Genomic DNA, 115,343 nt, shown 5'->3' with positions numbered 1-115,343 from the left:
GGCTGGTGGTGACCAGGCCGCCGTATTCGTCTCCCTTGGCACTGTCCCAGTAATCGGCTGCCACCTGCGCGGCGGTGAAATCACGGTGTTGAAACTTTTGCACGATATTGCGCAGCTTGTCGAGATTGATGCTGTGAACGTCCGTCATGCCGACTCCTGCCCGCACTGCGCCGCGGGTATGCACCGGTTGTAGGACCAAAGCCGGTACCTGTCAATCGGTTGCAGCGCGGCACCGCCGGCACGGCACCGTAATGCAGGCGACACCGCCGCTTGTGGCCGCTGGCACCCGCTCCCATAATGAATAAAACCATAAATTCAATTCTATTTAGCAGCCCACCATGCCGGAACGCCCAGCCCCGTCCGCCAAGCCGCGCCGGCAAGCCTTGCAGGCGCGCAGCCAGGCCACGGAAGCCGCCCTGCTGGATGCGGGGCTGGCGCATTTCGAGGCCCATGGCTTCGAGGGCCTGTCCATGCAGGCCGTGGCCGAGCGCGCAGGAACCTCCATCGGCGCGCTGTATTTCCGCTTTGGCGACCGCGAGGGCTTTGTGCAGGCGGTGCTGGAGCGCGGCTTCGACCGCATCCGGCAGGACACGGATGAGCTGCTGGCCAAGGTCACCGCCGAGCACGCCTCGCCCCACGCGGTGATCCGTTCTTTCGTCGACCTGGCGGTGCGGGTACAGCAGCAAAGCCAGGGCGTGTTCCGCGCCGTGCTGCGCCGCGCCCTGGTCGACCCCGAGGCCTGGGAGCCGGTGGGCCGGCTCGGCAACGATGCCACCCGCCGCCTGGTGGCCACGCTGGCCCGCTACCCCGAGGTGACGGCCATCCCCGGCTGGGAAGAGCGCGTGATGTTCGGCGTGTATGCGGCCCGCGCCGCGCACTTCAACGGCATGTACAACCGCCAGGCGCCCATCCCCCGCGAGCATGCGGCCCTGGTCCAGGTGCTGTACGAACTGGTGCTGGGCCACCTGGGCCTGCCCCCCATCCCCCCTCCCTGAACCCTGTCCAAGGATTGCCATGCAACGTGTGAATGTGAATTGCCTCGGCGCTGCCACCAGCGTGCTCGATGCCGGCCAGGGCCGGCCCACCATCCTCGTCCACGGCACCTCCTCCAGCGCCGAGACGGGCTGGGCCGCGCTGCTGCCGCGCCTGTCGGAAAAGCGGCGCTGCCTGGCGTTCGACATGGTCGGCGCGGGCCAGACCGAAGACCCCGGCGGCCCCATCGCGCTGGCCACGCTGGTCGAGCAGGTGCGCGCCACCGCCAGCCTGGCGGGCGACGAGCCGTTCGACCTGGTGGGCTACTCGCTCGGCGCCGTGGTGGCCGCGGCCGCCGCGGCCGCGATGCCCGGGCGCGTGCGCCGGCTGGTGCTGCTGGGCGGCTGGGCCCGGACCGATGTGCGCATGCGGCTGCAGTTCGAGCTCTGGGCCGGCCTGTCGCGCACCGACAAGCGGCAGCTCGGGCGCCTGCTGCTGGTCCATGGCCTGTCCGCGGCCTTCTTCCGGCACAACCCGCCGGAGCTGATTGCCACCGCGCTGGACCGCTACGCCACCGTGCTGTCCGCTGGCGGCGACCGCCAGGCCGAGCTGGACGCCACCATCGACATCCGCGCCGAGCTGGCTCGCATCCAGGCGCCCACCCTGGTCATCGGCATGCAGCACGACCGGCTGGTGCCGGCCGAGCACTGCCGCGAGCTGGCGGCCGGCATCGCCGGCGCGCGCTACGAACAGCTCGACGCCGGCCACCTGGTGATGATGGAGCAGCCCGAGGCGCTGCTGCGCCTGCTCGAACAGCACCTCGACACCCCGCAGCACGCCCCAGGAGACTTCCGATGAATGCACCCACCACGACCCAGGACCTGGCGCAAGCGCCCCTGCGGACGGAACACTTCGACGTGCTCATCGTGGGCGCGGGCATCTCGGGCGTGGGCTCGGCCTTCCACCTGCAGACCCAGTGCCCGGACAAAAGCTATGTCGTGCTCGAGTCGCAGGCCAGCTTTGGCGGCACCTGGCACACGCACCGCTACCCGGGCGTGCGCTCGGACAGCGACCTCTATACCTTCGGCTACCGCTTCAAGCCATGGATGGGCAAGCCCATCGCCACGGCCGCCGAAATCCTCTCCTACATGGGCGAGGTGATCGAGGAAAACGACCTGGCGCGCCACATCCGCTACCGCCACCGGATCACGGCCGCGTCCTGGTCCACCGCCGACAGCCTGTGGACCGTGGACGCCACGCGGCTGGACACCGGCGAGCCGCTGCGCTTCACCACCCGCTTCCTCTGGATGTGCCAGGGCTACTACCGGCACGACCAGGGCTACCTGCCCGAATGGCCAGGCATGCAAGACTTCCAGGGCCCGCTCATCCATGCCCAGACCTGGCCCGACGACCTGGACGTGCAAGGCAAGCGCGTGGTCGTCATCGGCTCGGGCGCCACGGCGGCCACGGTGGTGCCGGGGCTGGCGCGCCTGGGCGCCCAGGTCACCATGCTGCAGCGCTCGCCCACCTTCTTCGTCTCGGGCCGCAACTCCAACGACCTGGCCAATGAGCTGCGCCGGCTCGAGATCGACCCGGCCTGGATCCACGCCATCGTCCGCAAGAAGGTGCTGATGGACGGCGCCCTCTTCGACCGGCGCTCGCGCGAGGAGCCCGAAGTGGTGCGCACCGAGCTGCTCGAAGGCGTGCGCAAACAACTCGATGGAGCCTGCGAGCTCGATCCCCACTTCACGCCGCGCTACCGGCCCTGGCAGCAGCGCGTGGCCTTCATCCCCGACGGCGACCTGTTCGAGGAAATCCGCAACGGCCATGCCACCGTGGTGACCGACGAGATCGAGCGCTTCACCCAGGACGGCATCGCTCTGAAATCCGGCGCGCGGCTGGATGCCGACATCGTCGTGGCCGCCACGGGCTTTCGGCTCAGCGTGCTGGGCGGCATTCCGTTCACCGTCGACGGCCGGCCGCTGGACTTCGCCAGCACCGTGACCTACCGCGGCATGATGTTCACCGGCGTGCCCAACCTGGCCTGGGTGTTCGGCTACTTCCGCGCCAGCTGGACCCTGCGCGCCGACATGGTGGCGGACTTCGTCTGCCGGCTGCTGGGGCACATGGACGCCATGGGCGCCACGCGGGTGGTGCCGCGCCTGCGCGCGCATGAGCAGGACATGCCGCTGGGCAGCTGGATCGCCGCCGACAACTTCAACCCCGGCTACCTGATGCGCGACATGCACCTCATGCCCCAGAGCGGCAATACCCGCGAGTGGCAGCACACGCAGGACTACTGGGGCGAGAAGGACGAATTCCCGGCCATAGACCTGACCGATGAGGTCTTCGCCTACGACTTCAAGCAGGCTTGAGTCGCGGCGCTACTCCTTCTCGCAGAGCATCTCGTCGGCCAGGCTGCCCACCAGCACGCGCATCTTGCGGCCCTGCGCCACCTGCACGGTCCAGGTGTCGCTCAGGTCCTCGGGCACCAGGTCCTTGTCCTTGAGCAGCTCGGAGTTCTTCTGCTTGGAGCGGTCCTGCCGCACCACCTCGGGCACGATCAGCGTGATGGTGCCGTCTTGCATGCGCCAGTGGCCCTCGCCCTGCAGCACGTAGGCGTACTGCTGGCGGGTGCTGGGCATGTCGTAGACCAGGTAGGCCTGCGAGCGCAGGCTGCCGTCGCTGTGGAACTGGTCGGTGTAGGTGAAGTTGGCCACGTCCTCGCCCATGCGGATCTGGAAGCTGCACTCCCAGACGCCATGCAGCTCGGCAGGGGCGATGCGCGCGGCCGGAGCCTCGGCCTTGGCTGCGGCAGCCGATGCTGGTGCGGCTGGGACCTGGGCGACCTGGGCCGCCGGCGGAGCGGCCGGAGCCTTCTTGAGGGGCCAGAGCGAGCAGCCGCCCAGCGCCAGCGGGGCTGCGGCCAGCACCGCTGCCCGTATCAACAGTGGTTTCAACATAGCCGCGACTGTAGCAAATCGTCGTGTCAGGGCTGGGGCCACCACCGGAAGAGCGCAGACGCTATGCGCGCTGCAGCGCGGGGTAGTCGGTATAGCCTGCCTCGCCGCCGCCGTAGAAGGTGGCGGTATCGGGCTTGGCCAGCGGTGCGTCGTGGCGCAGCCGCTCGACCAGGTCGGGGTTGGCGATGTAGAGCCGGCCAAAGGCCACCATGTCGGCATAGCCGCTGGCCACGGCCTGCTGCGCCAGCGCGCGGGTGTAGCCGTTGTTCACCATCCAGGCGCCGCGGCCGCCCGCATCGCGGTAGGCCTGCTTGAGCGCGGCAAAGTCGAAGGGACGGCCCTCGACCTCGCGCGGGCCGCCGGTGGCGCCCTCGATCACGTGCACGAAGGCCAGCCCCAGCGGCGCCAGCCCGCGCACCACGTGCTCGAACAGCGGCTGCGGATCGCTGTCGTGCACGCCGTTGGCGGGCGTGACGGGCGACAGGCGGATGCCCACCTTGCCCGGGCCGACCGCATCGGCCACGGCGCGCGCCACTTCCAGCGCCAGCCGGGCGCGGTTGGCGATGGAGCCGCCGTAGTCGTCGTCGCGCTGGTTGGCGCCGTCCTTCATGAACTGGTCGAGCAGGTAGCCGTTGGCCGCGTGGATTTCCACGCCGTCGAAGCCCGCCGTCTCGACCGCGTTGCGCGCCGCGGCAGCAAAGGCATGGACGATGCCGGGCAGCTCGCCGGCGTCCAGCGCGCGCGGCGTGGAGGTGGGCAGAAAGCCGCCCTGCCCGGTGCCGCGGTCGATCACATAGGTCTTGGCCTGGGCCGCAATGGCCGAGGGCCCGACCGGCGCCGCGCTGCCGGGCTGCAGGCTGACGTGCGAGACGCGCCCCACGTGCCAGAGCTGGCAGGCGATGCGGCCGCCCTGCGCATGCACGGCGTCGGTCACGCGCCGCCAGCCGTCGAGCTGCTCGGTGCCGTAGAGGCCCGGCACGTCCGAATAGCCCTGGCCCTCGTGGCTGATCGCCGTGCCTTCCGAGACCAGCAGCCCGGCCGAGGCGCGCTGCGCATAGTAGGTGGCCGCCATGGCGCGCGGCACCGCGTCGGGCGAGCGGTTGCGCGTCAGCGGCGCCATGGCGATGCGGTTGGACAGCTGCAGGTCGCCGGCCTGCACGGTGTCAAACAGGGTCGGGGAACGGTGCTCGGTCATGCCTGGAATCCCAGAGAAAAAACAAGCTGCCGGTTGTACCACGCCCAAAAAATTCGTGTGTCAACCTGATAAACGCTAGTGGCATCGGTTCTGGGCCATGATGGTTTGCTACACCACAGCACAGCGCAACCATGGCCAAGACCTCGCTCGACAAATCGAAGATCAAGTTCCTGCTGCTCGAAGGCATCCACCCGTCCGCGCTGCAGGTGCTGCGGGATGCGGGCTACACCAACGTGGAGGCGCTCACCGGCGCGCTGGAGGGCGAGGAGCTGCGCAGCAAGATCGCCGATGCGCACTTCGTCGGCATCCGCTCGCGCACCCAGCTCACCGAGGAGGTGTTCGCCGCCGCCCACAAGCTGGTGGCCGTGGGGTGCTTCTGCATCGGCACCAACCAGGTGGACCTGGGCGCCGCCCGCGAGCGCGGCGTCGTCGTCTTCAATGCGCCCTACTCCAACACCCGCTCGGTGGCCGAGCTCGTGCTGGCCGAGGCCATCCTGCTGCTGCGCGGCATTCCCGAGAAGAACGCCGTGGCGCACCGCGGCGGCTGGCTCAAGAGCGCCGACAGCGCCTACGAGATCCGCGGCAAGACGCTGGGCATCGTGGGCTACGGCTCGATCGGCACGCAGCTGTCGGTGCTGGCCGAGGCGCTGGGCATGCAGGTGCTGTTCCACGACGTGGTCACCAAGCTGCCGCTGGGCAATGCGCGCCAGGCCGCGAACCTGCCCGAGTTGCTGCGCCAAGCCGACATCGTGACCCTGCACGTGCCCGAGCTGCCGTCCACGCAATGGATGATCGGCCCCGACGAGCTGGCCGCGATGAAGCCCGGCGCCATCCTCATCAACGCCTCGCGCGGCACCGTGGTGCAGATCGACGCGCTGGCCGAGGCGCTGGCAGCGAAGCATCTGCTGGGCGCGGCGATCGACGTCTTCCCCACCGAGCCCAAGAGCAACAAGGACGAGTTCGTCTCGCCGCTGCGCGGGCTGGACAACGTGATCCTCACGCCCCACATCGGCGGCTCCACGATGGAGGCGCAGGCCAACATCGGCCTCGAGGTGGCGGAAAAGCTCGTCAAGTACAGCGACAACGGCACGACCACCTCGGCCGTCAACTTCCCCGAGGTGGCGCTGCCCGCCCACCCCGGCCAGAACCGCATCCTGCACGTGCACCACAACCAGCCGGGCGTGCTGTCGGCCATCAACACCGTGTTTGCCGACAACGGCATCAACATTGCCGGCCAGTACCTGCGCACCGACGAGAAGGTAGGCTACGTGGTGATCGACCTCGATGCGCAATCGTCCGCGCTGGCGCTGCAGAAGCTGACCCAGGTGCCGGGCACGATCCGCTGCCGCGTGCTGTTCTGAGCCGGGCCAGCGCCAACACTATATTGATAGCTGTTGGCGCTTTCCCCATCGTTATTTCAGACGGGTTTACCTCTGAAATCCTTATCCATCAAGCGCAAGAAGCTACCTTTTCAATAGCTACCCCTCTGCAAACGCCTGCACCGCCTCCTCGACGAAGCAGCGCAGCTTGGCGGTGCGCTGGCGGTCCGCCACATAGATCAGGTGCATGGGCCGCGACGGCCCCTCGTACCCGGGCAGCACGCGCACCAGCCGGCCGGCCTCCAGGTCGGCGCGCACCAGATCCTCGGCGCCCAGCAGGATGCCGCCGCCCGCCAGCGCCGCCCGCAGTTGCGCCTGGCTGCTGTTGACCTGCAGCCGCCCATCGATGCGCACCGGGTAGTCCTGCCCGCCCTGGGTGAACACCCACTCGTTGAAGACCTTGCGGTTCCAGAAGACGAAGCCAATGCACTGGTGCGCCGCCAGGTCCGCCGGCTGCCGCGGCATGCCGGCCCGCTCCAGGTAGGCGGGCGCCGCGCAGGCCACCATGCGGTAGCGGCGCAGCGGCCGCGTCACCAGGCTGCTGCTCTCGCCCACCGCGGGCTCGCCGATGCGGAACGCCGCCTCCACCCCGTCGTCAAGCAGGTTCACCCGCTGGTCGGACAGGCGCAGGTCCACCGCCACGCGCGGGTAGCGGGCCATGAAGAGCAGCGCGAAATCCACCAGCGACTGCGCGCCGAACTCCTGCGGCGCGCTCACCCGCAACTGCCCGTGGGGCTCGGCCTTTGCCTCCAGCGCCAGCGCATCGGCGGCGGCCGCCTCGCTCAGCACCACCACGCAGCGCTCGTGGTACTGGCTGCCCAGCTCCGTCAGGCTCTGGCGCCGCGTGGTGCGCTGCAGCAGCGTGGCCCCGAGGCGCTGCTCCAGCGCCTGCACGTGGCGCGCCACCATCTGCGCGCTCATGCCCAGCCGCTCGGCGGCCGCCGCAAACGAGCCCGCGTCCACCGCGGCCACGAACACCTCCATCGAGCGGAATCGGTCCAGCATTCACAACCATCAATACATAAACAAGCCAATATTAGTCCATTTATCTTATTTTTGGTTGTTATTAAGCTGTGGACATTCTTCTTTGGGATACCGCCATGACCGAAACCACCGTCTTTGAAAACATCGTCCGCAACCGCCGCGCCACCCGCCAGTTCCTGCCGACCCCGGTGGCGCCGGCCCAGATCCAGGCCGTGCTGCGCGACGCCCAGCACGCGCCGTCGAACTGCAACACCCAGCCCTGGCAGGTGCACATCGTCTCCGGCGCCAAGCGCGATGCGCTGGCCGCCGCCATCCTGGCCGCAGAGGCCCGGGGCGAATACGAGCCCGACTTCTCCTTCGACATGGCCGCCTACTCCGGCGCCCACGCCGAGCGCGCGCAGGCCAGCGGCAAGGCCCACTACGACCTGCTGGAGATCGCCCGCGAGGACCAGGCCGGCCGGCGCGAGGAGCTGCTGAAGAACTTCGGCTTCTTCGGCGCCCCGCACGTGGCGCTGCTGTTCATGCCCAGCTTCGGCGACAGCGTGCGCACGGCCGGCGACATCGGCATGTACGGCCAGACCTTCCTGCTGTCGCTGGCCGCCCGCGGCCTGGCCGGCATCCCGCAGACCTCGCTGGCCATGTTCGCTCCCACGATCCGCTCGGTGCTCGGCATCGCCGACGACCACAAGATGCTGTTCGGCATCTCCTTCGGCCACCGCGACCCGCAGGCCACCGTCAACCGGCTGGACGTGGGCCGCGCGGAGCTGTCGGAAAGCGTGGTCTTCCACCAGTAAGCGCTGGCCCTTGCGCGAGGCGCGCAGCGCCGCACGCCGGAATGTGGCGCAAAAAATACAAAACCATAGCGGGCAGCGCTTGTTACATCTGCCTTTGCCGCTCAGAAGCATTCAAAACCAATATGTAACAAGCGCAAAACGCTACGTTTTTTGCAGCAAACAAAAGCAGGCATGGACCGCCGCTTGAAAGGGGCGCGCCCTGGCAACCAGGTGCGCCGGGGCCGCCTGCCTGCGTCGGCTTCCGCCGCCCAGGCGCTGCACCCTCAAATTCATTTAAATAAATTATTCATTCAGAGTTGTAAATATATTTTTCCAACAATGAAAAAATAGAAATGCCCTCACTCCGGCCCTATCGGCTGGTCCTGCATACAGCCCGCACACCGCCAGCCAGCGTGCGGGCCACCGATTCAGCGTACGGGTGAGGGAGCGCCCGCAAGCCGACATTCGCACGGCCCGAGTTATCCAAAACACCTCAGCAGGATCGGCATCTGAATGTTCTATCCCTCTTTCTATTCTCGAGTGCTTTTCCTTCTGAAAAGCTTGTTATTTTTATTCGGGCTCGCGTACGGGTTGAGTGCCGCAGCGGTCACCACCGGGCGCTGGACCACCAGCAGTAGTAGCGGCAACGCCACCGCTGCCGGCGTTACCGTGACATTCAGTGGCTGGTTGGGCAGTACCTGCTTGAACTCCAATGCCGGCTATAACAATACTGCGAAGCTAGACAGCCGCAAGCCGGAGTGGTTTACCAACCCCTACGGAGCAGGAGTGGCAGGCCTGGATGCGCTGGGAATGACGGTCTGCTTCGGCAACAACAATAATTCGGCCTTGGAAACCAAGCAGATCATGGTCACCTTCAGCCGGCCGGTGGACAATCCTGTACTCCATGTAGCCCGCCTAGGCGGCCAGGGGGGACAAGGGAGGAATCGCTACACCAACAGCACCCTCTGGAGGCTGGCAGGTTCGGCCCCCAGCAATGTGACCCTGTCCCGGCTCAGTGGGAATCTGCCCTTCTATGTCGACAGTACCTCATTCGTGCGTTCTGTCATCTACCAGAACGGCAATCCCATCATGGATCCGTCTGAAACCGCCACCTGCTCCCTGAGCAACCTCGAAAACGGCACGGCCTGCGGCAGCGTCCAGTTCAATGGAACCGGCATCACGGAGTTGATTTTCAATGTGGATGGAACCTCCGCGAATGCAGAAGGCCTGGCCACGACCTTTGGCGACGGGCTGGAGTTCGCTTGGTCCGTCAAGGGCGCGACGGTCACGCTGCAAAAGCAGACCAACGATGGCTTCGGCAGCTTCGGTTTCAGCAACGACAACACCACCACGGCCGATCTGGGCACGAACAAGCAAAGCGCCAGCACCCGCCTGACCACCGCGTCGGGCAGCAACCCGGCCGCCTCGCAGCGCTACCAGGTGGGCCACCATGGCGATGCGATCAACCTGGCGGAAACCGGCGGCCCGGCCGACTTCGTGCTGGCCGAGGGCACTTGCAGCTATGCGAACGGCGAGCATGTGGGCACCACGCGCAACGGCTCGACGATCACCATCCCCGCCAACGCCTATACGCCCGCGGACGACATCACCTGCACCTTCGTGAACCAGCGGGTCCAGGTGACCGCCAACCCGGACAGCGCCACGACCAGGAGCGGATCGCCGGTGGACATCAATGTCGCGGGCAACGACACGGCCCTGGGCTCGGAGCTGGACCCCAGCTCCATCAAGCCCAAGAACCCGCCCGCCAACGGCTCGGTGGTCTGCGGCGCCGAGGGTGATGCCTCGGGCTGCCGTTACACGCCCAACCCAGGCTTCAGCGGCGAAGACAAGTTCACCTACGAGATCTGCGACAACACGCAGCCCACGCCGTTCTGCAGCACCGCCGAGGTGACGGTCACCGTCGGCCCCGATGCGGTGGACGACAGCGCGACCACGCCGGTGAACCAGGCTGTCAACGGCAATGCGGCCACCAACGACAAGTCCACCTCGGGCTCGAAGTTCACCAAGCAGAGCGATCCCAAGAACGGCACGGTGACCATGAATGAGGACGGCAGCTACACCTATACGCCGAACCCGAACTTCGTCGGCGAGGACAGCTTCAGCTACCAGGTCTGCCTGCCGCCCGATCCGCAGACCGACCCCAAGCTCTGCGACACCGCCACGGTGACGATCAAGGTCGAGGGCGGCCAGATCGTCACCCAGCCCGACAGCGCCAGCACCCCGGCGCGCACGCCGGTGACCATCGACGTGGCCGCCAACGACTCCAGCAATGGCTCGCCGCTGAACCGCGACTCGACCAAGCTCAAGAGCGGCCCCAACCACGGCACCGTGACCTGCGACGCCAATGGCTGCACCTACACGCCGGATGACAGCTTCAGCGGCGAAGACCGGTTCCAGTACGAGATCTGCGACAGCAACCAGCCCACGCCCTCGTGCAAGACCGAGGAAGTGACGGTGGTCGTCGGCCCCGATGCCAAGGACGACACCGCCAGCACGCCGGTGAACACGCCCAAGGACGGCAACGCGGCGACCAATGACGTCTATGCGCCGGACTCGGTGTTCAAGGCGACGAGCAACCCGGCCAACGGCACGGTGACCATGAATGAAGACGGCACCTACACCTATACGCCCAACCCGAACTATGTGGGCGAGGACAGCTTCACCTACCAGGTCTGCCTGCCGCCCGACCCGCAGGACGATCCCAACCTGTGCGACACCGCCACGGTGAAGATCACCGTCAACGGCGGCGAGATCACCACCGCGCCGGACCAGGCCAGCACGCCGCATGGCGAGCCGGTGACCATCGACGTCGTTGGCAACGACAGCAGCAGCGGCACCGCGCTGGACCGCAGCTCCACCAAGCTCCAGGACGAGCCCGCGCACGGCAGCGTGACCTGCGATGCCAACGGCTGCACCTACACGCCCGACGAGGACTTCAGCGGCGTCGACGATTTCACCTACCAGATCTGCGACAGCAACAGCCCGACGCCCAGCTGCGCGACCGAGACAGTGACCGTCAAGGTCGGCCCCAAGGCGGTGGACGACGAAGAGAAGACCAAGGTGAACACGCCGCTGAACGACAGCGTCACCCCGAATGACGTCTACGGCCCGGACGCCCAGTTCACCAAGACCAGCGATCCGGCCAACGGCACGGTGACGATGAACGCGGACGGCACCTACACCTACACGCCCAACGAGAACTTCGTCGGCGAGGACAGCTTCACCTACGAAGTCTGCATGCCCGCAGACGTGGCTTCGCCCGGCCCGCTCCTGCTGCTGGCGGCCCGGGCCAAGGCTGAGGGCGAACTCTGCTCCACCGCGACGGTGAAGATCACCATCGTCGGCGGCGATGTGATCGCCGAACCCGACACGGCCAGCACGCCGCACGACACGCCGATCGCCATCGACGTGGCTCGCAACGACAGCAGCGATGGCTCGCCGCTGGACAAGGCCTCCACCAAGGTGGTTGACCAGCCCGCCAACGGCACCGTGACCTGCGACGCCAACGGCTGCACCTACACGCCCAAGCCCGGCTTCAGCGGCGAGGACAAGTTCAGCTACCAGATCTGCGACAGCAGCAGCCCCACGGCCAGCTGCGACACGGCCGAGGTGACGGTGCAGGTCGGCCCCAAGGCCGTAGATGACAGCAACGGCACGCCGGCGAACACGCCGGTCGACGGCAGCCTCGCCGGCAACGACGCCTTTGGCCCTGGATCGACGTTCCAGCAAAAGAGCGGCCCGACCAACGGTACGGTGACGGTGAACCCCGACGGCACCTACACCTACACGCCGGACGAGAACTTCGTGGGCGAAGACAGCTTCACCTATGAAGTCTGCCTGCCGCCCGATCCGCAGACCGACCCGAACCTGTGCAGCGAAGCCACCGTGCGCATCACCGTGGACGGCGGCGACCTCAGCGCCGGCCCGGACAGCGCCAGCACGCCGCAGGACAAGCCGGTGCACATCGACGTGGCCGACAATGACAGCAGCAGCGGCACCCCGCTCGACCCTGACTCGCTCAAGCCCAAGACGCCGCCGGCCAACGGCACGGTGACCTGCGATGCCTCGGGCTGCACCTACACGCCCAACCCGGGCTTCAGCGGCGAGGACAAGTTCCAGTACGAGATCTGCGACAGCAGCCAGCCCACGCCGAACTGCTCCACCGGCGAGGTGACGGTCAAGGTCGGCCCCGCAGCCGTGAACGACGACATCGGCACGCCGGTGAACACGCCGGTCAGCGGCAATGCTGCCAGCAACGACACCGCCGGCCCGGGCTCGATCTTCAAGCGCAAGAGCGGCCCGCGCAACGGCACGGTGACCATGAACGAGGACGGCAGCTACACCTACACGCCGAACCCGAACTACGTGGGCGATGACAGCTTCACCTACGAGGTCTGCCTGCCGCCCGATCCGCAGACCGACCCGAACCTGTGCAGCGAAGCCACCGTGCACATCACGGTGACCGGCGGCACGATCGTGGCTACGCCCGACCAGGCCACCACGGCGCCCGACACGCCGGTGACCATCGACGTGGCCGCCAACGACAGCAGCGCCGGCGCGCCGCTCGACCCGAACTCGATCAAGCCCACGGCACCGCCGGCCAACGGCACCGTGACCTGCAATGCCTCGGGCTGCACCTACACGCCCAACCCGGGCTTCAGCGGCGAGGACAAGTTCAGCTACGAGATCTGCGACAGCAGCACGCCCAAGCCCAGCTGCACCACGGCCGAGGTGACAGTGACCGTCGGCCCCAAGGCCGTGGACGACCGCGCCAGCACCACGGTGAACCAGCCGGTTAGCGGCAACGCGGCCGAGAATGACAGCTACGGCCCCGGCGCGTCGTTCCGCAAGACCAGCGACCCGGCCAACGGCACGGTCACCATGAACCCCGACGGCAGCTACACCTACACACCCAAGCAGGGCTTCGTGGGCGAGGACAGCTTCACCTACGAGGTCTGCTCCGCAGAAAGCTCGATGGGCGTCGCGCGGACCCCCGCCAAGGCCGGGGCCGAGACCTGCAGCACCGCCACGGTGACCATCACCGTCCGTGGAGCCGCAGCGGCCCCCACGCCGGTGCCGGTGGACAGCCGCTGGATGCTGACCCTGCTGGCGCTGCTGATGGGCGGCGCCGCCTGGGCCGTACGCCGCCGCTTCTAAGCTAAGCTAAGGCTAGCGGCTGGTAGCAAAAACCATAGCTGCTAGCGCAATCGCCCAAAGGGCTTCAGATATGAAAATATCTGAAGCCCTTTTCTTTTGAGCGCCAGGCGCTATCAATAGGGGACTGCCACCGGCCGGCTGTTCGCCTACTTCGAACGCTTCGCCTTCGCCTTGGAGGCATTCAGCGCCACCGCCGCCCGCACCAGCACCTGGAAGGCCGCCGCGTCGACTTCCTCGCCCTCGCGGATATCGATCGCGCGCCGGGTGTTGCCGTCCAGGCTGGCATTGAAGAGCCCGGCCGGGTCGTCCAGCGCGGCGCCGTGGGCGAAGGTCAGCTTCACCACCGCTTTATAGGTCTCGCCGGTGCATAGGATGCCGCCGTGCGACCAGACCGGCGTGCCGCGCCACTTCCACTCCTCCACCACCTGCGGCTCGGCCTCGTGGATCAGCGCGCGCATGCGCCGCAACGTAGCGCCGCGCCAGTCGCCCAGTTCGGCGATGCGCTCGTCGATCAGCGCGGAGGCCGCAGGTCCGGTTTCGGGATTCGATGCTTGCATGGGTGTCTCCTGGAGCGCCGATGGTAGGCGCTGGCAGCGCCGGGGTCCACCCCACCCGGCCACTCAGCAACCTGTCCGCCGTCGAACGGACACCGAATCATCGGCCCGTCACGGGCGGTCGCTGCCGATGTATCGCTGCCCTCAGCCCGGCCAGCAGGGCCCCAAGCAGCGCCAGCATCCATACGGACCGGGCCGGCACCGGCACCGGCACCACCAAGGCCGCATCGACGTCCTGCCTTGCGGTGACGCTGGCCACCGCTGCGCCGGCGTTTCCCGAGTAACGCGCGGTGAGCGTGTGGCTGCCCTGCGCCAATGTCGACGTCACCAAGCTTGCCGTGCCATCGGCGTCCAGCGGCACGGTGCCGAGCACGGTCGAGCCATCGCTGAAAGTCACGCTGCCGGTGAGCATAGCCGCCGCCTTGGCGCTTTCGCCCGCGCCGCTTGCCGCTGGCAGCAGCGTAACGGTGGCGATCAGGTTGACTGGCTCTCCCACTCTGGAAGGATTGGGCGAGTTCGCCAGCGTGATGGCCGTTGGGCGGGTGCCCACCGCCAGCGCGGCGCTCGCGTTGCTGGATGTGAAGTTGGTGTCGCCCGAATAGGTGGCGGTCAGCGGCTGGTTGCCGGCGGCGCTCGGGGTCAAGGCGCAACTGGTGGCGGGCAGGGTGATCGTGCAGGTGTCGCCTGCGCCCACGCCGCCATCTCTGATCGTGATCGTGCCGGTCGGCGTGCCGCCGCCGGGGGCAAGGACTGCGACTGCTGCGCTCACGTCCACCGTTTGCCCGAGCACGATGGCGGCCGGCGGGCCGAGGCTCGTCGTGGTTGCGGCTTGACCCACCGTCACATCCGCCGTCGCGGACGTGGCGTTGTAGCTGTCATCCGCGGCCTTGGTCGCAGTCACGGTGCAGGTGCCTACACCCGTGCCGGTGAGCGTGCTGCCGGTGATTGCGCAGAACGCGTTGCCTGCGGTCACCGCATAGCTCACCGCGCCGGTGCCTGAGCCGCCGGTCGTACTCAGCGCGCTGGTGGCGTTGAAGACGATGCTGGCTGGCGTGGCGATGGCCGTGAGCGCAGCCTGATTGGCTGGAACCACCTCGACTGCGCCGACGTCACAGGCCGCGCCTTGCGGGCGGGCGATGCCGCGCTGGTCGATGGCGCTCGAACACGGCTCCGCATTGATCGCAATGCTGCCCGCCTGCGGGATCATCACATCGGCCATCCCGCCAGTCAGCGTTGCGGGCAAGGCGGAAAGCAGCAGGGTGTCGGCCGCCGAGCCGACGCGGTTGCCCGCGCCGCCGCCGGTGCTGCTGCCGCCGTGGATGGCGGCGGTCCTCACATCGTTGACCCCGGCGGTGCTATTGGCGGCGATGGAGTGGTTCATCGTCAGTCTGGCATTGCCTGAGGTGGTGCAGGTGTTGCCCCCGGCACTGCACGCGGCGGCGGAGTCCCCCAGGCTGTAAATCGCGCCACCATCGGCAGTGCCGCCGCTACCGCTCGCGCCTGCGGCGACGTTGTTGCCGAACAGGGTGACGAAATCCAGGGTTAGCGTACCCGCATAGTTGAAGATGGCGCCGCCGTAGCCCGATCCGCGATCGGCAGGTATGTACCCGTTTGCGCCACCGTTGGCGGTGTTCGCGGTCAGCGTGACGTTGGTCAGCGTGACGGTGCCCGCATCGTTGAAGATGGCCCCGCCCATGCCGGCACCCGCGCCACCGTACCCAGTGGCCGTGCCTCCGGGGTTGCCGCCGCCGAAGCCAGGGATGCCATAGGGGCTGCCTGGCCCCGCGCCGCCGCCGAAGCCACCGTTTCCACCGGCACCGGGCGTGCCGGGGCTACCGACGTAACCGCCCCAACCGCCGCCGCCGCCGAAACCGCCATTGCCGCCATTGCCGCCATTACCGCTCCCGGAGACGAGAACCAAGCCGCCCCAACCGCCGCCGCCGCCGAGACCGCCATTTCCCCCCGCACCGCCGTCGGCATTGGCAACAACACTGTGCGCGCCCGCTGCTCCACCATTCGGGCCACCGCCGCTTCCGGAGGAGTTTGCACCGACGCCGCCGCCGCCATTCCCGGCAGCGGACGCGCCACCTTGACCGCCCAAGGCTGTATTGCCAGTCAAGGTGCAGCGATCCAGCACCAGTGTGCCCCGATTGAAGATCGCGCCGCCAGCACCGAGCGCGCCGCCGCCGCTGGAGGCGTACCCGCCTTCGGCGTACCCGTTGCTCAGGGTCACGCCGCGCAGCGTCAGGCTGCTGCCCACCCCCACGTCGAACAGGCGGAACTTGGCCGTGCCCGCGACGCTGGATCGCGCGATGACGACGCCTTGCGTCAAGCCATTGGCCGTGGCATCGATGGTCAGCGTCTGGCTGCCCGTGATGAAAAACGCCGAGGGGCCGAACTGCGTGCTGCCCGCGGAGAGATCGTTGCTGAACGTCGTCAGGCTGATGGTCGTACCGTCGAGCGCGGGGGCGAACACGATGGTGTCGCCGCTGGCCGCCGCCGCAATCTGCGCACGCAGCGAGCCTGCGCCGCTGTCGTTGCCGTTGGTGACGACGAGCGTCGCCGCCCAGGCAGGCACGGCGGTGGCGAGCAGCAGGACGAGCGCGAGGCGGCCGAGGCGTTCACGCATGCGGCGTAGCGTGAACGGTGCGTTCGATGCCAGCGACCTGACAACACCGGGAGTGAACATGCGGCCCCCTGAAATATTTGTAAACGAGGGTATCTTAGCGCAATGAGTGTTTCAAATGCGATAGAAAAATCAGCTATCACGACGCCCACCAAACCTGGAGCCGGAGTGAGCCAGTGGTTCCGGAGCCTCCTCTCTGGGTGGCGTGAAATTGACGCGGCGCTGGAGGCGACAAGCGAACAGTCTCCAGTCGATGCCCTGCTGTAGGCAGCGCGCCCTCAAGGTTCCGTCAAGCCCCTCAATCCAGCCCGCGCACCACCTGCATGGCCTCGTCCACCCGCTCGACCGGGTGGATGGTCAGGCCCTCGATGGGCTTCTTGGGCGCATTGGCCTTGGGCACCACGGCGACGGTGAAGCCGAGCTTGGCGGCCTCCTTCAGCCGCTCCTGGCCGCGCGGCGCGGGGCGCACCTCGCCGGCCAGGCCCACTTCGCCGAAGGCGATGAAGCCCTTGGGCAGCGCCTTGCCGCGCAGGCTGCTGGTGATGGACAGCATCACCGCCAGGTCGGCCGCCGGCTCGCTGATGCGCACGCCGCCCACGGCGTTGACGAACACGTCCTGGTCGGCGCAGGCCACGCCGGCGTGGCGGTGCAGCACGGCCAGCAGCATGGCCAGGCGGTCGCGGTCCAGGCCCACCGACAGGCGGCGCGGGCTGGGGCCGCCGGCATCGACCAGGGCCTGCACCTCGACCAGCAGCGGCCGCGAGCCCTCCAGCGTAACCAGCACGCAGCTGCCGGGCACCGGCTCGGCATGCTGGCTCAGGAAGATCGCGCTGGGGTTGGAGACGCCCTTGAGGCCCTTCTCCGTCATCGCGAACACGCCGATCTCGTTGACCGCGCCGAAGCGGTTCTTGATCGCGCGCACCAGGCGGAAGCTGCTGTGCGTGTCGCCCTCGAAGTAGAGCACCGTGTCCACCATGTGCTCGAGCACGCGCGGGCCGGCCAGCGCGCCCTCCTTGGTCACGTGGCCCACCAGCACCACGGCGATGCCGGTGCTCTTGGCCATGCGCGTGAGATGGGCCGCGCACTCGCGCACCTGGGCCACCGAGCCGGGCGCGGAGCTGAGCTGGTCGGAGTACATGGTCTGGATCGAGTCGATCACCACCACCGCCGGCTGCATGCTCTCGCTGGTGGCGAGGATCTTCTCAAGCTGGATCTCGGCCAGCACGTTGACCTGGCTGCCCTCGATACCCAGGCGCCGCGAGCGCAGCGCCACCTGCGCGCCGCTTTCCTCGCCGGTCACGTACAGCGCCGGCAGGCCCTGGCGCTGCAGCGCGTCCACCGCCTGCAGCAGCAGCGTCGATTTGCCGATGCCCGGGTCGCCGCCGATCAGCACCACGCCGCCCTCGACCACGCCGCCGCCGAGCACGCGGTCCAGCTCGTCGATGCCGCAGGGCGTGCGCGCCACGTCGGTGGCCTCGATCGCGGCCAGCGGCACCACCGCCTGCGCCTGCCCCGCGTAGCCGGCGTAGCTGGCCTGGCTCAGCCGGTTCTTGCCGCCGCCCGCGGGCTCGGAGAGCGACTCGATCAGCGTGTTCCAGGCCCCGCAGGATGGGCATTTGCCCAGCCAGCGCGGGCTGGTGCCGCCGCATTCGGAGCAGGTGTAGATGGTTTTTTCCTTGGCCATGGACAGATCGAGCGGGCGCGGGGCGCCGGATGCAAAGCGGCTATGGTACCCGCCGCGACTGCGGCCGCCGGGCGGGCGTGCCACAATCCATGGCGGTACGCCAGACTATCAATTTTCATAGCTGCTCGCGCTCATACCCATTGGCCCAGAGGCCGATTTCATTCGAAAGGAGCTTCCGCATGACCGCCCCGACCACCACGCTGTACTACGTGCCAGGCACCTGCGCCCAGGCCGTGCTGATCGCACTGCACGAGGCCGGCGCCGACTTCGCGCTGAAGACGCTGGACTTCGCCGCCGGCGAGCAGCGCAGCCCCGCCTACCTGGCGGTCAACCCCAAGGGCCGCGTGCCCGCGCTGGTCACGCCGCGCGGCGTGCTGACCGAGGTGCCCGCGCTGCTGCTGTATGTGGCGCAGACCTATCCGCAGGCCCGGCTCGCGCCGCTGGATGATCCCTTCGCGCTGGCGCAGATGCAGGAGTTCAACGCCTACCTGGCCTCGACCGCGCACATTGCCCACGCGCACCGCCCGCGCGCCGCGCGCTGGGCCGACGACGAGGCCGCCCAGGCCGCGATGCGCGCCAAGGTGCCGCAGAACATGCGCGAGTGCTTCGGCGTGATCGAGCAGCACTACCTCGGCGACGGCCCCTGGGTGCTGGGCGAGCAGTACAGCACGGCCGACGGCTACCTCTACACCGTGGCCAGCTGGCTCAAGAGCGACGGCGTGGACATCGCCGAGTTCCCCCGCGTGGCCGCGCACAGCGCCCGCATGCGCGAGCGGGCGGCGGTGCAAAAGCTCGCTACGGCTTAGGCGCGATCACCTCCAGCCCCGTCTTCTCGACCACCGGCCGCGCCGCGGCCGACTGGTAGAAGCGCAGCAACTCGCGCGCGCCCTCGGGGTTCTTCGCCCCGGTGGCAATGCCGGCCGAGAACACCGCGTAGCTCTGCACCGAATCGGGCAGACGCCCCACGAAGGTGATGCCGGGGATCGGCAGCAGCTCGCTCACCTGCTGCATGCCCACCACCGCATCGCCGCGCGCCACGATGGTGCCCACGCGGTCGCCCACCACCTTCTTGCTCTTGGGCAGCACCTGGGCCTCGATGCCGAGCTGCTTGAGCATCTTCGTTTCGTAGAAGGTGCCGCTGGCGCTGGCCGAGTAGGCGATCGACGGCGCCGCGAGCAGCACCTGTTTGAACTTGGCCTCGGTGCTGATGTCGGGCACCGGCGCGCCCGCGCGCACCGCGAGGCCGATGGACGAGCGCACCAGGTCTACCTCGCTGCCGGGCCGCACCTGGCCCTGGGCCACGAGCTTGTCGAGCGCGCCGCGCTCCAACACCACCACGTCGATGGGCTCGCCGCGCTGCAGCCGGTTCGGGATGGAGGTGGTCGATGCGCCCATCGACGAGCCGTAGGCCGACTCGACCTTGCCGCCGGTCTGCTTTTCGAACAGCGGGAACAGCTGCTGGTGCGCCTCGGCAAAGCCGCCCGAAGTCACCAGGCGAATTGGCGTGGCCAGCGCCGGATTGGGCGGCGCGGCAGTCTGGGTGGCGCAGCCGGCCAGCACGGCGGCGGCGGCCAGCAGCAGCGCGCGGCGCGGCAAGGTGGGGAAGCTGGGTTGCATGCGTGTGTCTCCTCGCAGGGGTTGGAAGCTTGCTGTAGCGAGAATACCTGCGGGATGCCCATCATAAAAAAATGAGCTGCCAGCGCTCGTCTGGCATGGGATTCAGAGTTATTTGACTTTGAAATCACCAGCCATCAAGCGCCAGCAGCTCATTTTTTGATAGAGCCTGGCCCTGCTCAATTCACCTTCAGCGCGCGCCAGTCGATGTAGTTGTCGGCGCGGGTCGGGATCTGCACTTGCTTGGTGGCGGCCCAAGGCGTGATCAGATTGAACAGCGGGATGTGGGAGATGGCCTCGTGGTCGCGCAGCAGCACCTTCTCGATCAGCTGGTTGCGCACCTTGAGGTCGGTCTCCTTCTTGATGCGCTCGATCATCGCATCCTGCTGCGGGTCGGAGAAGCGGCCCAGGTTGAAGTTGCCGTCGCCTCCCGCCCCGGGGCTGCGGATCAGCGCCTGCAGGCTGTAGTAGGCGTCGAAGGTGGGCACCGACCAGCCCAGCAGGTAGATGCTGGCCTCGTTGCGCTGGATCATCGGGAAGTAGGTGGCGAACGGCAGCGTGCGCAGCCTGGCCTTCACGCCCAACTTGGCCCACTGCGCGGCGATGGACTGGCACAGCGCCTCGTCGCCGGGGTAGCGGCCGGCGCTGCAGGCGAAATCGACCTCGAAGCCGTCGGCATAGCCAGCGTCGGCCAGCAGCTTCTTGGCGGCATCGGGCGCATAGGGCAGGCGCGCATCGGCCTGTTTCGTCCAGCCGTTCACATGGTGGGCGATCAGCGTGCCGGTGGGCTGGGCCAGGCCGCGCATGGCCACGCGCTGGATCGCGGCAATATCGATGGACTGGTACAGCGCGCGGCGCACGCGCTGGTCCTTGAGCGGGTTCTTGCCCTTGATGTTGGAGCCGGGCAGTTCGTCGCGGAACTGGTCCATGCCGAGGAACATGGTGCGGTCGGCCGCGGCCTCGAGCACCTGCAGCCGCGGCTGCTGGCGGATGCGCGGCAGGTCGTTCATGTTCGGGTCGATGATGAAGTCGATCTCGCCCGACAGCAGCGCCGCGGTGCGCGTGGCGTCGGACTTGAGCGGCGTGTACACCACCTCGGTCACGTTGCCGCCGAACCGGCCCTTGCCCCACCACTGCGGGTTCTGCTCCAGCACCAGGCGCGAGTCCTGCGACCACGACTTGAGCACGAAGGGCCCGGTGCCCAGCGCGTGGCGGTGGGCGTAGGGCTCGTCCTTGGACTTGATGTCCTTGGGCTGCAGCGACTGGTGCTGCTCGGCCCAGGGCTTGCTCATGATGCGCAGCTCGGTGAGCTGGTTGACCAGCACCGGGTTGGGGATGTCGGAGAAGATGTCGACGGTGCCGAGGTTGACGACCTCGACGCGGTCTATGCCCTGGGTGTAGACCACGAAGCCCGAGGTCTTGGCCTTGGCCCGCTCGAGCGAGAACTTCACGTCGTCGGCGGTGAGCGGCGAGCCGTCGCTGAATTTGACGCCGGGGCGCAGCGTGACGCGCAGCTGCGTGGGGCTGATGCGCTGCCATTGGCTGGCCAGCGACGGCTCTGGCTTGAGCGTCTGGCTGTTGTACTCGACCAGGGCCTCGTAGACCGCGCGGTGCAGCGAGTTGTTCACCCCCACGTTCTGCGCGTGGATGTCCCACGACGACATGTCGGCAGCGCGCGACCAGCGGAAAGTGGCGGCGCCGCCGGTCAGCGGCAATGCCGCGGCGAGCGCCAGCAGCGGCAGGGCAAGGCGGGGCGTCAAACGCATGGCTTCTCCTCCAGGATCATGAATCTATGCAACCAAACCCGCGACTATCGCAGAAGCGCGCGCCGCCGCGAACGATTTTTTGGTTGGTTGGATATGCTCCTTCGCGCCCCAACCTTCCTCATGCGGTTTCGCGCAGCTCCTTGGCCGCCTGCACCATGTGCGCCAGCGCCGGCAGCACCTCGGCCCACTGGCGGGTCTTGAGGCCGCAATCGGGGTTGACCCACAGGCGCTCGGCGGGGATGCGCCCGGCGGCCTTCCTCATCAGCTGCACGATGTGCTCGCGCGTCGGGATGTTGGGCGAGTGGATATCGTAGACGCCGGGGCCGATCTGGTTCGGGTAGTCGAAGTGGTCGAAGGCAGCTAGCAGCTCCATGTCCGAGCGCGAGGTCTCGATGGTGATGACGTCGGCATCCATGTCCGCAATCGACGCGATGATGTCGTTGAACTCCGAATAGCACATGTGGGTGTGGATCTGGGTCTCGTCGCGCACGCCGTTGGCGCTGATGCGAAAGCACTCCACGGCCCAGTCGAGGTAGCTTTTCCACTGCGAGCGGCGCAGCGGCAGGCCCTCGCGCAGCGCGGCCTCGTCGATCTGGATCACGCGCACGCCGGCCTGCTCCAGGTCGAGCACCTCGTCGCGGATCGCCAGCGCGAGCTGCCGGCACGACGCGGCGCGCGGCTGGTCGTCGCGCACGAAGGACCAGTTCAGCAGCGTGACCGGGCCGGTGAGCATGCCCTTCATCGGCTTGCCGGTGAGCGACTGCGCGTAGACGGTCCACTCCACCGTCATCGCCTGGGTGCCCTGGTTCTGGCGGCGGATGTCGCCGAACAGGATGGGCGGCTTGACGCAGCGCGAGCCATAGCTCTGCACCCAGCCGAACTGGCTGAAGGCATAGCCGTCGAGCTGCTCGCCGAAGTACTCGACCATGTCGTTGCGCTCGGCCTCGCCATGCACCAGCACATCGAGGCCCAGCGCCTCTTGCTCGCGCACGCTGCGCGCGATCTCGGCGCGCATCGCGGCCTGGTAGCCGCGCTGGTCCAGCCGGCCGGCCTTGAACTCGCTGCGCGCATGGCGGATGTCGGCCGTCTGCGGGAAGGAGCCAATCGTCGTCGTGGGGTACAGCGGCAGCTGCAGCTGCGCGGCCTGCTTGCGGGCGCGCTCGGCATAGGCGCTCTCGCGCCGGCCGAGCCGGGCATCGATGCGCGCCACCGCCGCCTGCACCGCCGGGTTGTGCACGCGCGGCGAGCTGCGGCGCGCCGCCAGCGCGGCAGCGTTGGCGGCCAGCTCCTGCTGCACCGCCTCACGGCCTTCGCGCAGCGCCCGGCCGAGCACGCGCAGCTCATCGAGCTTCTGCAGCGCAAAGGCCAGCCAGGACTTCACCTCGGCATCCAACTGCTGCTCGATCTCCAGGTCGACCGGCACGTGCAGCAGCGAGCACGAGGGCGCGATCCACAGCCGATCGCCCAGGCGCACGGCCAGCGGCTCCAGCCAGGCGAGCACGGCGGCGAGGTCGGTCTTCCAGATGTTGCGGCCGCTGACCACGCCCAGCGACAGCACCTTGTGCGCCGGCAGCAGGCCGAGCAGGGGCAGCACCTCGACCTCGCCCTGCACCGCGTCGATGTGCAGGCCGGCCACCGGCAGGTTGGCGGCGAGGTACTGGTTTTCGTGCAGCGGGCCGAAATAGGTGGCCAGCAGGATCTTCACGCGGCTGCTCTTGAGGTGGTGGTAGGCGGTGTTGAAGGCGTGCTGCCAGTCCGCATCCAGCTCGGTGACGAGGATGGGCTCGTCGACCTGCACCCACTCCACGCCCTGCGCGGCCAGCAGTTCGAGCAGCTCGGCGTAGACCGGCAGCAGGCGCTCCAGCAGCGCCAGCTTGTCCGAGCCGTCCTTGGCCTTGCCGATGGAGAGATACGTCAGCGGGCCGATCAGCACCGGCTTGGCCTTCACGCCTTGCGCCTGCGCCTCGGCCAGCTGCGCCAGCAGGCGCGAGGCGTCGAGCTGGAAAGCGGTGCCGGCGTTGAACTCGGGCACGATGTAGTGGTAGTTGGTGTCGAACCACTTGGTCATCTCGCCGGCCTGCACGCCGTCGCCGGCGTGCTTTCCATGGTTTGCGCCACCGCAGCAGTCGTCATGCGCGGCCGAACGGCCTCGCGCCACGCGGAAGTAATTGTCCAGCGCATCGCCATGGAAGCCCTGTACGCGCCCGGGCAGGTTACCGAGCAGGAAGCTGGTGTCCAGCACCTGGTCGTAGAACGAGAAATCGCCGACGGGCACGAGGTCGAGCCCCTGCTGGTCGGCCCAGTGGCGCTGGCGCAGCTCGGCGCCCAGCGCCTGCAGTTGCTCGCGCGACGAGGCGCCGCGCCAGTAGGCCTCGAGCGCGAACTTGAGTTCGCGCCGGGCGCCGATGCGGGGAAAGCCGAGGTTGTGGATGACGGTCATGGTGTGCCTTCGAAAAACGGGGAATCGCGGCATCGTAGGCAAGCCAACCCATGAAGTAAAATGGTTTTATCTCACGTATCCATTAGTTCTATTCATACACCATGCTCGAGCGCATCCATCTCGCCATCGTGCAGCAGGTCGAACAGCAGGGCTCGCTGACGGCCGCCGCCGAGGTGCTGTGCGTCACCCAGTCGGCGCTGAGCCACAGCATGAAGAAGCTGGAGCAGCAGCTGGGCACGGCCATCTGGCTGCGCGAGGGCCGCAGCCTGCGGCTGACGCAGGCCGGCCAGTACCTGCTGGCGGTGGCGAGTCGCGTGCTGCCGCAGCTCGACCTGGCCGAGGAGCGGCTGCGCCAGTTTGCCGATGGCGCGCGCGGCAGCCTGCGCATCGGCATGGAGTGCCACCCCTGCTACCAGTGGCTGCTGAAGGTGGTGTCGCCCTACCTCGCGGCCTGGCCCGACGTGGATGTGGACGTGAAGCAGAAATTCCAGTTCGGCGGCATTGGCGCGCTGTTCGGCTACGAGATCGACGTGCTGGTCACGCCCGATCCGCTGTTCAAGCCCGGCCTGCATTTCGAGCCGGTGTTCGACTACGAGCAGGTGCTGGTGGTGGCCGGCAGCCACCCGCTGGCGGGCGCGGCCTACGCCAGGCCGCAGCAGCTGGCGCGCGAGGTGCTCATCACCTACCCGGTGGCCACCGACCGGCTGGACATCTACAACCAGTTCCTGCTGCCCGCGGGCGTGGGCCCGAAGCGCCACAAGACCATCGAGACCACGGACATCATGCTGCAGATGGTGGCCAGCGGCCGCGGCGTGGCGGCGCTGCCGCGCTGGCTGGTGCAGGAATACGCCGCGCGCATGGACGTGGTGCCCGTGCGCCTGGGGCCGCGCGGCATCGCCAAGCAGATCCACCTGGGCGTGCGCGAGGCTGACCTGGCGACAGATTACCTGCAGGCCTTCATCGCGCAGGCGCGCACGCCGGCTGTATAAAAACAATAGCTGCTAGCGCTTATTGTTATTGGTTTTTCAATGGAAAACCCATTGAAAACCAAGAATGACGAGCGCCAGAAGCTCTCTTTTTTGAATCAGCGCCGGCGCGCGCCCTGGCGCATGAGCCGCATCAGCGAGGCCAGCGTGCGCGTCTTGAGCAGCGCATCCGGCTCCACCGGCAGGTTGACCGGGTAGAACGGCGACAGGTCGAGCGCGATGCCGATGCCGATGATGTCCACGCCGCCGCGCTCCTGCTGCGCCACCACGTCGCGCAGGTGGTGCTCGAGGTAGTTCGGCGCGTTGAGCTGGTGGGTGGCGGTCTCGGTCGGGCAGCCGTCGGACATGACCAGCAGCACGCGCCGCGCCGCGCCCTCGCGGTGCAGGCGCTCGCAGGCCCACTCGATGGCCTCGCCGTCCAGCCCTTCCTTGTAGAGATCGGCCTTGAGCAGTGACGCAAGCTCGCGCCGGGCCCGCCGCGCGCGCATGCCGGCGGGCTGCAGCACGAGGTGCAGCCGATCGGCCACGCGGCCCGGATCGGCGCCGGCGCGCTTTTTCTGCCACAGCGCGCGCGCCTTGCCGCCGTTCCAGCTCGACGTGGTGAAGCCCAGCACCTCGAACGGCACCTGGGCCAGCTCGGCCATGCGGCCCAGCACCATGGCGAACAGCGCCACCTGCTCGGCGTGCGCCTTCATCGAGCCCGAGCAGTCGATCAGCAGCGTGAGCGCGGCGTCCACCTTGGCCTGCTCGGCCTCGATCTTGAACAGCCGCGTCTCGTGCGGCGAGGTCACGATGCGCGGCAGCTGCCGGCCGTCGATGCGGCCCGCCTCCTGGTCGAACAGCCAGCCGTCGCGCTCGGGGCGCTGCAGCGTCAGCGCCAGCTCGCGCGCCAGGCGGCGCACCGGCGGCTGCCAGTGGCGCAGGCTGTCCTCCAGCTTCAGCAGGTTCTCGTCGAGCACGGCCGCGCGCACCAGCTCCGAGGCCACGCGCTCCTGGTCGAACTGCGGCGTGAACACGCGGTAGCGGTCGGCATCGGCGGGCAGCAGGCGCTGCGCACCAGCCGGCGCCAGCGGCAGCGCGTCGTCGTCCTTGGGCGAGGGATCGAACCAGAGGTAGAACGACGAAGACCAGCTGCCGACGCGGCGCGACTCACGCTCGCCCGCGCCCTGCGCCGCCTCGGTGGCCAGCGCGGCCACCGCATTCGCCAGCGCCGCCGAGGCCGGGGCGAAGCGCGCCGGCTCGTTCAGGTGCCGGCTCATCGCGTAGAGCGGCCCGCCCAGCAGCTCGGCCAGGCCGGCGCGCGTGCTCTCCATGGTGTCCTGCAGCTGCTCCTCGGGCGCGGTGCGCGACAGGCGCGACCACACCGACACGCTGACCGAGAACAGCAGCAGGCCCAGGCGGGTCTCGATCAGCGGCGAGTCGTGGTAGCGCCGGCTCCAGTCCTCGAAATGGCGGCGCAGGTTGTGCGCGCTGCCGGGCAGGGTCTCGGGCGCCAGCGCCTCGACGCGCAGGTGCTCAAACCATTCGTAGAGCATGCGCGCCAGCACGGCGCCGCAGGCCGGGTCGGGCGCATGCAGCGCATGGGCCTCGCGGTCGCCCAGGCGCTCGCGCAGCGCCAGGCTGTCGGCGATGGCGCGGTAGGTGAGCAGGCCGTCTTCCTCGCCGCCATGCAGGTGCGGCGGCATCCAGGCCATGGGCTCGCCGCCGCGCCAGGCGTGCGGCGCGCGAAAGCCCAGCGCCGGATTGCCGGCCAGCGCGCGCAAGGCGGCGGCGGTGAGGTGGTCGAGCTTCTGCTGGCGGCGCGCGCGGGCCGGCGGGCTGAGCGGCGGGGGCGATGCCGCAGCGGTGGTGGGCGCGTCCATGTCAGGCGGCCGCCGGCTGGCGCCCACTGTGGGGGCCGTGCGCGCAGGACTCGGCCAGCTCGGCATCGAAGCAGCGCTGGAAATACTCGGCCACGAGGATGCGCTCCTCGTCCTCGCACTTGTTGAGGTAGGTCAGGCGGAAGGCCTGGGCCACGTCCTGGAAGAAGCGCAGGTTCTCGGCCCAGGTGATGACGGTGCGCGGCGTCATCAGCGTGGACACGTCGCCCGCCGCGAAGCCCGCGCGGGTGAGCGCGGCCAGCGCGATCATGCGCTGCACCGTCAGGCGCCCGCGCTCGTCGCCCAGCTCGGGCACGTGCGCCAGCACGATGCGCTCCTCCACCTCGGGCTGGAGGTACGAGAGCTGCACCACCAGGCTCCAGCGGTCGAGCTGCGCCTGGTTGAGCCGCTGCACGCCGTGGTACAGGCCCGTGGTGTTGCCCAGGCCTACGGTGTTGGCCGTGGCGAAGATGCGGAACTGCGGGTGCGGCTGCAGCACGCGGTTCTGCTCGAGCAGCGTGAACTGGCCGTCCTTTTCGAGCAGGCGCTGGATCACGAACATCACGTCGGGCCGGCCGGCGTCGTACTCGTCGAACAGCAGCGCCATCGGCTGGCGCAGCGCCCAGGGCACGATGCCGTCCTGGAAGCGGGTGACCTGCTGGCCCTCGTCGAGCACGATGCTGTCCTTGCCGACCAGGTCCATGCGGCTGATGTGGCCGTCGAGGTTGACCCGCACGCAGGGCCAGTTCAGCCGCGCCGCCACCTGCTCGATGTGGGTGGACTTGCCGGTGCCGTGCAGCCCCTGGATGAGCACGCGGCGGTTGTGCTCGAAGCCCGCCAGCAGGGCCAGCGTGACCTCGGGGTCGAACTGGTAGTCCGGGTCGCGCGCCGGGGTGAGGTCGCTGGGCTCGGCCAGCGCATGGACTTTCAGCGAGGAGGCGAAGCCGAACACTTCATCCACACGGACGAGTTGCACGGGCGAGAGGCTGGCGGGGGCGGTCATGGCAGGGGCCGGGCGTAACCGGTGTGGCGTCGACAAAAAGGGCGCCTCCCACGGAGAGGCGTCTTTGATTTTAAAAAAACGAGACAAAAAAGTCCAATAAATGTATTATTCAGCCCATCGATGCGTGGTTGACGCCCGCCTTCGCCCGCTTCCCCCTCCGTCCCCCCCGCACTTCACGAGGCCCCGCATGCCCAGTTCCACCGCCGCACCATCGCCCCAGCCCACCCGGATGCAGGGGTGGTCCGCCCTGGTTCCCGGCCTGATGCTGGCCATCGTCGTGGCGCTGGCGGCCACCTTCGTGTCCGAGCACTACGGCGGCCCCAAATTCCTCTATGCGCTGCTGATGGGCGTGGCCTTCCACTTCCTGTCCGACAACGAGCGCTGCCGCGACGGGGTGGAGTTCGCGGCCAAGAAGCTGGTGCGCTTCGGCGTGGCCCTGCTGGGCTGCAAGATCGTGATGGCGGACGTCGCGGACCTGGGGCTGGCCGGCATCAGCGCACTGGCCGGCGCCGTGATGCTGACCATCGCGTTCGGCCTGGTCATGGCGCGCGCGCTGGGCCTGCCCTTCAAGCTCGGCCTGCTGTCGGGCGGCGCCACCGGCATCTGCGGCATCTCGGCGGCCATGGCCATCTCGTCGACCATGGTGCAGGACGAGGAGAATGAGCGCTACACGCTGATGACCGCGATCGGCATCGCCAGCCTGTCGACCACGGCGATGGTGCTCTACCCGCTGTGGGTCAAGACCATGGGCCTGTCGCCCGCGCAGGCGGGCCTGTTCCTCGGCGGCTCCATCCACGACGTGGCGCAGGTGGTGGGCGCGGGCAACATCGTCTCGCCCGAGGTGGCCAAGCTGGCGACGCTGGCGAAGATGTTCCGCGTGGCCATGCTGGTGCCGGTGGTGCTGGTGCTTGCGCTATATTTCCGCGCCGACGTGGCGGCCTCGATGGCCCATGGCGGCCATGCGGCCAAGCGCCAGCCGGTGCTGCCCTTCTTCCTGGTGGCCTTCATCCTGCTGGTGATCGCTAACAGCATGGGCTGGGTGCCGCCGGCGGTGCAGCACGCGGCCAACGAGACCTCGAGCTGGGCGCTGGTGATCTCGATCGCCGCACTGGGCGTCAAGACCTCGTTCGAAAAGATCGTGCAGCTGGGCTGGCAGCCCATTGCCCTGCTCATCAGCGAGACGGTGTTCATCGCCGTGTTCATGGCGCTGGTGGCATGGCTACTGAGGTGAGGCACCCCCTGAGCGGCTGCGCCGCTTCCCCCTCTCTCGCTTCGCGGGAGGGGGACGGCACCCTCGGTGCGGGGCGGCCCTTCCTCGGTGCCCGCACATGGGGCTGCGCCAGTTTCATGGAACATGGGCTGCGTTCGGCGAGGTGGAACAACTGAGATGGGGAGTCCCCTGCGAAGCGCCAAGGAGAACTGAAATGACGGAACATGGCAAGGTCGATGGTGCATTGTGGGCGGCCTTGTGGGCGCCCTACCGCGACCCCTCGCAATCGCTGCAGACGCAGGTGCGCCGCATGCTGGTGGCGGCCATGCTGGACGGTATGCTGCCGCCCTCCACCTACCTGCCCTCCACGCGCGACCTGTCGCGCGCGCTGCAGGTGTCGCGCAACACCGTCATCATCGTCTACCAGCAGCTGGTGGACGAGGGCTACCTGTGCGCCGAGCCGCGCATGGGCTACTGGGTGGCCGAGACGCTGCCCGGCAAGGGCGCCGCGGCCCCGGCAGGGCCCACCGCTGCGCCTGCCGCGCCGGCCGCCCCCCACGACCCCCAGCCGGAGCCCGTCTGCATCGAGCCGGACTGGGACAAGCGCATCCGCTTTCGGCCCAGCACGCAGCGCAACATCGAGAAGCGCAGCAACTGGCGCAACTACCGCTACCCTTTTCTGTACGGCCAGTTCGACGCCCGCCTGTTCCCGCTGGCGGACTGGCGCCTGTGCTGCCTGCGCACGCTGAACCTGCTCGAATCCTCCGAGTGGGGGCAGGACATGCTGCTGCGCGACGACCCGGCGCTGATCCAGCAGATCCGCACCCGGCTGCTGACCATGCGCGGCATCCACGCGCAGGAGGACGAGATCATCGTCACCGTGGGCTCGCAGCAGGGCCTGTACCTGCTGGCCGACCTGCTGATGGAGCCGGGCGTGTGCGTGGGCATGGAAGACCCGGGCTACCCCGATGCGCGCAACATCTTCGTGCAGCGCCGCGTGCACCTCACCGGCCTGGCGGTCGACGAGGAAGGCGTGGTGGTGAACAACCGCATGCGCGGCCAGCAGTACGTGTACGTCACGCCCAGCCACCAGTGCCCCACGTCGGTGACGCTGAGCATGCCGCGGCGCCAGGCCTTGCTGGCCATGGCGCGCGAGTCCGACTTCGTGGTGATCGAGGACGACTACGAGACCGAGGACGGCTGGGCCGGCGAATCGATACCCGCGCTCAAGAGCATGGACCGGGACGGCCGCGTGATCTACATCGGCAGCATGTCCAAGAGCCTCGCGCCGGGCCTGCGCATCGGCTACGTGGTGGCGCCGGCCGAGCTGGTGCGCGCCCTGCGCGGGCTGCGGCGGCTCAACATCCGCCACCCGAACGCCTACGGCCAGCGCTCGCTGGCGCTGTTCATCGGGCTGGGGCACCACAACACCCTGCTGCGCAAGCTGGCGGCCGAGCACGCGCTGCGCGCCACCGCCCTCAAGGAGGCCATGCAGCGCCACCTGCCCGACTGGCGCGCCAGTACCGTGAGCGGCGGCTCGGCGCTGTGGGTGCAGGGGCCGCCGGGCCTGGATGCGCGCCGGCTCAGCGAGGTGGCCGAGCACCACGGCGTGCTGATCGAGCCGGGCGACGTGTTCTTCATGAACCAGCTCGAAGGCCACCAGAGCGCCGACCACGCGCGCTTCTTCCGCATGGGCTTCACCTGCATCAGCGTGGCCGACATCGAGCCGGGCGTGCAGGCCTTGCGCGCCGCCTACCTCGAGCTGCAGCGGGCCGGCAGCTAGGCTTTCTTCCGCGGGGCGGCCCCCGGGCGGGCCATGGTTTACCAGCAGGCCGCGCAGGTGGTACCAAAAATTGAAGATGGCTGGACCTAAGCGTATTGCGGGCAAAGGCATACGCTGACATCCAGATCATTTTCATCCACCTCCGCACGGAAGGACCTGCTACATGTCATCGAACCAATCCCCCGAAATCCAGATGCTGGTGGCCTTCAACCAGGCCTGGAACGACCACGACATCGAGGCGCTGATGGGCTTCATGGCCGACGACTGCTCGTTCCACGCCGTGGGCGGCCCCGACCTGCTGGGCCTGACCTACACCGGCCGCGACGAGGTGCGCAAGGGCTTCGAGGCCGCCTGGCTCAACTTCCCCGACGCGCAATGGCTGGACGGCGACCACTTCGTCTCCGGCAACCGCGGCGTCTCCGAGTCCACCTTCGTGGGCACCGCCAAGGACGGCAGCCGGGTCGAGGCCCGCATGGTGGACGTGTTCACGTTCCACAACGGCAAGATCGCGATCAAGAACGCGTTCCGCAAGAACCGTCCCGCCCAGCCCGCTGCCAAGTAAGGCCTCGCCGTCCCGCTCCCCAGCCCAGAAAGCACCGCGATGCCCGACAACACCACCTTCCCATCCCTGGCCACGCCGGCCCGGGATCGCTACGACCCCGGCTACGACCCGCTGGTGGACACCTCCCCCGGCCACGGCCGCGACTATGCCCCGACCTACTGGATCGGCACCGCCGGCGAGCCGCCGCCGGACGACGGCCCGGTGCAGGGCGACATGGATGCCGACGTGGTCATCATCGGCTCGGGCTTCACCGGCCTGAACGCCGCCATCGCGCTGGCCCGCGACCACGGCATCAAGGCCGTCGTGCTGGAGGCCAACCGCGCCGCCTGGGGCTGCAGCACCCGCAACGGCGGCCAGGCCCAGTGCGCATCGGGCCGGCTGTCGCGCTCGCAGTGGATCGCCCGCTGGGGCATGGACACCGCCCAGCGCATGCACCAGGAGTGCGTGGATGCGATGGAGTACTTCAAGCAGATGACCGCCGACATCGACTGCGAGCAGCAGCCCGGCGGCCACTGGTACCTCGCGCACAAGCCCAGCGTCATGCCCAAGCTCGAAAAAGAGGCCAAGCTGCTACGCGAGACCTTCAACTACGACGCCAAGATCTACGACGCCGCCACCGTGCGCCGCGACTGGGTGAACGACCATGAATGCGCCGGCGCCATGCACGAGCCCGAGGGCATAGGCATCCACGCCGCCAAGCTGGCCTTCGGCTACCTGCGCAAGGCCCGCGCCCTGGGCGCGCGGGTGCATCCGGCAAGCCCCGTCATCGGCTGGGAGACCAGGAACGGCATCCACTACCTCAAGACCCCCGGCGGCACCGTGCGGGCGCGCGCCGTGGGCGTGGCCACCGGCGGCTACACCTCGCAGACGCTGCACAAGGAGCTGAAGAACCGCCTGCTGCCCATCCTGTCGAACTCGATCGCCACGCGGCCGCTGACCGAGGCCGAGATCCGCGAGGCTGGCATCCACACCACGCAGTTCTTCACCGACACCCGCGTGCTGCGCCACTACTACCGGCTGATGCCCGACCGCACGCTGCAGATCGGCAGCCGCAGCGCCATCACCGGCCGCGCCGCGCCCGACCCGCACTACCAGGACATGCTGGAGCGCGACCTGGTGCGCAAGTTCCCCTCGCTCAAGGACGTCGAGATCAAGTACTCGTACTGGGGCTGGGTGGACGTGAGCCACGACATGATGCCGCGCATCGTGCAGCCCGACAGCAAGCAGTCCATCTACTACGCGCTGGGCTACGGCGGCAACGGCGTCATGTACTCGGCCCAGGCCGGCCGGCGCCTGGCCATGCTGATCGCCGGCAAGCCCGATGGCGCCTTCGACCTGCCCATCTTCCAGGACCGCCTGCCCTTCCCCAACGTGCGCGAGATGGTGACCTCGGAGGTCTTCGCCCCGTTCCGCCGCTTCGGGCAGCGCTTCCTCTACAAGTGGTACTACCTGAAAGACGAGGTGCTATGACCGCCAGGCCCTGAAGGCCGCCCGTTCCCCTTTCCCGCATTCATATATCTACATCAGGAGACAAACATGGGATCGACCAAACGCAATGCATTGAAGGCCCTCGCGGCCGCAGCCGCCATCGCCCTGACCGGCGCCGCCTACGCCCAATCCAAGACCGTGACCTTCGCGCACCAGGACATGCAAGTGCCGCTGCGCCTGGTCATGGAGTCCGGCGAGGTGGAGAAGGCCACCGGCTACAAGATCAACTGGCGCATGTTCTCGGGCGGCGGCGACGTCATCCGCGCCATGAGCTCGGGCGACGTGCAGATGGGCGAAGTGGGCTCCAGCCCGCTCACCGCCGCCGCCAGCCAGGGGCAGGACATCAAGATGTTCTGGGTCTCGGCCGACATCGCGGACGCCGAGGCGCTGGTGTCGCGCAACGGCACCAACGTCAACTCCATCAAGGACCTGGTGGGCAAGCGCGTGGGCGTGCCCTTCGTCTCGACCGCGCACTACCAGCTGATCGCGGCGATGAACAAGGAAGGCGTGGACGCCCGCAAGGTCGACGTGCTGAACATGCGCCCGCCGGAAGTGGCCGCGGCCTGGGAGCGCGGCGACATCGACGCCACCTTCATCTGGGACCCGGTGCTGGCCAAGATCAAGGCCAAGGGCAAGGTCATCGCCACCTCGGGCAGCATCGGCGCCATGGGCTTCCCCACCTTCGAGGCCATCGCCGTCAACGCCAAGTGGGCCGCCGAGAACGAGGCCTTCATGGTGGCCTTCGTGAAGGCGCTGAACCGCGCCAGCGCCCAGGTGCGCGACAACCTGGCCCAGTGGACGCCCGACTCGCCCGAGATCAAGGCCGTGGCCAAGTGGACGCGCGCCGACCCCAAGGACGTGCCGGCCGCCATGTCGCTGTACCGCTTCCCGAGCGCCGAGGACCAGCTGGGCGCCAACTGGCTGGGCGGCGGCGTGGCCCAGGCCATGGGCAACACCGCGGTGTTCCTCAAGTCGCAGGGGCGCATCCAGGAAGCCAAGCCCAGCTACGCCGGCAACGTGACCGACGTGTACGTGCGCAAGGCCCTGGGCAAGTAAGGCCCCGGAACGTGTTCAAAGTGGGCGGGGCCTGGCGCCCCGCCTCTCGATCCCCATCACCTTGGAGAGGAGGGTAGCCCCGTGCCTCAACTGGAAATCCGCGACCTCACGGTCAACTACGAAGTCAAGGGGGGCACGCTGCAGGCGCTCGCCCCGGTCAACATGGTCATGCAGAGCGGCGACTTCGTCGTCGCCCTGGGTGCCTCGGGCTGCGGCAAGACCACGCTGCTCAACTGCATGGCGGGCTTCCTCGCCCCGTCCACCGGTGCCATCCTGCTCGACGGCCAGCCCGTGAGCGGCCCCGGCGCCGACCGCGGCGTGGTGTTCCAGAAGCATGCGCTCATGCCCTGGCTCAACGTGCGCGACAACGTGGCGCTTGGCCTGCGCCTGCAAGGCATGGACAAGGCCCAGCGCCTGCAGATCGCCGAGGAAAAGCTCGGCCTGGTGGGCCTGCAGAAGTATGCGCAGCGCGCCGTGTACGAACTCTCGGGCGGCATGCAGCAGCGCGTGGGCATTGCGCGCGCGCTGGCCAACGACCCGGCGCTGCTGCTGATGGACGAGCCCATGGGCGCGCTCGACGCCTTCACCCGCGAGCAGGTGCAGGAGATCCTGCTCAAGGCCTGGAAGGCCACGCAGAAGATGGTGTTCTTCATCACCCACTCGGTGGAGGAAGCCCTGTTCCTCGCCACCCGGCTGGTGGTGATGAGCCCCAGCCCCGGGCGCGTTTCGCACGTCTACGAAGACCTGCCGTTCTCGCACGAATTCCTCGAAAGCAACGACGCGCGCGCCGTCAAGTCGCGCCCCGACTTCATTCGCCTGCGCGAGGAAGTGCTGGGCCTGATCCACCACCGGGAGAAGTGACATGGCAACCACGACCACGACAACCGCCGCTGCTGCGCCAGCGCCGGCCCCGACCGGCCCCGTCAAGACCAGCAAGTTCAAGGTACCGGGCGAAGGCTCCAGCCTCACCATCAGCATCGTCACCGTCTCCGCACTGATCGCGCTGTGGTTCGCCGCCACCAACCTGGGGTGGATCAAGCCGCTGTTCCTGCCCAGCCCGCAGGCGGTGTTCCAGCAGTTCTACGAGTACCTCACCGGCCAGACCAACGACAAGCCGCTGTGGCAGCACTTCTCGGCCAGCCTGCTGCGCGTGACGGGGGCCTTCTGGCTGGCCTTCTTCACCGCCGTGCCGCTGGGCATCGCGATGGGCATGTCGCGCGTGGTGCGCGGCATCTTCGATCCGCCGATCGAGTTCTACCGCCCGCTGCCGCCGCTGGCCTACCTGCCGCTGATCATCATCTGGTTCGGCATCGACGAGCTGCCCAAGATCCTGCTGATCTACCTGAGCTGCTTCGCGCCACTGGCCCTGGCCGCCCGCGCCGGCATGCGCAGCGCCGCGCAGGAGCAGATCAACGCCGCCTACTCGATGGGCGCGAGCTACTGGCAGGTGATCCACCACGTCATCCTGCCGGCGGCCATGCCCGACATCCTGATCGGCATGCGCATCGCCATCGGCTTCGGCTGGACCACCCTGGTGGCCGCCGAGATGGTGGCGGCCAACGTCGGCCTGGGGCAGATGGTGCTGAACGCGTCGAACTTCCTGCGCACCGACATCGTCATCATGGGCATCGTCGTCATCGGCGTGGTGGCCTATGCCTTCGACCTGTTCATGCGCTGGGTGGAAAAGAAGCTGGTGCCGTGGAAGGGCCGGATGTGAACCTGCACCGCCGATAGCCCGCCTGTCGGCAGCCACCCGAACGGCGCCACCCGGCGCCGTTTTTGCGTGCAGCGGCCGGCCCTCTCGGCCGCGACGGGGAAAGTAGCTCCTAGAATCGCCCCATAGGATTCAAGGAGACACCCATGCGCATCCTGATAGCCGAAGACGACCAGGTGCTGGCCGATGGACTGCTGCGCAGCCTGCGCGGCTCGGGCGCGGTGGTGGACCATGTGGCCAGCGGCTCCGAGGCCGACGCCGCGCTGATGACCAACACCGAGCTAGACCTGCTCATCCTCGACCTGGGCCTGCCCAAGCTGCACGGGCTGGAGGTGCTCAAGCGGCTGCGCTCGCGCGGCTCCAGCCTGCCGGTGCTGATCCTCACCGCCGCCGAAAGCATCGAGGAGCGCGTGCAGGGCCTGGACCTGGGCGCCGACGACTACATGGCCAAGCCCTTCGCGCTGTCCGAGCTGGAAGCGCGCGTGCGCGCCCTCACGCGGCGCGGCATGGGCGCCACCAGCAGCACCATCCGCCACGGCCCGCTGGTCTACGACCAGGCCGGCCGCGTGGCCAGCATCGACGGCAAGATGCTTGAGCTGTCGGCGCGCGAGCTGGGCCTGCTCGAGGTGCTGCTGCAACGCGCCGGCCGGCTGGTGAGCAAGGACCAGCTGGTGGAGCGCCTGTGCGAATGGGGCGAGGAAGTGAGCACCAACGCCATCGAGGTCTACATCCACCGCCTGCGCAAGAAGATCGAGAAAGGCCCCATCCGCATCGCCACCGTGCGCGGCCTGGGCTACTGCCTCGAGCGCATAGAGCGCATCGAGCCCACCGCCTAGCCCCGGCCAGCCACCATGTTCCGCAGCGAGCAGCGCTCCCTGTTCGGCGAGATCCTCGACTGGATGCTCACGCCGCTGCTGCTGCTGTGGCCGGTGTCGCTCGCGCTGACCTGGCTGGTGGCGCAGAACCTGGCGAACAAGCCCTTCGACCGTGCGCTGGAGTACAACGCCCAGGCGCTGGCCCAGCTCATCAGCGTGCGCGGCGGCCAGACCTACTTCAACCTGCCGCAGCCCGCCAGCGAGATCCTGCGCGCCGACGACTCCGACGCCGTGTACTACCAGGTGCTCACGCCCACGGGCCAGTTCCTCTCGGGCGAGGCCGCGCTGCCGCCGCCGCCCGAGGCCGACGAGCGCCAGCCCGGCGAGGTGCGCCTGCGCGACGCCGAGATGCGCGGCGAAGACCTGCGCGTGGCCTGGATGTGGGTGCGCCTGTCGCTGCCCGAGCCCAGCCTGGCGCTGATCCAGGTGGCCGAAACGCGCGAGAAGCGCAGCGTGCTCGCCACCGAAATCATCAAGGGCGTGATGCTGCCGCAGTTCGCCATCCTGCCGCTGGCCGTGCTGCTGGTGTGGCTGGCGCTGGTGCGCGGCATCAAGCCGCTGCACCAGCTGGAGGAGCGCATCCAGGCGCGCAAAAGCGACGACCTCTCGCCCATCAACCACCGCGGCGTGCCGCTCGAGGTCGTGCCGCTGGTCGACTCGGTCAACGGCCTGCTCGAACGCCTGCAGGACTCGCTGGCCACGCAAAAGCGCTTTCTCGCCGACGCCGCGCACCAGCTCAAGACCCCGCTGGCCGGCCTGCGCATGCAGGCCGAGATCGCGCAGCGCGAAAGCGCCAGCGCCGAGGACCTGAAGCAGTCGCTGCAGCAGATCGGCCGCGCCAGCATGCGCGCCACGCACACCGTCAACCAGCTGCTGTCGCTGGCCCGCGCCGAAAGCCGCGGCGGCACGCTGCAGACCAGCCGCTGCGACATGGCCGCCATCGTCATCGACGCGGTGCACGACTGCATAGCCCGCGCGCTGGCGCGCGGCATCGACCTCGGCTACGACGGCCCCCAGCCCGGCGAAGGCAGCCAGGCCGTGGTGGACGGCAACGCCACGCTGCTGTCCGAGCTGGTGCGCAACCTGCTGGACAACGCCGTCAACTACACACCGTCGAGCAGCGAAGCACCCGGCGTGATCAACGTGCGCCTGCTGGCCGACCCCTTCGGCCAGGTGCTGGTGCTGCAGGTGGAGAACACCGGCCCCGGCATCCCCGAGGGCGAACGCGAGCATGTGTTCCAGCCCTTCTACCGCGTGCTCGGCACCGGTGTGGACGGCTCGGGCCTGGGCCTGCCCATCGTGCAGGAGATCGCGCGCCAGCACGGCGCCAGCGTGCTGCTGGAAGACGCCTTCCCCCAGCGCAGCCAGCGCGGCGTGCTGGTGACGGTGCGGTTTCGCACCACCGCCTAACCATATAAGCCAAATTGACCTCTAGTGCTTTCTGGATAAGCGCTAGCAGCTCACTTTTTTGATTTTTCTGATGCTTCGAGCACCGGCCCGAGTCCGACCAGGTTGCCATGGCGGTCGCGGATGCGCAGCATGCCGGGGCTGTTGTTCGGGATCGGCAGGCTGATGGGGCCGGCCCAGGCCCAGAGCTGGCCATCCGGCTGGCCGCAGCCGGGCGTGTCGGGAAACGGCGCCCCGCCCGGCCAGCAGACGACAGAGCCATCCGCATTGCTGACCATGCCGTTGTCGAGCACGCGGTCAAAGAGAATCCGCAACTGCCGGTACGGCATGTACCACTCGCCGAGCAGGTGGTCGGCCAGCGACTGCTGCGGCTCCAGCACCAGCCGGCGCAGAGTCTTGGGGGCCTCGCCAGGCAGGGTGATGGTGCCGGTGCTCCAGGTGTCTGCCCAGCGATCCTGCACGGCAAACTCCAGCGCTGCCGTGCCGGCCAATTCCTCCTCGTGCGCCGACTGGGCCGGCCCGCCCAGGCTGCGGCCGCCGCCATAGCGGTGCAGCGGCACCTGGGCCACCGACGCCAGCGTATCGGCGCCCTTGCTGCCGTAGGTGCTGCTGCCCATGTGGAAAGTGGGCTGCCCGTCGGCGCGGTAGTTGAAGGCCTGCAGCACGGCCGTGCTGCCCTGGATGTCCAGTGCCAGCCCGCGTCCGGGCTTGCCGGTCAGCTCGTCCGCGATCACCCAGGTGCCGTTGAACGGCATCAGCGTGTGGAAAAACCGGGTGCAAATGTCCATGCAGGCGCCACGCCTGCGGATGCTGGCATAGCTTTGCTGATAGGCCGTGATGCCATCAGACAAAAACGCATGCTGGGTCTGCCCCACCAACGTCCATTGCCGGCGCTGGCCCTGGGTATCGACCACCTGCACTGCACCACCCACATCGCCGGCGGCCAGGCGCAAGTCCAGCGACTGGATCCGCAGCGCGCCAATTGGCAGCACCCCATCCGGCGCCACGCAGTGCCACTGCGCGATGGCGCCGGCCGGGGTACAGGCCAGTTGCTGATCGTTGATGCCCAGGCGAACGCCAGCTTCATCGGAGAAATCGGCAAGCCAGAACTGCGCCATCGCACCCTGCTCGTCCAGCGCCAGCAGCTGGAACGCCCGGCGGCCCAGTTGGGCCAAGGGGTTGGTGACGGCAGGCTCCTGGCTGTTGACGAGCAAGCGCTCGATGGCCACCGGCACCTCGCCCGGAAACTGCACCGTGCCGTTGAGCCCGTTCATAAACGAGACCTTCACCTCGCCCGGCGAGCCGTCCTCCACCCCGTCGCGCGCCTCGCCGCCAAAGCTGCGTCCGCCGCGCCAGCGCATCAGCGGCGCGGTCACGCCATTGCCGTCCATCTGGCCGGTGGCGGTGTAGAAGGTGGCGTCGCCGTTGGGCTCGTAGCCGAACACCTGCATGAAGAAGGTATTGCCCTGCACGTCGATGGCCAAGCCCCGGCCGGGCTTGCCGTCCAGCTCGCTGCTGACGATCCAGGTGCCCGCCTGCGGCGTGAAGTCGCGCGCGGCAAAGGCCGAGCAAGCTGCCATGAAGCCGAGCGCAAGCGCGGCGATTTGGTGTTTTTTCATATGGGTCAACCCTCTCTGGACTGGGGTAGCGCCTCCTTACCGCCGCGATGCTTGGCCGGCTCTCTTACGCTACCGTGGGTTGCCTGACTATTTGACAAAAACCAGCCAAGCGCCGGCAGTGTCCCCGGCAATTGACTCCGGCGACATCGGTACAAATTCCGATAGCCAATATTTATTCAGCTGACAGTCTGGGCTGGCTCCGATGTCATGAATACCAGCCAAATCAGCCTCCAGCGCTTATCCCATAAGCACCGAAAGCTATGATTTTTATCAGGAACAGCCTTGCAGTTCCTTGCCATCCATGGCGTGCCAGCTGTTCACGCGCTTGCGGGTGGCGCTGTCGGCCTTGGGCAGGCGCAGGGTGTAGCTGGTGAGCTCGGGGCGCTCGACCACGACCTTGGCGCTGACGCCTTTTCTGGCCAGCATGGCCTGCTGGCGCTCGGCGGCCTCTTCGGTGGAGAAGCGCCCCAGCGAGATGCCCGGCTCCAGCGACGCGAGGCGGGCGCGGTCGGTGGGGATGTCGAGCGTGCGCAGCTCGTCGCGCCGCTTGTCCAGCGCCTCGGGGCTGCTGAACTTGCCCAGATACACCATCCAGCGCCCGGCGGTGCTGCTGGAGTCGAGCTTCCACGAGCCCTCGGGCAACTTGGCCAGTTGCAGCCGCAGCGCCTCGACCTGCTTGGCGTCGAAGCTGCCGGCCTGCAGGCATTCGCGCTTTTCCGGTTTTTCGGGCTTGGCTTCGGCCACCACGGGCGGCGGTGCCTCGGCCACGGCGGGAGCGGGCGCAGGAGCCGCGGGCAGGGGCGCCGGTGCAGGCGCCGCTTCGGCCGCGGCCGGGCGGCGGCGCGCGGCGTCGGCCTCCGGCGCAGGCAGGATGCGCAGTTGCTCGGGCCGCACCTGGCGCTGCACGCGCTCGGGCTCGGATGGATCGGCCGGCGCCATGCCCAGGCTGCGCAGCATGCCCTGTGAGAAGGCGTAGTAGCCCAGGTTGGCGAGCAGCAGCAGGATGACGGCGATGCGGATCATGGCTGCACTGGCGCAGGCGCCGCGGGCCGCACGCTGATCTCGGAGCTGGTCACCGCCGACACGCCCTGCGCGGTGCGCACCAGCAGCGCGCCGTCGCCGCGCAGGCCCTCGGCCACGCCGGCCGTGCCGTCGGTGAGGTTGACCGCCCGGCCCCGCAGCGCGTCGCGCTGCGCAAAGCGCGGCAGCAGCGGCGCGAAGCCCTGGACGGCGAAGGCCAGCAGGGTGTCGACCAGCGGCGCCGCGATGGCGGCCAGCGCCTGCGGCGCGTCCCAGCGGGCATCGAGCATCTGCAGGCTGCCCGGCGTGGTCGAGAGGCCATCGCCCGCTGGCGCACGCACGTTGATGCCGATGCCGATGACCACATAGCGTTCCGCAGGGTTTTGGGCTGCAGTGCCCATCCCATCTGCGCCAGCAGCTACAAAACTTGCAGTCTCGACCAGGATGCCGGCGAGCTTGCGGTCGCCGCTCAGCCACAGGTCGTTCGGCCACTTGAGGCCGATGCGCGGCACGGCGCTGCCCGGCTCTGGCGGCGCGGGCTGCAGGCTCTCGGCCACGCTCACGCCCACGGCCAGCGACAGGCCCGACCAGTCGCGCGGCGCCAGCGGCAGGCCCAGCGAGAAGGTGAGCGCATCGCCCACCGCGCCATGCCAGGGCCGGCCCAGGCGGCCACGGCCGGCGGTCTGCCGCTCGGCCACCAGCAGGATGGGCTCGGTGCGGCCGGCGCGGGCGCGGCGCATCAGCTCGGTGTTGGTGGAGTCGATGCTGGGCAGCACCTCGACGGTGAAGCCGGGCAGGCGGGGATACAGCGCTTCCCAGATGGCCTCGGCGGGCCAGCGGATGGGCTCCGCGGTGTTATCGAGGCTCATCGGCTGCCGGCCTTCTTGCTGTCGCCGGGCATCGGCGGGCGCCAGCCGCGCTTGGGCGCCAGCATGGTGCCGCGGCAGTCCGCATTGCCGCAGTAGCACGCGTACTCGGCCTTGAGCTGCTTGGTGTAGCGCTCTTCCACGATCAGGCCGTAGTCGTAGTTCAACTCCTCGCCAGCCAGGATGTTGCGCAGCGCGGTGATGAAGATGCGGCCGTCGCGCTCCTCGGCGTAGCAGTTGGGCGCGCAGCTGTGGTTGATCCAGCGCGCCGCGTTGCCGCGGTCGCCGCCGTCGATCACGCGCTCGCCGTCGATCTGGAAGAAGAAGGTGTGGTTGGGGTTGGCCGGGTCGTGCGGGTGGCGGTCCTGGCTCTCTTCCCACGAGATGAGCTGGCCCTTGTACTCGATGACGGTCTCGCCCTCGGCCATGTCCTGCAGCGCGAAGACCCCCTTGCCGTGCACGCCCGAGCGGCGCACCTGGATGCGGCGGCCAGGGGAAAAACGAGGGACATTGCTCGGCATGGCGAAATCTCTGCTAAGTTAAATAAGCACACGTATGCGCGTAGGCGCGCGCACGCGAAGAAACGCATTGTAGAAGCGCCAGCCCCCGGTTTGGGGGCGGCACCACGAATGAGACGAGCCCGTTCATGACAAAAACACTGGTAATTGCAGAAAAACCATCCGTCGCGCAGGACATCGTGCGCGCACTCACGCCGGTGGCCGGCAAGTTCGACAAGCATGAAGACCACTTCGAGAGCGACCGCTATGTGGTGACCAGCGCCGTCGGCCACCTGGTCGAGATCCAGGCGCCCGAGGAATTCGACGTCAAGCGCGGCAAGTGGAGCTTCGCGCACCTGCCGGTGATCCCGCCTCACTTCGACCTCAAGCCCGTGGACAAGACCAAGAGCCGCCTGAACGCGGTGGTCAAGCTGGCCAAGCGCAAGGACGTGACCCAGCTCATCAACGCCTGCGACGCGGGCCGCGAGGGCGAACTGATCTTCCGCCTGATCGAGCAGTACGCCGGCGGCGCCAAGGGCACCCTGGCCAAGCCCATCCAGCGCCTGTGGCTGCAGAGCATGACGCCCCAGGCCATCCGCGACGGCTTCGAGCACCTGCGCAGCGACGCGCAGATGCAGGGCCTGGCCGACGCGGCGCGCAGCCGCTCCGAGGCCGACTGGCTGGTGGGCATCAACGGCACGCGGGCGATGACGGCCTTCAACTCGCGCGACGGCGGCTTCTTTTTGACCACCGTGGGCCGGGTGCAGACGCCCACGCTGTCGCTGATGGTGGAGCGCGAGGAGAAGATCCGCAAGTTCGTCAGCCGCGACTACTGGGAAATCCACGCCGACTTTGCCGCCCAGGCCGGCCACTACCCCGGCAAGTGGTTCGACCCGAAGTGGAAGAAGGGCGAAGACCCCGAGGCCCGCGCCGACCGCGTGTGGAACCTGCGCGATGCCGAGGCGATCGCCAACGCCGCACGCGGCAAGCCCGCCACCGTCACCGAAGAAGCGAAGCCCACCACCCAGGCCTCGCCGCTGCTGTTCGACCTGACCAGCCTGCAGCGCGAGGCCAACGGCAAGTTCGGCTTCTCGGCCAAGACCACGCTGGCGCTGGCCCAGGCCCTGTACGAAAAGCACAAGGCCCTGACCTACCCGCGTACCGATTCGCGCGCGCTGCCCGAGGACTACCTGCCCGTGGCCCGCGAGACCTTCGAGATGCTGGCGCACAGCGGCATGCAGCAGCTCGCGCCGTTCGCGCAGCAGGCGCTGGGCGCCAACTACGTGCGCGCCAGCAAGCGCATCTTCGACAACAGCAAGGTCAGCGACCACTTTGCCATCATCCCGACCACGCAGGCGCCGGGCGCGCTGTCCGAGGCCGAGCACAAGCTCTACATGCTGGTGGTGCGCCGCTTCATGGCGGTGTTCTTCCCCAGCGCCGAGTACCTGGTCACCACACGGGTGAGCAAGATCGAGGAGCACCACTTCAAGACCGAGGGCAAGGTGCTGGTCAAGCCGGGCTGGCTGGCCATCTACGGCAAGGAAGCCGCGAGCGAGGTGGAAGACGCCAAGGAAGGCGACAAGGGCCAGAACCTGGTGCCCGTGCAGCCCGGCGAGCAGCCACCGGCCGAGCAGGTCGACGCCAAGGGCCTCAAGACCAAGCCGCCGGCCCGCTACTCCGAAGCCACGCTGCTAGGCGCGATGGAGAGCGCCGGCAAGCAGGTGGAGGACGACGAGCTGCGCGAAGCGATGCAGGAAAAGGGCCTGGGCACGCCAGCCACGCGCGCGGCCATCATCGAAGGCCTGCTGACCGAGAAATACATGCTGCGCGAAGGCCGCGAGCTGATCCCCACGGCCAAGGCCTTCCAGCTGATGACGCTGCTGCGCGGCCTGCAGGTGGAGGAACTGTCCAAGGCCGAGCTGACCGGCGAATGGGAATACAAGCTCGCCCAGATGGAAAAGGGCCAGCTCTCGCGCGATGCCTTCATGGCCGACATCCAGGCCATGACCGAGCGCATGGTCAAGAAGGCCAAGGAGTACGACCGCGACACCATCCCCGGCGACTACGCGACGCTGGCCACGCCCTGCCCCAACTGCGGCGGTGTGGTCAAGGAAAACTACCGCCGCTATGCCTGCACGGGCGCCAACGGCGCCGGCGAAGGCTGCGGCTTTTCGTTCACCAAGTCGCCCGCGGGCCGCACCTTCGAGCCCGCCGAGGCCGAGGCGCTGCTGCGCGAGCGCCGCATCGGCCCGCTGGAAGGCTTCCGCTCCAAGGCGGGCTGGCCCTTCACCGCCGAGGTGGCCATCGTGCGCGACGACGAGCAGAACAACTACAAGCTCGAGTTCGACTTCGGCGACGACAAGGACGACGAGGACTCGGGCGAGCTGGTGGACTTCGGCAGCCAGAACGCGCTGGGCAACTGCCCCAAGTGCGGCGCGCCGGTGTTCGAGCATGGCGCCAACTACGTCTGCAGCCGCGCCGTGCCCACCGCGCAGCAGGCCAAGCCGAGCTGCGACTTCAAGAGCGGCCAGATCATCCTGCAGCAGCCCATCGAGCGCGAGCAGATGGTCAAGCTGCTGAAGGACGGCAAGACCGACCTGCTGGACAAGTTCGTCTCCAACCGCACGCGCCGCAACTTCAAGGCCTTCCTGGCCTGGGACGCGGCCGCCGGCAAGGTGGGCTTCGAGTTCGAGCCGCGCGACTCCAAGTACCCGCCGCGCAAGGGCGCTACCAAAACTGCAGCTGCTGGCGCAGGTGGTACGGGCGCTGCAGCCAAAAAAGCCACCAAAACCGCGAGCAAGACCGCCACCAAGGCCGCCAAGGCGCCGCGCAAGACCACGGCCGCCACCGGCAAGGCGCCCAGCGCCGCGCTGGCCGCCGTGATCGGCGGCGAACCCGTGGCCCGCCCCGAGGCGGTCAAGAAGATGTGGGAGTACATCAAGGCCCACAACCTGCAGGACCCCAAGGACAAGCGCACCATCCTCGCCGACGACAAGCTGCGCCCCGTGTTCGGCAAGGACAGCATCGGCATGTTCGAGCTGGCGGGCGTGCTGGGGCAGCACCTGGGTTGATGCGGTCGGTCGTGAAGAAGAAGGCCCTCATCGCCGCCGCAGTCGGCGTCATCGGCGCAGCGATTGGCGTCGCTGCCCTGTACCTGCGCCCGGACGTGCCAGCCCACATCGCCATTTTTGCACCCGCCGGCATCAACCCCGAGTTTGTCGGCAAGGTGGCCGGCACCCATATCAACACCGGTGAGCCGGACCACATGGAAAGGCAGCTCCAGAAGGTGGTGGGCAGCAGCACCAAGGTGGACCTGGACCTGGGGCCGGTGCTGAACCGTATCCGGCCCGTCGCCCAGCTCAATACCGACTACGGGATGGGCGACCAACGGCAGCGCAAGCTGTTCGCCCCGCTGGCGCTCAACAAGCTGCGCGACATTCCTCCCGACCCGGAGGCCATCGCCATTCTGCGGCCCTACATGGAGCTGATCCAGCGCTACCAAGACCACGTAGCCACGGTCTTCGTGGCGGACGAACCGTATCTCAATGGCATCTCCAAGGCGGAGCTGGAGCGCATGGCGAAAACGCTGCGCGCCCTGTTTGCCGAGTACCAGATCCGGGATGTGAAGCTGGGGGTGATCTTTGCCAGCGGCATGGCGAACGCCGACTTTGCCCAGTTGCTGGATCGCGAGGCCGGCCAGTACGTGCGCAACATCGACCAGTACTACCAGGCCTTGAGCGAAAAAGCCCAGGCCGGCACCGCCGCCCCGGACGAGCTGCAATGGCTGCAGCACATCGAAAAGCACCGGCTCACCACCTATGACAGCGCCGGCAACATGTATGTGGGAGGCGGCCTGCCCCAAGGGTACGACGTCTTCGGGTTTGACTTCTACCTCTCCACCGTGCTGCAGGACGGGCTGTACGAAAACGCGCTGCCCGAGCTGCAAAAGCACGCACCGCGCGGTGCCTGCGAGATCGAGAAATTCAGCAAAATTTCCCAGCTGCGCGCGCAACTCTCGTTCTACCAGGATGGCCCCATCGTTCCGGCCTCCACAGCCAACGGCCAGGCTTCGACCGAAGATCCCCGGGACAAGGACCGCCGCCTGCTGGACCAGCTCTACCAATGCCGCATGGCAGCCGCCACCAACATGCTGCGCAAGGAAATCGCCAAGATGGGGGGCAAGGGCAAGATCATCGTGGTCACCGAGTCCAGCAACAACGGCGTGCTGGAGTTCGACTCCAAGCAGAACATCGAGCCCGGCCAGCCCCAGCTGCTGATCGAAAGCCGGGTGCTGGATGAAGTCAGACGCGCCCTGGCCTTCTACGGCAAGGAACGGAAGCGGGGTGACATCGAGGCGCTGGAGTTCTTCACCTTCGACAACACCTACGACAACACCATCAACCTGCACATCGGCGGCTTTGTCGACATGCCGTCCGTCAAGGCCGAAATCTTCCAGGCTTCCAGACAGATGATGTGCCAGGGCAAGGCTGCCGCGCAAGCCGCTTGCCAGTAGCGCGGGTCCGGCAGCGAGCGAGGCGTGCCCCGCCCGCTGCCGATGTCAATCCGCCTTGACCCCCACGGCCTTGGCCAGCTCGGCGTAGCGCGCGGTCTCGGACTCGAAGAACCTGGCGATTTCCTGTCCGCTCATGTCCGGGATCTTGAGCGAGCGCTGGGTTTCGCGGAAGCTGACCGCCGCCGGGTCCTGCTGGGCCTCGGCGATCACCGTGCGCAGGCGCTGCACCAGTTCGTCGGGCGTGCCCTTCCTGACGAAGAAGCCGCCCCAGATCGTGTAGCTGAAGTTCTGCAGCTGCCGGCTCTCGTTCACCGTGGGCAGGTGCTTGAGCGTCTCGGGCCGCGTCGCGCCCAGGCTGGCCAGCATCTTCATGCGGCCCTGCTCGGCCATGGCATCGAACGAGGACTGGTACGCGGTGATGACGAAATCGATCTGGCCGCCGGCCAGGTCCTGGATCATCGGCGCGCCGCCCTTGTAGGGCGCGTGGGTGAGCTTGCTGCCGATGCGCTGCGCGAAGTTCTCGGTGACCAGGTGGTAGAGCGAGCCCAGGCCGGTGGTACCGTAGCTCAGCGGCGCGCCGGCGGCGGCGGACTTGCGCGCCAGGTCGATCAGCTCGTCCACCGAATTCACCGGCAGGCCCTTGCGGGCCAGCACCACCAGCGGCACATAGGACGAGGGCTGGACCAGCACGACATCCTGCGGCTTGTACTTGACGGCCGGGTTGACCAGCGGCGACAGGATCACCTCGTTGGGCGAGCCCAGGAACAGGTAGTAGCCGTCGGCCGGCGCCGACAGCACCTTCTGCGCGCCCAGACCGCCGCTGACGCCGCCCAGGTTCTCGACCAGCACCGGCTGGCCGAGCTTGGCGCCCATCAGCGTGGCGTACATGCGGGCCGAGGCGTCCGTGGCCCCGCCCGCCGGGTAGGGCACCATCACCGTGACCGGCTTGGTCGGATAGGGCGGCGCCGCCAGGGCCCCGGGAGCGGCTGCCGCCGCGCAAAGCGCCGCGACCAGCAGGCCGCACAGGTGTCGTCGAGTCTTCATGCCATTGATCCCCTTGGTTTTCTTTGTGTTCCGCTCAACCCACCTGGCGCGCCTGTCCGTCCCAGAAGCGCGCGCGCAGGGTCTTCTTGTCGATCTTGCCCAACGAGGTGACGGGCAGCTCGTCCGCCAGCCACAGCTGCTTGGGCGTGTTGACCGCGCCCTTGCGCGCCTGCACGAAGTCGATCAGCTCCTGCGCCCCGGCCGCCGCGCCGGGCTTGAGCACGACGACGGCGGCCACCGCCTCGCCCCACTTGGCATCGGGCACGCCGATGACGGCCGACTGCGCCACCGCGGGATGCAGCGCCAGGCAGCCCTCGACCTCGCTGGAGTACACGTTGAAGCCGCCGGTGATGATCATGTCCTTGGCGCGGTCCACCAGGTAGAGGTAGCCGTCGGCATCGCAGCGCGCCAGGTCGCCGGTGTGCAGCCAGTCGCCGGCGAAGACCTTGGCCGTCTCCTCGGGCCGGTTCAGGTAGCCGGCCATGGTCAGCGGGCTGCGCACGCATAGCTCGCCCACCTCGCCCACGGCCACCTCGCGGTGCTGCGCGTCCAGCAGCCGCACCTGGTTGCCCAGCAGCGGCCGGCCGCAGGACTGCAGGCGCCCGGGCTGCTCCAAGTCGTGCTCGGCCTTGCGCAGGTAGCTGATGGTCATCGGCGACTCGGCCTGGCCGTAGATCTGGCCAAAGATCGGGCCAAAGCGCCGCACCGCCTCGGCCAGCCGCGCCGGCGCGACGGGCGAGGCGCCGTAGAAGATGCATTCGAGGCTGGAGCGGTCCCAGCGGTCCAGCTCCGCAAAATCCAGCAGTCCGTAGATCTGCGTGGGCACCAGGAAAGTCGCGGTGATGCGGTGCTGCTGCACGGCCTGCAGGAAGGTCTCGGGCCGGTATGGGTCCAGCAGCACCAGCGTGCCGCCGCGCAGCAGCGTGGGCAGCACCATGGAGCCGCCGGCGTGCGAGATCGGCGTAGCGATCAGGCAGCGCGTCTCGGCCGGCCATTCCCAGCCGGAGAGCTGCTGCAGCGTCATGGTCAGCGTGGTGCGCTGGCGGTGGACCACGCCCTTGGAGCGGCCGGTGGTGCCGCCGGTGTAGCTGATCTTGGCGATGTCGTCCGGCTGCGCCGCGATGGGCAACGGGCCGCCGTCGAAGGCCGCGCTGGCGGCGATCACGTCCTCGCCCAGGTCCGAGGGGCCGATGCTGAGCACATGCCGCACCAGACCGCGCGCCTTGAGCTGCGCGCCACGTTCGGCAAAGCGCGCGCCGACCACCAGCGCGGCAATGCTCGCGTCCTCCAGCACGAAGGCCTGGTCGTCCAGCGCGCCCATGGGGTGCAGCGCCGTCTGGCGCAGCCCGAGAAAGGCGCAGGCGATGATGACGGCCAGCGCCTCGGGCTGGTTGCCGGTGAGCACGGCCAGCCCTTCCTGGTGCCGCAGGCCCAGCGACGCCAGGTAGCGCGCCATACGGTGCACGCGCCGCTCCAGTTCGGCATAGGTCCACGACGAGCCATCGGGCATCACCAGCGCCACGCGCCCGGGAAAGGATTGGAAGGCCGAGCGGTAGGCGTCGGCGACGGTGCTGCCTGCGTAGAGTGCGGTCATCGGGATTCCAGGTGGAAGACTCCCCGCATGATCCCTGCACCGCGCGCCGAGCGAAAGCCCGGCATGTAGCTACCGCGACAACGGTGCAGCCCTCGCTCCGCCGGTTCCGCTACCGGTAGCGCTGCGCGCAGGCCCAGCCCAGCTCGGCCAGCGGGCCGGCCTTGGCGCCGGTTTCCGCCGCGTCGGCCGCGGCCGCGTTGCCGTCGGCGGCGCGCTGGGCGATGCCGTAGAGGATGGCCGCCATGCGGAACAGGTTGAAGGCGAGGTAGAACTCCCAGCGCGCGCCGGGGTCGCGCCCGGTGGCCTCGGTGTACCAGCGCAGGTAGGTGGCCTCGTCGGGAATGCCCAACGCCGCCCAATCGAGGCCGCCGATGCCGCGCCACAGCTGCGGCGGGATGCGCCAGCCCATGCCCTGGTAGGCCAGGTCGGCCAGCGGGTCGCCCAGCGTGGACAGCTCCCAGTCGAGCACGCCGATCACGCGCGGCTCGCTGGCGTGCCACACCAGGTTGTCGAGCCGGTAGTCGCCGTGCACCAGCGTGGTTTCGTCGCGCTCGGGCAGGTGTTCGGGCAGCCAGTCCATCAGGCGGCGCATGGCGCCATTCACTGGCACGGTGAGCTGCTGCGTCTGCTGGCTCCAGCGCCGCACCTGGCGGGCCACGTAGCCGCCGTGGCGGCCGTAGTCGGCCAGGCCCACGGCATCGAGGTCGACCGCGTGCAGCGCGGCGACCACGCGGTTCATCTCGCGGTAGTGCGCTTCGCGCTGCGCGGGCGCCATGCCGGGCAGGGCCTGGTCCATCAGCACCCGGCCGTCGAGGAACTCCATCAGGTAGAAAGGCGTGCCCAGCAGGCCGGCGTCGCCGCAGTAGGCCAGCATGCGCGGCACCGGCACGTCGGTGGCGGCCAGCGCGTGCATCACGCGGTATTCGCGGTCCACCGCGTGCGCGCCCGCCACGAGCTGGCCGGGCGGCTGCTTGCGCAGCACCATCTGCCGGCCGCCCGCCTGCAGGCGGTAGGTGGGGTTGGACTGGCCGCCGGCCAGCACCGACAGCTGCAGCGGCTCGTTGCCGCCCAGACCCTGGTCTTTGAGGTATTTTTGCAGGATGGCGCTCATACCATCTGCGCCAGCAGCTACTGTTTGCATAGCAAACTACGCTCCCATCGCGCGGATCTGCGCCGGCACGCCGTACTCGGCGGGCGCGTCCTGCCCGGCCGCATGCACCAGCTTGCGCGCCATGCTGAAGCGGTGCACCTCGCTCGGGCCGTCATAGATGCGGAAGGCCCGCATGTCCATGAAGATGCGCATCACCGGCGACTCCATGGTCACGCCCTGGCCGCCCAGCATCTGCACGCAGCGGTCCACCACGCGCCACTCGGCCTCGGAGCACACGACCTTGGCGCGGCTCGATTCGTAGTTGCCCTTCTCGCCCTGGTCCAGCAGCCAGGCCGTGTGCCAGATGTGCAGGCGCGCGGTGTGCAGGTCCATGTCGTTGTCGGCCAGCATGAAGCCCACGCCCTCGTGCTCGGCCAGCGGCCGGCCGAAGGCCTGGCGGCGGCGCACGTAGGCCAGCGCCACGTCGTGCGCGCGCCGCGCCTGGCCCAGCCAGCGCATGCAGTGCGTGAGCCGCGCCGGCGCCAGCCGCACCTGGGCGTAGCGAAAGCCCTTGCCCACCTCGCCCAGCACGTCGGCGGCGGGCACGCGCAGCTGGTCGAAGCGCAGCACGCCGTGGCCGCCGGTGAAGCACGAGTCCATCGCATCCATGCTGCGCTCGAGCACGATCTCCGGCCGGTGCATGTCGCTCAGGAACATGGTGGCCGAGCCGTCTTCCATGCTCGCCATGATGATGGCGTAGTCCGCCCCTTCGGCGCCGGTGATGAACCACTTGCGGCCGCTGATGAGGTAGTCGCCGCCGTCGCGCACCGCCGTGGTGGCCAGCGCCGCCGGATCGGCGCCCGCGCCCGGGGCCGGCTCGGTCATCGCAAAGCACGAGCGCGTCTCGCCCGCGACCTGCGGGCGCAGCCAGCGCTCCTTCTGCGCCGGGCTGGCCACCTCCTCCATCAAATGGATGTTGCCTTCGTCGGGCGCATGGATGTTGAGCGCCGTGGGGCCCAGCCACGAGTAGCCGGCCTCCTCGAAGACCACGGCCTTCTCGACATGCGACAGGCCCAGGCCGCCCAGTTCCTTGGAAGCATGCGGCGTGAGCAAGCCGGCTGCCCTGGCGCGGCCCACCAGCTCGCGGCGCAGCGCCTCGCTCGGGCCGTGGCTCGACTGGCGCTCGTCGTTCTCCAGCGGGATCACCTGCTCGGCGATGAATTGCCGCGTCCTGTCGCGCAGCTCCAGTAACGGTGGCGGAAGCGAAAAGTCCATGGGGAAATCCTTGCACCCCGGAACGGGCGCCGCGCCCGATCTTGCCATGACTGCACCCGCCCCGGCATCGCCCGCACGACACACGGTTGCAGCCTGCATAGGCTATAACCCTATACATGCCCCCTACCACCGAAGCCCTCGCGGCCGGCCACGATACGCCGCGCCACATCGCCCTGCCCGGCACCACCAACTTCCGCGACCTGGGTGGCTACCAGGGGCTGCACGGCCGCACCGTGCGCTGGCGCAAGCTGTTCCGCTCCGACCACCTCGCCCACCTCACGCCACAGGGGCAGCAGAGCCTGCTGGGCCTGCAGGTGCGCCGCACGGCGGACTTCCGCGGCGCCCGCGAGCAAGAGCAGGACCGCTACGCCATAGCCGGCCTGCTGCACCACTCGCTGGCGATCGAACCCACCGTGGTGCAGCGCGCCTTCACGCTTCTGCGTGAGGGCGCCGACCTGACGCCCGAGCACACCGTCACGCTGATGCAGGACACCTACCGCGGCTTCGTCCACGACAACGCCGCGCAGTTCGCGCAGTTCTTCGAGATGCTGCTGCACAGCGATGACCCCATCGTCTTCCACTGCACCGCCGGCAAGGACCGCACCGGCTGGGCCGCCACGCTGCTCTTGATGACGCTGGGCGTGCCGCGCGAGGTGGTGCTGCAGGACTACCTGCTGACCAACCGCTACTACCAGCGCCCGGCCGAGGCCCGCGCCGCGGCCGCCCACATCCGCCCCGACATCCTCGACGTGCTGTGGCGCGTGCAGGAGCCCTTCCTCACCGCCGCCCTCGACCCGCTGCTCGCCCAGTACGGCAGCGTGCCCGTCTACATGGCCCAGGTGCTGGGCGTGGATGAGAAGGCGCAGCAGCGGCTGGCGGAGATGTATCTGGAGTGACTACGCGCCGGCCCTTCCTGGCCGTCACGGCAAGCTCAGGTCCAGGCCGAGCATCCTGACCAGGGCGAAGGTGAAGAGCCCCAGGACCAGCAGCGACAGCACGAAGACCGCGGCCACCTTGCCGCCCGCGCGCAGCACCGCGCGCGCCTCCTTCTCTTTCCCCCGCTTTCCCTGGTCGTAATGCCACTTGATGGCGAAGAACATGCCCGTGCCGAGCACGAGCACCTTGAACGCAGCGAAGACTACAGGGATCCAATCGACCATTTGAGAATTTCCAGCCTATGACTTGGCACTGTCCAGCGTGAGAAGGATTGCCCCCAGCTGAGCGCGGCAAAAACGCCAGCGACTACCATGCAAGGAGGGCGTTGCTGCGCGTTCCAGGCCATACTACCTGCAAGCAACTTCCATACATCGATGCAAAACGCCCGGTTGAAAACCATGCAAGATGACGACTTGCCCCTCTGGTTGCCGAGATTGGCCGCGCATGGCGGACCACGTTTCCTGCAGATTGCGGATGCCTTGCAGGCGGCGGTGGCAGAGGGATCTTTGACCCCGGGTGACCGTCTCCCGCCGCAGCGCCGCTTGGCCGCCCTGCTCGGCGTTGACCTGACGACGATCACGCGCGCCTACGACGAAGCCAGGCGCCGCCACTTGCTGGAGGGCCGCGGCGCTCGAGGCACCTATGTCGCGGCGCCGAAAGTCGAATTGAGCGCCATCCTCGACCTGAGCATGAATACCCCGCCACCGCCGGATGGCGTGGACTTCGGCGACCTGCTGAAACAAGGCCTGTCCCAGGTATTGATGAGCGCGGATGCTGAATTGCTGATGACCTACCACCTGGGCGGCGGAAGCGACTCCGACCGCAAGGCGGGAGCCCAATGGCTGGAGCCGATGTTGGGGCAGCTGGATCCCCGGCAGGTGGTGGTCTGCCCGGGAGCGCAAGCAGCGATCGCCGCATTGATCCTGGCGCTGACCGAGCCTGGCGATGTGATCCTGGCAGAGCCGATGAGTTATCCCGGCCTGCGCGCCGCAGCGGCCCAGTTCGGCCGGCGCATCGTTGCGGTGGAGGCAGATAAGCACGGGATGATGCCTGGGGCGCTGGAGCAAGCGTGCCGCCAGCACCAGCCGGGGCTGGTCTACCTCAATCCGACCTTGCAGAACCCGACCGCCATCACCATTCCGGAAAGCCGGCGCCAGGAACTTGCCAGCATCGCAAAGCGCTGCAAGGTACGCATCGTCGAGGACGATCCCTACTGGCTCCTTGCCGATACCCCGCCGCCGCCCCTTGCCACGCTTGCCCCGGAGCAGGTGTACTACATCTCCACCCTGTCGAAATGCCTGACGCCCGGCTTGCGTGTCGCCTTCGTGCTCCTGCGTGACCCGCACGAACGCGAACGTTTCCTGGTCGCGCTCCGATCATTCGCGCTGATGGCCGCCCCCTTGACGGCCGCACTGGCCACGCAGTGGATCCTCGACGGCTCGGCCGGCGGATTGATGGCAGGCGTACGCAAGGAGGCGCGTCTGCGCCACCGGATGGCCAGGAATATTCTGGCGGGGCGCTACGGCGGCGCTGGAGATGGGTTGCATGTATGGCTCGAGCTGCCAGGGTATTGGAGCCCCTCGCAGCTGGCGCGCGCAGCCGACAGCGAGGGCCTCGCCGTCACACCGGCGGAGGCCTTCGCCACCGGCGGCGGGGCCGTGAATGCCATCCGGATCTCCTTGGGGTGCATCCAGGACCGTGGACGCTTGCGGACGGGCCTTCAACGGCTGTCCCACCTGCTTGCGCGGCGGCCCGAGTCGTTCAGCGTTGCGGTCGTGTAACTGCGGGTCGCAGTCGCATCCCACCTCTCACACTCGCACCGACTCCCCGATCGCATAGAACTGCCCGCCCGCCACATAGTGCAGCGTGCGCAGCTCGGGCGGCGCGGTGTCGAACTCCCAGTGCCCGTCGCGGAACACGCGCTCGTCGGCCCAGGCGGCCACGACCTCGGCGATGAACAGGTCGTAGGCCTGCTGGTTGTGCGGCTCGGGAATCAACTGGCAGACCAGCCAGGCGGCGCAACCCTCGACCAGCGGCACGGCGGGCCAGCCGGGCGCGGTGAAGAGCTGCACGCCGTGGCGCTGCAGCTTGTCGGGCAGGTCCACGGCGCTGTCGGTGCCTATGGCCTTGGTGAGCGCGGCCATGGGCACCGTGGGCAGTTGCAGCGCGAAGCAGCCGCTGCCCTCGACCAGCGCGCGGGTGCGCGTGGCCTTGTCGATCACGACGGTGACCTTGGGCGGCGCAAAGTCCAGCGCGCAGGCCCAGGCGGCGGACATGGCGTTGCGCTCGCCCGCGTGCTCGGCCGACACCAGCACGGTGGGGCCGTGGTTGAGCAGGCGGTAGGATTTTTCCAGCGGGACGGCGGTGAAGTGTTGGGGCATGGCGTGCACGGGGGTGACAGGAAAGCAGGCAAAGATCGCTAGGATGGCATCCGCAATCTGTGCCTGATGGTAGGCGATACAAGGAGGATGCAATGTTCAGCCATGTCATGCTGGGAGTGAATGACCTGGAGCGCGGCAAGCGCTTCTACGATGCGCTGCTGGGCCAGTTGGCCGTGGCGCCTGGCGTCGCCAACAAGAACCGCTATTTCTACCGCAGCCCCACGGGCACGTTCGCGATCAGCACGCCCATCGACGGCCAGCCCGCCACCCACGCCAACGGCGGCACCACGGGCTTCGCCTGCGCGTCCACCGAGCAGGCCGATGCCGCGCATGCCGCTGGCGTGGCCGCGGGCGGCATGAGCTGCGAAGACCCGCCGGGCTGGCGCGGCGAAGGCGCCGGCCGCCTGTACCTGGCCTACCTGCGCGATCCCGACGGCAACAAGATCTGCCTGCTGCACCGCCCACCGAAAGCCGCCTGATATTGCAAAAAGCATAGCTGCTTGCGCTTGTTGGTATTTGATATTCAGGCATATATGACCTGAATTCCTTTTCTGACAAGCGCAAGCAGCTACTTTTTGGAAGCATGCGCATTGCGCGATACTCCCGGCTTTGGACAAGGAGCATGCGTGCAATCAGCGAGCGAGCAGTGGTTCGACGAGGCGTATTACCAGCGCTATTACTTCGACAAGAAAACCAGCGTGGTGGACGCCGAGCATGTGGCGCGGCTGGGCGCCTTCGTCTGCTCGTACCTCGGCTACCTGCGCGTGCCGGTGGCGCGCGTGCTCGACATGGGCTGCGGCATCGGGCTGTGGCGCGAGGTAGTGGCGCGGCACTTTCCCGGCGCCAGCTACCACGGCGTGGAGTACAGCGAGTACCTGTGCCAGCGCTTCGGCTGGGAGCGCGGCTCGGTGGTGGACTACCAGTCCGACGAGCCCTTCGACCTGGTGATCTGCCAGGGCGTGCTGCCGTACCTGAGCCCGCCCGACCTGAAGCAGGCGCTGCACAACCTGGGGCGGCTGACCCGCGGCGGCCTGTACGTGGAGGCCGTGGCGCGCGAGGACTACGAGCGCGACATCATCGACGACGGCCTGACCGACCCGCGCCTGCTGCGCCACCGCGCCGAACTGTACCGCCGCGGCCTGCGCCCGGCGATGCGCGAGCTGGGCGGCGGCGTGTGGCTGAGCCGCGATTGCGCCGTGCCGCTGTTCGCGCTCGAAAGCGTGGATGCCGAATGACGGAAACCGTCGCGCCCCATGCCACACCCCACGCCGTCTCGCGGCTGCGCACGCAGCGCCTGGCCCGCAGCACGCGGCCCTTCCTGGCGCGCGGCGGCCCCAAGGGCGAGCGCTGCGAGGGCTGCCGCCTGCGGCCCACGCACTGCATCTGCCAGTGGCGGCCAGGGCTGCAGACCGCGGCCGGCATGTGCCTGCTGATGCACGACGCCGAGCCGCTCAAGCCCAGCAACACCGGCTGGCTGATCGCCGATGTGGTGGCCGATACCTGGGCCTTCGGCTGGTCGCGCACCGAGACGGACGCGGCGCTGCTGGCCCTGCTCGCCGACCCGCAGTGGCAGCCTTACCTGGTGTTTCCCGGCGAGTTCGTGCAGCCGCCCGAGCGGGTGGTGCATGAACTGGTGCCCCGAGCCGGGGGCGAACCCGGCGACAAGCGGCCGCTGTTCATCCTGCTGGACGCCACCTGGCCCGAGGCGCGCAAGATGTTCCGCAAGAGCCCGTACCTGGACCGCTTTCCGGTGCTGAGCCTGCACCCCGACCAGGTGTCGCGCTACCGCCTGCGCCGCTCGTCGCGCGGCGACCATTTCTGCACCGCCGAGGTGGCGGCGCTGTGCCTGGAGCTGTCGGGCGACGCCCGCGACACGCATGCCTCGCACACGCTGTCGGCCTACCTCGACGTGTTCACCCACCACTACCTGCAGGCGCGCCACCAGCTGCCGCCGGACCTGGACAGCCCGGCGCACCGGCAGTTGCAGGCGCTGCAAGCGGAATATCAAAAACAATAGCTATTAGCGCTTGATACATAAGCGCTAAGGACCGTTTTTATGCTCAGTATGTTGCCGCGGCCCGGCGCTGCAGCGCGAACGGCGGCAGGCTCTTGAGCAGGCGCTGGCCGTAGCTGGTGCGCACCAGGCGCCGGTCGTAGCAGTAGACGTGGGCGCGGTCCGACTCGGTGCGGATGGCCCGGCCCACCCACTGCGCCAGGCGGATGGCGGTGGAGGGGATCACCAGCTCCACGAACGGGTCGCGCCCGCCGCCCTTGAGCCATTCGGCCCGCGCCTCGCCCACCGGGTCGTCCGGCGGCGCGAACGGCAGCTTGGTGATGAACAGCGACTCGCACAGCGCGCCGGGCAGGTCCAGCCCCTCGCCGAAGGACTGCATGCCGAAGATGATGGACGGCAGGCCGGTGAAGACGCGGTCGCGGTGCGTCTGCAGCAGCTGGCTGCGCGGCAGGGTGTTCTGCACCAGCACCACGCTGCGCATGGCGGTGGGCAGCGCATCGACGGCCAGGCGCATCTGCTCGCGCGAGGTGAACAGCACCAGCCCGCCGGCCTCGACCCGGGCCAGGTCGGCGAGCAGCGCATCGATCATCTCGGCGTTGAACTGCTGCGGCTGGCGCGGATCGGCCACGGTCTCGGTGGCGATGAGCGCGCCCTGCGAGGCGTAGTCGAAGGGGCTGGCGACCTCGAGCGTGCTGACGGCGGCGTCGCCGTAAAGGCCGGTCTCGCGCAGGAAGTAGTCGAACGGATCGCCGGCACCCGCGCCGGCGCTGGTGAGTGTGGCCGAGGTGAGCAGCGCGCCGCGCACCTTGCTCCACAGGTGGTGGCGCAGCGTGGCGCCGGGCAGCACCGGGCTGGCATGGGCCTTGATGACAGCCAGCTCACCCGAGACCTCGAGCGTGAACCACTTGGCCGCCGGCACGCTGCCCTCGGCGGGCTCGGACAGCAGCAGCTGCGTGGCGTTGTGCACGGCCTCGAGCCGCGGCGCCAGCGTGCCCACCTGGGCATAGAGCGTGGACAGGCGCTTGGCCTCATCGGGCTTGTCGCGGATCTCGGCGCGCAGCGCCTTGGAGATGGCCTGCAGCACGTCGAGGAAGGCCGTGGCGTGGTGTGCGGCCTGGGCCAGCGGCTCAAGCATGGCCGGCGCCAGCTGGCCGCGCGGCAGGCGCACGCGCGCCGGCACCGACACCGTGCTGCGCATCTGCTGCAGCTGCTGGCGCATGCCTTCGCCATACTCGTCCATCACCAGGCGGGCGCAGTCCTGCAGGTGCTGGCGCAGCTGGCTGGCGTGGGTGGCGATGTCGGCCACCTCGCTCACCTCGACCAGCTGGCCGACGCGGGTGGCGCGGCTGGCGAGCTTGTCGATCCAGCCCAGGCGGCTCAGGTCCATCTCGCTGGCGAACTGGTCGAGCGCGGTGCCGGGCAGATGGTGGGCCTCGTCGAGCACCAGCAGGCAGTTGTCCAGCTCGGGCAGCAGGCGCGCGCCCAGCGACGACAGCAGCAGGTCGTGGTTGGCCACCACCACCTGGGCCTGCACCAGCTCCTTGCGCCGGTCGTAGTAGGTGCAGCTGCCGAACAGCGGGCAGTGCTTGCCGGTGCAGGAGCTGGACTCAGCGGCGATGGGGCTCCAGACCTCGGGCTCGGGCGGGGTGTCGAGGCTGTCGCGGTCGCCGTCCCAGCGGCGGGTGGCGAGCGCATCGGCCATGCGGGTGTAGAACTGCAGGCGCGCCTCGCTCACCTGCCTGCTGCGCGCGGTCTGCTGGGCCTCGGCCATCTCGTCGGGGAAGAAGTCGTCGAAACCCTCGCCGTCGGCCTCGGCGCCGCCGCCATCGCCGGTGCCCGCCATCCGCTCCAGCTTGAGCTTGCAGACATAGCGCCCGCGCCCCTTGGCCAGCGCATGGCGAAACGGCATGCCCCCTGATCCGCCCATCTTGGCGGCCAGCGCCGGCAAATCCTTGTTGACCAGTTGCTCCTGCAGCGCCACCGTGGCAGTGGAAATCACCACCCGGGTGCCGCGCGCCAGCGCGATGGCGATGGCCGGCACCGCATAGGCCAGCGACTTGCCCACGCCCGTGCCGGCCTGGACGACGGCGATCGCCCGCCCGGGCTCGCTTTCTTCGTCGTCCAGCTTGCCCAGTTCGGCGGCGGCAAAGGTCTCGGCCACGCGCGCGGCCATGCTCCGCTGCCCCTCGCGGCTGCGAAACCCCTCGGTGGCGCTGACAACGGCGTCAAAGGTCAGCAGCGCCTCGCGCGCCCAATCTTGTTCTGGCATAGCCCGCTAGTGTGGCATGGCCATCGCGGCCATGGGTGTCTATGGGCATCCGAAGACAACCGGGCTGGCCATTGAATAATTTTTCCCCGGGATACTGCCGACTCCTGCAGCATATTCCCGAATTAAAACAATATGTAACCTGAAGTCTGTCCCATGCAATTATCGACCGGTAAAATCGCCGGGCTATTTTCAATAGTTCCGCAAGCGCCCGCGTGTATTTTTGCCGTTCGCCAGCGCACCATGCACCGCGCCCGGACGGCCGGCTCCATGAGGCAGAGCTTTCCCATAACCACGGAGTCTTCCAATTGATAGAACGCGCAGGCAGCACCGCCTCTGCGAGTGCCATGATCGACAGCCTGCGGACGCACCGGCCCCTGATTGCCAAGATGGTGCGCCGCGAAGTGAGCGGCCGCTACAAAGGCTCGGTCATGGGCTGGCTGTGGTCCATCCTCATCCCGCTGCTGATGCTGGTGATCTACACCTTCGTGTTCTCGGTGGTGTTCAAGGCCCGCTGGGGAGGCGCGGAAGAGTCGAAGACGCAGTTCGCAATGGTGCTGTTCGCCGGACTGATCGTCTACAGCTTCTTCTCGGACGTGCTCAACCGCGCGCCGCAGCTGATCCTGGCCAACGTCAACTATGTGAAGCGCGTGGTGTTTCCGCTGGAGATCCTGGTGGCGGTGGCCACGGGCACTGCGCTCTTCCACGCCGCCGCGAGCCTGGCCGTGCTGCTGGCGGCGCTGCTGGTCTTCAATGGCCAGCTGCACGCCAGCGCCCTGCTGCTGCCCCTGGTCTGGGCACCGCTGATCCTGATGACGCTGGGCATGGGCTGGATCTTTGCGTCGCTGGGCGTCTTCGCGCGCGACCTGGGGCAGATTACTGGCGTGATCACCTCGATGCTGATGTTCGTCTCGCCCATCTTCTTTCCGGTGAAGGCGCTGCCCGAGCCCTTCCAGACCGTGCTGCGCCTCAACCCGCTCACCTTCTTCATCGAGCAGACGCGCGAGGTGCTGGTCTGGGGCCATATGCCGGACTGGATCGGCCTGGCCTGCGCCTATGCCGCCTGCGCCCTGCTCGCCTGGCTGGGATTCGCCTGGTTCCAGAAGACCCGCAAAGGATTCGCCGATGTCCTCTGAACCAGTGAACGACGAGCTGGCCATCGAGGTCGAAGGCCTGGGCAAGTGCTTCCAGATCTATGCCACACCGGGCGACCGCCTGCGGCAGTTTGTGCTGCCGCGCCTGGCCCGCCGGCTGGGCCGGCCCGCCAAGAGCTACCACCGCGACTTTTGGGCCTTGCGCGATGTGAGCCTGCACGTGCGCAAGGGCGAGACCATCGGCATCATCGGCCGCAACGGCTCGGGCAAGTCCACCTTCCTGCAGATGGTCTGCGGCACGCTGGAGCCCACACAGGGCCGGCTGCGCACGCAGGGCCGCATCGCGGCGCTGCTGGAGCTGGGGGCAGGCTTCAACCCCGAGTTCTCGGGGCGCGACAACGTCTACATGAACGCGGCGCTGCTGGGCCTGACCGATGCGCAGATCGCCGAGCGCTTCGCGTCCATCGAGGCCTTCGCCGACATCGGCGAGTTCATCGACCAGCCGGTCAAGACCTATTCCAGCGGCATGTACGTGCGCCTGGCCTTTGCCGTGATCGCCCATGTGGACGCGGACATCCTGGTCATCGACGAAGCGCTGGCGGTGGGCGACGCCTTCTTCACGCAGAAGTGCATGCGCTTTCTGCGCGACTTCATGCAGCGCGGCACCGTACTCTTCGTGAGCCACGACACGGCCACCGTCAAGAGCCTGTGCGACCGCGTGGTCTGGATCGACAAAGGCGAGGTCATGCAGGCCGGCCCCGCCAAGGAGGTCTGCGAGCGCTACCTCCAGGCCTTCTACGAGGCCCAGCAGGGCGGCAGCGCCGCTGCCGCCGAGCCGCTGCCCGAGACGGCGCTGCTGCCGCTGCATGACCAGCGCCAGGACTTCTTCCATGCGCCCCCACTGCGCAACGACATCGAGGTGTTCCGCTTCCAGCCCGATGCGCCTTCGTTCGGCGCGGGCGGCGCGCGCATCACCGGCGTGTGGCTGATGGACACGCAGCAGCGCCCGCTGAACTGGGTCGTGGGCGGCGAGTCGGTCATCCTGCGCGTGGAGGCCCACTGCCACCAGCCTCTGACTTCGCCCATCGTGGGCTTCGTGGTCAAGGACCGCACCGGCCAGACCCTGTTCGGCGACAACACCTGGCTGAGCTACCTGCAGGCGCCGGTCGCCTGCGAGCAGGGCCAGCGGCTGCTGGCTGAGTTCAGCTTCGACATGCCGCGCATGCCCGTGGGCGACTACACCATCGCCATCGCCCTGGCTGACGGCACGCAGCACGACCACGTGCAGCACCAATGGATCCATGACGCGCTGCACTTCAAGTCGGAGTCCACCAACGTGGCCACTGGCCTGCTGGGCATTCCCATGCGCCGCATCGCGCTGCACGCTGGCAGCGGCACCGACAACCCACCATCGACATGAGCAATACCACCCACATTCCAGCGGCCGATTACGCCTGGCTGCATCCGGCGGCATTCATGGAGCCCAGCCACCTGACGCATCCTGCGCCATGGGCCGGGCATATCCCGTTCGCGGCCTGGCTGATCGCCGTGGCGCAGCCGCGGGTGCTGGTCGAGCTGGGCGCCTATTCGGGCATCTCGTACATGGCCTTCTGCCAGGCCATCACCGAGCAGGGCCTGTTCACCCGCGCCTACGCGGTGGACACCTGGGAGGGCGACGCCCACGCAGGCGCCTATGGCGAGCACATCTATAACAGCCTGCGCCAGGCACACGATCCACACTACGCGCGCTTCTCCACGCTGATGCGGATGCGGTTCGACGAGGCGCTGGGCAGCTTTGCCGACGGCAGCGTGGATTTGCTGCACATCGACGGACTGCATACCTACGAAGCCGTGCGCCACGACTTCGAGACCTGGCTGCCCAAGCTCAGCGAGCGCGGCGTGGTGCTGTTCCACGACAGCAATGTCTACCGCGATGACTTCGGCGTGCATCGGCTGTGGGCCGAGCTCCAGGACCGCTATCCCAGCCTGCACTTCGCGCACAGCAATGGCCTGGGCGTCCTGCTGGTGGGACCGCAGCAGCCTGCGCCGCTGCTGGCCTTGTGCACGCCGCCCGACGTCGCTCTGCAGCACCAGGCCCGCACCGTCTTCAGCACGCTCGGAGCGCGGCTGGAGCACCGCGCCGACCTGCTCATGCTGGGCCACCAGCTCGGCAATGCGCAGCAGCAGGCCCAGCAACTGGAGGCAGCCGGGCAGCAGCGCCACGCCTGGATCGAGAAGCTCGATGGCGACATCCTCGAACTGGAGCGCAGCCGACAGCAGCTCGGAGCCCAGGCAGAAGAATGGAAACACAGCACCCAGCATGCACAGGACACGCTCGGTCGCACCCAAGGCGAACTCGATCGTGCGCAGAATGAACTGAAGCAACTGCGGCAGTGGAGCCAGCAGACACAGGAGCGGCTGGAACAGGCCCGGATCGAGTCGGCCAAGCAGCAGTGGCAAATCGAGCACCAGGCCGAGCAGATGCAGGCGCTGGCGCGCCAGCTGTCGCTGCGCTGGCGCATGACCGACATGCTGCGCAAGCTCAAGGGCGCCGCCTTTGCCCTGCGCCTGAAGCTGGCCCGCTATGAGCCGCAACCAGTCCGCAAGGTCCGGCATGCCGCACGCCGGCGACTGCGGCAGGCCCTGGGGCAGGCGCCCCTCACCATGCCGGTGCCCGCTTCGGCCAGCAAACATGTGGGTATCATGGCCACCGCGCATACGCAATTCATCGCCCACGGCCTGGCACGGGTGCTGCGCAAGGCGGGCTTCACGGTCACGCTGTACCAGGAGGCCCCCGCCGAGGGCTTTGGGCTGGGCATGTACATCGTCGTCTGCCCGCAGATGTTCGCGCAACTGCCCCCCGGGGAAAGGCGCATCGTCTTCCAGATGGAGCAAAGCGTCAGCCCCCGCTGGTTCACGGCCGAATACCTCGCCACGCTCGAGAACTCACTGGCCGCCTGGGATTACGCGGAGACCAACCTGGCCTTCCTGGAAACCAAGGGCATCCGCTACCCCCATACCTACCTGGTGCCGATCGGCGGCATCCCGGACTATTCCCAGGTACTGGCCGAATCGGGCGAAGCCCCGCTCGCGACCCCGCCTGCGCCGACGCACGACGTGCTGTTCTATGGCGATGTCAACGCGCCGCGCCGCCAGCAGATGCTGCAGGAGCTGCAGCGCCATTTCTCGGTGCGCATCGAAGGCAACCTGTTCGGCGCGGCCCTGCGCGATGCCGTGCGCCAGGCTCGGGTGGTCGCCAACATCCACTACTACGAGGGCGCGCTGCTCGAAACCACCCGTATCTATGAGTGCCTGAGCCTCGGCGTACCGGTGGTCACGGAAAGCAGCGCTGACATCCAGGCCCACGCCCTGCTCGCGGAAAGCCAGGCTGTACGCATCACGCCCGTGGGCGATGCCCAGGCCATGGTGCGCGCCATCCAGGAGGTGCTGCAGCAGCAGGCGGCGGCTCCCGCCGAGCTGCAACAGGCGGTACAGGCGGCCGTGCAGCGCAGCAGCGACCAATTCGAATTCATGGCCTACCGCGCCTTGTATGCGCTGGGCCGCATCGACACCGACCAGTGGGACCAGCTGACCGAAACGCAGGACCTGCCCGGCACCTGCCTGGCGTTGAGCATGCCGGAGACCACGCGCCGGCGGGAGCATTTCGTGCAGAAGACCCGACCCGGCCTGCAAGGCGAAGTGACCATCTTCAACGGCGTGCGCCACAGCCCCGGCTGGCTCGGCTGCGCCATGAGCTACCACTACCTGGCGCGCAAGGCCCTGCAGGCCGGCGTCGACCGGATCGAGGTGATGGAAGACGACGTGGAAATGCCGCCCGGCTACACCCAGCGCCGCCACAAGGTGGATGCCTGGCTACAGCAGCATGAAGGGCAATGGGACATCTTTGCCGGCCTGATCGCCAAGATCCACCCCGACACCCGGGTCCTGGATGTGCAGCGGCACGACGGCGAGACCTTCGTCGTGCTCGACCGCATGACCAGCATGGTGCACAACATCTATGCGCGGCCTGCCCTGCAGGCGCTGTCCGAGTGGAACGCCCACATCCGCGACCCTCATACCAACACCATCGACTCGTACCTGCAGGGACGAGCGCAGATGCGCGTGGTCACCACCCTCCCGTTCCTGGTCGCTCACACCACTGAGATGGACTCCTCGCTCTGGGGAATCAACAACCAGGAATACCTGGCTGTCATTTACAAAGCCGAACAAGATCTGCGCAACCTCGTCGACCAATTCGAACCAGGTTGAGACATAGTCTTTTCCAAGTGTTCAATATGGGTCATTGATAAATATATCGAAAGAATACACTCAATTAAAATACCAAATCTTGCATTGTTTTCGGAAACCACTTCATCCATGGCCTCCTACCAAATCACCACCACCATATTGGGCATCGGTTTTGCGGCGGTTATCCTGCTGCTGATCACCCGGGATCATCTCAATGTGCGCCATGGCCTGTTCTGGTTCGTGATTGCGCTGGTGGCGATAGTCCTGGGTGCTTGGCCCCGGGTCATGGACTACCTGTCGGACCAGGTGGGCGTGCGCTATTCGCCCGCGCTGCTGCTGGTGGGCGCCGTCATCATCCTCTTCGTCAAGGCGCTGCATTCCGACATCGTCAACACCCGCATCGAGCGGCAGGTGCGCCGCCTCACCCAAAGCCTGGCACTGCTGTATCTGAAGGAAGCCTCCGACGCAGTCCAGCCCCCACAAAAATCCCCCTCGGACAACACATGACCAAAGCACGCAAAGGCATCATCCTGGCCGGAGGCTCCGGCACCCGCTTGCACCCAGCCACGCTGGCCATCAGCAAGCAATTGCTGCCGGTGTACGACAAGCCCATGATCTACTACCCGCTCAGCACGCTGATGCTGGCGGGCATACGCGACATTCTCGTCATCAGCACTCCCCAGGACACGCCGCGCTTCCAGCAACTGCTGGGCGACGGCAGCCAGTGGGGCATCAACCTGCAATATGCCGTGCAGCCCAGCCCCGACGGCCTGGCCCAGGCCTTTCTGATCGGCGAGGATTTTCTCGACGGCGCCCACAGCTCGCTTGTACTGGGCGACAACATCTTCTATGGCCATGACTTCGAGCCTCTGCTGGCCAGCGCCGACCAGCAGCAGCAAGGCGCCTCCGTCTTTGCCTACCACGTGCATGATCCCGAACGCTATGGCGTCGTGGCGTTCGACCGCGCGGGCAAGGCTGTCTCCATCGAGGAAAAGCCCGCCAAACCCCAGAGCAACTACGCCGTTACCGGGCTGTATTTCTACGACAACCAGGTCGTGGATATCGCCAAGAACGTCAAGCCCAGCGCCCGTGGCGAGCTGGAGATCACCGCCGTCAACGATGCCTATCTGCAGCAGGGCCAGTTGAATGTGCAGATCATGAAGCGCGGCTATGCCTGGCTGGATACCGGCACGCACGACAGCCTGCTGGAGGCCGGGCAGTTCATTGCCGTGCTCGAGAAACGCCAGGGCCTGAAGATCGCCTGCCCTGAAGAAATCGCCTTCCGCAAGGGATTCATCGCCGCAGAGCAGCTGCAGAAACTGGCAGAGCCCTTGAAGAAGAATGGCTACGGCCAGTACCTGCTGCATATCCTCGAAGCGGCGAAATAACTGCCTCGCCCTTACACAGACCAGCAAGAACAGCACCTGTCATGTTTGAACTCACTCCCGTCATCATGTGCGGCGGCAGCGGCACACGCTTGTGGCCCCTCTCGCGCGAACAGTATCCCAAGCAGTTTCTGGCGCTCAGCGGCAACGGCATCTCGATGCTGCAGGACACTGCCGGGCGGCTCAATGGGGTGGCCAGGCAGATACCGCAGGGCGCGCCCATCGTGGTCTGCAACACCGAGCACCGTTTCCTGGCCGCCCAGCAGTTGCATGATTCGGGCATCGCCGGCGCCCGCCTGGTGCTGGAGCCCACGGGCCGCAACACTGCACCGGCCCTGACGCTGGCCGCGCTGGTGGCTGAGCCGCAGGCCGTCCTACTGGCCATGCCCGCCGACCATGTCATGACTAAGGTTGCCCAACTGCACCAGGCCGTGGAAGCCGCCTGGCAACTGGCCAAGGACGGCGCCATGGTCACCTTCGGCATCGTGGCCGACCGGCCCGAAACCGGCTATGGCTATATCCAGAAAGCCGGCGCTACGGACGGCGGCTTTGCATTCGGCATCCAGAGTTTTGCCGAAAAGCCCAGCCTGGAACTGGCGCAGGCCTATGTGGCCAGCGGCAGCTACCTGTGGAACAGCGGCCTCTTCATGGTGCGCGCCGACCAGTGGCTCAAAGCCATGGAAACACTGCAGCCTAAGATGCTGCAAGCCTGCCGGACGGCGATTGCGCAGAGCAGCAAAGACCTTGACTTCATCCGCCCCCACAGCGAGACCTTTGCCAGTTGCCCCGCAGACTCCATCGACTACGCGGTAATGGAGCACCTGCCCAACCGGCCAGAGTTGGGCATTCCCGCCCGCGTGGTGCCACTGGACGCGGGCTGGTCCGACCTGGGCGCCTGGGATGCTCTGTGGGAGGTACTGCCCCGCGACGCTCAGGGCAACGCCGTCACCGGCCAGACGCTGGCGGTAGACACCAAGGACAGCCTGCTGTTTTCGGAAAGCCGCCTCGTCACCACCGTGGGCGTGGACAATCTGGTGGTCGTGGAGACCGCCGATGCCGTGCTGGTGGTGGACAAGCGCAAAACCCAGGACGTAAAGAAGATCGTGGCCGAGCTGAAGGCGCAAAAGCGCAGCATGGCTTCCACACACCGCAAAGTGCATCGCCCCTGGGGCTGGTACGACAGCATCGACAGCGGCGAGCGCTTTCAGGTCAAGCGCATCGTGGTCAATCCCGGCGCCAAGCTCAGCCTGCAAATGCACCACCACCGTGCCGAGCACTGGATCGTGGTGAAGGGCACGGCCGAAGTGACCAATGGCGACCAGACCTTCCTGCTGGGCGAGAACGAGTCCACCTTCATTCCCCTGGGCCATGCGCACCGCCTCGCCAATCCCGGCAAGGTGCCGCTGGAAATCATCGAAGTGCAGTCGGGCAGCTACCTGGGCGAAGACGACATCGTCCGTTTTGAAGACACCTACGGCCGCGCGCCGATACTGCAAACAGCCAAGTGAGTACCATTCCCGGATTACCTATGCTCCACGCCCTGTGGAGATACCGCAGCTTTGTCTGGAGCAGTGTACTGCGCGAGTTCCACGGCAAGTACCGCGAATCGCTGCTGGGCGCCTTCTGGTCGGTGGCCAACCCGCTGACCATGATCATCATCTACACGGTGGTGTTCGGCCAGCTCATGCGCAACACCTTGCCAGGGCATGAGCAGACCCCGTTCGCGTTCAGCATCTACCTTTGTGCTGGGGTCATTACCTGGGGCCTGTTTGGCGAAATGCTGGGGCGGCTGAACAACGTGTTCCTGGAGCACGGCAACCTCATCAAGAAATCAAACTTCCCGCGCATCTGCCTGCCCGCCATCGTCACGGTGTCGGCGCTGATCAACTTCGGCATTGTCTTCGCGCTGTACCTGGTCTTCCTGGCCCTCATCGGCCATTGGCCCGGCATGGCATTGCTGGCTCTGGTGCCGCTGCTGGCGCTGCAGATCCTGTTCACGCTGGGACTGGGCATCTTCCTGGGCACGCTCAATGTGTTCTTCCGCGACGTGGGGCAGCTCACCGGCGTGGTGCTGCAGTTCTGGTTCTGGCTCACCCCCATCGTCTATACCTTGCCGGCGCTGCCCGAGAAGGTACGCGGCCTCATGGCTTTGAATCCGATGCAGCCGCTGATGGCTGCCTACCAGCAGATCTTTCTCGACAAGACAGCTCCAGCGATAGGCCCGCTGCTACCACTGGCCGCGTTGACCGTGGTCTTCCTGCTGCTGGGAGCGGGCTTTTTCCTGGCGCGTGTGGGCGAACTGGTGGACGAGCTGTGATGAGTACGCTGACCGTTACCAACATAGGCAAGGCCTACAAGCGCTACCCCAGCAAATGGGCCCGTGCGTGGGAGTGGATTACACGCCGCATCACCCACGAGAAAACCTGGGTGCTGCGAGACATTAACTTTGCCGTGCAGCCCGGCGAAGCCGTGGGGATCATCGGTGTGAACGGTGCGGGCAAAAGCACGCTGCTCAAGATCATCACCGGAACCACACAACCCACCCAAGGACAGGTAACCAGCCAGGGCCGTGTGGCGGCGCTGCTGGAGCTGGGCATGGGCTTCCACCCCGACTTCACCGGGCGGCAGAACGTGTTCATGGCCGGACAATTACTGGGACTGCGACAGGACGAAATCGCCGCCTGCTTGCCCGCGATCGAAGCCTTTGCCGAAATCGGCGACTACATCGACCGTCCGGTGCGCATGTACTCCAGCGGCATGCAGATGCGCCTGGCCTTCAGCGTCGCTACCGCCGTGCGACCCGACGTACTGATCGTCGATGAAGCCCTGTCGGTAGGCGACGCTTACTTCCAGCACAAGAGCTTCAACAAGATCCGGGAGTTCCGCGAACAAGGCACCACCCTGCTCATCGTCTCGCATGACCGCGGCGCCATCCAGAGCCTGTGCGACCGCGCCATCCTGCTGGAGCGCGGCTTCGTCATCAAGGACGGCCGCCCGGAAGAGGTCATGGACTACTACAACGCCCTGATCGCCGAAAAGGAGAATGCCACCGTCGAGGTGAAGCAGTTGCAGGACGGCCGTGCGCAGACGACATCCGGTTCCGGCGAAGCACGGATCGAAGCCATCGAATTGCTGAACGGCAAAGGCGAGGTTGTCGAATATGTGAACGTGGGTGAGCCCGTGCAGTTGCGCGCAAAAATCCGCCTGCATGCGGACCTGCCGGAACTCGTGTTCGGCTACATGCTCAAGGATCGCTTGGGTCAGGAGGTGTTCGGCACCAACACCCACCACTTAGGTCTGGCCTTGAAGCAACTTGTAGCAGAAGAGCTAATCACACTTCATTTCTCGTTTCCAGCCAACCTAGGCCTAGGCTCCTATTCGGTCTCCACCGCCCTGCATATGGCGGACACCCACCTCACAGCCAATTATGAATGGCGAGATTTAGCCTTGATATTCAACGTTATTAACATCGACCGAGTGCCATTTGTTGGGCTAAATTGGTTGCCGCCTCAAGTGAAGTGCCAAAGATGAGTTTAAACGGCTTTTATCGCGCATTTGAAGAGCGCTTCTACGCCCCTCGCAGCGTCATCAAGGAGCTGCGCAGGCAGTATCTTTCATTTATTCAACCACTCTCCATTCTGTACCCAAACTGCCCAACATTTGATATTGGCTGCGGCAGAGGAGAATGGTTGGAACTCATGCAAGAGCTAGGCATGGCTCCTTTTGGCGTAGATCTTGATGAAGGAATGCTACAAGGATGCTTTGACCTTGATCTGCCCGCCAAACAAGGAGATGCAGTTGCTCATCTTAAAACTTTGACGGATAGTAGCCAAGCTGTCATCACTGCATTCCACGTAGTTGAGCATATCTCTTTCGAGCAGTTGCAAACTGTCGTTATTGAAGCATACCGTGCGTTGAAACCAGGTGGCTTGCTCATCATGGAGACGCCGAACCCGGAAAATATTGTCGTAGCGACGCGCAATTTTTACCTGGACCCCACCCATCAGCGCCCAATTCCGCCATCACTACTCAGTTTTTTGCCCGAATTCCATGGCTATGCCCGTGTTGGAACACTCCGCCTACAGGAGAATCGCGAGCTTCGAGCGCGCGCAGATACCAGCTTGCTGGAAGTTCTTAGTGGTGTAAGCCCTGATTATGCCGTCATAGCTCAGAAGGCTGCTACGCCTGAGATGCTAGCCAATTTTGATACAGCCTTCAATGCTCATTATGGGCTAGACTTGAATCAACTCACTCACCGCTATGACAGTCGACTCGCGCAGCAACTAGATAGCCTCGATCAACGGCTCACCCTTATAGAGGGACGCACCAATAACATGGCTGGCAGCCAGGATAGTTTGGCCACGCTGATTCAAGAAAAGCTTGTTGATGCCACTTCGCAGATTGCCATTATTAGTCAGCAACTTGCTAATGCTCGCACCAGTGAGTTAGCAGAAGCCGTCGGAAGCATCTCATCTTTACAGGAAAAGCTGCTCGACATGCAAATGCAGTTGGCACGAAAACAGGCAGAAGCAGATCAGCTGATAAATCAAACCAAGCATAACCTACAGCGCGCCGACGTAGCAGCGGCTCAAACCTTGGTCGCTAAACAACAAACACAGGCACAGACACAGAGAGCCATCTCTGCCGAAACCAAGGCACTGCAAGAGGAGCAGCGCGCCGTGGCGGCCGAAGCCCTTGCAGAAGAATATGCCAACAAAGTGCATGCCATCCTCCATCAATTCAAAGATTTAGAAGCCAAGATCAATGATTTGGGTGGTGATCGCTCTCATTGGTTGCAATGGGTAAAAAAATTAAATATTGAACACCAGATACACCTAAAAAATGCTTCATTGTGCAGTGCCAAACCATTGAAGACAGACTCTCCAATACGCTTGCAATTGCTTCGAAGTGCCGCAAATTTCGTCATCCGGCATTCTATCAATCTTTGCCAGCGACCAATATCAATTCTAATGGCAGCGGTCCTGCGTCGCCCGCAGCTAAGCCATCGAATCAATCAATGGCTACTACGATACCCCGCTCTTCATCAACAGCTACATGGAGTTGCACGCCACAGTGGTGTCATCCCAGGTGATTTCGCTATTGATCACATAACTCAGCGACCAGTTGCACCAGCCTTGGCAAGTCTTGCACCTCGTACTCGCCATATTTATGCTGCACTCCACGCAGCCCTTCAAAAAAATGAAAGGCACGACTGATGCGTATCGTGATTGATATACAGGGAGCACAATCCACAGGGTCACGTCATCGAGGCATTGGCCGCTACTCTCTAGCATTAGCGCAGAATATTGCGCGCCACCGGGGTACACATGAGGTTTTTCTCGTCTTAAACAATCATTTCAGCGGCAGCATCGAGCAGATGCATCGTGATTTCCAAGACTTACTCCCTGTTGAATGTATAAAAATTTGGCATCCAACCGGCCCTACAGCCGAAGCAACTTCAAAAAATGAATGGGATCGTAAATCATCGGAAATCTTGCGTGAAAATTTTATCGCAAGTCTAAAACCGGACATGATACTCATAACAAGTCTATTTGAAGGACTTGTGGATGATGCTGTCACCAGCATTAATCATATAGAGCATGGTATTCCTACGGCCGTCATTCTCTATGACCTGATTCCATTTATTTTACAAAAACCATATCTTGACAACCCTATAACCAAGAACTGGTATACACGCAAGCTGAACTATTTGAAACAAGCCGATCTACAACTTGCCATCTCCAGCTCATCACGACAAGAAAGCATTGATCATCTAGGCACCGAAGTCGAGCACGTCGTCAATATTTCAACAGCTGCGGACCCACAATTTCGCCCCTTGAACATTCAACCCGAAGTTGAACAAGCACTGCGCAACCAGTATGGCTTAACACGGCCTTATGTTATGTATACCGGCGGCATCGATCATCGCAAGAATATCGAGGGATTAATTCGCGCCTACGCTGCATTGCCCAGCGATATCCGTCGCCAGCACCAGCTAGCTGTTGTGTGCTCCATTCAGCCTGCAGATCGCAATCGCTTGGAAGCGTTAGCCAAGCAACATGCATTGACTACGGATGAACTGGTCCTCACAGGCTTCGTGCCAGAAGAAGATCTTTTGACTTTGTACAATCTGTGCAAAGTATTTATTTTTCCATCTTGGCACGAGGGTTTTGGGTTACCAGCGCTTGAAGCGATGGCTTGCGGCCGTGCTGTTATTGGCGCCAATTGCTCAAGCCTACCCGAGGTCATTGGGCATTCAGAGGCATTATTTGATCCACGAGATGATCAAGCCATTACAGAAAAACTGAGAAAAGTGCTAGTCGATGCACAATTCCGACATATATTAGAGCAGCATGCACTGCAGCAAGCAGCCACATTCAGTTGGGAGAAAAGTGCGAAATCAGCTCTTGCGGCTATGGAACGCTGTCATATAAATAAAAAAACGCACCTAGCAAATCAAATAAACAGAAAAACGAGCAGTCTTCCGCGATTGGCCTATATTTCCCCGCTTCCTCCAGAGCGTAGTGGCATTGCAGACTACAGTGCAGAACTTCTGCCCGAGCTTGCGAAATATTATGATATAGATATCATTGTTGCACAAGAAAAATTGAGCTCCTCCTGGATTGATAAAAATTGCGATCAATATGGCGTCGATTGGTTACTTTCCAATGCTGACAAGTTCGATCGAGTCCTTTATCACTTTGGGAACTCCAGTTATCACCAGCATATGTTTGAGCTACTTGAAAAAGTACCAGGCATAGTGGTCTTGCATGATTTTTATCTCTCTGGAATTGTCGCTCATTTGGAGTGCACAGGCAACAAACCTGGCATGTGGATTGACTATCTCTACACTAGTCATGGCTACGCCGCCGTTTTGCAGCGAATATTTTCCAAGCAAACTGCAGATACGATATGGAAATATCCATGCAATTTACCAATTTTACGAAATTCTCAAGGAATTATTACTCACTCCCAGAACTCCCGTGAACTAGCCAACTATTGGTATGGACGAAAGGCCAGTAAGGATTGGAAAAAGATCCCGCTTCTGCGCAAATCTGTTGAAACTAGCAGCGATCTCACTCAAGCAGCACGAGCCACGCTAGGATTTTCACCAGATCAATTTATAGTATGTAGCTTTGGCCTCATGGGAGCAACCAAACTCAACCACCGCCTTCTTTCAGCTTGGCTGCATTCTCCGCTAGCTCGAGACCAGCGCTGCATTTTGGTTTTTGTAGGTGAAAATGATGACGGACAATATGGTGCTTCGCTAAGCCAGGCAATATCGGATAGTGGGCATGAGAGGCAAATAAAAATTACCGGTTGGGCAAACACCGTCCTGTTTCAAAACTATCTTCATGCCGCCGACATAGGTGTGCAGCTTCGAACACTTTCACGAGGGGAAACATCTGCTGCAGTACTTGATTGCATGAACTATGGCTTGGCAACCATTGTTAATGCAAACGGAAGCATGGCAGATCTACCTGACGAAGGTGTATGGAAGCTTCCAGACATTTTTGACGAAGATCAGCTTGTGCAAGCACTGACCACGCTCCATCACGATGCTCGGCGACGACTGCAGCTGGGTGCATATGCACAACAGATCATCCGCACTCAGCATGCCCCACACACATGCGCGGAGCTCTATGCCAATGCCATTGAAGACTTTCATGGAAAATCCAGGACCTCCATGTCGGCATTGATTAAAAAAATTGCAACGATATCCCCCCCACTCGACATGGACCAGTTGAAGCAAGCAGCTCAGGCCATTAATCGAACGATGGAAATCCCACTGCATCAGCCGCAATTATTAATAAACGTTTCCGCACTAATAAATAAAAATAATTCCGATCATGCACAAGAGGCGCTTCTTGATTCGATTCGTCAATGGATCGAAAATCAACCACATGGCTACCGAGTGGAACCTATATATGCTTGCAAAGATAGCGAATCAGGCTATCGCTATGCAAGGCAATTTACCCTTGCCTTATTTAATTGTCCCACTCATATTTTGACTGATGAGCCCATTGACCATCGAAATGGTGATCAATTTATTAGCCTTGAAATGAAACTCAATGATTGGAAGCTTGAAAACGACAAAAGAGAGATTATTTAGTGAAGCTCATTATCCAAATTCCTTGCCTTAACGAGGCAGGCACTCTTGCCATCGCCTTGCAGGATCTGCCACGCCAGGTCCCTGGCTTCGACACCGTGGAATGGTTGATCATCGATGACGGCAGCACCGATGACACGGTGCGGGTCGCCCTTGAAAATGGCGTAGACCATGTGGTTCGGCATACGCGCAATCAAGGATTGGCGCGCGGCTTCATGACGGGGCTGGATGCCTGCCTGCGCCTGGGTGCAGATGTGATCGTCAACACCGACGCCGACAACCAGTACAACGCCCAGGATATCCCGGCGCTTACGGCCCCTATTCTGGCCGGAACCGCCGATATCGTGGTCGGTGCGCGCCCCATAGAGACTATTGAGCATTTTTCACCGCTCAAGAAAATGCTGCAGAAGCTGGGCAGTTGGGTGGTACGCGTTGCCAGCAAGACGGATATTCCCGATGCCCCCAGCGGTTTCCGAGCCATAGGCCGGGCTGCGGCCCAGCGCCTGATGGTATTCAACGACTATACCTATACCCTGGAAACCATCATTCAGGCAGGACAGAAGAACATGGCCATCACCTCGGTGCCGATCCGTGTCAATGGTGATCTGCGTCCATCGCGTCTGGTGAAGAGCATTCCGTCTTACATCAAGCGCAGCATCATCACCATTGTCCGCATTTTCGTCGTCTACCAGCCGTTCAAGTTTTTTGTCACGATCGGCTCGGCGCTTTTTGGCGTCGGACTCCTGATCGGCTTGCGTTTCCTATGGAAATATTGGGGTGGCGACGGTGCTGGGCATATCCAGTCGCTAATTCTGTCGGGTGCCTTGCTGGGCATGGGTTTCCAGACCTTTCTGGTGGCCTTTCTGGCGGACTTGCTGGCTGCCAATCGAAAGCTGATGGAGGAGATGCGCTTGGAATTGAAATCACAAAATGGCAATAGCCAATCTCTCACGAAGATTTGAGGATCAGACTATCAAGGGTGGAGCATGAAAATTTCCGGAGGATTGCAGGAAGATGGCATTGTCGTTGGCAACAATTACGACAAGTACGCCTCTAAAAATCCCATTGCGCGCTGGCTGATGGAGGGGTTTTCCAGTTCCTTGACGACGCTGGTTCACCAGGCTGCACCCCAGACGATCCATGAAATCGGCTGCGGTGAAGGCTATTGGACTCTGGACTGGAAGCAGAAAGGCATCCATGCCCGAGGAAGTGATTTCTCCGAAAAAGTCATTGCGCTGGCACAGGACAATGCACGTGCGCGAGGATTGCCGCCCTCGATGTTTGCACTGCGCAGCATTTATGAGATCGAGCCCGGTCAAGACAGCGCCGATCTGATCGTCTGTTGCGAAGTGCTCGAACATCTTGAAGACCCCCGGGCCGGTCTGGCAGCCTTGCAGCGCGTGACCACCAACCACCTCATTGTCAGCGTGCCCAGAGAGCCCCTCTGGTGTGCACTGAACATGGCTCGCGGGAAGTACTGGAGCAGCCTGGGAAATACGCCAGGACATATCCAGAACTGGTCCAGCCCGGCCTTCATACGCTTGGTAGGCGAGTATTTTCAAGTGCTGGAAATTCGCAAGCCGCTGCCTTGGACCATGCTGCTATGCAAGAAGGCCTGAGCGCCTCGTCAGCCCCGGTGAAACCATCTCTTAAACGGTATCTGCATCTTCTGGGAAGTACGCTGGGCTTGGCTGGCGTATTCTTCATGGCTACCCGGCTTTATCAGTACTCCGATCAAATCGATGTCCATCGATTTTCGACGCCTGAGTGGTTTCTGATGGCATTGTTGGCCTGCATTTATGGTGCGGCCAATGTATTTCTGGCGGTGGCTTGGCAGAGAATACTCGCCTTTCTGCAGATATCGGTGGACTGGCATTGGGCCACCTCCGCCTATGGTGTCTCCCAACTGGCCAAGTATCTTCCAGGCAATATCTTCCAGTTCGCAGGCAGGCAGGCGATCGGCATGGCAGCAGGCTTGGCAGCACGGCCCCTGCTCCAGTCCACCCTCTATGAGTTGGGCTTGCTCGCTGCAGCAGGGGCATTCTTTGGTATTTTGGTGCTTCCTCTGTTGTCGCATGCTGTGCCCGAATGGAGCGCCCTCCTGCTTTTTAGCGGAGCCATGGCTGTGCTGGGCTGGGGGCTGAAGCGCTATGTCTCCCACCACCTCACCACCGCCTGGGGACTGCATGGACTGTTCCTCGCTGTGTCTAGCCTGGTTTTTTGGTCCATCCTGGCGGCGGTCTCGCACGCAGACGATTTACCCGTAGCAGGCATTTGCGGCGCCTATGTGCTGGCGTGGTTGATCGGGCTGGCAACACCAGGCGCACCTGCAGGCGTCGGCGTACGGGAGGCTGTATTGCTATTTCTGCTTGGCACGCTGGTGCCGCCGAGTGACTTGGTGCTCGCCATCGTGATCGGACGTATGGTCACCGTGGTCGGGGATTTGCTGTTTTTCAGCATTTGTCTCGGCATACGTCGGGCCCGGATTTGAAGATGGCTTTTCTTTCCATGCAATCTCTTTCATTCAAAAAGGGCAGTCCTTCATCAGACGCCAAAACTACAGGCTTGTTCCTCATCGCCTGCCTATTTGTGCTTTTCGTGAATGGTGCCCTCCCATTCATTGGCCTCCCCACGCTTGGGCAAGCGGTCTGGACTACCGGCTTCTCCCAGTCCTTCGCCAATGAATCCCTTCTCAGCATACATGCGCATAACTTTGGAGCACCTCATCCCGCGGCCATGGCATTCGGCTTGGCCGGAGCATGGCTGGCAGGGTTGTTCATTGAAATAGGCCTGCACGCTGCCGATGCCTATGCATTCATGGTGGCGTGCTGGCTTTCCGTGGCGTTTTATGGCGCCTACAGGCTGGCGCGGTTCATGGGTGCTTCTCCCCGCTTCTCTATACTGGCGGCATTGTCATGGGGAACCATGCCCATGGTATGGAACCACGCAGCCTATTCCATGCTGTCGTTAGGCATTGCTTTGCTGCCCTTCTACTTCTGGATGGCAGCGAGACTGTTCAGCCCATCCTCGCTCCATCTACTGGCTCATTCAGCCATCTATCTGACGGCCTGTCTCATTGCCATTTTCATGGATGGCTACAGTTTCATGATGTTTGCCATTGGATCCAGTATTTTTGGGTTCTTTATGGTGGTCACAAAGAAAAGCTCCAGCATACGATTTATTCTTCATAGCATCTGCTTTACCCTTGCCTATCTGATTTTCGCGCTTTACATCGGGAAAGGCCAGTACGAAGCAGCGGATCTTGATTTCTTCCGAGGATGGGGCGCTGACATCAGCTTCTTCCTCATTCCTTCTGCAGGCGTACATTGGTTTGCCGACCTCATTGGCTGGAGCACACCGCGCTCCATGGATGAGTATTTTGGTGATACATCGGTGTGGATCACAACCTTCTGCCTGCCTTTGGTTCTGGGTGCTTCGATCATTACTTTTTTTGCAAAAAGCAAATACAAATATTCTTTTTTAATAATAGCGTTCTTTGGTTTTTACATGGCGCTCGGGCCCTCCTTCAAGTTCAACTCCACCAAGCCCACCCCAGAGACCTCGGATCTCATGGAAGCCCAATATGCCATCGGACCGACCGGCTCAGCCTTCCTTTCTGAAACACTCCCGGGCTTCAAGAACATGCGCGCCAGTTACCGTTGGGGTGCCTTGGGATTTTTTGGCACCTGGGCACTGATTGTGCTGGCGCTGTCAAGACAACAGCGCAAGGCTGTCACGATGGCAGCTGCGACTGCCTTGGTGATCATATCGGCTTTGAATCTACCGGACCTCGAGGAAAGCCTCGACGCCTATAGATCGAATCGATCCCAATTCATGGAAATCGACCATGACTTGCTTTCGGGCATGGGAAAACTCTTGAAGCCAGGCGAAAAAGTAGCTTTTCTGCCTTGGAGGAATGATTTTCTGGCTAACTATCTTGCAGCCAAAATGAATATCATTGCCTACAATGTCGGCGGAGATAAAAATTATCAAGAAGCAAAAAAATACTGGCCTGCCGTCTTGAAGGAGCTTCCCATGGGAAGCAGCCAGCGCGACTTCTCTGCCCGCGTGGTTCACCTGCTGATGCAAAAAGACGCAGATGCCATTGTCCTACCCTATATAGACATGTTGTGGGCAGCCCATCAGTGGCCCTCTCCAGAAACCGGCCGTGAGGCCATGACCCCCAAAATCCTTGAGCTAAGAAACTCTGGCTATGTTGACATAGTCGAAGATAATTATTATTCAGTCGTCAGATTGAAGTCGGAATTTTTCTCTTCGGAAAGCCCCATAAAAATTATCCAGGAAATAGAAGATAAGTATTGTCTCGCACAAAACTGCGTGCGAGATTCAAAATTCTCACAAGGCACACTCACGCAAGTTGGGAAAATAGTCGATGGCAGTTTAGTCGCAACAGGGAAACCCGGCTTCCTGCATTTTGGCCCGTATACCGCGCTGCATGCGGGAGACTACATGCTGAGTGTCCATGGAAGTGCAGAGAATGCAGGAGCCGCATGGGTGGACGTAGTAAGCGGCAAAGGCTCGGTCAATCATGGGAAGTTCATGCTTGAAGAATCCGTGAATGTGCAGAAAAACCTGCTTATCCAAACCCCCATTCACCTTCCGCATCGTGTCGATGATCTTGAAATCCGAGTCTATGTAGATGCAGATGCCGAAATATCGCTAGATGGCTACGACCTGTTGCCAGTCACCGGAGAGACCCACCAATGAAAATTACTGTTGCAGGCACCGGCTACGTCGGCCTGTCCGCCGCCGTATTGCTGGCCCAGCATCATGACGTCGTAGCCCTTGATATCTCGCCCGAAAAGATCGCCATGCTGGCCGAGCGGCGCTCTCCCATCCAGGATTCCGAGATCGAACGCTACTTGCGCGAAAAGCCGCTGCGGCTGCATGCCACGCTGGACAAGACCGCCGCCTACGCCGAAGCGGATTTCGTGATCATTGCTACGCCCACCGACTACGACCCGGAGACGAACTATTTCAATACCACCTCGGTCGAGTCCGTGATCCGCGATGTGATGGCGATCAATCCGCAGGCGGTGATGGTGATCAAGTCCACGGTACCGGTGGGCTTCACTGCACGGACCAGGGAGCGCTATGGTTGCGACCGCCTGATGTTTTCGCCCGAGTTCCTGCGCGAAGGCAAGGCACTGCACGACAACCTGCATCCGTCGCGCATCGTCGTGGGCGAACAGTCGGAGCGGGCTCGAGTGTTTGCCGATTTGCTGTGCGAGGGCGCCATCAGGAAAGATGTGCCGGTGCTGTTCACCGACTCCACCGAGGCCGAGGCAATCAAGCTGTTCGCGAATACCTACCTGGCCATGCGCGTGGCCTATTTCAACGAACTGGACAGCTTTGCCGAGCTGCATGGGCTGGATGCGCGCCAGATCATCAACGGCGTGGGCCTGGACCCGCGCATCGGCAACCACTACAACAACCCTTCGTTCGGCTATGGCGGCTACTGCCTGCCCAAGGATACGAAGCAGTTGCTGGCCAACTACCGCGATGTGCCGCAAAACCTGATCCATGCCATCGTGCTGTCCAACACCACGCGCAAGGACTTCGTGGCCGACAGCATCGTGCGACGTCGGCCGCGGCGGGTAGGGGTGTACCGGCTGATCATGAAGGCCAACTCGGACAATTTCCGGGCCTCCAGCGTGCAGGGCATCATGAAGCGCATCCAGGCCAAGGGGATTGAGGTGGTGGTGTTCGAGCCTGGCCTGAAGGAGGACGAATTCTTCCACTCCCGCGTGGAACGCGACCTCGCGGCCTTCAAGCGCGACTGCGACGTGATCGTCGCCAACCGGATGACGGACGACCTGGCCGACGTCGAGAGCAAGGTTTACACGCGCGACCTCTTCGGCGGCGACTGAGCTGCCAGCGCCGGCCTGCGCGCACGGCCTGCTATTTAATTTTGATTACAAATTGGGTACGCGACCTCGATAGCCGCGGCTGCAAAATGTTGCATAGTGATGCAGTTTTGCGTCTCGGTGATGGGCTTTTGCAGGCAATGGCTGGGGCACCATACAGATTACAAGAGAGGAAGAGCAATGAAAAAAGCCATCATCACCGGTATCACCGGACAGGACGGCGCCTACCTGGCTCAGCTGCTGCTGGACAAGGACTACGTCGTCTATGGCACGTACCGCCGCACCAGCTCGGTCAATTTCTGGCGCATCGAGGAGTTGGGCATCCAGAACCACCCCCAGCTGCACCTGGTGGAATACGACCTGACCGACCTGTCGGCCAGCATCCGCCTGCTGCAGACCACCGAGGCGACCGAGGTCTACAACCTGGCCGCGCAGAGCTTTGTGGGCGTGTCGTTCGAGCAGCCGGTCACCACGGCCGAGATCACTGGCCTGGGCGCCGTCAACCTGCTGGAGGCGATCCGCATCGTCAACCCCAAGGTGCGCTACTACCAAGCCAGCACGTCCGAGATGTTCGGCAAGGTGCAGGCGATTCCCCAAGTGGAATCCACACCCTTCTATCCGCGCAGCCCTTACGGCGTGGCCAAGCTGTATGCGCACTGGATGACGGTGAACTACCGCGAAAGCTACGGCATCTTCGGCTCCAGCGGCATCCTGTTCAACCACGAGAGCCCGCTGCGCGGCCGCGAGTTCGTCACCCGCAAGATCACCGACAGCGTGGCCAAGATCAAGCTGGGCAAGCTCGACGTGATGGAACTGGGCAACCTGGACGCCAAGCGCGACTGGGGCTTCGCCAAGGAATATGTGGAAGGCATGTGGCGCATGCTGCAGGTCGACGAGCCCGATACCTTCGTGCTGGCCACCAACCGCACCGAGACGGTGCGCGACTTCGTGCGCATGGCCTTCAAGGGCGCGGGCATCGCGGTGGACTTCCGCGGTTCGGCCGAGAGCGAGACGGCAGTGGACACCGCCACCGGCAAGACGGTGATGCGCGTCAACCCGAAGTTCTACCGCCCGGCCGAGGTGGAGCTGCTGATCGGCAACCCCGCGCGGGCCAAGGAAAAGCTGGGCTGGGAGCCGCACACCACGCTGGAACAGCTGTGCCAGATGATGGTGGAAGCGGACCTTCGCCGCAACGAAGCGGGTTTTTCGTTCTGACAGGAGGCGCCGGAGTCTCCATAATGTGGCGTCCGGTTGGCTGAAGCCTGCTTTGCCGACCCTGTGGATTACAAAAAATCATAGCGGCTTGCGCTTGCAGATAAAGGATTTGACAGTTAATTTACAGTCAAATGCTTGAATAGCAAGCGCTAGTCGCTCTCTTTTTTGAAACCCTCTTCCACCAGATCTCCAACAATGCACACACCACATGGCACAGCCCCGAGGCGGGCACTGATCACCGGGGCCAGCGGCTTCACCGGCCGCTATCTGGCCCGGGAGCTGGAACAGCATGGCTGGGAAGTATGGGGCCTGGGACACGCGCCGCACGACAGCGCCCGCTATGTGCAGGCCGACCTGGGTGACTACGCACAGCTGCAGGCCGCAGTCCGCGAGGCTGCGCCTCAGGCCGTCTTCCACCTCGCGGCCATCGCCTTCGTGGGCCATGGCTCGCCGGCGGACTTCTACCGGGTGAACGTGGGCGGCACGCGCAATCTGCTGCAGGCACTGGCCAGCCTGCCCGAGGCGCCGCAAAGCGTGCTGCTCGCCAGCAGCGCCAATGTGTACGGCAACGCCGCCGAAGGCCAGCTGGACGAAACCACTCCCATGCGACCGGCCAACGACTATGCCGTCAGCAAGGCCGCCATGGAGATGATGGCCAGCATGTGGATGGACAAGCTGCCGCTGGTGATGACCCGGCCTTTCAACTACACGGGCGTGGGCCAGTCCATGGACTTCCTGGTGCCCAAGATCGTCGACCACTTCCGCCGCAAGGCACCGCTGATCGAGCTCGGCAACCTGCAGGTGTGGCGCGACTTCTCGGACGTGCGCGACGTGGTGCGGGCCTACCGGCTGCTGGCCGACCAGCGGGCCGCTGGCACCGTGGTGAACGTGGGCTCGCAAGCACTGCATTCGCTGCAGGACGTGCTGGACATGTGCGCGCGACTGACCGGGCATCCGCTCGAAGTGCGCGTCAATCCGGCCTTCGTGCGCGCCAACGAGATCAAGACCCTGTGTGCCGACACCGCACGGCTCGAAGCCCTGATCGGCCCCAGAACCCTGGTGCCGCTGGAGCAGACGCTGCACTGGATGCTGCAAGCAACCTGACCGGCCTCTTCCCTACCTTCACTGCAGTTTCTCCCACCACATAAAACACAACAGGGGTATAGCGTGCTGACGCGACTCGTCCATTTCCTGAGTGAGCTGGCGTACAGGATGCTGCGCGGCCACCTGCCTTTGTCGCTGCTGTCGTTCCTGACGGTGGGCTCGCTGGGCGTCGTCGTGCACATGGCGGTGCTCAACCTGTCGATCCGGACCTGGGCACCCAGCTTCCTGTGGGCCAATGGCTCGGCCATGCTGGTGGCGGCGACCTTCAATTACTCGCTGAACAACGAAACCACCTTCCTGTTCAAGAAGCTCCGCGGCCGGCAGTGGTTTCTGGGCTATCCCATCTACCTGCTGGTCACCTCGCTGGGGCTGGGCGTGAGCCTGCTGGCGTCCAACACCTTGTACCAGAAGATCCACATGCCCATGGTCGCGGCGCTGGCCGGCATTGTGCTGGGCGCGCTGTGGAATTACCTGATGACCCAGAAGTTCGTCTGGAAGCTGCTGCACAAGGAGCAGCCGCAAGATGGCGACAACCAAGCATCCCTGCCGCCCCCTGGGCGCCCCCAACCATGAAGACCCTCGTCTTTTCTGCCACCTACAACGAAGCCGGCAACGTCCGCAGCCTGCTGGCAGGCATTGCTCAGGCCGCGCCCCATGCAGACATCCTGATCGTCGACGACGGCAGCAAGGACGGCACGGCCGCCGCCATGCGGGAAATGCAGCTGCCTCAGCTCACCATCATCGAGCGGCCCGGCAAGATGGGGCTGGGCACGGCCCACCTGCTGGCTTTCCGCTATGCGATGCACCATGCCTACGACGTGCTCGTCACCATGGATGCCGATGGCTCCCACGAGACCTCCAGCATCCCCCATCTGCTCGGCAAGATGGACGGGCCGCATGACTTCGCCATCGGGTCGCGCTACGCGCCGGGTGGCAGCTGCGACTACTCGGGCTATCGCCTGCGCGTCAGCCAGGCGGCGAACCTGGCAGCCAGGCTGCTGCTGAACATCCGCCTGACGGAATTCACCACCTCGTTCCGGGCATTCAAGGTCGCCCGGCTGCAGGAGCTCCCGCTGTCACGGCTGGACATGGGCGGCTACTCCTTCTTCCTGACCACCGTGGTGGAGTGCGCCCGCCGGGGATTCCGGATGACGGAGATTCCCATCCATTTCCGCGAGCGTGGCTACGGCAGCTCCAAGATCCCGCCTTTCGAGATCTTCCGGGGGATGCAGAACCTCCTGAGGCTGGTGTTCGTCAAAGCATGGGGCCGGCCGCAAGGCAGGCAGCAGGGCGATATGCAGGCCTGCGCTGCCTGTGGCACTACCTATTCGTGGATCTCTCGCCAAGCCGACAGTGTCCCGGCCAGCCATGGTGTCTGCGTGCGTTGTGGGGTGCGCTCGTGATGCAATCGCGGCCCGCCGCCATCAACAAGTCCGGGTGGACGCTCGACCTGCTCCTGCTGGTGCTGCTGGCCGCACTGGCGGGATGGCTGTACCCGATGTCCAAGACCCTGGCCGGCCTGCAGGACGGCGACGGGATACTGACCAGCCTGATCTCGACCCAGAAGCTCACCTGGTATTTCTGGGGCCAGGACCGGCTGCTGAACCTGCTGCCGGCGCTCGCCTACCCCGTCACCGACGTCGAGGCCAACGCCCACTTGCAGATCTCCTTGCGTGCGTTCATGAGCGTCCTCGCCCCGGCGGGCCTGCTGGCGCTGCTGCAAAAAGACAGCCGATCCCTGTTCCTGCCTACCGCGGTGGCAGGGCTGCTGCTGGCGCTTTCGCTGTCCAGCCAGTACGCGCTCTTCAATCTCTACGTGCAACACAACCCGTTCAGCACCTCCCTCGTGCTCTTCGGCATCGGTGCGATCGCTTTGCGCGGTGGCTGGGGGATAGGCCGCGTCCTGCTCGCCGTTGCCACGGGCTTTCTGGCGTATGCCACCAACTTCGCGCTAATGACGCTGATGGTGCCTGTGCTGGGATTTCTGCTGCTTCTCAACCCGGAGTCGAGGGCCTACCTGACCCGGGTATTCGCCGTCCAGCTCATCTGTATCGTGCTGGCCTACCTGCATGCCAAGCTCTTTGGCGAGGCAGCCACCTCGTTTGGCATCCACCCATCCTGGCAGGCCGTGCAGGCCGCTTGGGGCATCGTATCGACCCATGTGCACTATGGCTGGCTGCTGGCCATGGGCCTGGCGGCCAGCGCCGCCGCAGTGCGGCTGCGAACCCAGGAGGCTTTGCTGGTCTGGCTGTTGGCCCTCGCTATGCCCTTCGCCATTACAGCGCTCAGCGCACTCACCTGGGTGCAGATGAACCAGTTCAACATCCGGTATTTCCTGGTTTTCATATTGGCCTATTGCAGCTTCTGCACCTATCTGCTGCATGCCTGCTTTGCAGGGGCCATCAAGCGTCCGCTCCAATGGCTGCTGGCCCTGGGCTGCCTGGCCTATGTCTTCACGGTGACGCTCGGGGGCCTTTCGCCACAGCCCCGCGAAATCGTGTCCCCCGCCTGGCGGACCCAGGCCCAAACCACGGCATCGGTCGCTATTCAGCAGCATGCCAACCTGGTCGTCGGGGAATTCTGGGACACCTGGCCCGTGGTCTTCTTTGCCAATGCCAAGTCGCAGGATGGCCCCCCCTCCTCATCCCAGGTCTACGGCGTCACCTACCGTGGGCATGTGCTTCGCACCCAGTTGCTGGAGCGCGGCCGGCACGGTGAACGGCTCCAGGCACTCTGCCTGCAGGACACCCTGGACCAGTGCGCCAAGCTCACCTGGGACCATCTCATCCAGGACGCACACTTCCATATCGTCAGCCAGAGCGTGCGCTCCATCCCCATCGGGAAAAAAATGGGGCTGTTGTATGAAATCGCCCCAGATTGAATCCCGTCGCGCATGACGCCGCAGGCCGCACCGCGGCCTGCATTTTTGATGAGCGCTCCGTTTCACGATATAAAGTCGGCGATTGTGAAAAACGATTTCATCCGGCCCCAGCGCACTCCAGAGCCCTGGCTCCTCCTCCATGAAACTTGATGTGATCCTGGCAGCCGATGCCCTGCGCCCCCCGCTGACCGGCATTGGCCGCTACACCTACGAACTGGCCAAGCGCCTCACACGCCATACCGATGTAGAGCGGCTGCGGTATTTCTCCATGGGCCGTTGGTTGGCCGACCCCCTGGCCGATCTGGACCGCCCTCCATCCAACGAAGCCAGCCCGTCCAGGCCCGAACGCGCCTCGCTGCGCACCCGGCTGGCCACCAGCCGGCTGGCTGTGCGGGTCTACAGCAAGGTGACCCCCGCGCTCTTCGGCTGGCAGCTGCGGAGCAACCGGCAGTCCATCTACCACGCGCCGAACTACATCGTGCCGCCCTTTGGCGGCAAGACCGTCAGCACGGTACACGACCTGTCGCACATCCTGCACCCGCAGTTCCATCCGCGGGCACGGGTGGACTATCTGAATCTGTCTCTGGGCGACAGCCTGGCCCGCACCGACCATGTGATCACCGTGTCCGAGGCAGTGCGCCAGGAAATGATCGAACGCGGACTGATGCCGGCGGAGCGCATCACGGCCATCCTCGAAGCAGCGGACGCTGCATTCCATCCCCATACCCCGCAGACGCTGGAGCCGGCCATGCAGGCCTTGGGCTTGCGCGTGGGCCAGTACAGCCTGTTCGTCGGCACCGTGGAGCCGCGCAAGAACGTGGAACGGCTGATCCAGGCCTATGAACTGCTGCCAAAGGACATGCGCCGCGAATGGCCACTGGTGGTGGCCGGCGGCAAGGGCTGGAACTCCGAGGCCATCCACGCCCGCATGGCCAGGGCGCAGGCCGAAGGCTGGCTGCGCTATGTGTCGTTCGTGGACCAGCGCTGGCTGCCCGCGCTCTACGCAGGGGCTCGGCTGATGGCCTACCCGTCGCTGTACGAAGGCTTCGGCCTGCCCATCGTCGAGGCCATGGCCAGCGGCACGCCGGTGCTGACCTCCAACACCTCGTGCATGCCCGAAGTGGCCGCCGGTGCGGCGAGGCTGGTCGATCCCCTGGACGTCGAGGACATGGCGCATGCCCTGGCCGAATGCCTCGGCAACGAGGCATGGCAGGCCGAGGCCAGAGCCAAGGGGCTGGCTCGTGCCGCCGGCCTGTCGTGGGACCGCTGCGCGGCGGAAACCGTGGCGGTCTACAAGCGGCTGGCATGAACCTTCGCCCCAGCCACCGCGCCTGCTGGCCCGGTCTGGCCACGGCCCTGGCATTTGCGCTGCTGGCATTGGCATTGCGAAGCTGGGGCAGCTACCCCATCTGCCACAACGACGAAGTCAACTGGATCGGGATTGCACGGCAGCTGGATCAGGGCCAGCCCTGGCCGGTTTCCGGCCCGGCGTTCATCCAGGCCGTTCGCGAGCTGGCTTGGCAATTGCAGACCAGCCACGCCCAGGCCATTTCACTGATCGGCATCGGCGGTGTCTTCGTCGCGGTACTGCTGCTGCTGTGGGGCTACCGCCGGCTGGCGCTTGCCGGCACCGCCGCCACGCTGGCCATGCTGGCACTGTCCAGCTACTTCTGGGCGCCGCTGCTGGAGGCGCGCCCACAGCAGTGGGGCCAGATCCTGGTGTTCTGCGGCACCATCTGCTGCTGGCTGTGGCTGCACCGGCGCGGTGGAACTGCTTTCTTCCTGGTCCTGCCGCTGATCGCATTCACACATATCCTGAGCCACGCCATCCTGCTGTGGCTGTGCAGCGTGCTGGTGCTGGCCGACTATGCCGAGAACCGGCCGCTCACGCGCCGCCATCTGGCCGTACTGCTGGCGCTGCTGTTCAGCCTGCTCACCTACCTGTGGCCTGGCGGCCCGTATGCCGTGATGCTTCAAGACGTCGAGCAGAACCACCTGCACCGCCTGCTGGTATGGGCACCGCAGATCGGTGGCGCGCTGCTACTGGCGGGGCTGATCGCCATCGGCGTGCAGCGCCAATGGCACTGGCGCCCAGCCTGGTCGCAAGCGTTGGCGCGAACGATGCTGCAGCGCAAGACCGCCGCCCGCCTGAGCGCCCTGGCCATCATCCTCACCGCGCTGGCCCTGCAGGCCATCTTGCTGCCCACGGCCGCCTGGCGGCCCTATGGCGGCTCGGTCTGGCTGTTTATCTGGTGCCAGACCGGCAATGTGCTGTTTGCCGCTTTCTTCGTGCTCGGGCTGCACCACTTCATCCAGGGATTGCTGGCGCAGGAGCTGGACCCGCTGATGGGCCGCCTGCTGGTCTGGGTGCTGGTGGCGCTGGGCGCTCTATCCCTGGTGGCCGTCGTGGCCTCGTGGTGGCTGCTGGATACCAATTGGTTCCTGCGGGTGCTCAACTATGGCCTGCTGTTCGCCGCCATCGTCGCCGCCCTGGGTCTGCAGCGCCTGCGGATCACCCGCGCCGCGCCGCTGGCCTATGCGCTGCTTCCGCTGGGCTGCCTGGCAAGCCTGGTCTTCGTGCTACGGCCCCCCTGGCTTCTGGGCTGCTAGTTAATGGCCAGATGATCAAGACCGCTGGCAGGTCAGGCCAGTTCTCCCAGCTTGCGATGCGACGTGGTGGGTTCAGACGCCACGTCGAATCCGATGAACGCCAGGCACAGCTGTACTCCCAGGATGATGGGCAGCGCGCTGGCCATCACGGTCCCCGCGGGGGTGGTGGTGCCCTGCAGCATCGACTGGAGCCAGTGGAACAGCCCGAACAGCGTCCCGCCGCCTACCAATGCCAAGCCCAGCGGCAGCTCCAGTGATGCCAGAGACATGCCCCTCAAGTAGTAGTTATAGAAGATGCGCTTGACGAGATTACGGATGTGCTTGAGCGGGAATTCCGTCAGAACCCTGGATATCTTTAGGTTGCTTACTTCGGTTTCGTATTTGGCATCCATCGGGATATCAAGCACCACGGCGCGGATGGTGTTCAGGCGAAACAGCATGTCCGTCTCGAAGAAGTAGCGCCGGCTGATCCGATCCAGCGGCAGCTGTGCCGCCGTGGCCGCCGCGATGGCGGTGTAGCCGTTGGTGGGGTCGAAGCTGCTCCAATAGCCGGACGACAGCTTGGTCATGAACGACAGCACGGCATTACCGAAGATACGGATCCTGGGCATGCGGCTGATCTTGTCCAGGTAGAAAAAGCGGTTGCCCTTGGTGTAATCGGCGCTGTAGTTCAGGATGGGAGCGACGAAGCGCGGGATCAGCGTGGGATCCATCTGCCCATCACCATCGATCTTGATAATCACCGCATCGCCCTGCGCAATGGCCGCCCGGTATCCTGCCATCACCGCACCGCCCACGCCCAGGTTGACCTCGTTGTACAGCACGCGCACGCGCGGGTCGGTGCTGTGGGCTTCGACAAAGCGGCCGCTTTGCTCGGGGCAGGCATCATCCACCACGTAGATGGAGTGCACTTCTGGCCCTATCTCCTGGAGCACGCCGAGGATGTGCCTGGTCACCTTGTAGCAGGGAATGACGACAGCAATCTTGGATGGAGCTGGATTCATGGATGCTCGTTTATCGTGGTTGTTGCACCAGGGAGAGCTGCTGCGGCGCACCGTCGACGAGACACGCACCCCACATGCGGGGCGACGTACGCAGCCAGCTTTGCAGCGCATCGCCCTCCAGGTGGAAAGTCTCGACTCGCAGATCCAGGCAGGGCATTCCAAAGAAAGAAGCCACCCAGGCACGCCAGTTGCGCCGCCGCTGCCCGGAAGCCGCCATGGGCCCAATGGACAGCTCCTTAACGCCCTGCTCCAGAGCCAGCAGCTGCACCATCTCCACGGCATCGGACAGGCTCAGCCCCTGCGCCAGCCCATCCGCAAGGTCGATCACCAGCCCATGCGTGCGCCAAGGCTCAGCGGCTGCGGCATCGCCCGAGAGGTTGATGAGCAGGATCTGCTCTTCTCCCCCAGGCTGCGCGGCAATGTGTGCCGCCAAGTCGGAAGGAGAAAAGGCGATCCACACCTGCAGCCGGCCCCCGGCCTTCAACGGACTATGCTGGATGGCAACGCCATCGATGCGGTCGAGCAAGCGCAAATAGACATTGCGGATGCCCTGCTCGCACTGGGCAATGGTGAATTGGCTCTGGGTGGCTTCCTTCGCTGATTCGCCCATGCGGCTCAGCTGCGACTTGGATGCCAGGCACTGCTCGATGGCACGCTTCCAAGCCTGCACCTGATCGGGAGCGTAGCAGCGGCCGCCTTCTGCCTGGCTCACCACCCACGACATGCCCGAGCCTTCCAGATCCGACACCATGCAGGGTTTGCCGTGCTGCATGGCCTCGACCAGTACCAGGCCAAAGGCCTCGGTGCGTTCGCGCGACGCCAACGCGAACACGTCGCAACTGTTGAACAGCGCGTGCTTTTTCGCCTCGGACACCGCGCCCAGCAACTCGACGTTGGCGCAGCCTTGCTCCGCACGCTCCTTGGCAATCAGCTCCTCCAGCATGGGACGCTGCTCGCCCTCGCCCGCAATGACAAGCTTAACCGTGGGATGACCCGCCACGGCGGAGACCAGAGTGTCGAAGCCCTTGTAATAGGTGAGCCGACCCACCGAGAGTATGCGCAATTCGGCATCGCCCCATTCCGCCACCGGCGCAGGCGCTGCAGGGGCCGCATGCTCCTGCGCCAGAGGCTTGAGCCCCAGCGGGATGGCAATGGTCTTGTACAGCCAGCGCTGCAGGGGCTTGCTGGCCGCCATGTAGGGCGGCGAAGTGGCCAGGATGGCCTCGCTCAGCTGCAGCAGCTTGTACTCGAAAGGACGGTACAGCTGGTAGCAGGCGGACAACAGCCAGTCCCAGCGGCTGATGAGCACATCGGAATGCCAATGCACCACCCAGGGGATGCGCCGCGCCCCCGGCACCACCAGTGCCCAGAAGGCCGCATTGTTGGGCATGTGCAGATGGATCACATCGGGCTTAAAGCGCCGGATCGCGCGCCACAGCGCCAGCGGAAAACCTACGGCAATGGGAGCGAACACCAGCTTGATCTGCACCGGCACGCGCAGAACCCACTCGGGGTCATTCGGCAGCGGATCTCCATGCACCAGGGCACGCGCGTCGATGCCGCTGGCGCGCTGCTGCTCCAGCAGGTCGGCCAGGAAAGACTCCATGCCACCGCGAAATGGCGGGTAGTACTTGCCAATATGCAGCACGCGCAGCGGCCGGGCAGCGGGATTGCCGGAGACAGCGGAGAAATCGCCTTGCAGCATGCAGCTCCGGTCTTATTTGCCGGCGCCGCCGGCGGCACGCAGTTGCTGCAGCATGCCCTTGTACAGCGGGTTGGCCGGATCCATCGCGCTGGCCCGGGCCAGGTGCTCGATGGCGGCCGCCACATTGCCCTGCTCGCGGTACACCAGCGCCTTGCCGTACAGCGCGGGCGGGTTGGGCTGGCGGGCCAGCGATTCGTCGAAGATGCGCATGGCCTGCGCGTAGTCCTTCTTGCCGATATGCGCAATGCCCAATCCCACCACGTAGCGCGGGTTGCCGGGCTGGGCCTGCAGCAGCTGCTGGTAGTTGGCGATGGCCGTGTCGTAGTGCCCGGCGGGAATGGCCACCTCGGCCTGCTCCACCAGCATGTGGCTGCGCAGCTCGTCGGGCGGGTTCAGGGCCAGCGCCTTGGCATAGCTCTGGAATGCGGGCTCCAGCTGGCGCATGGCCTTGTACGACACCGCCTCGTGGTAGGGCAGCGCGGCGTTCTTGAAGCCCTGCTGCTCGGCGGCAGCAAAGGCCTTCACCGCCTCGGGGTAGCGCTTGAGCAGCTCCAGCGTCATGCCCCGGTTGAACTGGGCCGAGCCCAAAGGTTCGCCCAGCGCCACCGCAGTGTCGAAGTCCTTCAGTGCCTGTTCGTAGTTCAGTTTCTCCAACCGGTCCACACCGCGGTTGAGGAAGGGCCGCCAGCGGCCGAAAGCATTGAAGGGCGCTTGCATGTCCACCTTCTCGGCGGCATCGCCCCAGGCAGTTTCGGGAGTCTTGAGCGACACCATGCGCTCCACGGCCAGTACCGACAGGCCCAGGCATAGCACGCAGGCCAGCGCCACCATCACCCGCCGCGGAAACAGCAGCAGCACCAGCGCAAACAGCGCGGGCAGGAACATCGCCCACAGGTAGCTGCGGTACAGCACGAATGGGTCCTGCAGCCAGGTGGTGATGAACTCGGTGGCGAACAGCATCGCGCTGCACACCACCACCAAGCCCACCAGGCCCCAGCCGTCTCGCCGGCGCAGCAGCAGGACCACGCCCGCCACCACCAGCGCCACGAAGCCCAGCGCGCCCACCAGTTGCGGCATCGCGGTGAAGCTCACCGGAAACGCCGGCCGCAGGTCCATGGACATCCACTGCACATTGGGCAGCCACCACAGCAGGCCATAGTGGAAGAACTGCGCCGCCTGGTTCATCACGCTCAGCGGATACACCTTCGAGACAATGCCAGGAAAAGCTCGCTCCAGTTGGTGCAGGTAAGCCCCCGAGGTTTCGTCAAATGCCGCAGCCCCGACCATCACGCCGAAGCGGCTCCACAGCAGCGCCGCGAGCACGGCCAGCACCAGCGCCGCGCCGCCCGTCACCAGCGCCACGGTCCTGATGCCGGGGCGCTTCACGAAGATATAGAGCGGCAGGGCCAGAGCCGGCAGCACCACCGCGTACTCCTTGGACATCAGCGCCAGCAGCACGCACAGCAGCGCCACCGCGGCCCAGGCCCAACTGCGCTGTGCCAGCGCCTTCACATAGGCCCAGCAGGCCAGCGCGGAAAACAGCGTCAGCAGGACGGTGCTGCGCTGCAGCAGGTAGCCCACCGCATACACCGCCACCGGATGCACCGCGAACAGCGCCACGCCGGCGAAGATGGCGATGCGCTGGTTGCGTGCGAAGTCGGGGTCGGCCAAGGCATCCTCGGACCACTGCACATGGCGGAACAGTTCGGTCATCAACAGCCAGATGGCGGCACAGGTGGCCAGGTGCAGCAGCACGTTCAGCACGCGCTGGCCGGTGTAGCTCTCGCCCAGCAGCGGCTGCAGCCAGGCGAAGCTGCCATAGGACAGCATGCGCGGCTGGATCTTGAGCAGGCTGCCGTACTGGCCGAGGATGGTGCCGTCGGTCAGGCGCGCATCGTCGAACACCAGTTCGTTGGACAGGCCCATGCCATAGATCACGCAGACGCAGGCCAGCACGCAGGCGATGCCGAGGGCGGGAAGCAGTTTGGACTTGGTCATGGACACCATCAAAAAAAACCTCGCACCAGCGAGGCGGACATGCGCCGGCAAGCGCCGGCGCCATCTTTACACGATTTTAACGGGGCCGATCCCGGTGCCGGCATCAGCCCCGCCCCTTGGCGCCATAGGCGCAGTAGCCCGGTCGCGGCCCCTTTTGCGGGTGCAGGCGGCAGGTTTCAGGGCGCCGCTCATACACCGTGCAGCGGCGCGTCTGCGCGTCGAGGAAGCAGCAGTCGCCGCCGGCGCGGCGCGCCATGGTGAAGATGCTGTGCTTGTGGTTGAAGTGGTCGATCAGTCCGGCCTTTTCCAGCCGTTTAGCGATGCGCTTGGGCTCCTCGTGCTCGGCCTCGAAGGGATCGACCACACCCAGCCGCACCAGATCGGGCAGGCGCACCTCCAGCGGCATGGTGCAGCAGTTGGCGGCGCAACTGTCACACAGGCCGGCGCGGTAGCGCGTCCAGGTGTCCAGGCGGTCGACATCGACGAGGCGGATGGAGGATTTCATGAAAAACAGATTGTTACGCGCATGGATGCAGCGCAGGCAGCTATTGTAAATATAGTGCCTGCCCTAGACCGCCCCCCTGCGCGGCCAGCGCACGCAGGCCTTCGCGGGCGCGCAGCAGCACGGCGCCGTCGTGCGCCGCCGCGTAGACCACCGAAGCCGCGTGCGAGAACTGCGGTGCGCCGGGCACCGCGAACAGCCGGCCCCGCTCCAGATAGGGCGCCACCGTGCCCGCGCGAAAATAGCCCGCGCCGCCCACGGTCAGCACATAGTGCAGCGCCAGCGGCCCCAGCGAGATGGCGACCGGCGGATTGGCCAGCTCGGCGAATGCCGCCTGGTGGTTGACCGCGAAGCTCGGCCCCCAGTCCACATACACATAGCGCTGCGCATCGAGCCGGCCGCCGGGCTCGCTGCTAACCAGCACCAGCTTTTCCTCCAGCAGCAGCTCGCACACCAGGCCGGCGCGCTGCGGCGGGTTGTAGAGCACGGCCATGTCTAGCGAGCCGTCCTCCACCCGGTCGAGCAGGCGCGGCGGCGCATCCACGTCGGCGCGCAGCGCCACGGCGGGACAGGCATGGTGCATCCAGGTGAGCCATTCGGCCAGCAGCGGCTGCCAGATGCTGGGCTCGGCCCCGACGCCGATGCCGTGCTCGCGCCCCGGCGGCAGCGCCACCTGCTGTCGCGCGCGCTCCCAGCCCTGCACCATGCTGGTGGCATGGCGCACGAAGCGCTCGCCGGCCGGCGTGAGCCGCGCCCCCGCCTTGTTGCGCACGAACAGCGGGCGGCCCAGTTGGTGCTCCAGCGCCCGCACCCGGGCGCTCACCGCCGTCTGCGTTACATGCAGGCGCTCGGCGGCGGCCACGAAACTGCCGCTGTCGGCGATTTCGAGAAAGGTGCGGGCGAGGTCGATGTCCATTTCAGTGCAATATTATTGCTTTCAACAAGAATAATATTTCGTTTGCATGCATTCAAACCGGTGCGCATGATGAAGGCCTGTGCTTGACCACCCCGCCGCCATGTCCGATCCGCTTGACTCCCCCGCTTCCCTCCTGCCCGCCACCTCGCTGTGCCAGCTGCTGGGCTGCCGCCATCCGCTGATCCTGGCCGGCATGGGCGGCGTGGCGCGCTCGGAGCTGGTCGCCGCCGTGAGCGAGGCCGGCGGCTTCGGCTTTCTGGGCATGGTGCGCGAGCCGGTGGCGCTGATCCAGAGCGAGGTGCAGCGCGTGCGCGAGCGCACCGGCCGGCGCTTCGGCGTGAACCTGATCCCCGCCGCCACCGAGGCGCGCCTGCTGCGCCGGCAAGTGGACCTGTGCATCGAGCTGGGCGTGCCGGTGGTGTGCCTGTTCTGGGACGTGGCGCATCAGGTGATCGAGCGGCTGCGCAAGGCCGGCGTCATCGTCGTGCACCAGGTGGGCTCGGCCGCCGAGGCGCTGCTGGCACAAGAGGCCGGCGCCCACGCGCTGATCGCCCAGGGCGTGGAGGCCGGCGGCCATGTGCGCGGCCGCCAGCCGCTGGACGCGCTGCTGGCCGACGTGCTGCCGGTGGTGCACATCCCGGTGGCCGCGGCGGGCGGCATTGCCGACGGCCGGCGCGTGGCGCAGCTGCTGGCCCGGGGCGCGCAGGCCGCTGTGCTGGGCACGGCCTTGCTGGCCACGCGCGAGTCCTTTGCCAACGATTACCACAAGCGCCGCATCGTCTCGGCCGAGGCCGGCGACACGGTGCTGACCGAGGCCTTCCACATCAACTGGCCGCCGCACGCGGCGGTGCGGGTGCTGCAAAGCAGCGTCACGCGCGGCGAGCGCGGCAGCCCGCAGGCTGCCGGGCGCACCCAGATCGGCGACGAGGAAGGCCGGCCGATCTACCTGTTCAGCACCGATTCGCCGCTGCGCTCGATGACGGGCGATTTCGAGTCGATGGCGCTGTATGCGGGCCAGGGCGTGGACAGGATCACCGCCATCGAGCCCGCCGCCGATTGCATCGCCCGCCTCGTGGCCGAGGCCGGGGCGGCGTGGCCACCCGCGCGGGTGGCGGCAGCGGCCGGCCCGGTGGAGCTGAGTTCGCCTGTGTGCTATGCCGCCGAGTTCGAGCGCGAGCGCAACGCGCCCCTCATCACGCGGCTGAACGAGCTGCTCGAGGCCGAGCGCGCCGGCGTGCGCGTGACGGTGCAGACGCTGGCGCAGATCGAGGCGTCGCGGGCCCCTGCGCTGCATGGCCTGGTCGAGGCCATCCACCACGACGAGGCCCAGTGGTGCGTGCTGCTGGTGCATGCCATCCGCGACCTGGGCTGCAAGCCGGGCACGCGCACCGGCGACTTCCACGCCCGGGCCATGGCCATTCCCGACCTGCACGAGCGCCTGCGGTTCCTCAATCGCGGCCAGGGCTGGGTGGCGAAGAAGCTGCGCGAGCTGCTGCCGCTGGTCGAGGAAGACCCGGCGCTGCACCGCGGCCTCACGCGCATGCTGCACTCGCACGAGCAGAACCTGGACAAGGTCAACCAGGCGCTGGAAACACCCGCCGCCAGCCGCTGACGTCAAACCGTCATCCGGCGGCGCGAAACTCGGATTGCACATGCCCGCGCGGTGCGGGCCATGGAGATTGCCATGCTGTGGGAGAAGCAACTGTCGCAATGGGCGGGCGAGCTGCGCGCCCAGGCCAACCTGCCGGCCCGCCTGGTGCTGTGGAACGGCGAGCAGCTGGATTTCGGCAGCTTTGCCGAGCCGGCCGTCACGCTCAAGGTCAACCATGCGTCGGCACTGCCGCTGCTGCTCGACCCCAGCCTCGACCACCTGGGCGAGGCCTACGTCAAGGGCCAGATCGACTTCGAGGGCCAGTTGCCCGACATCATCCAGCTGGGCTATGCGCTGGCGCGCAGCGCGGTCGGCAGTGGCGGCAGCGCCAGCCGGCTCGCGCGGGTGGCGCGCTACTTCACGCACACCAAGGCCAGCGACCGCCAGGCCATCCAGTACCACTACGACGTCTCCAACGACTTCTACCGCCTGTGGCTGGACCCGGGCATGGTCTATTCCTGCGCCTATTTCGAGCACGGCGACGAGGACCTGGCCACCGCGCAGTTGCAGAAGATCGACCACATCCTCACCAAGATCCAGCTGCGGCCCGGCCAGCGCCTGCTCGACATCGGCTGCGGCTGGGGCGCGCTGGTGCTGCGCGCGGCCGAGCAATTCGGCGCGCACTGCGTGGGCGTCACGCTGTCGCAGAACCAGTACGACCTGGCCAGCGCCCGCGTGCGCGCCGCGGGCCTGTCCGAGCGCGTGGAGATCCGGCTGCAGGACTATCGCGACGTGCAGGGCCGCTTCGACCGCATCACCAGCGTCGGCATGTTCGAGCACGTGGGCCGCAAGAACCTGCCCATGTACTTCTCGCGCGTGTGCGAGCTGCTGGCCGACGACGGCGTGGCGATGAACCACGGCATCACCTCCACCGATCCGGACAGCGGCGACACGGCGCTGGGCGGCAGCGCGTTCATCGACCGCTATGTCTTTCCCGACGGCGAGCTGCCCCACATCAGCCTGGCGCTGGAGGCCGCGCAGCGCGGCGGGCTGGAGGCCGTCGACGTGGAGAACCTGCGCCGCCACTACGCCCGCACGCTGGAGCTGTGGACGCAGAACTTCGAGGCGCGCACGCCCGAGATCCGCGCGCAGGTGGACGAGGAGAAGTTCCGCATCTGGCGCGTGTACCTGGCCGGCTGCGCCTATGCCTTCGAGCACGACGACGTGGCGCTCTACCAGATCGTCTGCCGCAAGGCCGGCCGCAGCGCCGGCACGCTGCCGTGGTCGCGCAGGTATATGTACGAGGGCCGTTGACAGCTATACAAAAAGGAGCTTCTAGCGCTTGATATGCAATGGTTTCAAAATCATTTCATATTGAAATCAGCTTACAACAAGCGCTAGCAGCTCTCTTTTTTGATACAGCTTCGCCGCCTCAGTCGACCGCGAAGCCGGCCTCGGTGAGCTGCACCTCGCCATAGGGCCCGGTCTGCAGCCAGCCCTGCTGGTGCGCATATTGCAGCGCCGCCTGCTGCTCGGGCTCGCTGATCTGGTGGCGCACCAGGTCTTCCGTCAGGTCGGCCACGCTCAGGCCGTCGCCGGCGCGCAGGCCCTGCTCGTTGACGAGGATGTACAGGATGCGCTTGGCATGGGTTTCGGCGGGGGTGGTCATCACTTGGCTTTCTTCATCCAGTCCGAGAGTTCGTCGGCGTGTTCCTGCTCCTGCTCGAGGATCTGCTCGATCATGCGGCGCGTAGTGTGGTCCTTGTCGCCGATCAGGTCGATGACCTGCGTATAGGCCTCGATGGCCACACGCTCGGCGACCAGGTTGGCGCGGATCATCGCGTGCAGGTCCAGCTCGTCGTTGTAGTCGACGTGCGAGCGCTGCGTGAGGCTGTCCGGGTTCAGGTCCGGCTCGCCGCCCAGCTGCACGATGCGCTGCGCGATGCGGTCGGCATGCGCCTGCTCCTCGTTGGCATGCACCAGGAACTCGTTGGCGATCGCCGGCGACTCCAGGCCCGTGGCCGTGAAATGGTGGCGCTTGTAGCGCAGCACGCAGACCAGCTCGGTGGCCAGCGAATCGTTGAGCAGCTGGATGATGTCTTCGCGCCAGGGGCCGAAGTCGGGCGTCACGGCACCGTCGTCCAGGCTTTGCTTGGCGGCGTCGAGGCGCTGCTGGTCCAGAACCAGCGGTTTGTGGGGCGAAGTCGAATGGCGCATGGAGGCATCCCTTTCATCGTGGTGTGGAGGTTTGCATCCAAGGTAGCGCGCAGCGGGCGGCGCCGCTGTGAGACAGCTTCGACAAAGCGCGTACGCCCGCGCTGCGCCTGAGCGGCCCCGAGGCTCAGAAACCGGCGCCCGGCTGCGCCAGGTAAACCGCCTCGTCGGGCGTGCCGGCCCGCCCCAGGATGGCGTTGCGGTGCGGAAAGCGGCCAAAGCGCGCGATCACCTCCTGGTGGCGCCAGGCGTAGTCCAGCGTACCCTGCACGAACTGCTGCAGGTCCGCATCGCCCGATGCCTCCGTCGCCTGCGCCAGCGCCGCCACGGCCAGCACGCTGCGCCGCTGCATCGCCGGGTCTTCGGCGTGCTCCAGCGGCAGGTAGAAGAAGATGCGCAGCACCTCGGGCAGTTGCAGGTCCATGCCCGCATCGATGGCGCCCAGGGCCAGCGCCAGCGCCTGCCGGTCGCCGGCAAAGGCCTGCGGCGTGCCGCGGTGGATATTGCGGGTGAACTGGTCCAGCAGCAGGATCAGCGCCAGCCGCTCCCACGGCTGCGCGGCCCAGCCATCGAGCCGGCCATCGAGCGCCGCCTGCACGGTGGCGCCGAAGCGCTCGCGCATCTCGGCATCGAAGGCGTCGGATTTGGTGAACCACTGCTGGCGCTGCTGCAGCGCCCGGGCATTGTCCGGGCGGGCGGCGCCCAGCCAGAAGTGGAGGATGTCGTCGGCGGCTGCGATGGCAGGCGCGCTGGGGGGGACGGAGGGAGGATTCGGCATGCCCCGGTTATACCGCGGAGCATGCCAGTGCGCCGGGCCTCAGTTGATCGCCACACCCGCGCTGGCGTAGCCCGTCACCGCATTGATGAGGGTCAGACCAGCGGCCGTGCTGGAATAGACCATCAGCAGGCGGGTTTGCGCCGTTACGGGGATGCTCAGTCCGGTGGTGATGCCGGATGCCACCGTGCCAAGGGCCACGATTCCCGTCAGGGGTGGCGCCAGGCTCACCATCGCGCCAGGCACCGGGGTGAAGGTGTTGTCGGGCGTGGTCGACTGGTAAAGCTGTGCGGTCACGGTGATGGTGGTGCCGACCAGAGCCAAGGCCACCGTATTGCTGAAAAAGGCCGACATGGATGTGATGACCCCGTCCCGGGGCATTGAGAACGCCTGGTTGAGCAAGGTTCCTGCAGCTCCCGTGAGATCGATGTTCGAGCCAACCAGAGATACACCCGTCGCGGTGCTGCCAAAGCCCACCAGGGAACTGGTTCCGACCAAGCCACCGGCAATGGTCGTCATGACAACCGGCGTACCCGATGCGAACGGAATGATCGCACCGGCTCCGGCGGCTCCGGTGGTGCCCTGCGGACCCGCAGGACCGACGGGACCTTGGATACCTGCAGAACCCGCAGGGCCCGCCGGACCTTGAGGGCCTGCCGGGCCGGCAACACCTGCAGGGCCTGGCGGCCCCATGATGCCCATGGGACCAATGGGGCCCACCGGACCGGCAGGACCAGCCACCCCCTGCGCGCCCACGGGACCAGCCGGCCCCTGCGGCCCCGTGGGGCCCGCCGGCAGGGCACCGCTGCCATCAGCCCCAAAGCCCGCATTCGCGGCGCAGGGCCCGACCTGGCCTGAGGCATTGAAGCAGGTGATAACACTCTGCGGCGTGGACGCCGGCAGCGTGGGCAGCAGCACGTTGTCGCTGGCGCCCTCGCCAATGCGCATGCGCGTGGCCGAGCCAGCGCTGTCCTGCACCACGAAGCCGCCGGCGGCCGGCGGCTTGACCGTGATATCGGCCGCCCAGGCCAGCGGAGCAGCGGCCAGCAGGCCCGCCCCCACGGCCCGAATCAGTGCAGCTTGCAAACGGGAGTGCGCCCATGGTTTTGCCGAGATCATTCCAAGTCCCTTCCTGAGATGGTGAATCTGTCTGGTGTATGTGTGCCGGCTTCAGCGGCGGGGCGCGTACTGTCGCGCACGGCGCCGGCCCCAGGCCGCCACGCCGCCCAGCAGCAGCGAGAGCCAGCCCGCGCCCGCCATGCCCAGGCCGGGCACCGGCACTGCCTGGCCACCGGGCGTGCCGCCCCCGCATTGGGCGGGCGGCTGCCTGGCAATCCAGATGCCAGGCCCCAGCGTGACGTTGGCCAGATTGGGAGCAGGTGCATTGGGGCCCAGCAAGATGCCGGCGCAGGTCGGGCCGTTGATGGCGACGGGCGTACCGTTGCCGCCGAATGTGAGGGCGCCGTTCACCGCCGTGACCACCGTGTTGGGGCTGGGCAGGACGACGGTGACCGGTGAATTCGCGTTCTGGCCGCTGATGTCCAGGTTGTTGAAGGTGGTGGCGCCGCTCAGCTGCAGGGTGCTGGCGCCGCAGCGGTTGCTGAGCCTGACCGTGCTGCCCGCTGCGACAAAACTGCCGTTGTTGGTCCAGTCGCCATTGACGTCCAGCGTGCCGGACGGCGATCCGTCGATGGTGCCGCTGTTGCTCACATTCCGGATCTGGACGATCGAGCCGCCATTGAGGGCCACCGTGCCACCGCCCTGCACGATCAGGTCGGTACAGGCCAGCGACTCCTCGCCATTGGCCGCCACGGCATGGACGGCACCCGCGTCAACCGTCAAATCTGCCCAGGCGGATGCACCCTGGCAGAGCGCAAACGCCGTCACCGCGATACCGCGAGCACGTGGAAAAAGTCGCATACAGCCCCATCCCTCGTTCACAGATTTTGACAAAGATGGGCATTTGTATTTTTTTATGCCAATTTCATCCAATTTGTAATTAGGATCGCATCCGGTGCGCTGATAGCGATCCTCACGAAATACTCACCAATCCGAGGGTTCTCCCCAAAATAAACCGCCCCGGCCGCCTTTTGAAGGCTGCCGGGGCGGCTGGGCGAAGGACGCTTACTGGCTCGGCGTCGTGGACAGGAACATCGAACCCGACTGCGTGAGGCGGCCATCGGGATCGGTGATGCGCATCACCGTCAGCTCCGGCGTGGCATCCGGCTCGGCGCCGCCATCACCCTCGATGCCGCGAGAGGCAGCATAGTAGCCGGTGGCAAAGCGGATGACCGGGTTGCCTGCCCCTGGCTGGGCGGGATCGCAGCGGAAGCTGAAGCTGAGCAGTTGCTCCTTCACGCAGACATAGCCACTGGCCATGTCGATGACCGAGCCTTCGGTGTGCGGCGTGAAGCGGAAGATCCGGCTCTTCAAGGGGCCTGCATGCGCCAGCACCACCCACGAGCCGACCAGGGAGTCGATGCTGTTCTTGTCGACACCGAAGTAGTAGCGCTCGATCTGCACCGGATCCTCGCCCGGGAACTTGATGGTTCCGAGCGCCGAGGTGGCGAAGCGGATGCTGTCGGCATTGCCGGGGCTGCCCAGGTAGCTCGCGATCAGATCACCGCTGCCGAAGTACCGTCCGCCCTGGTACTGGCTCACGGCAAGGCTCGGCCTATTGGCCGCGGGCACCGTGGACGGCACATGCGCACCGAGCACGCTGTGGAACGTGGCATTGCCATTGCTCTCGTAGTCGTAGATCGACATGAACAAGGTGTGGTCGGCGCTGTTGACGGGCTTTTGCAGATCCAGCGCGAAGCCGCGTCCCGGCTTACCCGTGATTTCATCGCTGGCGATCCAGGTGCCGGCTTCCGGCGCGTAGTCGGGCCGGAAATAGGCAGCCAGCGAAGTCTTCCCATCGGCCGTCGTGTAGGCAGCACGTGTGATGCGGGCACCGATGATGCGGTGCATGGAAGCCGTGCCGAACTTGACCGAGCCGACCAACTGGTCGACGCTGCGCTGCAGCCGCAGCACTACCGACGTGCTCGCCGAGTTGCCGGAGCAGGCGAACACACGGTCGGCGCCGGTGTAGTCGCATTGGGCGAACAGCGGCGCACCCAGCGAGCCGTCGAAGCCATGCACCGTCACTTTGTTACTGCCGGCATAGGGCCAGGGCGCACTGGACAGAGCCCAGTTGTAGTTCAGGCTGACCTGGTCGCTCGCCCCGATGTCGGCCCACCAGGTGCCCACGGGCTGGTTGCTCTCGTCGAGCTCCACCATGGCCCAGCGGTCCACGAAGGCCGGGTCCGCGAACCTGTCTGCCGGCGTCCCTTCGTAGTCGAAGCGCTGCATGGCCTTGGCATCTTCGCCTGGGAACTTGATGGTGCCCGTGGTGCGGCTGGTGAAGACAATCTCCACATTGCCGGCATCGCCTGCCTCCTGCCCGTCGCGAGGGCCGCTGCCGAAATAGCGGCCGTCCTTGTAGAACTTGAGGGGCGCCACGACCTTGTTGCCGTTCATGGTGCCGATGGCGAGGTGGAACGTGGGTGCGCCGGAGGTGGTGTAGTCATACACCTGCATCACGAAGGCACCGTTCTGCACGTCGATGCCCATGCCGCGGCCAGGCTTGCCGTTGAGCTCTGCCGTGATGATCCAGCTGCCGTTCTGGGGTGCGATGGCTCCACCGCCGCTGCCCGACCCATCGGAGGCCGTCGTCTTGTCCACCTGGCGCGTGGCGCTGCCGGTGTTGCCCGCGGCATCGGTCTGCGAAGCCTTGATCGTCACCGGGCCCTGCGGCAGGCCACCAACGTTCACGCCGGTCACCGTCCACGAGCCATTGATGCAGGGCGCCGAGGTCATCACGTTGCCGATGGCCACGGTCACCGCGCCATCGGCCGTCGTGCAGGTGCCCGATGCGGTGTAGGAGGACTGGTTCGTCGCATCGATGGTCGGAGCGTTGGTGATCGTCACGGCCGGCGGTGTCACGTCCTTCACGGTCGTGCGCGAGCCGCTCACAGGTGCTCCACTGATCGTCTGCGTCGCCGTGATCGTCACGGTGCCGTCAGGCACACCGCTGGCATTGACACCCGACACCGACCAGGTGCCGCCGTTGCAGGTGGTGGTCGTGGTCACGCTGCCGATGGCCACCGTCACCGCCCCGCCCGCCGCCGAGCAGGTGCCCGTCACGCCGCCGTAGGACGACTGGTTGGATGCGTTGATGGGAGGCGCTCCCGTCACCGTCACGGCGGCAGCCGCCGACTCCTTGGTGGTGGCGCGGGTTCCGCTGCCGGTGTTGCCAGCGGCATCGGTCTGCGAGGCAGTGACCGTCACCGGGCCAGAGGCCAGGCCGCCGACATCGACGCCCGATACCGACCACGCACCGCCGCTGCAGGTCGGAGCCGGCACAACGCTGACGCTGCCGACACTGACCGACACTGGCCTGCCGTTCTCGCTGCAGGTTCCCGACACGCCATAGGACGACTGGTTGCCTGCGTTGATCGTCGGAGCCGTCGTGACGGCCACGGTGGGCGCCTGGGCGTCCTTGGTCGTGGCACGCGTGCCCGAGCCGGTCTGGCCGCCCACGGTCTGCGATGCCGTGACCGTCACCGGGCCATCGCCCACGCTGCTGACGTTGACACCGGACACCGACCAGGTACCGCCGCTGCAGGTGGCCTGGGTGGAGACGCTGCCGATGGTCACCGTCACTGGCACGCCGTTCGCCGAGCAGGTGCCCGAGGCGCTGTACGAAGTCTGGTTGGCCGCATTGATGGTGGGTGCGCTGCCGACCGTGACCACCGGAGGGCCTTGCGGCGCGGTGCTCTTGGAGGTGGTCAGCGATCCCTGCCCGGTCAAGCCCCCAACGGTCTGAGAAGCGGTAACCGTTACCGAGCCATCGGGCAGGCCGCTGACATTGACGCCGGAAACCGACCAGGTGCCGCCGCTGCAGGTGGTGGAGGCAGCGACGCCGCCGATGGACACCGATACCGGCACGCCGTTCGCCGAGCAGGTGCCCGAGACGCCATAGGACGCCTGGTTGCCCGCCGTGATGGCCGGGGCGCTGGTGACCGCCACCGTGGGCGCGCCTGGCACCGCGGTGTTCTTGGTCGTCGTCTTGCTGTCCGAGCCGGTGAAGCCGGAGGCCGTCTGCGTGGCGGTCACCATGATGGAGCCATCCGGCAGGCCCGACATGTTGAGCGTGCCGCTATAGGTGCCATTGCTCAGGCAGGCCAGCGACTGGGTTGCGCCGGCCGGGTTCGAGGTGATCGCGACATTGCCGCTGCCGGCGCTGCAGGTGCCGCTGATGGGCACGCTGGACTGGTTGCCGCTGGTGACGGCCGGCAGGGCGTTGAGCGTCACCGTGGGTTTGCAGTCGGTGATCGAGGCCTCGGAATGGCCGACCACGATATCCGCGGTGATCAGGCCCAGCACATTGATGCTGATGTGGATGGCGTTGACCGAGATTTTCTTGCCGTCGGGGGAGAGGCTCTGTTCATTCAGGAGGACGCTGGCAACGCCCAGCACATTCAAGCCCGTGTTGGCTCCTGGGTTGACGGCCACGCCGCTGAGCAGCCCGGTGCCTCCCACGATGGTGGCGCTGCCCGAACCGGCGGGAATGCCGTTGACACAGGCCATCTGCGCGGTGGAGGTGATGGTATTGGCTCCGAGGTTCAGCAGCGATGCGCCCAGGGCACTGACCAGGGAAACATTCAGGCCGTCAACGCTCGAATTCGATACCACGCGGTTTTGCGCCAGCGTGCTCTGGGTCTGGTTGGTGATGACGCCGGTGGTCACCCCCAACACCTTGACGCCCAGGAGGCTCGCGCCTATGTCCGCACTGATGATCGGCCCCGCCACATCGAAATCCGGCGGTGCGGATTGCAGGCCGGTGTCGCCCAGCTGCACCGCGGCTCCCGCCAGGGTAAGGTTGGCGCCCACGTTGACGCCATAGGCCTGGCCTTTGCCACTGGAGGCCGCAAAAGACGTGGCCCCCCAGCCGCATACGGCTGCGATCAGCAGCCAGCGAACCATCCGACGGACGATCCATCCTATTTCCACGGTATTCATGTCGCCTCCTCTTGGCATAGCCTCAAGACATGGGCAGACCTGCACCTACGGGCCTTTCACGCGGCCGGGAGTCAACCCACCACCCGTGAGCTCAAACTGCGATCACTCACACTGCGCTTGCAAATGACTCATGTAACTTCACACTTACAAACATACGCCGTTCAACTCACGTTGGCAAACATACGCCTGTATTTGTTAATCATATAAATTGATTTATTAAATAAATACAATGATATGAAGAGTCAATATTTATTGAGATTTTTCTTTCATTGGCAAAGCGCCATGGCCCAGGAAAATCGCGGCCTCGGTCGAGATCAATGGTTTTTTTGGACTATTGACACAGCAGCGATAGGTGCGGCGCTGCGCGGCGCCATAAACCGATTTTTTGGTAGAAACCCCGGTAAAAAATCCGGTTACAGAATGGCAGAAGCTCACAGTTGTTGACAATGTGAGTATTGGGCGTGCTGAATCGGCCGGCCTCAGCGCCAAGGCTGGCGACGATCAAGGGGTGTTGGAGCAAATCACCACGCCTCACGCCTGTGCATGAGGCGAGAGCGCGGGGGGCAGGCCACTGCCTGACCGTGGGCCCTGCCGTTGCGGCAGGGCTCAGACGGGAGCGGGTTGGCGGGGCGCCAGACGGACGGGAGCCTTGGCCCTGGCCGGTGCGGGGCGCTTGATCCCGTCGCGCCAGCGCAGCGCCCAGCGCTCGACGGTGTAGAACGACAGCGCCGCCAGCGCGATCGACACCGGCAGGCCCACGGCCACCACCACCGGCCACGAGAACTCGGCGCGCAGCACGCGCACCACGGGGTAGTGCCACAGGTAGATGCCGTACGAAACCTTGCCCAGCCAGACCAGCGGGCGGATGCTCAGCATGTCGAACACCACGCCGCGCTGGTGGTAGATGGCCACCAGGATGGCCAGGGTGGCCAGTTCGGCCAGCGCAATGCCCCACAGCAGGGCCCCGCTGTCGCCCCACTCCCAGGTCAGCAGCAGCGGGAACATGGGCACCAGCCACAGCAGGTAGTGCTGGTGCCTGGCCAGCGCCTCGAACCAGGTGTGCCGATGGATGACCAGCGTGGCCAGCAGGCTGCCCAGCAGCATGCCGGTGGCGCGGGTGTCGAAGCGGAAGAAGACCTGGTAGAAGGGCTGCCCCGCGTCCACCCACCAGGCGCGCCACAGGAAGGCCAGCACATACAGCAGCGCCACCGAGCCCCAGACGCGGGCCGGCGGCATGCGGCGCAGCAGGTAGGCCAGCAGCACCGGCCAGACCAGGTAGTAGTGCTCCTCGACCGACAGCGACCACATGTGCAGCAGCGAGTCCGGGCTGTCGAAGAAGGCGATGCCATAGTCCGCCAGATAGGCCATGGACACCAGCACGTCCTGCGTCACCAGGTGCTTGTCGTCGGGCCACAGCAGCGGCGCCACCACCCAGTAAACGGCCAGGAAGAACAGCAGCGCGGGCATCAGCCGCAGGAAGCGGCGGTAGTAGAAGCGGCCGTAGTCGATGTGGCCTTCGCGCCGGTGCTCCATCAGCAGCAGCGAGGTGATGAGGTAGCCGCTGAGGACGAAGAAGATGTCCACGCCCAGGAAGGCGCCGTCGAACAATGGCACATGCGCGTGCGAAAGAAAGACCAGAACGATAGCTATCGCCCGCAATCCATCCATCGCGGGGTTGTACTTGAGATGCAAACCTGACAAACCAACTTCCTCGACTGTGGCGGGCCTGGGCTCGCCGCCGCGCAGGCGCAGAGCCAGCTTGCGCGCGTTGTCACAGTGCCGCTGCGCCCCCTCTTGGGCAGCGGCTCGGGGTCCCCTCACCCGTGCCGGCGGCGTGTCGTGCCGCGCTTGCAAACTACGGGTATGCGGTCTTGCGCCGCATGACTTGGTGTGCGCCATGGCGGGAAAGTTCCCTGCCGGCGCTCATAAAAACTATAGCTGCCTGCGCAATACTGGCTTGCGCAAAGACCGCAAAGAACACATGTTTTTGCATTTACGGACACCACCGCCTCAGCCTTTGTGCACGTCCTGCCAGCACAGCATGTCGGCGATGCGCCCAGCCTTGTCGGCGTCGAAGCCCAGGTGCGGCACGCGCTCGGCCGGGTTGGCCCAGGTGCCGAAGATCCAATCCCACACCGGCAGGCCGTAGTTCTGCGCATGGTGGCCATACTGGTGGTGTACGGTGTGCATCTCGGGCCGCTGCACGAGGTAGCCCAGCCAGCGCGGCGTCTTCAGGTCGGCGTGCAGGAACAGGTCGAACGCCCCCGTCAGCCCGATGGCGACGGCCGCCGCCAGCGGGCTGGCGCCCAGCACCCAGTAGCTCGACAGCGCGCTCAGCAGCACGGCGGCGGCGGTGTCCAGGGGATGGGCGAAGAACGCCGTCAGCGCCTCGACCCGCGGCGCGCTGTGGTGCAGCTGGTGAAACATGCGCCACAAAATGTCAAAGCGGTGCGTGGCCCGGTGCCACCAATAGAAGACGAAGCTCGTCAGCACAAAGCTCAGGCCTCCCACGGCCCAGGCCGGCCAGCGCTGGCCTATGTCGAACCAGGCATGGCGGCGGATGCTGTCGGCGAACACATGGCCCATCAGCAGCGTGGTGGCCAACGTGCCCAGGCCCAGCAGCGTGGACAGGATCAGCCAGCGCCGGTCGCAGTGGTTGCGCGACGCGGGCGCGATCACCTCGCGCGCAAACAGCGCGACGAACATCAGCGCCAGCAGCGGATACGCAGCAAACTCCCACATCCCCGGACCATTCCTCCCAGCAAAGCCGCGTAGTGTATCGCCCATGCCCGGGATTTCCCTGACAGGCGACCGCGCGTCTTGTGCCTAGGCTCGCAGTCCATGAGCCTGCCCTCCTCCACTCCCCACCGCCCCGTCGCCCAGATCCGCCTGTACCAGCAGTGGCTGGAGGCGCAGCGCGGCCTGCGCTTTGCCGACTACGCCAGCCTGTACCAGTGGTCGGTCGACCAGCCCGAGGCCTTCTGGCAAAGCATCTGGGACCACCACGGCGTCGAATCCGCCACGCCCGCCAGCGCTGTGCTGGCAGAAGCGAGCATGCCCGGCGCGCAGTGGTTTCCCGGCGCCCAGGTGAGCTATGCGCGCCACCTGCTCGGCCATGCCGATGCGGCGCATGCCCAGGGCCAGCCGGCCATCATCAGCGACAACGAACGCGGCGAGGTGCGCACGCTCAGCTGGCCCGAGCTGCGCCGCCAGGTGGCGTCGCTGGCGCTGACGCTGCGCGCGCTGGGCGTGGAGCGCGGCGACCGCGTGGCCGCCTACCTGCCCAACATCCCCGAGACCGCCATCGCCATGCTGGCCTGCGCCAGCATCGGCGCCATCTGGAGCGTGTGCGCGCCCGACATGGGCGTGGCCTCGGTGAGCGACCGCTTCCGCCAGATCGAGCCCAAGGTGCTGATCGCCGTGGACGGCGTGTACTACGGCGGCAAGGCCATGGACCGAGGCGCCGTGGTGAACGAGCTGCTGGCCGGGCTGCCCAGCGTGCGGCACCGGTTGATCGTGCATACGCCTTTCGCTACCACAAAGATAGCTGATAGCGCAGACTGGATAAGCACCATTGCCCGAAATGATGCCGAAACCGCCACCTTCGAACCCGACTGGCTGCCGTTCGACCACCCGATCTGGATCGTCTACTCCAGCGGCACCACCGGCCTGCCCAAGCCCATCGTCCACGGCACCGGCGGCATGCTGCTGAACCTGCTGGTACAGGGCATGCACTTCGAAGTGGGCGCCAGCTACCGGGACAACAACCGCGGCGAGCGCTTTCACTGGTACAGCTCCACCGGCTGGGTGATGTGGAACATGCAGGTCAGCGCGCTGCTGCGCGGCAGCACCATCGCCATCTTCGACGGCAACCCCTCGGGCAGCCGCGAGCAGGTGGACTGGGGCGTGCTGTGGCGCTTCGTCGCCAAGCACCGCGTCACCACCTTCGGCGCGGGCGCGGCGTATTTCACCAACTGCATGAAGGCCGGGCTCGACGTGGCCGGCCTGCCGGGCCTCGCCCAGGTGCGGGCGCTGGGCAGCACCGGCTCGCCGCTGTCGGCCGACGTGCAGCGCTGGGGCAGCGAGCAGCTGGCGCAGGCCGGCGCGCCCGGCGTGTACTGGTGCAACATCTCGGGCGGCACCGATTTCTGCGCCGCCATCATCGGCGGCAACCCCGAGCTGCCCGACGCGCCCGGCAGCATGCAGTGCCGCATGCTGGGCTACGCCGTCGAGGCCTGGAACGAGCAGGGCCGGCCGGTGGTGGGCGAGGTGGGCGAGCTGGTCTGCCCCCGGCCCTTCCCGGCCATGCCGCTGTATTTCTGGAACGACCCCGGCAACCGGCGCTACCTGGCGAGCTACTTCGACACTTGGCCCGGCATCTGGCGCCATGGCGACTGGCTGAAGATCGAGGCCGACGGCAGCTGCGTCATCTACGGCCGCAGCGACGCCACCATCAACCGCCAGGGCCTGCGCATGGGCACCAGCGAGATCTACAACGCCATCGAGGCCCTGCCCGAGATCAGCGACTCCATGGTGGTCGACCTCGAATACCTGGGCCGCGACAGCTACATGCCGCTGTTCGTGGTGCTGCGGCCCGGCGCCGCGCTCGACGACGCGCTGCGCCAGCGCATCGCCCAGGCCATCCGCCAGGCGCTGTCGCCGCGTTTCGTGCCGGACGACATCTTTGCCGTGGCCGAGATCCCGCGCACGCTCACCGGCAAGAAGCTCGAGCTGCCGATCAAGAAGCTGCTGCTCGGCCAGAGCGCCGCCCAGGTGCTCAACCCCGAGACCATGGCCAACCCCGGCAGCCTGCCCTGGTACGAGGCGTTTGCGGCGCAGCGGCTGCAACGCCTGTAGAGCATCTTTACACTTCCGTCATGCACGGCGGCCCGCGGGGTGCCGGCAGCGGCATGCTCTGTTCTTACAATCGCGCATCATGCACCGCCGCTTACTTCTCTGCTCTACTTTATGCGTTGCCGCCTGGCTGGCCGGCTGCTCGATGGCACCGCGCAGCTACACCTTGTCGCAGCAGGAGCTGCAGGCCCTGGTGGCCAAGTCCTTCCCGCGCCAGTACCCGCTGCTGGGGCTGGTGACCATGGAGGTCTACGCGCCCACGCTCCGGCTGCTGCCCGAGACCAACCGCATCAACGCCACCATGACGGCCAAGCTCTCGGGCAAGGTGCTGCCGCAGAGCTACGACGGCGGCATGGACCTGGACTTCGCGCTGCGCTACGAGCCCACGGACCACAGCCTGCGCGCCACCGCGGTCAAGGTCAATTCGCTGATGATGACCGGCCTGCCCGATGCCGTCTCGACCATGCTGCACGCCTATGCGCCGCGCGCGGCCGAGCAGGCGATGGACAACGTGGTGCTGCACCAGCTGCGCGACGAGGACTTGGCAAAATTGAAGAACCTCGAGCGCGCGCCGGCCACCTTCACCGTCACCCCGGACGGCCTGCGCATCGACTTTGTGGAGAGCAAGTAAAAAGCGCGACGCGGCGGCGCCAAGGCGTTGCACATTGCAACGGCGCCGCGCCGGCTTCTCCCTTATAAACAGCCCTATCGAGGAGGTCCGATGAGCACCCTGGCAAACTTCAGCGTCACCCGCAAATGGCCGGCCAAGCAGCCCGACGTGCTGCAGCTGTACTCGCTGCCCACGCCCAACGGCGTCAAGGTCTCGATCCTGCTCGAGGAGCTGGGCATCCCCTACGAGGTGCACCTGGTCAACTTCGACAGCAACGACCAGCTCTCGCCGGAATTCGTCGGCACCTTCCCCAACAACAAGATCCCAGCCATCATCGACCCCAACGGCCCGCACGGCCAGCCGATCGCGCTGTTCGAGTCGGGCGCCATCATGGTCTACCTGGCCGAGAAGGCCGGCCAGTTCCTGCCGCTCGACCCGGCGCTGCGCTACCCCACGCTGCAGTGGCTGATGTTCCAGATGGGCGGCATCGGCCCCATGTTCGGCCAGGTCGGCTTCTTCAACATCTTCGGCGGCAAGGACTACGAGGACAAGCGCCCGCTGATGCGTTACGTCGCCGAGTCCAAGCGCCTGCTCGGCGTGCTCGACAAGCACCTGCAGGGCAAGGACTGGGTGGTGGGCAGCGACTACACCATCGCCGACATGGCCATCCTGCCCTGGGTGCGCAACATGATCGTGCGCTACGACGCCGAGGCGCTGATCGGCTGGGGCCAGTACCCCGAGGTGAGCCGCGTGCTCAGCCAGTGGCTGCAGCGCCCCGCCGTGCAGCGCGGGTTGCTGATTCCGGCGCGGTAAAGATCCAGGCCCGTGCCGCCGGCCCCGGGGTCGGGCCTGAGTGTCTGTGCCTGGGCCGCCACCAGCACCAGCGCAAACATCAGTGCCAGCAGCAGGCCCCATTTGACGGATTGCATGGCAGCCTCCATTCAGTGGCGCGGCCTGCGCGTTGGTGCGCTGCGGCCGTCACCGGGTTGGATGTTTCATTTACATCAACCTCCCTATTGTTTCAAAATATTACAAAATCAACAAAAGCGCAAGCTGGGGGAATTGCTGAGTATTGGTGAGCACTTTAAAAAAGAGAGCTGCTAGCGCTTATCAAGCATGGATTTCAGCAAGAAATCCATATGAAACATAGGCAGAGTGAGCGCTAGCCGCTCCTCTTTTTATCAGCGCTGCAGTTCGCTGGCCGCGATGCCGGCGTCGCCCGGCGTGGCACCCGACGCCACCTCCGGCCCCGGGGTGGCGCGGCGCCACACGATGCCGCCGTCCTGCGCGGACGCGGGCGGCGCGCCCGGCACCACCACGCCCTGCTGCACCACGGCCTGGCCGGGCGGCGGAGCGCCAGGACCGGTGACCGCGGCGGAAGGCGCGGGGCCGATGGCCGCCGGCGCCCGGGGCGCCTCGTGCTCGATGCTGAAATTGCCCTCGCCGCCACCACCGCGGCGGTTGATGGGCCGCGGCTCGTCGTCGATCACCGGCGGCAGCCCGCCGCCGCCGCGCGTGGCGGGTGGGTTCTCGAAAGGATCGGCCGGCGGGCGATTGTCGGACCCGAAGCCCAGCAGCCAGCTGCGCAGGCGCTGCACGAAGGTATTGTTCTCGGCCGGCCGCTCGAAGCCGGCGCCGGCCTCGACCAGCTTGGCGCGCTGTGCCTGCCCCGCCACCTGGGCCACGATGGGCAGCGCGCTGTGCGCGCCCTGGCCCCAGTAGTCGTTCAGCGTGACCCGGCCGTCGTTGAAGCCGACCCAGGCGCCCGCGACGAACTGCGGATTCATCAGCATGAACCAGCCGTCGGTGTTGTCCTGCGTGGTGCCGGTCTTGCCGGCCCAGTCGCCCTGCACGCCCCAGCGGCGCACGCCCTGGCCGGTGCCATGGGCGATGACGCCGCGCAGCATGTCCACCAGCGCGTAGTCCACGCCCACGTCGAGCGCCAGCTCGGCCTCGGGCGGGGCAAATTCCTCCAGCACCTGGCCGCTGCGGTCGGTGATGCGGGTGACCATCACCGGCGCCCGGTAGCCGCCGCCGTTGGCCAGCGTGGCGTAGGCGGTCACCATCTCTTGCAGCGTGACGGGGCTGGTGCCCAGCGCCAGCGCGGGCACGGCCTCGAGCGGGCTCTGGCGCACGCCCAGCGCCGTGGCCAGCTTGGCGACCTTGGCCGGGCCGACCTGCATCATCACCTGGGCGGTGATGGTGTTCTTGGAGTAGGCCAGGCCGTCGGCCAGGGTCATCGGCTGGTACGAGGGCGGGCCGCCGTCGCTGGGCCGCCAGTGCTGGCCGCCGGCGAGCACGATGTCCACCGGCTGGTCCATCAGCGTGTCGCTGGGCACGGCGCCGTTGAGCAGCGCCGCGCCGTAGACGAAGGGCTTGAAGGTGGAGCCGGGCTGGCGCCGCGCCTGCGCGACGTGGTCGAACGGGTCCTGCGCGAAATCGCGGCTGCCCACCCAGGCCAGCACATGGGCGTTGCGCGGGTCCATGGCCATGAAGCCGGCCTGCACGCGGGTCTTTTCCTCGCGCAATTTCGCCATGAAGTCGCCGTCGGCCAGCAACGCCTTGAGCGCCTCGTCCTTGTCGGCGCCGCCCTGCACGGCCTGGCGGTAGGCGGCGCTTTCGCGCACGAAGCTCAGCACCTGCGGGTTCTTGGCGCTCCACTGGCTGCGCGGGCCCCACAGGCCGTTGGCCACCTTCTGCAGTTGCTGGCCCTGGCGCGCCACGGCCTGGTTGGCCCAGGCCTGCACGCGCGAGTCGATGGTGGTGTGCACCACCAGGCCGTCGGCGTAGATGTTGTAGTCGTGCGCGTCGGCCCAGTCGATCAGCCACTTGCGCAGCGCCTGCGCGAAATGCGGCGCCATGCCGAAGGTGTCGTCCTGGCGCTCGAAGTCGAGCTTGATGGGCCGGGTCTTGAGCGCGGCGAACTCGATGTCGCTGAGCTTGCCGTGCTTGTACATCTGCGCCAGCACGGTGTTGCGCCGCTCCTTGGCGCGCTCGGGGTTCTGCACCGGGTTGTAGTAGCTGGTGCCCTTGAGCATGCCGACCAGCGTGGCGGCCTCCTGCACGTTCAGCTTGTCGGCCGACTTGTCGAAATAGGTGCGCGCCGCCATCTCGATGCCGAAGGCGTTGTACAGGAAGGGCACGGTGTTGAGGTAGGTCTCGAGGATCTCTTCCTTGGAATACGACGACTCGATCTTGAAGGCGGTGACGGCCTCTTTCAGCTTGCGGTTGAGCGAGCGGGCGCGGCCGATCTCCTCGGGAAAGAGGTTGCGCGCGAGCTGCTGCGTGATGGTCGAGCCGCCCTGCGGCCGGCCGGTGGCGGTGTGCACCACCGACGACAGCGTGCGCCGCCAGTCCAGGCCGTGGTGCTCGTAGAAGCGGTGGTCCTCGGTGGCGATCAGCGCGTTGACGACGTTGGGCGAGATGTCCTTGAGCGCCACCCACTCGCGGTTGGAGCGGCGGTACTGCGCGAGCTGCTTGCCGTCGGCCGACAGCAGCTGCGTGGGCGCCTCGAGCTTGGCCTTCTTGATGTCGCTGATCGACGGCGTGAGCGGGATCAGCACCAGCACGTACAGCAGCAGCGCCACCGGCAGCGCGCCGACCGCCAGCAGCCACTGCTTTTTGCTGCGGCCGCGCAGCCATTGCCATCCGCGGCGCGCCAGCGCCGCCACCATGTCGAGAAAACGCATACGAGTCAGTCTGAAAATGGCCCCCATGCTTGCTCACTACGTGTAGCCGCGGCCCCCCAAGGGGGCGCTTTTCATCTTGGGGCGGCCCTGCGATGAAATCTGCGCCATTGTGCGGCAGCAGCATTCGGCGAGGGGGTGGATTTACGGGATATTGACGCAGCCAACTGTAACAAGCGCTGCAAGCCTGTGGGCAGGCGCGCTCTGCCCCCGCGCGGGCATCAAAAAACAGAGCTGCTGGCGCTTGCTTATGCGCAATTTCAAATGCTTTTGTATTTGAAATCCTTGCATACCAAGCGCCAACAGCTTCTTTTTCAATAGCGCAACGGCATCAGCCCAGGTTCGGCGCCAGCTTGCGGCGCAGCTCCTCGATGTCCATGCCGCGGCGCTCGGCCATGTCGGCCAGCTGGTCCTCGCCGATCTGGCCCACGTTGAAGTAGGTCGCGTCAGGGTGGCCAATGTAGAAGCCGCTGACGCTCGATGCGGGGAACATGGCCAGGCTGTCGGTCAGCTCCATGCCGATGTCCTTCGCGTCCAGCAGTTGGAACAGATCGATCTTGGCCGTGTGGTCCGGGCAGGCGGGGTAGCCGGGCGCGGGGCGGATGCCCTTGTACTGCTCCTTGATGAGCTGCTCGTTCGTCAGCTGCTCGTCGGCGGCGTAGCCCCACAGGTCCTTGCGCACGCGCTCGTGCAGGCATTCGGCAAAGGCCTCGGCCAGGCGGTCGGCCAGGGCCTTGAACATGATGCCAGAGTAATCATCCAGCGCGTCCTGGAAGTCCTTGTCCTTCTTCTCGGCGCCGATGCCGGCCGTCACCGCGAACAGGCCGGCGTAGTCGGCGATGCCCGACGCCTTCGTGGCCACGAAGTCCGACAGGCAGCGGCTGGGGCGCATCACCTCGTCCACCGCCTGCTTTTCGGTCTGCTGGCGCATGCCGTACCAGGTCATCAGCTCGGTGCTGCGCGATTCGTCGCCGTAGAACACGATGTCATCGCCCACGCGGTTGGCGGGGTACAGCGCCATCACGCCGTTGGCGGTGAGCCAGCGGCCTTCGATGATCTTCTTGAGCATGGCCTGCGCATCGGCCAGCACCTTGCGCGCCTCGGTGCCCACGACCTCGTCGTCGAGGATGGCGGGATAGGGCCCGGCCAGGTCCCAGGTCTGGAAGAACGGGCCCCAGTCGATGTAGCGCGCGATCTCGGCCAGGTCGAAATTCTTGAACACGCGGCGGCCCAGCGCGCGCGGCGCCACGGGCGGGTGGGCGGCGAAGTCCACCACCGTGGCATTGGCGCGGGCCTGGGCCAGCGGCCACAGCGGCGTCTTCTTCTTGTTGGCGTGCTGGTGGCGCACCTTGTCGTAGTCGGTCAGCAGCTCGTCCAGGTAGGCCTGCTTGCCTTCGCCCAGCAGGCTCTGCGCCACGCTCACGCTGCGCGAGGCGTCGGGCACGTAGACCACGGGGCCGTCGTACTTGGGCGCGATCTTCACGGCCGTGTGCACGCGCGAGCAGGTGGCTCCGCCGATCAAGAGCGGAATCTTCTTGATGCGGAAGTAGTCGTCCTTGTCCATCTCGCCGGCCACGTACTGCATCTCTTCAAGGCTGGGCGTGATCAGGCCCGACAGCCCGATGATGTCCGCGCCCTCGGCCTTGGCCTTGGCCAGGATCTCGTGGCAGGGCACCATCACGCCCATGTTGATGACCTCGAAGT

General features: G+C 65.9%; 90 protein-coding genes (2 of these 90 only partly in view). 52 read left to right on the top strand and 38 right to left on the bottom strand.

Going from position 1 to position 115,343, the window contains the following annotated elements; genetic code table 11:
- A protein-coding gene (locus tag ACYVKR_RS17150; RefSeq protein ID WP_460482153.1) for a hypothetical protein crosses the window boundary here: on the bottom strand, window positions 1-148 show its 5' portion. The gene continues 107 nt to the left of window position 1, outside the view; the window shows 148 of its 255 coding nt (coding positions 1-148); the start codon lies at window positions 146-148; the stop codon falls past the left edge of the window.
- A gap of 190 nt (window positions 149-338) precedes the next feature.
- Between ACYVKR_RS17150 and ACYVKR_RS17145 the strand changes: the two genes are divergently transcribed.
- Genes ACYVKR_RS17145 through ACYVKR_RS17135 form a run of 3 tightly spaced genes read left to right on the top strand, consistent with a single transcriptional unit; the run spans window position 339 to window position 3,347 of the window.
- Complete coding sequence (locus tag ACYVKR_RS17145) at window positions 339-995, top strand: TetR/AcrR family transcriptional regulator (protein WP_460482152.1); 657 nt, start codon at window positions 339-341, stop codon at window positions 993-995.
- 19 nt (window positions 996-1,014) lie between these two features.
- Window positions 1,015-1,830, top strand: a complete 816-nt coding sequence (locus ACYVKR_RS17140) for an alpha/beta fold hydrolase (protein ID WP_460482151.1) — start codon at window positions 1,015-1,017, stop codon at window positions 1,828-1,830.
- On the top strand, window positions 1,827-3,347 hold the full coding sequence (locus ACYVKR_RS17135; protein WP_460482150.1) for a flavin-containing monooxygenase: 1,521 nt from the start codon (window positions 1,827-1,829) through the stop codon (window positions 3,345-3,347). Before ACYVKR_RS17140 ends, ACYVKR_RS17135 begins: the two co-directional genes overlap by 4 nt.
- A 9-nt stretch (window positions 3,348-3,356) precedes the next feature.
- On the opposite strand, the gene ACYVKR_RS17130 is transcribed toward ACYVKR_RS17135, so the two are convergent.
- Both ACYVKR_RS17130 and ACYVKR_RS17125 read right to left on the bottom strand, forming a co-directional pair.
- Window positions 3,357-3,935: a hypothetical protein gene (locus ACYVKR_RS17130; protein WP_460482149.1), complete on the bottom strand. Its 579-nt coding sequence runs from the start codon at window positions 3,933-3,935 to the stop codon at window positions 3,357-3,359.
- Window positions 3,936-3,996: 61 nt separating this feature from the next.
- Entirely contained in the window at window positions 3,997-5,130 is a 1,134-nt protein-coding gene (locus ACYVKR_RS17125) for an alkene reductase (protein WP_460482148.1), read from the bottom strand.
- Window positions 5,131-5,261: 131 nt separating this feature from the next.
- Here ACYVKR_RS17125 and serA point away from each other — a divergent pair, with 131 nt between their 5' ends.
- Entirely contained in the window at window positions 5,262-6,491 is a 1,230-nt protein-coding gene (gene serA / locus ACYVKR_RS17120; RefSeq protein WP_460482147.1) for a phosphoglycerate dehydrogenase, read from the top strand.
- 117 nt (window positions 6,492-6,608) lie between these two features.
- Here serA and ACYVKR_RS17115 read toward each other — a convergent pair whose 3' ends face one another.
- A complete protein-coding gene (locus ACYVKR_RS17115) occupies window positions 6,609-7,514 on the bottom strand; it encodes a LysR family transcriptional regulator (protein WP_460482146.1) in 906 nt (301 codons plus the stop codon).
- Between the two features lie 95 nt (window positions 7,515-7,609).
- On the opposite strand from ACYVKR_RS17115, the gene ACYVKR_RS17110 reads away from it, so the two are divergent.
- Together ACYVKR_RS17110 and ACYVKR_RS17105 are read left to right on the top strand one after the other, a co-directional pair.
- Window positions 7,610-8,287 (top strand): nitroreductase, encoded by a 678-nt coding sequence (locus ACYVKR_RS17110; RefSeq protein ID WP_460482145.1) that lies wholly within the window; start codon window positions 7,610-7,612, stop codon window positions 8,285-8,287.
- A gap of 765 nt (window positions 8,288-9,052) precedes the next feature.
- On the top strand, window positions 9,053-13,444 hold the full coding sequence (locus ACYVKR_RS17105) for an Ig-like domain-containing protein (protein WP_460482144.1): 4,392 nt from the start codon (window positions 9,053-9,055) through the stop codon (window positions 13,442-13,444).
- 146 nt (window positions 13,445-13,590) lie between these two features.
- Here ACYVKR_RS17105 and ACYVKR_RS17100 read toward each other — a convergent pair whose 3' ends face one another.
- The 3 genes from ACYVKR_RS17100 to radA form a co-directional block, all read right to left on the bottom strand.
- Window positions 13,591-14,001 carry a DUF1801 domain-containing protein gene (locus ACYVKR_RS17100; protein ID WP_460482143.1) on the bottom strand — a complete coding sequence of 137 codons (411 nt, stop codon included), beginning with the start codon at window positions 13,999-14,001 and terminating at the stop codon, window positions 13,591-13,593.
- A gap of 97 nt (window positions 14,002-14,098) precedes the next feature.
- On the bottom strand, window positions 14,099-16,627 hold the full coding sequence (locus ACYVKR_RS17095) for an Ig-like domain repeat protein (protein ID WP_460482142.1): 2,529 nt from the start codon (window positions 16,625-16,627) through the stop codon (window positions 14,099-14,101).
- A 295-nt stretch (window positions 16,628-16,922) separates the two neighbouring features.
- Complete coding sequence (radA, locus tag ACYVKR_RS17090; RefSeq protein ID WP_460482141.1) at window positions 16,923-18,308, bottom strand: DNA repair protein RadA; 1,386 nt, start codon at window positions 18,306-18,308, stop codon at window positions 16,923-16,925.
- A gap of 179 nt (window positions 18,309-18,487) precedes the next feature.
- Between radA and ACYVKR_RS17085 the strand changes: the two genes are divergently transcribed.
- Window positions 18,488-19,114, top strand: a complete 627-nt coding sequence (locus ACYVKR_RS17085) for a glutathione S-transferase family protein (RefSeq protein ID WP_460482140.1) — start codon at window positions 18,488-18,490, stop codon at window positions 19,112-19,114.
- Here the strand turns inward: ACYVKR_RS17085 and ACYVKR_RS17080 are convergent.
- From ACYVKR_RS17080 to metE, 3 genes are all read right to left on the bottom strand, one after another.
- Entirely contained in the window at window positions 19,104-19,925 is an 822-nt protein-coding gene (locus ACYVKR_RS17080) for a substrate-binding domain-containing protein (RefSeq protein WP_460482139.1), read from the bottom strand. The two genes, ACYVKR_RS17085 and ACYVKR_RS17080, sit on opposite strands and share 11 nt — an antisense overlap.
- 176 nt (window positions 19,926-20,101) lie before the next feature.
- The gene (locus tag ACYVKR_RS17075; RefSeq protein ID WP_460482138.1) at window positions 20,102-21,688 is read right to left on the bottom strand and encodes an ABC transporter substrate-binding protein; all 1,587 of its coding nucleotides are present in this window, start codon (window positions 21,686-21,688) and stop codon (window positions 20,102-20,104) included.
- Between the two features lie 118 nt (window positions 21,689-21,806).
- Window positions 21,807-24,128, bottom strand: coding sequence for a 5-methyltetrahydropteroyltriglutamate--homocysteine S-methyltransferase (gene metE, locus ACYVKR_RS17070; protein ID WP_460482137.1), 2,322 nt, complete (start codon window positions 24,126-24,128; stop codon window positions 21,807-21,809).
- 101 nt (window positions 24,129-24,229) lie between these two features.
- Here metE and ACYVKR_RS17065 point away from each other — a divergent pair, with 101 nt between their 5' ends.
- Window positions 24,230-25,117 (top strand): LysR family transcriptional regulator, encoded by an 888-nt coding sequence (locus tag ACYVKR_RS17065; protein WP_460482136.1) that lies wholly within the window; start codon window positions 24,230-24,232, stop codon window positions 25,115-25,117.
- A 95-nt stretch (window positions 25,118-25,212) separates the two neighbouring features.
- Here the strand turns inward: ACYVKR_RS17065 and ACYVKR_RS17060 are convergent, their stop codons facing one another.
- Both ACYVKR_RS17060 and ACYVKR_RS17055 read right to left on the bottom strand, forming a co-directional pair.
- Window positions 25,213-26,976, bottom strand: coding sequence for a cobaltochelatase CobT-related protein (locus ACYVKR_RS17060; RefSeq protein ID WP_460482135.1), 1,764 nt, complete (start codon window positions 26,974-26,976; stop codon window positions 25,213-25,215).
- A 1-nt stretch (window position 26,977) separates the two neighbouring features.
- Window positions 26,978-27,976, bottom strand: coding sequence for an AAA family ATPase (locus tag ACYVKR_RS17055; protein WP_460482134.1), 999 nt, complete (start codon window positions 27,974-27,976; stop codon window positions 26,978-26,980).
- A gap of 187 nt (window positions 27,977-28,163) precedes the next feature.
- On the opposite strand from ACYVKR_RS17055, the gene ACYVKR_RS17050 reads away from it, so the two are divergent.
- The 9 genes from ACYVKR_RS17050 (at window position 28,164) to ACYVKR_RS17010 (ending at window position 38,074) form a co-directional block, all read left to right on the top strand.
- Window positions 28,164-29,207, top strand: a complete 1,044-nt coding sequence (locus ACYVKR_RS17050) for a YeiH family protein (RefSeq protein WP_460482133.1) — start codon at window positions 28,164-28,166, stop codon at window positions 29,205-29,207.
- Between the two features lie 193 nt (window positions 29,208-29,400).
- A complete protein-coding gene (locus ACYVKR_RS17045; protein ID WP_460482132.1) occupies window positions 29,401-30,969 on the top strand; it encodes an aminotransferase-like domain-containing protein in 1,569 nt (522 codons plus the stop codon).
- Between the two features lie 163 nt (window positions 30,970-31,132).
- Window positions 31,133-31,531 carry a nuclear transport factor 2 family protein gene (locus ACYVKR_RS17040; RefSeq protein ID WP_460482131.1) on the top strand — a complete coding sequence of 133 codons (399 nt, stop codon included), beginning with the start codon at window positions 31,133-31,135 and terminating at the stop codon, window positions 31,529-31,531.
- A 39-nt stretch (window positions 31,532-31,570) separates the two neighbouring features.
- Window positions 31,571-33,001, top strand: coding sequence for an NAD(P)/FAD-dependent oxidoreductase (locus tag ACYVKR_RS17035; protein WP_460482130.1), 1,431 nt, complete (start codon window positions 31,571-31,573; stop codon window positions 32,999-33,001).
- Window positions 33,002-33,067: 66 nt separating this feature from the next.
- On the top strand, window positions 33,068-34,075 hold the full coding sequence (gene tauA / locus ACYVKR_RS17030) for a taurine ABC transporter substrate-binding protein (protein ID WP_460482129.1): 1,008 nt from the start codon (window positions 33,068-33,070) through the stop codon (window positions 34,073-34,075).
- An 81-nt stretch (window positions 34,076-34,156) separates the two neighbouring features.
- On the top strand, window positions 34,157-34,936 hold the full coding sequence (locus ACYVKR_RS17025; RefSeq protein WP_460482128.1) for a taurine ABC transporter ATP-binding protein: 780 nt from the start codon (window positions 34,157-34,159) through the stop codon (window positions 34,934-34,936).
- Window position 34,937: 1 nt separating this feature from the next.
- Window positions 34,938-35,792, top strand: coding sequence for an ABC transporter permease (locus ACYVKR_RS17020; protein WP_460482127.1), 855 nt, complete (start codon window positions 34,938-34,940; stop codon window positions 35,790-35,792).
- A 143-nt stretch (window positions 35,793-35,935) separates the two neighbouring features.
- A complete protein-coding gene (locus ACYVKR_RS17015) occupies window positions 35,936-36,625 on the top strand; it encodes a response regulator (RefSeq protein WP_460482126.1) in 690 nt (229 codons plus the stop codon).
- Between the two features lie 15 nt (window positions 36,626-36,640).
- The gene (locus ACYVKR_RS17010; protein ID WP_460482125.1) at window positions 36,641-38,074 is read left to right on the top strand and encodes a sensor histidine kinase; all 1,434 of its coding nucleotides are present in this window, start codon (window positions 36,641-36,643) and stop codon (window positions 38,072-38,074) included.
- A 50-nt stretch (window positions 38,075-38,124) separates the two neighbouring features.
- On the opposite strand, the gene ACYVKR_RS17005 is transcribed toward ACYVKR_RS17010, so the two are convergent.
- The 4 genes from ACYVKR_RS17005 to ACYVKR_RS16990 form a co-directional block, all read right to left on the bottom strand.
- A complete protein-coding gene (locus ACYVKR_RS17005) occupies window positions 38,125-39,690 on the bottom strand; it encodes a hypothetical protein (RefSeq protein ID WP_460482124.1) in 1,566 nt (521 codons plus the stop codon).
- 270 nt (window positions 39,691-39,960) lie between these two features.
- Window positions 39,961-40,713 carry an SPOR domain-containing protein gene (locus tag ACYVKR_RS17000; RefSeq protein ID WP_460482123.1) on the bottom strand — a complete coding sequence of 251 codons (753 nt, stop codon included), beginning with the start codon at window positions 40,711-40,713 and terminating at the stop codon, window positions 39,961-39,963.
- The gene (locus ACYVKR_RS16995; protein WP_460482122.1) at window positions 40,710-41,579 is read right to left on the bottom strand and encodes a biotin--[acetyl-CoA-carboxylase] ligase; all 870 of its coding nucleotides are present in this window, start codon (window positions 41,577-41,579) and stop codon (window positions 40,710-40,712) included. Before ACYVKR_RS16995 ends, ACYVKR_RS17000 begins: the two co-directional genes overlap by 4 nt.
- Window positions 41,576-42,097 (bottom strand): SET domain-containing protein, encoded by a 522-nt coding sequence (locus ACYVKR_RS16990; RefSeq protein WP_460482121.1) that lies wholly within the window; start codon window positions 42,095-42,097, stop codon window positions 41,576-41,578. The genes ACYVKR_RS16995 and ACYVKR_RS16990 overlap by 4 nt, the downstream gene beginning before the upstream one ends.
- Window positions 42,098-42,222: 125 nt before the next feature.
- Here ACYVKR_RS16990 and ACYVKR_RS16985 point away from each other — a divergent pair, with 125 nt between their 5' ends.
- Together ACYVKR_RS16985 and ACYVKR_RS16980 are read left to right on the top strand one after the other, a co-directional pair.
- Window positions 42,223-45,144: a DNA topoisomerase III gene (locus ACYVKR_RS16985; protein ID WP_460482120.1), complete on the top strand. Its 2,922-nt coding sequence runs from the start codon at window positions 42,223-42,225 to the stop codon at window positions 45,142-45,144.
- Entirely contained in the window at window positions 45,144-46,586 is a 1,443-nt protein-coding gene (locus ACYVKR_RS16980) for a hypothetical protein (RefSeq protein WP_460482119.1), read from the top strand. Before ACYVKR_RS16985 ends, ACYVKR_RS16980 begins: the two co-directional genes overlap by 1 nt.
- Before the next feature lie 45 nt (window positions 46,587-46,631).
- Here ACYVKR_RS16980 and ACYVKR_RS16975 read toward each other — a convergent pair whose 3' ends face one another.
- The 4 genes from ACYVKR_RS16975 to ACYVKR_RS16960 form a co-directional block, all read right to left on the bottom strand.
- On the bottom strand, window positions 46,632-47,630 hold the full coding sequence (locus ACYVKR_RS16975) for a tripartite tricarboxylate transporter substrate binding protein (protein WP_460482118.1): 999 nt from the start codon (window positions 47,628-47,630) through the stop codon (window positions 46,632-46,634).
- A 34-nt stretch (window positions 47,631-47,664) separates the two neighbouring features.
- Window positions 47,665-49,224, bottom strand: coding sequence for an AMP-binding protein (locus ACYVKR_RS16970; RefSeq protein ID WP_460482117.1), 1,560 nt, complete (start codon window positions 49,222-49,224; stop codon window positions 47,665-47,667).
- 109 nt (window positions 49,225-49,333) lie between these two features.
- Window positions 49,334-50,335: a phosphotransferase gene (locus ACYVKR_RS16965; protein ID WP_460482116.1), complete on the bottom strand. Its 1,002-nt coding sequence runs from the start codon at window positions 50,333-50,335 to the stop codon at window positions 49,334-49,336.
- Window positions 50,336-50,371: 36 nt separating this feature from the next.
- The gene (locus ACYVKR_RS16960; RefSeq protein WP_460482115.1) at window positions 50,372-51,589 is read right to left on the bottom strand and encodes an acyl-CoA dehydrogenase family protein; all 1,218 of its coding nucleotides are present in this window, start codon (window positions 51,587-51,589) and stop codon (window positions 50,372-50,374) included.
- A gap of 116 nt (window positions 51,590-51,705) precedes the next feature.
- On the opposite strand from ACYVKR_RS16960, the gene ACYVKR_RS16955 reads away from it, so the two are divergent.
- Window positions 51,706-52,485 carry a tyrosine-protein phosphatase gene (locus ACYVKR_RS16955; protein WP_460482114.1) on the top strand — a complete coding sequence of 260 codons (780 nt, stop codon included), beginning with the start codon at window positions 51,706-51,708 and terminating at the stop codon, window positions 52,483-52,485.
- Window positions 52,486-52,509: 24 nt separating this feature from the next.
- On the opposite strand, the gene ACYVKR_RS16950 is transcribed toward ACYVKR_RS16955, so the two are convergent.
- Window positions 52,510-52,749 (bottom strand): hypothetical protein, encoded by a 240-nt coding sequence (locus ACYVKR_RS16950; protein ID WP_460482113.1) that lies wholly within the window; start codon window positions 52,747-52,749, stop codon window positions 52,510-52,512.
- A 174-nt stretch (window positions 52,750-52,923) separates the two neighbouring features.
- Between ACYVKR_RS16950 and ACYVKR_RS16945 the strand changes: the two genes are divergently transcribed.
- A complete protein-coding gene (locus ACYVKR_RS16945; protein ID WP_460482112.1) occupies window positions 52,924-54,306 on the top strand; it encodes an aminotransferase-like domain-containing protein in 1,383 nt (460 codons plus the stop codon).
- Window positions 54,307-54,333: 27 nt separating this feature from the next.
- On the opposite strand, the gene ACYVKR_RS16940 is transcribed toward ACYVKR_RS16945, so the two are convergent.
- The gene (locus ACYVKR_RS16940; RefSeq protein ID WP_460482111.1) at window positions 54,334-54,906 is read right to left on the bottom strand and encodes a flavin reductase family protein; all 573 of its coding nucleotides are present in this window, start codon (window positions 54,904-54,906) and stop codon (window positions 54,334-54,336) included.
- 92 nt (window positions 54,907-54,998) lie between these two features.
- Here ACYVKR_RS16940 and ACYVKR_RS16935 point away from each other — a divergent pair, with 92 nt between their 5' ends.
- The 3 genes from ACYVKR_RS16935 (at window position 54,999) to ACYVKR_RS16925 (ending at window position 56,923) form a co-directional block, all read left to right on the top strand.
- Complete coding sequence (locus ACYVKR_RS16935) at window positions 54,999-55,385, top strand: VOC family protein (RefSeq protein WP_460482110.1); 387 nt, start codon at window positions 54,999-55,001, stop codon at window positions 55,383-55,385.
- 147 nt (window positions 55,386-55,532) lie between these two features.
- The gene (locus ACYVKR_RS16930; RefSeq protein ID WP_460482109.1) at window positions 55,533-56,141 is read left to right on the top strand and encodes a class I SAM-dependent methyltransferase; all 609 of its coding nucleotides are present in this window, start codon (window positions 55,533-55,535) and stop codon (window positions 56,139-56,141) included.
- The gene (locus tag ACYVKR_RS16925) at window positions 56,138-56,923 is read left to right on the top strand and encodes a tRNA-uridine aminocarboxypropyltransferase (protein WP_460482108.1); all 786 of its coding nucleotides are present in this window, start codon (window positions 56,138-56,140) and stop codon (window positions 56,921-56,923) included. Before ACYVKR_RS16930 ends, ACYVKR_RS16925 begins: the two co-directional genes overlap by 4 nt.
- Window positions 56,924-56,966: 43 nt before the next feature.
- On the opposite strand, the gene dinG is transcribed toward ACYVKR_RS16925, so the two are convergent.
- Window positions 56,967-59,189, bottom strand: a complete 2,223-nt coding sequence (dinG, locus tag ACYVKR_RS16920; protein ID WP_460482107.1) for an ATP-dependent DNA helicase DinG — start codon at window positions 59,187-59,189, stop codon at window positions 56,967-56,969.
- 344 nt (window positions 59,190-59,533) lie between these two features.
- Here dinG and ACYVKR_RS16915 point away from each other — a divergent pair, with 344 nt between their 5' ends.
- From ACYVKR_RS16915 to ACYVKR_RS16810, 22 genes are all read left to right on the top strand, one after another.
- Complete coding sequence (locus ACYVKR_RS16915) at window positions 59,534-60,322, top strand: ABC transporter permease (RefSeq protein ID WP_460482106.1); 789 nt, start codon at window positions 59,534-59,536, stop codon at window positions 60,320-60,322.
- On the top strand, window positions 60,312-61,700 hold the full coding sequence (locus tag ACYVKR_RS16910; protein WP_460482105.1) for an ABC transporter ATP-binding protein: 1,389 nt from the start codon (window positions 60,312-60,314) through the stop codon (window positions 61,698-61,700). The genes ACYVKR_RS16915 and ACYVKR_RS16910 overlap by 11 nt, the downstream gene beginning before the upstream one ends.
- Window positions 61,697-64,549: a class I SAM-dependent methyltransferase gene (locus ACYVKR_RS16905; protein ID WP_460482104.1), complete on the top strand. Its 2,853-nt coding sequence runs from the start codon at window positions 61,697-61,699 to the stop codon at window positions 64,547-64,549. Before ACYVKR_RS16910 ends, ACYVKR_RS16905 begins: the two co-directional genes overlap by 4 nt.
- Window positions 64,550-64,657: 108 nt before the next feature.
- Window positions 64,658-65,035: a DUF2304 domain-containing protein gene (locus ACYVKR_RS16900; RefSeq protein WP_460482103.1), complete on the top strand. Its 378-nt coding sequence runs from the start codon at window positions 64,658-64,660 to the stop codon at window positions 65,033-65,035.
- On the top strand, window positions 65,032-65,916 hold the full coding sequence (rfbA, locus tag ACYVKR_RS16895; RefSeq protein ID WP_460482102.1) for a glucose-1-phosphate thymidylyltransferase: 885 nt from the start codon (window positions 65,032-65,034) through the stop codon (window positions 65,914-65,916). Before ACYVKR_RS16900 ends, rfbA begins: the two co-directional genes overlap by 4 nt.
- Window positions 65,917-65,957: 41 nt before the next feature.
- Window positions 65,958-67,421, top strand: a complete 1,464-nt coding sequence (locus ACYVKR_RS16890) for a glycosyltransferase family protein (protein ID WP_460482101.1) — start codon at window positions 65,958-65,960, stop codon at window positions 67,419-67,421.
- 20 nt (window positions 67,422-67,441) lie between these two features.
- Window positions 67,442-68,230: an ABC transporter permease gene (locus ACYVKR_RS16885; protein WP_460482100.1), complete on the top strand. Its 789-nt coding sequence runs from the start codon at window positions 67,442-67,444 to the stop codon at window positions 68,228-68,230.
- Window positions 68,230-69,444, top strand: a complete 1,215-nt coding sequence (locus ACYVKR_RS16880; protein WP_460482099.1) for an ABC transporter ATP-binding protein — start codon at window positions 68,230-68,232, stop codon at window positions 69,442-69,444. Before ACYVKR_RS16885 ends, ACYVKR_RS16880 begins: the two co-directional genes overlap by 1 nt.
- Window positions 69,441-71,129 (top strand): methyltransferase domain-containing protein, encoded by a 1,689-nt coding sequence (locus tag ACYVKR_RS16875; protein WP_460482098.1) that lies wholly within the window; start codon window positions 69,441-69,443, stop codon window positions 71,127-71,129. Before ACYVKR_RS16880 ends, ACYVKR_RS16875 begins: the two co-directional genes overlap by 4 nt.
- Window positions 71,129-74,026, top strand: a complete 2,898-nt coding sequence (locus tag ACYVKR_RS16870) for a glycosyltransferase family protein (protein ID WP_460482097.1) — start codon at window positions 71,129-71,131, stop codon at window positions 74,024-74,026. The genes ACYVKR_RS16875 and ACYVKR_RS16870 overlap by 1 nt, the downstream gene beginning before the upstream one ends.
- Window positions 74,026-74,985: a glycosyltransferase family 2 protein gene (locus ACYVKR_RS16865; protein ID WP_460482096.1), complete on the top strand. Its 960-nt coding sequence runs from the start codon at window positions 74,026-74,028 to the stop codon at window positions 74,983-74,985. Before ACYVKR_RS16870 ends, ACYVKR_RS16865 begins: the two co-directional genes overlap by 1 nt.
- 24 nt (window positions 74,986-75,009) lie before the next feature.
- Window positions 75,010-75,642 (top strand): class I SAM-dependent methyltransferase, encoded by a 633-nt coding sequence (locus ACYVKR_RS16860; RefSeq protein ID WP_460482095.1) that lies wholly within the window; start codon window positions 75,010-75,012, stop codon window positions 75,640-75,642.
- Window positions 75,627-76,514, top strand: a complete 888-nt coding sequence (locus ACYVKR_RS16855) for a hypothetical protein (RefSeq protein WP_460482094.1) — start codon at window positions 75,627-75,629, stop codon at window positions 76,512-76,514. Before ACYVKR_RS16860 ends, ACYVKR_RS16855 begins: the two co-directional genes overlap by 16 nt.
- A gap of 2 nt (window positions 76,515-76,516) precedes the next feature.
- On the top strand, window positions 76,517-78,751 hold the full coding sequence (locus ACYVKR_RS16850; RefSeq protein ID WP_460482093.1) for a hypothetical protein: 2,235 nt from the start codon (window positions 76,517-76,519) through the stop codon (window positions 78,749-78,751).
- Window positions 78,748-79,914: a UDP-glucose 6-dehydrogenase family protein gene (locus tag ACYVKR_RS16845; protein WP_460482092.1), complete on the top strand. Its 1,167-nt coding sequence runs from the start codon at window positions 78,748-78,750 to the stop codon at window positions 79,912-79,914. The genes ACYVKR_RS16850 and ACYVKR_RS16845 overlap by 4 nt, the downstream gene beginning before the upstream one ends.
- A gap of 177 nt (window positions 79,915-80,091) precedes the next feature.
- On the top strand, window positions 80,092-81,126 hold the full coding sequence (gmd, locus tag ACYVKR_RS16840; RefSeq protein WP_460482091.1) for a GDP-mannose 4,6-dehydratase: 1,035 nt from the start codon (window positions 80,092-80,094) through the stop codon (window positions 81,124-81,126).
- Window positions 81,127-81,321: 195 nt separating this feature from the next.
- Window positions 81,322-82,230: a Rossmann-fold NAD(P)-binding domain-containing protein gene (locus tag ACYVKR_RS16835; RefSeq protein ID WP_460482090.1), complete on the top strand. Its 909-nt coding sequence runs from the start codon at window positions 81,322-81,324 to the stop codon at window positions 82,228-82,230.
- Between the two features lie 63 nt (window positions 82,231-82,293).
- On the top strand, window positions 82,294-82,803 hold the full coding sequence (locus tag ACYVKR_RS16830) for a GtrA family protein (RefSeq protein WP_460482089.1): 510 nt from the start codon (window positions 82,294-82,296) through the stop codon (window positions 82,801-82,803).
- The gene (locus ACYVKR_RS16825; RefSeq protein ID WP_460482088.1) at window positions 82,800-83,633 is read left to right on the top strand and encodes a glycosyltransferase family protein; all 834 of its coding nucleotides are present in this window, start codon (window positions 82,800-82,802) and stop codon (window positions 83,631-83,633) included. The genes ACYVKR_RS16830 and ACYVKR_RS16825 overlap by 4 nt, the downstream gene beginning before the upstream one ends.
- Entirely contained in the window at window positions 83,633-85,111 is a 1,479-nt protein-coding gene (locus ACYVKR_RS16820) for a hypothetical protein (protein WP_460482087.1), read from the top strand. The genes ACYVKR_RS16825 and ACYVKR_RS16820 overlap by 1 nt, the downstream gene beginning before the upstream one ends.
- Window positions 85,112-85,250: 139 nt before the next feature.
- Window positions 85,251-86,420 carry a glycosyltransferase family 4 protein gene (locus ACYVKR_RS16815; protein ID WP_460482086.1) on the top strand — a complete coding sequence of 390 codons (1,170 nt, stop codon included), beginning with the start codon at window positions 85,251-85,253 and terminating at the stop codon, window positions 86,418-86,420.
- Window positions 86,417-87,721, top strand: coding sequence for a hypothetical protein (locus tag ACYVKR_RS16810; RefSeq protein ID WP_460482085.1), 1,305 nt, complete (start codon window positions 86,417-86,419; stop codon window positions 87,719-87,721). The genes ACYVKR_RS16815 and ACYVKR_RS16810 overlap by 4 nt, the downstream gene beginning before the upstream one ends.
- Window positions 87,722-87,753: 32 nt before the next feature.
- Here the strand turns inward: ACYVKR_RS16810 and ACYVKR_RS16805 are convergent, their stop codons facing one another.
- The 5 genes from ACYVKR_RS16805 to ACYVKR_RS16785 all read right to left on the bottom strand — a co-directional run bounded on the left by ACYVKR_RS16805 (window position 87,754) and on the right by ACYVKR_RS16785 (window position 93,846).
- Window positions 87,754-88,725, bottom strand: a complete 972-nt coding sequence (locus tag ACYVKR_RS16805) for a glycosyltransferase family 2 protein (RefSeq protein WP_460482084.1) — start codon at window positions 88,723-88,725, stop codon at window positions 87,754-87,756.
- Window positions 88,726-88,735: 10 nt separating this feature from the next.
- Complete coding sequence (locus ACYVKR_RS16800) at window positions 88,736-90,430, bottom strand: glycosyltransferase family protein (protein ID WP_460482083.1); 1,695 nt, start codon at window positions 90,428-90,430, stop codon at window positions 88,736-88,738.
- A 12-nt stretch (window positions 90,431-90,442) separates the two neighbouring features.
- The gene (locus ACYVKR_RS16795; RefSeq protein ID WP_460482082.1) at window positions 90,443-92,428 is read right to left on the bottom strand and encodes a tetratricopeptide repeat protein; all 1,986 of its coding nucleotides are present in this window, start codon (window positions 92,426-92,428) and stop codon (window positions 90,443-90,445) included.
- A 103-nt stretch (window positions 92,429-92,531) separates the two neighbouring features.
- On the bottom strand, window positions 92,532-92,933 hold the full coding sequence (locus ACYVKR_RS16790) for a YkgJ family cysteine cluster protein (RefSeq protein WP_460482081.1): 402 nt from the start codon (window positions 92,931-92,933) through the stop codon (window positions 92,532-92,534).
- 40 nt (window positions 92,934-92,973) lie between these two features.
- Window positions 92,974-93,846, bottom strand: a complete 873-nt coding sequence (locus ACYVKR_RS16785) for a LysR family transcriptional regulator (RefSeq protein ID WP_460482080.1) — start codon at window positions 93,844-93,846, stop codon at window positions 92,974-92,976.
- A 100-nt stretch (window positions 93,847-93,946) separates the two neighbouring features.
- Here ACYVKR_RS16785 and ACYVKR_RS16780 point away from each other — a divergent pair, with 100 nt between their 5' ends.
- Both ACYVKR_RS16780 and ACYVKR_RS16775 read left to right on the top strand, forming a co-directional pair.
- The gene (locus ACYVKR_RS16780) at window positions 93,947-95,458 is read left to right on the top strand and encodes a nitronate monooxygenase (protein ID WP_460482222.1); all 1,512 of its coding nucleotides are present in this window, start codon (window positions 93,947-93,949) and stop codon (window positions 95,456-95,458) included.
- 72 nt (window positions 95,459-95,530) lie between these two features.
- The gene (locus tag ACYVKR_RS16775; protein WP_460482221.1) at window positions 95,531-96,751 is read left to right on the top strand and encodes a class I SAM-dependent methyltransferase; all 1,221 of its coding nucleotides are present in this window, start codon (window positions 95,531-95,533) and stop codon (window positions 96,749-96,751) included.
- Window positions 96,752-96,869: 118 nt separating this feature from the next.
- Here ACYVKR_RS16775 and ACYVKR_RS16770 read toward each other — a convergent pair whose 3' ends face one another.
- From ACYVKR_RS16770 to ACYVKR_RS16735, 8 genes are all read right to left on the bottom strand, one after another.
- Window positions 96,870-97,106, bottom strand: coding sequence for a hypothetical protein (locus tag ACYVKR_RS16770; RefSeq protein WP_460482079.1), 237 nt, complete (start codon window positions 97,104-97,106; stop codon window positions 96,870-96,872).
- Complete coding sequence (locus ACYVKR_RS16765) at window positions 97,106-97,654, bottom strand: ferritin-like domain-containing protein (RefSeq protein ID WP_460482078.1); 549 nt, start codon at window positions 97,652-97,654, stop codon at window positions 97,106-97,108. The genes ACYVKR_RS16770 and ACYVKR_RS16765 overlap by 1 nt, the downstream gene beginning before the upstream one ends.
- 124 nt (window positions 97,655-97,778) lie before the next feature.
- Complete coding sequence (locus ACYVKR_RS16760) at window positions 97,779-98,429, bottom strand: DUF924 family protein (protein WP_460482077.1); 651 nt, start codon at window positions 98,427-98,429, stop codon at window positions 97,779-97,781.
- A gap of 39 nt (window positions 98,430-98,468) precedes the next feature.
- Entirely contained in the window at window positions 98,469-99,119 is a 651-nt protein-coding gene (locus ACYVKR_RS16755) for an exosporium glycoprotein BclB-related protein (protein ID WP_460482220.1), read from the bottom strand.
- A gap of 477 nt (window positions 99,120-99,596) precedes the next feature.
- Window positions 99,597-100,268, bottom strand: coding sequence for a hypothetical protein (locus tag ACYVKR_RS16750; RefSeq protein ID WP_460482076.1), 672 nt, complete (start codon window positions 100,266-100,268; stop codon window positions 99,597-99,599).
- 282 nt (window positions 100,269-100,550) lie between these two features.
- On the bottom strand, window positions 100,551-104,489 hold the full coding sequence (locus ACYVKR_RS16745) for a choice-of-anchor P family protein (protein WP_460482075.1): 3,939 nt from the start codon (window positions 104,487-104,489) through the stop codon (window positions 100,551-100,553).
- Between the two features lie 606 nt (window positions 104,490-105,095).
- Window positions 105,096-106,157, bottom strand: a complete 1,062-nt coding sequence (locus ACYVKR_RS16740) for an acyltransferase family protein (RefSeq protein ID WP_460482219.1) — start codon at window positions 106,155-106,157, stop codon at window positions 105,096-105,098.
- 342 nt (window positions 106,158-106,499) lie between these two features.
- Window positions 106,500-107,231, bottom strand: coding sequence for a sterol desaturase family protein (locus tag ACYVKR_RS16735; RefSeq protein ID WP_460482074.1), 732 nt, complete (start codon window positions 107,229-107,231; stop codon window positions 106,500-106,502).
- A 99-nt stretch (window positions 107,232-107,330) separates the two neighbouring features.
- On the opposite strand from ACYVKR_RS16735, the gene ACYVKR_RS16730 reads away from it, so the two are divergent.
- From ACYVKR_RS16730 to ACYVKR_RS16715, 4 genes are all read left to right on the top strand, one after another.
- Window positions 107,331-109,346 carry an acetoacetate--CoA ligase gene (locus tag ACYVKR_RS16730; RefSeq protein WP_460482073.1) on the top strand — a complete coding sequence of 672 codons (2,016 nt, stop codon included), beginning with the start codon at window positions 107,331-107,333 and terminating at the stop codon, window positions 109,344-109,346.
- 142 nt (window positions 109,347-109,488) lie between these two features.
- Window positions 109,489-109,974: a DUF1439 domain-containing protein gene (locus tag ACYVKR_RS16725; protein ID WP_460482072.1), complete on the top strand. Its 486-nt coding sequence runs from the start codon at window positions 109,489-109,491 to the stop codon at window positions 109,972-109,974.
- A gap of 90 nt (window positions 109,975-110,064) precedes the next feature.
- Complete coding sequence (locus ACYVKR_RS16720; RefSeq protein ID WP_460482071.1) at window positions 110,065-110,766, top strand: glutathione S-transferase family protein; 702 nt, start codon at window positions 110,065-110,067, stop codon at window positions 110,764-110,766.
- A 114-nt stretch (window positions 110,767-110,880) separates the two neighbouring features.
- Window positions 110,881-111,057, top strand: coding sequence for a hypothetical protein (locus tag ACYVKR_RS16715; protein ID WP_460482070.1), 177 nt, complete (start codon window positions 110,881-110,883; stop codon window positions 111,055-111,057).
- 77 nt (window positions 111,058-111,134) lie between these two features.
- Here the strand turns inward: ACYVKR_RS16715 and ACYVKR_RS16710 are convergent, their stop codons facing one another.
- Window positions 111,135-113,642 (bottom strand): penicillin-binding protein 1A, encoded by a 2,508-nt coding sequence (locus ACYVKR_RS16710; RefSeq protein ID WP_460482069.1) that lies wholly within the window; start codon window positions 113,640-113,642, stop codon window positions 111,135-111,137.
- Between the two features lie 328 nt (window positions 113,643-113,970).
- Window positions 113,971-115,343, bottom strand: partial view of a methionine synthase gene (gene metH, locus ACYVKR_RS16705; RefSeq protein ID WP_460482068.1) — the final stretch only. 1,387 nt of this gene lie beyond the right edge of the window; 1,373 of the gene's 2,760 nt are visible here — the last part of the coding sequence; its start codon lies beyond the right edge, outside the window; the stop codon is at window positions 113,971-113,973.

Source organism: Comamonas humi (assembly GCF_054782535.1).
Note: the sequence above shows the minus strand (reverse complement) of the source record. Positions and strands in the feature narration are given on the sequence as shown.

What these genes read in the sequence shown, in the direction of transcription:
- ACYVKR_RS16925 (WP_460482108.1), top strand. Translation starts at nt 56,138, where the DNA reads ATGACGGAAACCGTCGCGCCCCATGCCACACCCCACGCCGTCTCGCGG.
- ACYVKR_RS17000 (WP_460482123.1), bottom strand. Translation starts at nt 40,713, where the DNA reads ATGATCCGCATCGCCGTCATCCTGCTGCTGCTCGCCAACCTGGGCTAC.
- ACYVKR_RS17010 (WP_460482125.1), top strand. Translation starts at nt 36,641, where the DNA reads ATGTTCCGCAGCGAGCAGCGCTCCCTGTTCGGCGAGATCCTCGACTGG.
- ACYVKR_RS16785 (WP_460482080.1), bottom strand. Translation starts at nt 93,846, where the DNA reads ATGGACATCGACCTCGCCCGCACCTTTCTCGAAATCGCCGACAGCGGC.
- ACYVKR_RS17115 (WP_460482146.1), bottom strand. Translation starts at nt 7,514, where the DNA reads ATGCTGGACCGATTCCGCTCGATGGAGGTGTTCGTGGCCGCGGTGGAC.
- ACYVKR_RS16995 (WP_460482122.1), bottom strand. Translation starts at nt 41,579, where the DNA reads ATGAGCCTCGATAACACCGCGGAGCCCATCCGCTGGCCCGCCGAGGCC.
- ACYVKR_RS16950 (WP_460482113.1), bottom strand. Translation starts at nt 52,749, where the DNA reads ATGGTCGATTGGATCCCTGTAGTCTTCGCTGCGTTCAAGGTGCTCGTG.
- ACYVKR_RS16825 (WP_460482088.1), top strand. Translation starts at nt 82,800, where the DNA reads ATGAAGACCCTCGTCTTTTCTGCCACCTACAACGAAGCCGGCAACGTC.
- ACYVKR_RS16970 (WP_460482117.1), bottom strand. Translation starts at nt 49,224, where the DNA reads ATGACCGCACTCTACGCAGGCAGCACCGTCGCCGACGCCTACCGCTCG.
- ACYVKR_RS16715 (WP_460482070.1), top strand. Translation starts at nt 110,881, where the DNA reads ATGGCAGCCTCCATTCAGTGGCGCGGCCTGCGCGTTGGTGCGCTGCGG.
- ACYVKR_RS17015 (WP_460482126.1), top strand. Translation starts at nt 35,936, where the DNA reads ATGCGCATCCTGATAGCCGAAGACGACCAGGTGCTGGCCGATGGACTG.
- ACYVKR_RS16795 (WP_460482082.1), bottom strand. Translation starts at nt 92,428, where the DNA reads ATGACCAAGTCCAAACTGCTTCCCGCCCTCGGCATCGCCTGCGTGCTG.
- ACYVKR_RS16775 (WP_460482221.1), top strand. Translation starts at nt 95,531, where the DNA reads ATGCTGTGGGAGAAGCAACTGTCGCAATGGGCGGGCGAGCTGCGCGCC.
- ACYVKR_RS17040 (WP_460482131.1), top strand. Translation starts at nt 31,133, where the DNA reads ATGTCATCGAACCAATCCCCCGAAATCCAGATGCTGGTGGCCTTCAAC.
- ACYVKR_RS16880 (WP_460482099.1), top strand. Translation starts at nt 68,230, where the DNA reads ATGAGTACGCTGACCGTTACCAACATAGGCAAGGCCTACAAGCGCTAC.
- ACYVKR_RS17055 (WP_460482134.1), bottom strand. Translation starts at nt 27,976, where the DNA reads ATGACCGCCCCCGCCAGCCTCTCGCCCGTGCAACTCGTCCGTGTGGAT.
- ACYVKR_RS16960 (WP_460482115.1), bottom strand. Translation starts at nt 51,589, where the DNA reads ATGGACTTTTCGCTTCCGCCACCGTTACTGGAGCTGCGCGACAGGACG.
- ACYVKR_RS16735 (WP_460482074.1), bottom strand. Translation starts at nt 107,231, where the DNA reads ATGTGGGAGTTTGCTGCGTATCCGCTGCTGGCGCTGATGTTCGTCGCG.
- ACYVKR_RS16875 (WP_460482098.1), top strand. Translation starts at nt 69,441, where the DNA reads ATGAGTTTAAACGGCTTTTATCGCGCATTTGAAGAGCGCTTCTACGCC.
- ACYVKR_RS16755 (WP_460482220.1), bottom strand. Translation starts at nt 99,119, where the DNA reads ATGGGGCCGCCAGGCCCTGCAGGTGTTGCCGGCCCGGCAGGCCCTCAA.
- ACYVKR_RS17005 (WP_460482124.1), bottom strand. Translation starts at nt 39,690, where the DNA reads ATGAAAAAACACCAAATCGCCGCGCTTGCGCTCGGCTTCATGGCAGCT.
- ACYVKR_RS17095 (WP_460482142.1), bottom strand. Translation starts at nt 16,627, where the DNA reads ATGCGTGAACGCCTCGGCCGCCTCGCGCTCGTCCTGCTGCTCGCCACC.
- ACYVKR_RS17125 (WP_460482148.1), bottom strand. Translation starts at nt 5,130, where the DNA reads ATGACCGAGCACCGTTCCCCGACCCTGTTTGACACCGTGCAGGCCGGC.
- tauA (WP_460482129.1), top strand. Translation starts at nt 33,068, where the DNA reads ATGGGATCGACCAAACGCAATGCATTGAAGGCCCTCGCGGCCGCAGCC.
- ACYVKR_RS16915 (WP_460482106.1), top strand. Translation starts at nt 59,534, where the DNA reads ATGATCGACAGCCTGCGGACGCACCGGCCCCTGATTGCCAAGATGGTG.
- ACYVKR_RS16765 (WP_460482078.1), bottom strand. Translation starts at nt 97,654, where the DNA reads ATGCGCCATTCGACTTCGCCCCACAAACCGCTGGTTCTGGACCAGCAG.
- gmd (WP_460482091.1), top strand. Translation starts at nt 80,092, where the DNA reads ATGAAAAAAGCCATCATCACCGGTATCACCGGACAGGACGGCGCCTAC.
- ACYVKR_RS16900 (WP_460482103.1), top strand. Translation starts at nt 64,658, where the DNA reads ATGGCCTCCTACCAAATCACCACCACCATATTGGGCATCGGTTTTGCG.
- ACYVKR_RS17140 (WP_460482151.1), top strand. Translation starts at nt 1,015, where the DNA reads ATGCAACGTGTGAATGTGAATTGCCTCGGCGCTGCCACCAGCGTGCTC.
- ACYVKR_RS16890 (WP_460482101.1), top strand. Translation starts at nt 65,958, where the DNA reads ATGTTTGAACTCACTCCCGTCATCATGTGCGGCGGCAGCGGCACACGC.
- ACYVKR_RS16935 (WP_460482110.1), top strand. Translation starts at nt 54,999, where the DNA reads ATGTTCAGCCATGTCATGCTGGGAGTGAATGACCTGGAGCGCGGCAAG.
- ACYVKR_RS17060 (WP_460482135.1), bottom strand. Translation starts at nt 26,976, where the DNA reads ATGGACGCGCCCACCACCGCTGCGGCATCGCCCCCGCCGCTCAGCCCG.
- ACYVKR_RS16945 (WP_460482112.1), top strand. Translation starts at nt 52,924, where the DNA reads ATGCAAGATGACGACTTGCCCCTCTGGTTGCCGAGATTGGCCGCGCAT.
- ACYVKR_RS16985 (WP_460482120.1), top strand. Translation starts at nt 42,223, where the DNA reads ATGACAAAAACACTGGTAATTGCAGAAAAACCATCCGTCGCGCAGGAC.
- ACYVKR_RS17085 (WP_460482140.1), top strand. Translation starts at nt 18,488, where the DNA reads ATGACCGCCCCGACCACCACGCTGTACTACGTGCCAGGCACCTGCGCC.
- ACYVKR_RS16725 (WP_460482072.1), top strand. Translation starts at nt 109,489, where the DNA reads ATGGCACCGCGCAGCTACACCTTGTCGCAGCAGGAGCTGCAGGCCCTG.
- ACYVKR_RS16955 (WP_460482114.1), top strand. Translation starts at nt 51,706, where the DNA reads ATGCCCCCTACCACCGAAGCCCTCGCGGCCGGCCACGATACGCCGCGC.
- ACYVKR_RS17065 (WP_460482136.1), top strand. Translation starts at nt 24,230, where the DNA reads ATGCTCGAGCGCATCCATCTCGCCATCGTGCAGCAGGTCGAACAGCAG.
- ACYVKR_RS16885 (WP_460482100.1), top strand. Translation starts at nt 67,442, where the DNA reads ATGCTCCACGCCCTGTGGAGATACCGCAGCTTTGTCTGGAGCAGTGTA.
- ACYVKR_RS17100 (WP_460482143.1), bottom strand. Translation starts at nt 14,001, where the DNA reads ATGCAAGCATCGAATCCCGAAACCGGACCTGCGGCCTCCGCGCTGATC.
- ACYVKR_RS16910 (WP_460482105.1), top strand. Translation starts at nt 60,312, where the DNA reads ATGTCCTCTGAACCAGTGAACGACGAGCTGGCCATCGAGGTCGAAGGC.
- ACYVKR_RS17050 (WP_460482133.1), top strand. Translation starts at nt 28,164, where the DNA reads ATGCCCAGTTCCACCGCCGCACCATCGCCCCAGCCCACCCGGATGCAG.
- ACYVKR_RS17135 (WP_460482150.1), top strand. Translation starts at nt 1,827, where the DNA reads ATGAATGCACCCACCACGACCCAGGACCTGGCGCAAGCGCCCCTGCGG.
- ACYVKR_RS16820 (WP_460482087.1), top strand. Translation starts at nt 83,633, where the DNA reads ATGCAATCGCGGCCCGCCGCCATCAACAAGTCCGGGTGGACGCTCGAC.
- ACYVKR_RS16710 (WP_460482069.1), bottom strand. Translation starts at nt 113,642, where the DNA reads ATGCGTTTTCTCGACATGGTGGCGGCGCTGGCGCGCCGCGGATGGCAA.
- ACYVKR_RS16860 (WP_460482095.1), top strand. Translation starts at nt 75,010, where the DNA reads ATGAAAATTTCCGGAGGATTGCAGGAAGATGGCATTGTCGTTGGCAAC.
- ACYVKR_RS17130 (WP_460482149.1), bottom strand. Translation starts at nt 3,935, where the DNA reads ATGTTGAAACCACTGTTGATACGGGCAGCGGTGCTGGCCGCAGCCCCG.
- dinG (WP_460482107.1), bottom strand. Translation starts at nt 59,189, where the DNA reads ATGCCAGAACAAGATTGGGCGCGCGAGGCGCTGCTGACCTTTGACGCC.
- serA (WP_460482147.1), top strand. Translation starts at nt 5,262, where the DNA reads ATGGCCAAGACCTCGCTCGACAAATCGAAGATCAAGTTCCTGCTGCTC.
- ACYVKR_RS16740 (WP_460482219.1), bottom strand. Translation starts at nt 106,157, where the DNA reads ATGGATGGATTGCGGGCGATAGCTATCGTTCTGGTCTTTCTTTCGCAC.
- ACYVKR_RS16745 (WP_460482075.1), bottom strand. Translation starts at nt 104,489, where the DNA reads ATGAATACCGTGGAAATAGGATGGATCGTCCGTCGGATGGTTCGCTGG.
- ACYVKR_RS17035 (WP_460482130.1), top strand. Translation starts at nt 31,571, where the DNA reads ATGCCCGACAACACCACCTTCCCATCCCTGGCCACGCCGGCCCGGGAT.
- ACYVKR_RS16770 (WP_460482079.1), bottom strand. Translation starts at nt 97,106, where the DNA reads ATGACCACCCCCGCCGAAACCCATGCCAAGCGCATCCTGTACATCCTC.
- ACYVKR_RS16720 (WP_460482071.1), top strand. Translation starts at nt 110,065, where the DNA reads ATGAGCACCCTGGCAAACTTCAGCGTCACCCGCAAATGGCCGGCCAAG.
- ACYVKR_RS16870 (WP_460482097.1), top strand. Translation starts at nt 71,129, where the DNA reads ATGCGTATCGTGATTGATATACAGGGAGCACAATCCACAGGGTCACGT.
- ACYVKR_RS16845 (WP_460482092.1), top strand. Translation starts at nt 78,748, where the DNA reads ATGAAAATTACTGTTGCAGGCACCGGCTACGTCGGCCTGTCCGCCGCC.
- ACYVKR_RS17075 (WP_460482138.1), bottom strand. Translation starts at nt 21,688, where the DNA reads ATGCGTTTGACGCCCCGCCTTGCCCTGCCGCTGCTGGCGCTCGCCGCG.
- ACYVKR_RS16965 (WP_460482116.1), bottom strand. Translation starts at nt 50,335, where the DNA reads ATGAGCGCCATCCTGCAAAAATACCTCAAAGACCAGGGTCTGGGCGGC.
- ACYVKR_RS17080 (WP_460482139.1), bottom strand. Translation starts at nt 19,925, where the DNA reads ATGCAACCCAGCTTCCCCACCTTGCCGCGCCGCGCGCTGCTGCTGGCC.
- ACYVKR_RS17045 (WP_460482132.1), top strand. Translation starts at nt 29,401, where the DNA reads ATGACGGAACATGGCAAGGTCGATGGTGCATTGTGGGCGGCCTTGTGG.
- ACYVKR_RS16940 (WP_460482111.1), bottom strand. Translation starts at nt 54,906, where the DNA reads ATGCCCCAACACTTCACCGCCGTCCCGCTGGAAAAATCCTACCGCCTG.
- ACYVKR_RS16810 (WP_460482085.1), top strand. Translation starts at nt 86,417, where the DNA reads ATGAACCTTCGCCCCAGCCACCGCGCCTGCTGGCCCGGTCTGGCCACG.
- ACYVKR_RS16780 (WP_460482222.1), top strand. Translation starts at nt 93,947, where the DNA reads ATGTCCGATCCGCTTGACTCCCCCGCTTCCCTCCTGCCCGCCACCTCG.
- ACYVKR_RS16980 (WP_460482119.1), top strand. Translation starts at nt 45,144, where the DNA reads ATGCGGTCGGTCGTGAAGAAGAAGGCCCTCATCGCCGCCGCAGTCGGC.
- ACYVKR_RS16815 (WP_460482086.1), top strand. Translation starts at nt 85,251, where the DNA reads ATGAAACTTGATGTGATCCTGGCAGCCGATGCCCTGCGCCCCCCGCTG.
- metE (WP_460482137.1), bottom strand. Translation starts at nt 24,128, where the DNA reads ATGACCGTCATCCACAACCTCGGCTTTCCCCGCATCGGCGCCCGGCGC.
- ACYVKR_RS16835 (WP_460482090.1), top strand. Translation starts at nt 81,322, where the DNA reads ATGCACACACCACATGGCACAGCCCCGAGGCGGGCACTGATCACCGGG.
- rfbA (WP_460482102.1), top strand. Translation starts at nt 65,032, where the DNA reads ATGACCAAAGCACGCAAAGGCATCATCCTGGCCGGAGGCTCCGGCACC.
- ACYVKR_RS17145 (WP_460482152.1), top strand. Translation starts at nt 339, where the DNA reads ATGCCGGAACGCCCAGCCCCGTCCGCCAAGCCGCGCCGGCAAGCCTTG.
- ACYVKR_RS16760 (WP_460482077.1), bottom strand. Translation starts at nt 98,429, where the DNA reads ATGCCGAATCCTCCCTCCGTCCCCCCCAGCGCGCCTGCCATCGCAGCC.
- ACYVKR_RS17110 (WP_460482145.1), top strand. Translation starts at nt 7,610, where the DNA reads ATGACCGAAACCACCGTCTTTGAAAACATCGTCCGCAACCGCCGCGCC.
- radA (WP_460482141.1), bottom strand. Translation starts at nt 18,308, where the DNA reads ATGGCCAAGGAAAAAACCATCTACACCTGCTCCGAATGCGGCGGCACC.
- ACYVKR_RS17020 (WP_460482127.1), top strand. Translation starts at nt 34,938, where the DNA reads ATGGCAACCACGACCACGACAACCGCCGCTGCTGCGCCAGCGCCGGCC.
- ACYVKR_RS16790 (WP_460482081.1), bottom strand. Translation starts at nt 92,933, where the DNA reads ATGAAATCCTCCATCCGCCTCGTCGATGTCGACCGCCTGGACACCTGG.
- ACYVKR_RS16905 (WP_460482104.1), top strand. Translation starts at nt 61,697, where the DNA reads ATGAGCAATACCACCCACATTCCAGCGGCCGATTACGCCTGGCTGCAT.
- ACYVKR_RS16730 (WP_460482073.1), top strand. Translation starts at nt 107,331, where the DNA reads ATGAGCCTGCCCTCCTCCACTCCCCACCGCCCCGTCGCCCAGATCCGC.
- ACYVKR_RS16805 (WP_460482084.1), bottom strand. Translation starts at nt 88,725, where the DNA reads ATGAATCCAGCTCCATCCAAGATTGCTGTCGTCATTCCCTGCTACAAG.
- ACYVKR_RS16990 (WP_460482121.1), bottom strand. Translation starts at nt 42,097, where the DNA reads ATGCCGAGCAATGTCCCTCGTTTTTCCCCTGGCCGCCGCATCCAGGTG.
- ACYVKR_RS16975 (WP_460482118.1), bottom strand. Translation starts at nt 47,630, where the DNA reads ATGAAGACTCGACGACACCTGTGCGGCCTGCTGGTCGCGGCGCTTTGC.
- ACYVKR_RS16850 (WP_460482093.1), top strand. Translation starts at nt 76,517, where the DNA reads ATGGCTTTTCTTTCCATGCAATCTCTTTCATTCAAAAAGGGCAGTCCT.
- ACYVKR_RS16800 (WP_460482083.1), bottom strand. Translation starts at nt 90,430, where the DNA reads ATGCTGCAAGGCGATTTCTCCGCTGTCTCCGGCAATCCCGCTGCCCGG.
- ACYVKR_RS16855 (WP_460482094.1), top strand. Translation starts at nt 75,627, where the DNA reads ATGCAAGAAGGCCTGAGCGCCTCGTCAGCCCCGGTGAAACCATCTCTT.